Origin of the sequence: Clostridioides sp. ZZV15-6383, from assembly GCF_020657735.1 — a bacterium.
GTDB classification, from domain to species: domain Bacteria; phylum Bacillota; class Clostridia; order Peptostreptococcales; family Peptostreptococcaceae; genus Clostridioides; species Clostridioides difficile_D.
Genome location: NZ_JAGWCV010000006.1, coordinates 1 through 110,739, shown reverse-complemented (window position 1 = coordinate 110,739; position 110,739 = coordinate 1). Strand labels below are relative to the sequence as shown.

Sequence of the window (110,739 nt, the reverse complement as noted above, 5' to 3'; positions counted from 1 at the left end):
AATTGTTTTAAATAATTACATTTGTTAATATTATGATAGGTGATTAATAAATTGTTCACCACAGCATAATATATTAAATATGATAAAATCATTAAAAAGTGTATCAAAAAACAATTAAAGTGAGGTGATAGCAGTGGAAAAAGCTTATAAGTTTAGAATGTATCCAAATAAAAAACAGCAAGAGTTAATTAACAAAACTTTTGGATGTTGTAGATTTGTATATAATAAGTATCTTGCTAAAAGAATAGATGTTTATAAAAACGATAAAGAAACTTTTACTTATAAACAGTGTAGTTCTGATTTAACCAATTTAAAAAAAGAATTAAAGTGGCTTAAAGAACCTGACAAATTTTCACTACAAAACGCTTTAAAAGATTTAGAAAACGCATATGAAAAATTCTTTAAAGAAAAGGCAGGATTTCCTAAATTTAAATCAAAGAAAACTAATAGATTTTCATATAAAACTAACTTTACAAATGGAAACATTATGTATTGTGGTCAACATATAAAACTACCTAAACTTGGTATGGTTAAAGTAAGGGATAAACAAGTACCTCAAGGTAGAATACTTAATGCCACTATATCTAAAGAACCAAGTGGTAGATATTATGTATCATTATGCTGTACTGATGTAGATATTGAAGCATTTGAAAATACTAATAATCAGATAGGTTTAGATTTAGGAATTAAAGAATTTTGTATCTCAAGTTGTGGAGAATTTATAGAAAATCCTAAGTATCTTAAGAAGTCATTAAGCAAACTTGCTAAATTACAAAGAGAATTATCGAGAAAAACAATCGGTAGTTTAAATAGAAATAAAGCAAGATTAAAAGTTGCAAGACTTCAAGAACATATAGCTAATCAAAGAAATGATTTTCTACAAAAACTATCTACTAAACTAATAAAAGAGAACGATATTATTTGCATAGAAGATTTACAAGTAAAGAATATGATTAGAAATCGTAAACTATCTCGCTTAATTTCTGATGTGTCATGGTCAGAGTTTATTCGTCAATTAGAATACAAGGCTAATTGGTATGGTAGACAAATTGTAAAGGTAGGTAAATTCTTTGCAAGTTCACAAATATGCAATAAATGTGGGTATAAAAACGAGGAAGTTAAGGACTTAAATATAAGAGAATGGATTTGTCCTAGTTGTAATGAAACTCACGATAGAGATATAAATGCAAGTATAAATATATTAAAAGAAGGATTAAGACTAATAACAATTCAAAATAAATAACTTATATAAGAACCGTAGGAACTACGGGGATGGCCTGTGGAGAATTAGTAAGACATATTTTAGTATGCAAAATTCTATGAAGCAGGAACCCTGTGACTTTAGTCATGGGAGGTTCAGATTGATTCTATTATATTTGTAGAAACTATAATTACAGAGTTAGAACATAATTTAGGATACACTATAAGTCAACCCTACTATATAAATTTAATTACCCATATACTTATATGTTTAAAGAGAATCGAAGAAGGTAATCAAATAGAGTCTCAGGAAGAAAGAGAAGTTTCTGTAGATAATTTGGACGAGTTAGTATATCAAAATGTCACTACACTTATAGGTAAAATAGAAAATAGATACAGAGTAAAAATAACGAAAGATGAAATTATGTACATATATATTTTTTTAGTATCATCGGGATTTAGTGGCGAAAGTAGTAGTAGTTACAATGATGAATCAGATATATTAAGTGAAAGTGAAAAGGTATCATCTATAATGATAGAGAATATGTCACAATTTTTAAATATAAATCTCAAAAATGATGATTTACTACAAAGAAGTCTAGCATCTCATGTAAGGCCTATGTTAAACAGATTAAGATATGATATTCAAATAAAAAACCCATTATTAGGAGAGATACAAGAGCGATTTTCAGATGTGCTGGGATTATGTATGATGACTATAAAGATTATGCCAGAGTATGATAGTCTGAAGAATATTAGTATAGATGAAGTTTCGTATCTTGCTACATATTTTCAAGCAGCAATAGAAAGAAATATGAGTAGTAAAAGAGCAATAGTAGTTTGCCATACAGGATATGGAACATCTCAGCTCCTTGCAGCTAGATTAAAAAGAGAATTTCCTGAATGGACTATAGTTGATATAATTCCTATGCATCAGTTGAGTAAGCGAAATTTAGATGATGTAGACTTTGTAATATCTACTGTAAATTTAGACTTGAAAGACAAATTACATATAGTTGTATCAGTACTATTAATGGAAAGTGATATTAATAATATAAAAAATGCTTTACTTTCTAAATTTAAGAAAAGTATGACCTTAGATACAAACTTATTAGGAATGTATTTAAAAGATAATATATATTTTAATTTTGATGTAATGCAGATGGAAAGTTTAATAGGTGTGAATTTAGGTAGTAAATATAAGTCTATTTCATTAGGAAAAGATTTAAATATATATATACATAATCAAAGTAAATTAAATAAGGGGATAATGAATATCAATAATGTTAATGGAACGCTTGATATTTATTTAGAAACTAGTAATCAGAGTTTTTTAAAGAATATTTTAATGGAAATATCAAATCTGTATAGTCAAAAGAACTATATAAACTATATAATAGATTGTAAAAGAAAAGAGGATATTAAAATATTATTTGACAATAATGTACTGGAGAAAATAAATGGAAATTAGAGAAATATTAAGCGAAGAAAGTGTTATTTTAGATTTAAAATCAACTACAAAAGAAGGCATAATACAAGAATTAGTAGATAAATTATACGATACAGGAAGTATAACTTTAAAAAGTAAGTTTATAAAGGCACTAAAGCGTAGAGAGAAAATAGGTTCTACTAGTATAGGTTATCAAATGGCCATGCCACATGGAAAAACAAAATATGTAAAGAAAGCATCCGTAGTAATAGGTAAATCTAAAAAAGGTGTAGATTGGCCAAGTATAGATGGCTTACCTGTAAAGGTAGTAATTATGTTTGCTATGCCACAATCTGGAGGCAATGAAGATATGATATTAATATCTAAAATAGCTTACATTTTAGGTGGTAAAGATATAAGTGAAAGACTTTTAAATGCACATACAAAAAAAGAAATATTAGATATATTTTATGAAGTGTAGGTATTGTATAAATTATAAATTTGAGGTTTTTAAAATAAGGTGTGTATTCTTTTAGATAGTATAGATTAATTTTTAGACACTAGAAAGGGGAAGATATCTATGGCAATATATTTAGAAATGCCTAAATTAATATACGAATTTCCTTTTCGTAGTCTATCAAATGAAGGAGAAGTATTAACAACACCACACTGGCATAAGGAAATAGAAATATTACTTATAACAGAAGGTGTAGTAAATCTATTTATAAATGATAAGCCTATGCAACTAAAAAAAGGCGAGATAGTGATAATAAAAGGAGGAGATATTCATTATATACTGCCATCACCAGGAAGTGAAAGATTAGTATTTCAATTTGACATATCTTTTTTTAATGATTTAATTTTATTAAATGAAGAAAAAGAAAGCTTAATTAATTTATTTAGTAGTATAAAAAAATGTAGTAGAGATTGGTCAGCAAAAATAAGAAAGTCAGTTTTCGATATATTGATAGATATATACAATGAAGACCTATATAAAATAGAAGGATATAGTTATGCAATAAAAGGTAAAATGTATAATTTAATTCCTATATTATATAGACAGATTCCTAGAGAAATTGAAGAAAATACAGTAGAATATGAAATAAACTCTAAAGAGATACTAGAGCGATTAAACGATATATTCAAGTATGTAGAAAAAAATTATAAACAACCTATAAAATTAGAAGATGTATCTTATGAAGTAGGATTTAGTGTATATTATTTTACTAAATTTTTTAAGAAAAATACAGGAAAAACATTTATAACCTTTTTAAATGAATACAGATTAGAAAAAGCAAAGTGGATATTACTTAATAACAATATATCCATTGTAGATTTGGTTGAAGAAGTTGGTTTTGGAAGTACAAAAACTTTTTACAGAGTATTTAAAGAAAAAATTGGAGTCTCTCCATTAGAATTTAAAAAAAGATATAACAGTTTGAAGAAAAAAGCGGGTGTCTCAAAATGAACTTAGTTCATGAGGCACTTTCTTTTATATATAAATATACAGCAATATATGAGAATAAGATAACAATAATGAGGATATAAAAATGTATTTGATATATATATAATTATATACATAGATATTTAATATTGATATTTAATATGAAAGTATTGAAAATAGACAATATTAATTATAATGAGTAAAAAGTATAATTGGATTTTTAAATTGAATTATTCAAAAGGTATAGTTATGAAAAAAATTTATAACTAGATATGAGATAGAAATTATAAAACTTTATACTGTGAAAGAGGTAGATGTATGAAATTAGATAAAGATTTTTTATGGGGAGGGGCAATTTCAGCTAATCAAAGTGAAGGATTTTATTTAGGTGAAGGAAAAGGTTTATCTCAATTTGATAAACTCCCATTAAATGATAAGAGATTAAAAGATGTATGTTTAGATGAGGATAATATTTTAAATGAAAATAATCAATACTATCCAAGTCATATAGGGATTAAATTTTGTGAAAATTACAAAGAAGATATAGCAATGTTAGCAGAAATAGGTTTTAAATGTTTTAGATTTTCTATATCTTGGTCAAGAATATTCCCAACAGGAGAAGAAAGTGAACCAAATGAAAAGGGACTACAACTTTATGATAATATAATAAAAGAATTAAAAAAATATAATATAGAACCATTAATAACGATAAGCCACTTTGATATACCTTATTCTCTAGTTGAAAAATATTCGGGGTGGGCTGATAGAAGAGTGGTTAATTTATATGTAAAATATGCTGAAATTTTGATGAAAAGATATAAAGATGATGTCAAATACTGGATTCCTTTTAACGAAATGAATATGATAATGCATATTCCATATATAGGTGCTGGATTAACTTTTATAGCTGATGAAAATCAACTTCAGAAAAAATATCAAGCAGCACACCATCAATTATTAGCTAATGCAAAAACTATAGAAATAGGAAGGTGTATAAATAAAGAATTTAAGTTTGGGTGTATGTTAGCTGCTGGAAAAACATATCCATATACATGTAAACCAGAAGATGTATTTGCAGCTTTAGAGCATGAAAGGCATAATTTGTTTTTTTCTGATGTTCAAGTTAGGGGTGTATATCCAAACTTTATGAATCATTATTTAAAATCAAATAAAATAAAATTAATAATAAAAGAGGAAGATTTACCAACACTTAAGGATAATACTGTAGATTTTGTATCTTTTAGCTATTATTCTAGTGCTTGTAGTTCAGCTAGAGCTGAAGGTTTAGAAAAATCAAAGACAAATGGACCAGAAACCATAAAAAATCCATATCTTCCAAAATCAAATAGTGTATGGCAAAACGACCCTGTAGGATTAAGAATAACTATGAATCAGTTATATGAAAGGTATCAGTTACCTTTATTTATAGTAGAAAATGGACTGGGTACTCAAGATATTGTAAATGAAGATGGAAAAATAATTGATGATTATCGTATAGATTATATGAAAGAACATATTAAAAATATGATTCTTGGAGTAAATGAAGATGGGATAGAGCTTATAGGATATCTTATGTGGGGATGTATAGATGTAACAAGTGTAAGTGAAGGAAAGATGACAAAACGATATGGTATAATTCATGTTGATTCTGATGACTATGGAAGAGGCTCATTTAAAAGAACTAAAAAACAAAGTGCTTTTTGGTATAAAAAAGTAATAGAAACAGATGGAGAAATTTTATTTAATGATATGGAAACTCATGCATAATTCATTTTAAGAAAGGAGTGTTATTATGAGTTTAATATTTAATACTAAGGACCAGCTTATAGAGCAAGGGTTTAATAAGGATACAATAAAATCCAATGAAACGTTGTTTACACTAGCTAATGGACATTTAGGACTTAGGGGGAATATTGAAGAGTCTGGTTTTAATAATGAGTATGTAGATAATATGGGTACATATGTAAATGGATTTTATGAATCATCTCCAATTACATATGGAGAAAGTGCTTATGGCTATGCAAAACAAAATCAGACTATCTGTAAATTACCTAATGCTCATATAGTAAATTTCTCTATTGAAGGAGATTACTTTGATTTATCAAAAGGTATTACAAGTGAACATACTAGGATATTAGATTTAAATGAAGGGATTCTTAAACGTTCATTTATATGGGAAAATTCTCGTGGTAAAAAAGTTAAAGTATCTATAGAAAGATTAGTATCACAAGATATAGAAGAATTAATGATGATTTCATATACAATAACGCCATTGAATTTTAATGGAAAAATAAAATTTAAAAATAAAATGGAAAATAGTATGGAGAAGTTTAATTGTGAAAAAGTAGATGACCCAAGAGTGGCATCTATAAATAAGAAGCAATTTAAAATTGATATAAAAAAATATAACGATAAGTATTTTATGAATTTGGTTACAGAAACAAGTAAATTAGGGTTATGGTGTGGATTTGATTCATATATTACTTGTGGAAATATTACAAATGAGACTTATAATGTTTCAGAGGAATGTATTGAGCGAGAAATAGAAGTTTATGCCAAAGAAGGTGAAAGGTTAAATTTAGAAATTGTTGTAGGATATAGTAGAGTATGTTCTGATTTAAATTTAAGCGAAGAACGTTTAAAATCATTAGAATTGGTTTTAAGAGAGGCATGTAATATTGGATTTGATAAAGTAAAAACTATTCAGAGAGAGAAAATGAATGAGTTTTGGACAACCTCTGATGTAGAGATTGAAGGCGATAAAACTCTTCAACTGGGGATAAAAACTAATTTATTTCATATTTATCAATCAGCAGGAAGAGATGGAAAGACTAATATATCAGCTAAAGGTCTTACAGGTGATGGCTATGAAGGTCACTATTTCTGGGATACAGAGATGTACATATTACCATTTTTTATATATACTCAACCATCCATTGCTAGAGCTTTATTAGATTATAGATATTCAATCTTAGATGCATCAAGAGAAAGAGCTAGAGAACTTGGAATAAATAAGGGTTGCTTATATTCATGGAGAACTATAAATGGTAATGAATGCAGTGCATATTATCCAGCAGGAACGGCACAGTTTCATATAAATGCAGATATAGCTTATGGGATTAGAACGTATTTTGAAGCAACTAATGATGAAGAATTTATGATGCAAAACGGCTTAGAAATTCTTATAGAAACAGCAAGATTTTGGGTTGAATTTGGAGATTATATAGAATCAAAAAATAATAAATTCTGTATAAATGGAGTAACGGGACCAGATGAATATACAGCAATAGTAAACAATAATTACTACACTAATTTAATGGCTAAATATAATTTAATATATGCAGTACAGATGGTAGATAAATTTAAGCATAATTTATGTTCTGACAAAGTGTTTAGAAAAGTTAAATTACAAGAATATGAAGTAAAGAACTGGATAAATGCAGCTCAAAATATGTATTTACCATATGATGAAGAGAAGAAAATAAGCAGACAAGACGATTCATTTTTAGAAAAATCAGTATGGGATTTTAAAAATACACCAAAAGAAAATTATCCATTACTTCTCCATTATCATCCATTAACAATATATAGATATCAAGTAAATAAACAAGCAGATACTGTACTTTCAGCGTTGCTTTTTCCTGATGAGTTTAGCCTAGAACAAAAGAAGAGAGATTTTGAATACTATGAAAAAATAACTACTCATGATTCATCTTTGTCAAGGTCAATATTTGGAATGATGGCAAGTGAAATTGGAAATCATGAAAAAGCTTATAACTATTTTATGGACACAGCATTAATGGATATTAATAACCTACAAAAAAATACAAGTGATGGAATACATGCTGCTAATATGGGTGGAACATGGATGAGTTTAGTATATGGATTTGCAGGAATGAAAATAAAAAATGATAAATTAAGTTTTGAACCAAGGATACCTAAGTACTGGAAAAATATTAAATTTAATATATTATTTAGAGATAATTTAGTTTCTGTAAATATAGAAGAATATAAATCTTATTATAAGTTAATCAAAGGTAGGAATATAACCATATTACACGATAATAAAGAAATAAAATTATCAAAGAACGTAATAGAAGTTAATAATTGTTTTAAAGGGAGTAATTAATATGAGAGCAGTCTTATTTGACCTTGATGGAGTTATAACAGATACTGCTAAGTATCATTTTGAAGCTTGGCATGAGATGGCAAAATCGCTAGATATAGAAATAGATGAAACTTTTAATGAGAAATTAAAAGGCATAAGCAGGGAAGAATCATTAGATAAAATATTGTTATCTGCTAATAAAGTAGATAGTTATACTAAAGAAGAAAAGTTAAAGATGTGTGAAGAAAAAAATAACATTTATATAAAGTTAATAAACTCATTAACATCTAAAGATATATTACCAGGGATAAATGAGCTTATAAAAGAACTTAAAGAAAATAATGTAAAATTGGGAATAGCATCTGCTAGTAAGAATGCGCCTAGAATATTAGAATCTTTGGGAATAAAAGATGAATTTGATTGTATAGTAAATCCATCTCTATTAGAAAAGGGAAAACCATATCCTGATATTTTTATTGAAGGGAGCAAGATGCTAAATTTAAAACAATATGATTGTGTAGGGATAGAAGATTCTTATTCGGGTATTAAAGCTATAAATGCTGCCAATATGACATCAATTGGTGTGGGTAAAAAAGAAGTACTAGGAAAATGTGACTATATTGTAGAAGATACTAGTTTATTAAATTACAATACACTATTACAAGCTTGGAGTAAAAAGATTAATTTGGCTTAAAATTATATTAAAAATTATTTTAAAAGAGAGGATAAGGTATGAAGAATAAATATGAAGATGTAGCTCTATTGATAATTGATGGGCTTGGAGGAAAGGATAATATAATTGACTTGACTCATTGTATGACACGATTAAGGTTCATCTTAAAAGATGAAAAGAAAGTTAATGCAGATAAATTAAAATCTATAGATAAGGTAGTTGGAGTAAACTCAACTTCAACTCAATATCAGGTCATAATAGGTAATGAGGTAGGAGTTGTATTTAATGCACTAATAAATGAGGGGATAAATACCACAGGAGATATTAAAAGCGATATAAAAAATGAAAATAAAAAAAATAGTATTTTAAATAATATAATAGACACAATAACTGGTTGTATGACACCTATGATACCAGCTCTTACAGCATCTGGGATGATAAAAGTTATATTATCTCTTTGTACCACTTTTAATTGGTTATCATCAAATTCAAGTACATATAGAGTATTAGATATAATAGGAGATGTAGCATTTTACTTTATGCCTATAATACTTGCAATAAATGCAGCTAAAAAATTTAATGTTAATACATCAATAGCAGTTATAGTAGTAGGTGTGTTTTTACATCCAAATTTCTCTGCATGGGTATCAAGTGGGGACCCTATATCATTTATAGGAGTACCAATTCAAGGTGTTATATATGCAGCATCTGTTATCCCTGCACTTTTAACAGTATGGATGATGTCGTATATAGAAAAATTCATTGATAAATTAACACCTAGTATGTTAAAAACGATTTTAAATCCAACTTTAGTATTATTAATAAGTGCACCAATAGCATTAATAGTAATTGGACCAATAGGAAATTTCTTAGGAGAGGGATTAGCTAGTATAATAAACTTACTACAAGGAAGGTTAGGATTTATAATGGTTTGTTTATTGGCAGCTGCAATGCCATTTATCGTTATGACAGGGATGCATCATGCATTGACTCCTATATTCATATCAGCATTTGCAACTACAGGACAAGAATCGCTAATATTAATATCTCAAGTTTGTGCTAATTTAGCACAAGGTGGTGCTACATTAGCTGTAGCATTAAGAAGTAAAGATAGTAAGATGAAACAATTAGCATCAGCTGCATGGATATCAGCTGTTATGGGTATAACTGAACCAGCTCTTTATGGAGTTACATTAAAACTTAAAAAACCTGCTATGTTAGCATCTATAGGAGCAGGAATTGCAGGATTATTCGCAGGGATTACTCATGTAACTTTATATGTTCCACAAAATAGTATAATGGCAGTACTTGGACTATCAGGAGAAAAAGGGAGTTCAAATATAGTAAATGGACTTATAGTGATGTTTATAGCATTGGTTGCTCCATTTATTATGACATATATATTTGGAGTTGAAAAAAATGTTAAGGAAAGTACAGATAATGTAGTAGAGAGAGTATAATATCAACTATTTACATTAATAGAATTTTTATTGTTATTGACTATAACTTGTTTTGTATTTATATTGATGCAAGGAAATAAGCTAATATAATGAGAGTAATTATTATAACTGACAAAAAAGCAACACAAAAGATTGATGAAATATATGGAAAGAAAAAGTTGACAAAGTATGTCTAATGTTTTATCATAATAATTGGAATTAGGTAGTAATTGTTTAAGTACAAGCTAAGCTTATTCATTAATAATAGCAGTATCCTAGGAAGGGGTATGCCCATTATTATGGATAAGCTTTTTTTATGCTTAAAAGGAGGATAATCATGATAATTAATAAGATATTAAACAATAATGTTGTAATCACATTAGATGATAATAATGAAGAAATTATCGTCATGGGTAAAGGAATTGGTTATCAAAAATCAAAAGGCAATCTAATAGATAAAACTAAAGTAAATAAAGTATTTAGAATATCAAATAAAGAAATATCAAACAAGCTACAAGAATTACTCAATAATATTCCTATAGAGCACATGAAATTATCAAGTGAAATTATAGAATATGCACAAATAAAGTTAAACAAGAAGCTAAATGAAAGTATTTACATATCCTTAAGTGACCATACATATTCTGCAATTCAAAGAATGAAAGAAGGAATAAATGTAAAAAATGCAATTCTTTGGGAAATTAAAAGGTTTTATAAAGAAGAGTTTGAAATTGGAATGAAAGCACTAGATATTATTGAAAACAAAACAGGTATAAAATTACCTGAAGATGAGGCTGGATTTATAGCCTTTCATATAGTTAATGCTCAGTTAAGTGAAGGTCATACTTTGGCATCTGATATTACAAAGTTAATACAAGAAGTACTTAGTATAGTTAGGTATCATTTTAGGATAGAATTTCATGAAGAATCAGTCTTTTATTATAGATTTATAATGCATTTAAAGTTTTTTGCACAGAGATTGCTTTTAGATAGTGCACATGAAGGTGAGACAGATAAAGAATTACTAAGCATTATTAAATCTAAATATAATAAAGAGTTTGAATGTGTAGTTAAAATTAAAAATTTTATTAAAAAGCAATATAACTACATATTAACAGATGATGAACTTATATATTTAACAATACATTTAGCTAAAGTAGTTAAAGACTCAAATATGTAAGCGAAATAAATTTTCAGTAGTATATTAAGAATTATTGAAAGGAGTGATACTAACAAAATTATACCTATGGTTGGATGGTAACATTGAGTTGGCCAAACCTTCAAATTTCAAAAAAATTAATTTAAACGAAATATGGAGGAGAAAAATGGGAAAATACAAACAATTAGCACAAGAAATAGTAAAAAATGTTGGTGGAAAAGAAAATATTAGTGGATTAGTACATTGTATTACAAGATTACGTTTTACTTTAAAAGATGAAAGTATAGCAAATGACAACGTATTAAAAAATATGGAAGGTATTGTTACTGTAATGAAAAGTGGAGGACAATATCAAGTAGTTATAGGAAATCATGTTGAAGCTGTATATAAAGATATAGTTGAAATAATCGATTTAGATGATTCAAGTACAAATTCAGAAACTAAAAAATCAAGTAGTATGCTAGATAAAAGTATAGATATAATATCAGGGATTTTCCAGCCAGTGTTAGGAATAATGGCAGCCTGTGGAATGTTAAAAGGATTTAATGCTTTATTTGTGGCAATGGGATTATATAGTGATGTATCTGGTGGTTATATGGTAATAAATGCAGCTGGAGATGCATTATTTACATTCCTTCCTTTATTTTTAGGATATACTTCAGCTAAGAAATTTGGTTTAAAGCCAATGTTAGGATTAGCACTAGGAGCTGCCATGTGTTATCCTGCTATACAAGGTAGCAGCATATCAGCAGGTGCAGATGTGATTTACACTTTATTTAAAGGAACAATGTTTGCATCTCCAGTATATATTGACTTCTTTGGACTGCCAATTGTATCAATTGATTACACTGGAACGGTCGTACCAATTATATTTATAGCGTATTTTGCGTCTAGGTGTGAGAAATTATTTAATAAGTTTGTTCCAGATTTAGTTAAATTCTTCTTTGTGCCAATGCTTACACTATTAGTAACAGTGCCTGTTGCACTTATAGTTATAGGTCCTATAGCAACATTTGGTTCTACACTTATTTCACAAATTGTAATTTCGATAAGAGATTTTAGTCCACTATTAGCAGGTGCTATAGTAGGGTTCACTTGGCAAATTCTTGTTATTTTTGGTATGCACTGGGGATTCATTCCTGTATATATAAACAATGTTATGACTTTAGGATATGATAATGTTATGATGCCATTCTTTGCTTGTACATTTGCAAGTTCGGCAGTTGTGTTGGCAATATTCTTCAAGACTAAAGATAAAAAACTAAAAGAGATGGCAATACCAAACTTTATATCTGGTGTATTTGGAGTTACAGAGCCAGCAATTTATGGAATATTATTGCCTCTAAAGAGACCATTTATAATAAGTTGTATTGCTAGTGGTATTGGAGGAGCTTTCTATGGATTCTTTAATCTTAGGAAGTTTATAACTGGAGGTATGGGAATATTCGAACTTCCAGCAATGATTGAACCAGATGGGGGAATGGGTAACTTAATAGTAGCTCTTTCTGGTATAGCTATATCAATGGTCGTAGCTTTTGTATTAACTATGATTTTATATAAAAATGAGAAAGTAGAAGAATCTAAAAAAGTAAAAAATAAGGGTAAAGAAGAAATAAAAGAAGTCAAGTCTACTAAATTAGAAAGAGAAATAGTAGTAAGTCCTATAAAAGGTGAAGTATTAAATTTAAGTAACATAGAGGATGCGGCATTTGCATCTGGTGTACTGGGTCAAGGTGTAGCGATAATACCTAGTGATGGAAAAGTAGTTGCTCCAGTAGATGGAGTAGTTACAACTTTATTCCCAAGTCTGCATGCTATAGGAATTCTTTCAGATGTAGGTGTTGAAGTGCTTATTCATATTGGATTAAATACTATTCAGTTAGAAGGAAGAGGTTTTGAGGCATGTATAAAGCAGGGTGATAGAATTACAAAAGGTCAAACGATATTAAACTTTGATATTGATGTAATAAAAGAGTCAGGATATAGTGTTGTAACTCCAATCGTTATTACAAATTCATCGCAATTTTTAGATGTAGTAGAAACAGAAAGCAAAAATGCTGAATTAGAGGATAATCTGATTACAGTTATATTTTAGTAAAAAATTAAAGCATTAGCATAATTTAATGCTTAGTATAATTTAGGAGGCTTAACTATGGGTTTTAAAAAAGATTTTCTATGGGGAGGAGCTACTGCAGCCAATCAATGTGAGGGTGGATATAATGAAGACGAAAGAGGATTAGCAAATGTAGATGTATGCCCAACAGGAAAAGATAGAACAGAAGTTATTACAGGAAAATTAAAAATGTTTGATTTTGATGATGAACATTATTATCCAGCTCAAACTGGTATTGATATGTACCATAATTATAAAGAAGATATAAAGTTATTTGCTGAAATGGGATTTAAAGTGTATAGAATGAGCATTGCATGGAGTCGAATATTTCCGAAAGGTGATGAAGAAACACCAAATGAAAAGGGGATTCAATTTTATGAAAATATATTTAAGGAATGTAAAAAATATAAAATAGAGCCATTAGTCACTATTACACACTTTGATTGTCCAATGCATTTAGTTAAAAAGTATGGTGCATGGCGTAATCGTAAAATGATAGGTTTCTATGAGAAATTATGCAATGTTATCTTTAGAAGATATAAAGGATTAGTGAAGTATTGGCTAACTTTTAATGAAATAAATATGATTTTACATGCTCCATTTATGGGTGCTGGTATTTGCTTTGAAGAAGGTGAAGATATTGAAAAGATAAAATATCAAGCTGCTCATCATGAACTTGTAGCTAGTGCAATTGCAACTAAAATAGCACATGAAGTTGATTCAAATAACTTAATTGGATGTATGTTTGCAGCTGGAAGTGTATATCCTTATAGTTGCAACCCTAATGATGTATGGGAAGCTACAAAGTTAGATAGAGAAAATTACTTCTTTGTGGATGTACAATCTAAAGGTAAATATCCTAACTATGCGTTAAAGTATATGGAGCAAAAAGGTATTACACCAGAAATGGAACCTGGTGATATTGAATTATTGAATAAATATACAGTAGATTTTATTTCATTTTCATATTACAATAGCCGTTGTGTTAGAACCGATGAAAATGCAGATGATATGGCTGAAGGAAACATATTTACATCTGCTAAAAATCCATATCTTTCATACAGTCAATGGGGATGGCCAATTGACCCATTAGGTTTAAGAATTACATTAAATCACGTATATGATAGATATGAAAAGCCACTATTTATTGTAGAAAATGGATTAGGTGCTAAAGATATAGCTGATGAAAATGGTTATGTAGATGATGATTACAGAATAGATTATCTAAGAGAACATATAAAAGCTATGCGTGATGCAGTTTCTATAGATGGTGTAGATTTATTAGGCTATACTACATGGGGACCTATTGATTTAGTAAGTGCCAGCACAGGAGAAATGGAAAAGCGTTATGGATTTATATATGTAGATAGAGATAATAGTGGTAATGGAAGTTTGAGAAGAACGAAAAAGAAGAGTTTTGAATGGTATAAGAAAGTAATTGCTTCAAATGGTGAAGATTTATATTAAATAAGAAGAATATAAAATTAATAGTGAGTATAATTTTTCATTTGTATCCACTATTAAAATATACAAAATGTATCAATATATTGTTATAAATTTATAACAATATAGCTTTAATATTTAAAAATAATAGAAGAGTAAGTTAATATATTAAAAAAGATATATATTTATAAATTATTTAACTGTAGAAAATTAACATAGAACTATTTTATATTGTACTTTACATTATAGTAAGACTTATGAAGATAGTTGTTAAAAGGGGAATTGTTAGGAAGATAATATAATTTACCTTGTAATAAAAGATGCAAAAGGCGAGTTTAGGTTTTAAGCTTGTCTTTTTTATTGTGTGAAAACTATGATGTTTAAAAATCCTATGAAAAACTTGTGCAACAGACATATTAAAAATTTAGTAGTTAAGAAAATTATAACACATTAGTAATTTTTATACTTATTGGGAAAGAATTTGATTACCATTAAATTTAGTAACAAGACATCAACTGGACTTGTATATGAGAAGAGATAATAATTTGCCTGTGAAAGATTGTAAATATAAAGGTGATTTTGAAGGTCAATAAGAAGATAAAATTAATAGCTTAATAAAAAATATTTAACTTTTATATTAACTTTTTTAAATATTATAATTACCTATTTTGAATAATTAACCATAGAAGACTGTATACAAAGACAAAGTTGTGTACAGTCTTTTTATAAATTTAATGTCTATAATTAAATACACTATTAAAATCAACAAGTTATTATTTCAAAGTAGTATTAGCCAAATTTTTATGATGGTTAATACAATTTGTTAGCCATTTTATAGCACCTTGTTCCCTGATAATAGCTCCATCAAGAACTATATAATCACCAAAATCATTACTATCAAGAGGAGGAACTTCACTATAACGCTCCATTTGACTGTACAAGAACGCAATTCTTTCTTGGTGTTGAAGCAATTGATGCTCTAATAAAATAAGTCTAGTATCTATATCTAAATTATTAGAAAAGTACATTCTAAGACGAAAAATATCCTTAGGGGTTCTTTCCATTGGCTCATCCCTTTCAAGCCATTTCAAGAACTCATCTTTACCTTTTTCTGTGATTGTGTATAACTTTTTTTCTAATACATCACCACTAATTTTAATATGATATACAATAAGCTTTTCATTTACCAACTTTTTTAGTTCAGGATATATTTGACTATGCTTTGCATTCCAAAACTCAGCTAATTGAAAATTGAACTCTTTTACGATATCATAACCAGTCATAGGATTTCTATTTAACAATCCTAAAATTGCATACTTTAAAGTTCGCATAAATACACCTCTTTCTTTAATTACATACTTATTATAACACGATATATTTAATTTGAATTAATATAGTTATGTTTTAATAAGAACTTGTAAATTATGAGTAATAAAAATAAATAAAATTATATATGAAAATAAAATTATGTAAATACAAACATGTAAATATTTACATGTTTGTATTTACATATAGAAAAAATTGTGATAATCTTAACTAAGAAATTCTATTTAATAAATTTATCGAGGAGGAGAGTAATGAATTTAACGCAAAAAAGATGGATTATATTAATTGCAAGTTGTTTCATCAATTTATGTATTGGCTCAATATATGCGTGGAGTGTATTTGCATCACCTATGGCAGAATATTTAAATAGTATTGCTGGAACAACTTTTACAGCTGCTAGTTTAGCAATTGTATTTACAGTTACAAACTCAGTTGGACCTATTACTATGATTACAGGGGGAATGATAAATGATAAATTTGGTCCTAAAAAGGTTGTATTTGTAGGAGGATTAGTTTTTGGTATAGGTATGATATTGGCAGGTTTTTCAAAAGGATTGCCTATGTTGATTTTATCATATGGGATAATAACAGGTCTTGGAGTTGGTATGGTTTATGGATGTACAATAAGTAATTCAATTAAATTTTTTCCAGATAAAAGTGGATTAGTTGGTGGTATAACAACAGCAGCTTATGGGTTTAGTTCAGTAATAATGCCTCCAGTTACTAATTGGATAATTAATAAATACGGAGTAACCTCTGCATTTAAATCAATAGGTTTAGTATTTCTTATAATTGTATGTGTTTCTTCTTTCTTTATTAAAAAATGTCCAGCAGATTTCACACCAGAAGGATGGGTACCACCAGAGAAAAAGGGAAAAGTAAGAGTTGTTATTAATAAGAATTGGAAAGAAATGCTTTCAACACCTATATTTTATCTAATGATTATAATATTAACTTGCGGAGCTTTCTATGGATTAATGTGTGTGTCATTAGCATCTTCTCTAGCAACAAATATGATTGGGATGACAAGTTCAGATGCAGCGATAGTAGTTTCAATTTTAGCCTTGTTCAATACATTAGGTCGTATTGTTGCAGGATATATCTCAGATAAAATTGGTAGAATAAATACTTTAGCAGGTGCATTAGTTATTTCAATTTTTGGTTTATTATGTTTGTTATTCTCAAGAGAAGGAGATGTAGCAACATTCTATATTGGAATAATAATTATAGGTATATGCTTTGGTTCATTTATGGGAATTTTCCCAGGATTTACAGTAGATAAATTTGGACCTAAAAATAATAGTGTAAATTATGGAATCATGTTTATTGGATTTGCTTTTGCAGGATATATTGGACCTGCAGTGATGAAAAATGTATATGCTGCAGATGGCAATTATCAAAGGGCTTTCATTATAGCTATAATTATAGCTTTAATAGGTTTTATGTTAACATTTTTATATAAATATATAAATAAAATACAAAATTTAAAAATAGAAAATCTAATGAAGGGAGATATAAAAGATGGAAAGAAAATATCCAAATCTATGTAAGCCAATTAAAATTGGAAATGTAACATTCAAAAACAGAATGTTTTCAGCACCTATGGGGGGAACAGACATAACAGCAGATTGTACAATTGGCTCAAAATCAACAGCCTTTTACGAATTAAGAGCAAGAGGTGGAGCAGGTGCAGTTACAATTAGTGAATGTATGGTTCATCCAGAAACAGATGGCTCACATGCATATCATCTAGATTTAAAAACAGTTGACTCTTTAGCAAGTTTTACTTACACAGCAGATGCAATTCGTCGTCATGGAGCAATACCAAGTGTAGAGCTATCTCATTCAGGACAATATTCAGGAACTTATTTAGTTGACAAAGATAAGAAGCGAGGATTATCACAATGGGGAGTAAGTCCTAGTGTTCGTCCTGATGGATTAGAGATAAAAGAACTTACAGAAGAAATAATTGCTGAAATAGTAGAGTCGTATGGAAATGTTGCAGCATTGGCTAAGAGAGCAGGGTTTGAGATGATTATGATTCATGGTGGACATGGATGGTTAATCAATCAATTCTTATCACCTTACTTTAACAAAAGAACTGACAAATATGGTGGTTCTTTAGAAAACAGAGTTCGTTTTGCTAAAGAAGTTTTAGATAGTGTTCGTAAAGCAGTAGGTTCAGGATTCCCAATAGAGTTTAGAATGAGTGGTTCTGAATTATTTGAGGGAGGGTATGATTTAGATTATGGAATAGAAATTGCTAAATTATTGGAATCAAGAGTAGATTTACTTCATGTATCAGCAGGTACATACCAAAGAGGGTTTGCAGTAACACACCCTTCTATGTTCCTAGAGCATGGATGTAATGTATACCTTGCAGAAGAAATTAAAAAACATGTAAGTATTCCAGTTGCTACTATAGGAGCATTAAATGACCCAGAAATGATGGAAGAGATAATTGCTAGTGGAAAAGCAGATGTTATTTATATGGCTCGTGCATTACTAGCTGACCACGAATTACCAAGAAAAGTTATGAGTAATCAAGATGAAAACATAGTAAAATGTCTAAGATGTTTCACTTGTATGGCAGAACGTGCTACCACATCTACAAGACGTTGCACTGTTAATCCACTTATTGGACGTGAATTAGATGGAACTGAAGTTGTTCCAGTATTAAAACCTAAAAAAGTATTAATAGCAGGTGGTGGACCAGGAGGATTGCAAGCAGCCATTACAGCTGCAAAGCGTGGACATAAAGTAATACTTTGTGAAAAGACTAATGAATTAGGTGGAATTTTAAAGGGAGAACAAGCACTTCCATTTAAGTACGAAATGTATGAATTAGGAAATACTTTTGGAAAAATAGCAAAAGATTTAGGTGTTGAAGTACGTTTAAATACAACAGTTACAAAAGAATATGTTGAAAATGAAAATGTTGATGCATTAATTATAGCAGTAGGGTCTGAACCTCTAGTTCCGCCAATAGAGGGGCTTGATGGAGAAAATGTAGTAATAGTTAATGACTATTACCTAGAAAAAGAAAAAGTCACTGACGAAGTAGTAGTTTTAGGTGGGGGATTAGCAGGGTGTGAAGCTGCAATTCACTTAGCTCAAGAAGGAAAGACTGTTCACTTAGTAGAGATGAGAGCAGAGCTTGCTCCAGATGCAAATATAAGACATCGTCCAATATTACTACAAGAAATAGAAAAACAAGGTATATATGTATATACAGAGCATAAAGGTTTAAGTGTAACAACAGAAGGTGTAGTATGTATGAATAAATCTGGAAATAAAATAAATGTTCCAGGAACTTCGGTAATATGTGCACTTGGACAAAAACCAAGAAGAGAAGTGGTAGATACTTTACTTGATTGTGCTCCATATGTAGCTCAAATTGGAGATTGTGTGCGTGCTTCTACAATAACAAATGCAGTATACCAAGGGCATCATGCTGCGCTAGATATATAGTTAAAAGAGAAGTAGATAGTATTCTTTTATTATAAAAAAGGAGTGTCTCAAAATGAACTTTTTAGTTCATGAGACATTCTTTTTTTGTATGAAATAAAATAAGTCAGAAGATATTAAAGATGCTGTATTTCAAGTTATGAATGACAATGGATACAAAGAAAATGCAATTAAACTATCAAAAAGCTTTTATAATTCAGGAGGTTCAAATTAAGCAAAATACTGACAGTGTGGTCTTTTAACTTACCAGTTGGGGCATATATATTGATGCTAAATATGAGGGATGTTATATTTTAATAAAAAAGATAATATCCTTTTTTTAGTGCATTATATTAAGTTTTAAACAATAAATTAAGGAGTATCAATATTTTTATAGTGATAATTATTATGTTCTATATGTAAATAAAGTAATGTTACAAATTTATGATATGGAAAATAATAATAAATTTTTAAGAAGCAATAAAGAATTAAAAGGTGTGAAGTATCCACCAATTTACCTTAAAGATAATTTGGATAAATGATTTATGATACTTAAAAATTTTGTTATGATAACTCACAATGCTGAAATAGCTAATGATTCAGATAATGTTATAAATATTAGTGATAGTAAAATAATATCAATTTAGTATCTAAACTTTATTAGGTAATTGTATAAAAGAGCCTATACTTATAGAATTAAAAAATATTTAGGAAATCGTTGACAGATTTACATAGATGGTATAAGATATAGGATATAAAATTAAACAAAAAAGAATTCTAATTATGGCGACGTAGTCATAATTTTGAGTATGTTACTGATTAGCAGGCAGAACTCAAGTATATATGTGAAAAATAGAGGAATACTCTATACATATATGCTTGGGTTCTTTTTATTGAAAGGAGGAATATATGAAAATAGTTCAGATTTTAAATAACAATGTAGCCTTAGTAAAAAGAGGTAAAAACGAAATTATTGTATTTGTCAAAGGAATTGGCTTTAAAAAAAGAGTGGGACAAGTGATAAATGAAAATGAAATAGAGAGAACCTATATACTAGATTCATACGATATGCTAGAACACTTTAGTTATCTACTACAAAACTCAGATTCTAACGATATAGTTCTTATTAATGAAATAATTGAACATGGTGAGAAAGTTTTAAATATAAAATCAAGTGATTATCTAAGTTTAACCTTACTAGACCATTTAGAGTTTTTACTTAAAAGATGTGAAAAGAATCAATTTATAAAAAGTCCTTTGGTATGGAATGTTAAAAGGTTTTATCCAAAACACTTTGAAATTGGCATGCATGCACTAAAATTAATTGGTGACAGTAAGGGAATTAATCTTCCTGATGATGAAGCAGTATCAATAGCACTTCATTTTGTAAATATGGAGGTAAATAAAAAATCTCATGATGACACAGTTGTGGAACTGAGAACTTTAGGAGATATAGTTTCGATAATAAAATATCACTTTAATGTAGAGCTAGATGAAACTTCAACAAGTTATATGAGATTTACCACTCATCTACAGTATTTTATACAAAGAATTATGTCAGATGAAGCTTCAACAGATGAAGATAATTCAATAGATTTATATAGACAAGTAAGTCAACTTTATCCAAAGTCATTTGGAAGTGTTCAAAAGATAAGAAAATATATAAAATCACAATTTAATGTCGACATATCTATAAGTGAAGAAACTTATTTAATGTTGCATATAAATAGGGTGACTCAAAGACTGGAGGCAAAATCAGATGAAGTATAAAGATTTAAATGAAAATATAATAAAACTTATAGGCGGAAAAGAAAATATAAAGTCGGTAGCACATTGTGTTACTCGTTTAAGACTTAACTTAAATGATAGGAGCATTGCTCAAACAGAAGAAATTAAAAAATTAAAAGGAGTAATTGATGTAGTTTCTAATGATGTTGCTTATCAAATTATAATAGGTACTCATGTTGTAGATGTATATAACGAGTTTATGTCTATGATAGGTTTAAGTTCAAGTGAATCAAGTGTAAAAGGTGAAAGAAAAAAGGAAATTAGAGGTATCAAAGGTATATTTAATTCCATCTTTGTGGTAGTCTCAGAGACTATGACTTCAGTAATTGAAGTACTACTTGCAGCCGGTATACTTGCAAGTATATTAGCACTTTTAAATATGTCTGGTATACTTCAGAGTGATAGTCCTACATATCAAATATTAGATACATTAAGAAGTGCTACATTTCACTTCTTACCAGTATTAATTGCAATAGCATCAGCAAAAAGACTTAATGTAAATTCTTATATAGCAGTAGTGTTAGCAGTTACATTACTATCTTCATCAATAGATGGTGTAGAAGGATTAAGTTTATTTGGTATAAATTTACAGGCTACAACTTATGCAAACAGTTTTATTCCAATACTTTTAGGAGTATGGGCAATGGGAATTATAATTGAAGGTTTGAAAAAAATATTACCTAAAGCACTACACTATTTTTTAGTTCCAGTATTATCTTTAATAATAACTCTATCAGTTACATTAACTGTATTTGGACCTATTGGTATGTGGATTGGTGATGGACTAAACTATGCATGTATGTTTTTAATTAATACATTAGGTAATTGGAGCGTTGTTGCATTATATGCGGCTTTACAACCACTCTTAATAGTTTTTGGTGCGGCAAATTTTACTATGCCTATAGCTTTAAATTCTGTGACAACATTAGGGTATGACCCAATTTTTATGGGTGCTGCAACGATATCTGATATTGCAGTTTGTGGTGCAATGTTTGGGTATTTCTTAAAAACTAGAAATAAAGAACAAAAGCAATTATTTGGGACAGTAAGCTTTAGTGCACTTATGGGAGTTACAGAGCCTTCAGTGTTTGGTGTGTTTATGAAATATAGAAGACCATTTGTAGCAGTAATGATAGGTGGAGGTATAGGTGGTTTAATAGCAGGCTTAGCACAAGTTAAAACATATGGAATGGTTTGGGGATTAGCTGCATTACCAACATATCTTGTTGGAGGAGAGGTATCTAACTTTACATTTATGATAATAGGTGTAGTAGTATCATTTGTGGTAGCAACAGTAGCTTCTTACTTATTAGGAATACCTTCAGATGAAAAAGAAGAAGTTAAGGATGATAATGAAAAAGAATTAGAACTAATAATCAACGAGAATAATTCAAGAACTATTAGTATTGGAAATGTTGCAAAAGGTCAGGTAATTGCACTTGGGGAAGTTAATGATAAAGCATTTTCCTCTGGAGCATTAGGTAAAGGGGTTGGAGTTATACCTAGTGAATCAAAATCAACTGTTATATCTCCTGTAGATGGAACTATAACTATAGTATTTCCAACTAAACATGCATATGGTATAGTGACTGATGAAGGAGTGGAAATATTAATTCATATTGGGATAGATACTGTAAACTTAGATGGAAAGTTCTTTGAAAGTCTTGTAACACAAAATCAAAGGGTTAAAAAAGGAGATGCTTTAGCAGTATTTGAATCAGATAAAATTATAGAGGAAGGTTTTGATTCAACTATAATAACTGTAGTTACAAATACTAGCGATTATTTAGATGTAATCTCATCAAATGATGAATCAGAAGAATTATTAACTGTAATAGTATAAATTTTAGGAGGGGAAATTCATGAATATTAAAGATACATTTTTCTGGGGAGGAAGTATTGCAGCCCATCAATGTGAAGGTTCATGGGATAGTGATAACAAAGGGCCTGCAATTATGGATTTTGTAACTAAGGGCTCTTATGAAACGCCAAGAGTAATTACTGATAAAATAGAAGAAAAATTAGATTATCCATCTCACAATGGAATTGATTTTTATAATAGATATAAAGAAGATATAGCTTTATTTAAGGAAATGGGATTTAGCGCATTAAGAATATCTATAGATTGGTCAAGAATTTTTCCAAATGGAGATGATGAAAATCCTAATGAACTAGGGATTAAATACTATGAAGGTCTGATAGATACATTAATAGAAAATAATATAGAACCTATTGTAACACTATATCATTTTGAATTACCTATGAATTTAGTACATAAATATGGTTCATGGAATAACAGAAAGCTCATAGATTTGTATTTAAAGTATAGTGAGACTGTAATAAGAAGGTTTGATGATAAAGTAAAGTACTGGGTTACATTTAATGAGATGAACCATATTGACCCTCAAACAGAGCACTCGGATATTTTTACTTATATGATAGCAGGTATTAAATATAGTGAAATAGAAAATAAAGCTCAAACACTGGCAAATGTAGGGTACAATATGACTTTAGCAGGTGTAAAGGTTGCAAAGTTGGCTAGAGAAATCAATCCAAGTAATAAAGTTGGATGTGTATTTGGACTAAATCCAATTTATCCATACAATTGTAATCCTAGTAATGTATTAAATGCATTTTTAGATAATGACCGTGACTATTATCAAATTGATGCAATGTGTAATGGAAAGTTTCCTCAATATAAATTAAAAGAATATGAAAAAAATAATATAAATATTGAAGTGACTGATAAAGATAAAAAAGCATTTGAGGAAGGTAGATTAGATTTTATAGGGCTTAATTATTATTTTTCAAGTGTGTCTACTCCAAAAGAAAATTTATCAGGTGATAAATCTTTATTTGGGGGAATTCAAAATCCATATTTAGAACAAAGTAAGTGGGGATGGGCAATAGACCCTATAGGTTTAAGATTTACTTTAAATTATGTTTATAGAAAGTATCAATTACCTATCTTAATTACAGAAAATGGTTTAGGGGCATATGATAAAATCGAAGAAGATGGAACTATAAATGATGATTATAGAATTGAGTATTTAAGTAAGCATCTATCTCAAATGAAATCTGCAATTGAAGAGGATAATGTTGAATGTTTTGGATATTTAATGTGGGGACCAATTGACTTAGTCAGTGCAACTACAGGTCAGATGAGCAAAAGATATGGATTTATATATGTTGACTTAGATGATGAAGGTAAAGGAAGTTTTAAGAGATATAAGAAAAAATCATTTGATTGGTATAAAGAGGTAATAAAATCTAATGGAGATAATTTAAATTCATTAGGTATGTAAAGTAAAATGTGTATTCTCCTAAAAATGGTGGTAATAAAGAAGCTAAGTATAATTACTATCATTGGAGGTACACATTTTTTATGTATATTAAAAACATCTGATTCTATAATCAACTAAACTGTACTAAATGGTGATAATTAAAAACTTAAATATATCTATACAGGGAGAAGGAACATTTTTTATATTTAGAAAAAGAAGTATTAAAAAATATATTGAAATAAATATTTAAAAATGATTTTATCTACAAATATAAACAAAGTATAATATAAACTATCATTTTAAGATTTATTTGAAGGTGGTGGTTTATAAATGGGAGTACTCCTAAATAGGTTGTTAAATATTTTAAACAATGGAAAAACTGAATCTACTTACTATCATATAGCAAACATTTTAATATGTAATTATGACAAAATTAAAGATATGACAATATCAGAAGTAGCAGAATTATGTTTTGTTTCAAAGTCAACAATATCAAAGTTTACAAGATATATTGGATTTGAAGATTTTTCTGATTTAAAATCTGCAGCTGGATATAAAAGTAATAAAAATCAAAATATATTAAATTATAATGATAATATACTAGGATATCTTGATTGTCATAGTGTTGAAGATTATATAAATGCGATAATGAAAGATTTAGAAGATTTAAAATCAAATATTCAATATAATAAAATAGATGAATTAGCCAAAGATTTAATTAAGTATAAAAGTATTGCAGCATTTGGTGTGCTTTATTCTCAGTCTGCCGCTGTAGATTTTCAAACTAAGTTAGCTTATAACAATAAATATATTTTTTCTAGAATAGATGATGTAAAACAGCATGAATTTATTAAAAATGCAAAAGAGGATACTTTAATAATTATATTTACAAACTCTGGCGATTATATAAAGAAATATCAGCTGATAGGAGGGAATATAAATAAAGGCGTTTTTAAAGAAACAAAAGCTAAGATTGTTGCAATTACATCAAATAAAGAACTAGAAAAAAGTCCATATGTTGATTTATGTATCTGTTTTGGACATAAATCAAGTGTTCAAACACATCCTATAATATATCAGGTAATTACAGATATTATTGTATCTAGATATAAAGAACTAATAAATAACAAAAAAACGTGGTGACTTAAATATTATACCACGTTTTTTTATTTATATAATAAAGTTTCCAAAAATCGAAAATTATAAGGTAAAAAAAGTATGATGATATAATTCAATTACAATAATGAAAACGATATCCAAAAAGGATTATGAAAGGAGAGAATCATATGGCTAAAAAAGACTACCGAGATTTAGCAAAAAAAATTGTTAAAGAAGTTGGAGGAGTTGAAAATGTAAACTCATTATTTCATTGTGTTACAAGGTTAAGATTCAAACTTAAAGATGAATCTCTGGCAAATAAAGAAGTTATTAAAAAAGTGAGTGGTGTATTAACAGTTGTAGAGGGAAATGGTCAATTTCAGGTTGTTGTAGGTAATCATGTATCAGATATATTTAATACTATATTAAATATATATCCTGAAATAAAGAGTGAAAAAGAAAATAACAATGATAAAGGTGAAGGAAAGACAGGGAACATATTTACACGTATGTTTAATGTAATGTCGTCGATATTTAATCCAATAATCATAGCACTTGCAGGTGCAGGTATGATTAAAGCTCTACTTGTAATCTTGACCACATATAACTTCATGAGTACAGAGTCAAGCACTTATAGTATTTTAAGTGCTACAGGAAATAGTGTGTTTTATTATTTACCATTATTCCTAGCATATAGTTCAGCAAAAACATTTAGATGTAATACATTTATATCTCTTGCTATAGTTGGGGCTTTAATGGAACCAAACTTTACAGGGCTTATGCAAAACACGGGAGATGTAGTTAGTTTCTTTGGGATACCAGTTGTTCTTATGGGATACTCAGGGACAGTTATACCAGCAATCCTTACTATTTACATTTATAGTCATATAGAAAGATTATTAAAGAGATTTATACCAAATAGTATAGAGATATTCACTTTATCTATGGTTGCTTTATTAATAATGGTACCATTATCATCTATGGTGATAGGACCAGTTGGAGTTATATTAGGAAATGGGATGGGAGATATAATAAATTTCTTAAGTGATAAGAGTGGTCTTTTAGCAGGTGCCATTGTAGGGGCAGGATGGACATTTTTAGTAATGATGGGAATTCACTGGGGAGTAGTTCCTATAATGATAAATAATATAGCAAACTTAGGATATGACGTTATAAGACCTATGATAGCAGCAGCTACTTTTGCTAGTGCAGGTGTAGCACTAGGAATATTCTTTCGTTCTAGAAATAAAGAAATAAAAACATTTGCAGTATCAGCTATGATACCAGCATTATTAGGTGGTATAACAGAACCTATAGTATATGGACTAAGTGTGAAATACAAAAAACCATTAATAGCACAAGTAATAGCTGGAGGTATAGCAGGAGCATTTATGGGATTATTCAAAACAAAGGCAATAGTGTATGTATTCCCAGCACTTACTACTCTACCTGCATTCTTTGGAGATACATTTGTCATATACATAATGGGTATAGCAATGTCATTCTTTTTATCTGCAATTTTAACTTATATATTAGGTTTTGAAGAAGAAGTAATAGAGAAAGAAAATAAAGTACAATTAAGTAATAATATAGTGTTGCCAGTTTGTATTGAAGGTACACTAGTAAACCTTGAAGATGTAAAGGATTCTGTATTTGCAAGTAAATCTATGGGAGATGGTATAGCAGTAATACCTTCAAAAGGGATAGTAAAAGCTCCAGAAGATGGGACTATAGAAGTTGCTTTTCCAACTGGTCATGCAATAGGAATGAGATTTGATGATGATACTGAAATATTAGTTCATGTAGGTATAAACACTGTTGAAATGAATGGTGAAGGATTTGAACTTTTGGTAAGACAGGGAGATAGAGTTAAAAAAGGTCAAGAGTTAATTAAATTTGATATAGAAAAGATAAAAAGAAAAGGCTATGACATAACTACCATGATAATAGTAACAAGTGGTCAGTATGAAGTTATAAATAATATATCAAAAGTAGTCTTAGGGGAGGCATAAAATGGGTTTTCAAAAGAATTTTTTATGGGGAGGAGCAATAGCTGCAAACCAAGCAGAAGGAGCATATGATGAAGATGGAAAAGGTTTAAGTATATCAGATGTACTTTCAGTAGGAAAAGGACGTTTTGATAATATCAAATTAGAAATAGATGAAAGTAAGTATTATCCAAGTCATGAAGCAATAGATTTTTACCATACATATAAAGAAGATTTAAAGGAATTATCGGATTTAGGGATGAAGTGCTTTAGAACTTCAATAGCATGGAGTAGGATATTTCCTAATGGAGATGAAAATGAACCAAATGAAAAGGGTTTAGAGTTTTATGACAATTTGTTTGATGAAATGATTAAGTATGGAATGGAGCCAGTAGTTACAATATCTCATTTTGAAACACCATTAGGTTTAATAAAAAATTATGGAGGCTGGAAAAATAGAAAGCTTATAGATTTTTATGAAAACTATTGTAATGCAATATTCAAAAGATATAAGAATAAAGTAAAATACTGGATGACTTTTAATGAAATAAATCATGCTCATACACTGCCTCTTATAGCAGCAGCTATAGAGATAAAAGAAGATGATACTAAACTTCAAGATATATATCAAGCTAGTCATAATATGTTAGTAGCTAGTGCAAAAGCAGTTATAAAAGGACATAAAATAAATAAGAATTTTAAAATAGGTTGTATGTTATCACTATCACCTATTTATCCAGCATCTTGTAAACCAGAAGATGTATTTGAATCTTATCAATTAAGACGTAGGTCTTTATTTTACAGTGATATACATATGTTAGGAGAATATCCAGCATATTTTGAAAGAATAATTAGTGAAAACCACTTAAATATACATATGGAATATGGGGATAAAGAAATACTTAAAAAAGGTGTTTGTGATTATGTAGGGTTTAGTTATTATAGGTCATCACTTCACGAAGTTGGTATGAAAATACTAGGAAATACAGGTGGAATTTTAGGTAAGAAAAATCCATATTTAAAAGAAACTAAATGGGGATGGCCTATAGACTCATTAGGATTAAGATATGTATGCAATGAACTTTATGATAGGTACCATAAACCGTTATTTATAGTTGAAAATGGTCTAGGAGCAAGCGATGAGATTGAAACAGATGGAAAAATATACGATTATGAAAGAATGGAATATTTAAAGAAACATGTTGAAATGGTGAAAGAAGCAATAAAAGATGGTTGTGAAATAATGGGATATACTTGGTGGGGACCAATTGATATAGTGTCAGCAGGTACAGGTGAGATGAAAAAGAGATATGGATTTGTATATGTAGACAAAAATAATGATGGGTCAGGAACACTTAAAAGAATGAGAAAGTGTAGCTATGATTATTACAAACAAATCATATCAACAAATGGTGAAGATTTAGAAATTAAAGAGAGGGTTGAGAAATATGAAAAATAAATATAAATTTCCAGAAAATTTTTTATGGGGAGGAGCAATAGCTGCAAATCAAGCAGAAGGAGCTTGGAATATTGATGGAAAAGGAATGTCAGTAGCTGATATAGCTAAGTACAAGCCTAACATAGATATAAAAGACTATAAAAGTCAATGGCATGTGGGAATCAAGGATTTGAAAGAAGCTATGAATGCAGAAGAAGATACTTTTTATCCTAAAAGAAGAGGTATAGATTTTTATAATAGATATAGAGAAGATATAGCTTTGTTTAAAGAAATGGGATTTAAAACATTAAGAGTTTCAATAGCTTGGACTAGGATATTCCCAAAGGGTATAGAAGAAGAGCCAAACGAAAAAGGGCTTCAATTTTACGAAAATTTATTTAAAGAGTTAAGAGTAAATGGTATAGAGCCATTAGTTACACTATCACACTATGAAATGCCAATATATTTAGTAAATAATTATGATGGGTGGGTATCTAGAGAAGTTGTAGATATGTTTGTAAAATATTCAAAAGTATGTTTTAAGAGGTACAAAGGCTTGGTAAAATACTGGTTAACTTTCAATGAAATTGATAGTGTATTTCGTCATGCATTTACTACAGTAGGGGTGTTAGAAGAAAAATATAAAAGTAAAAGAGAAACAGAAGAAGCAATATACCAAGCACTACATCACCAATTTGTAGCAGCTTCATTAGCTACAAAGTATTGTCATGAGATAATACAAGATTCTCAAGTTGGATGTATGGTTACTAAGACTTTAACTTATGCAGAAACATGTAATCCAGATGATGTAATATTAGCTCAAAGAGATAATAGAAATAACTCTATGTATAGTGATGTACAAGTGTTTGGAGAGTATCCTATTCATATTAAAAGATATTGGGAGAAAAATAATATAAATATAAAAATGCTTGAAGGGGATGAAGATATATTAAAACAATATACAGCAGATTTTGTTGCATTTAGTTATTATATGTCAATGGTTCAAAGTATAAATGCTGAAAAAAGAGAGAAAGTTGGAGGAAATTTAGTAACAGGTGTTAAGAATCCATATTTACCAACTAGTGAATGGGGATGGCAGATAGATTCTAAGGGCTTAAGAATAGCACTTATTGATTTATATGATCGCTATAGAAAACCATTATGGATAGTTGAAAATGGTGTAGGGGCATATGATACTGTAGAAAATGATGGTTCGATAAATGATGATTATAGAATAGAATATTTTAAAAATCATTTTGAACAAATAGCTATAGCAATAGATGAAGGTGTTGAATGTATGGGTTATACATCTTGGGGATGTATAGATATTATTAGTGCATCGACGTCTCAAATGAGTAAACGTTATGGATTCATATATGTAGACCAAGATGATATGGGAAATGGTACTAAGAATAGAGTTAAGAAAAAATCATTTTATTGGTATAAAAATGTAATAGCTACGAATGGAGAAGTTTTAGATTTACCTACGAATATGGTAGTAGGGTAGGAATAAGATAAATAGAAGTTAGGTGCTAATGCTGATTAGTATCTAGCAAAGTATTTAAAATAGAGTATGGGATTTTTAAAATAAAGTGTGTATTCTTCCTAAAAGTAATGACAACTAAACTTATTATACAAAGGAGAATACACATTTTTTACGTTTTTACTTAATTAAATATTTAGACATATTCATAGTATGATTTATTTATTACATAAAAAATAATATGATTTACTTGCTATATAAATTTATAAAATTTCTGGAAAAATGTCAGAATATATTGACAAAGAAAAGGTTTGAAATTATAATTTATGTTAAGAATAGTTTGACAATATAAAAACGAGTGCTTTTATAAGGAATAAAATTATTTTTATTATTAATTTAAGAATAATTTAGGATTACTATAGAGGTAAAGGTATAGATGTCATTATATGATAAGTTATACTTATCTAGAAAGAGTTTTAAAGTATAGTTTATCATTGATTTAATATAATAAATGATTTTTGTTTCTAGGAATAATTTCTGGGAATAAGATATCTAAATTCACTTAAAAATAATCTGATTTACAAAGGAGGGGATGCGCCAGTAGATAAAGTTTGTACATAGAGAAGACTTAAAATGAAGTGTATTCTGATAATATTAATTTAATGGGTGCATTATTATTTTATTTTAAGTATTTTGAGAATAATTTGAGACGTTTGTAAATATATATTATGTATTTAAATAAACGTAAGTCTTCCAACATGTATACTAAGATTGAAAATAGTTGTAGTACAATTCTGCATTTATAAAATGATGTAGAAAGTAAAAAGAAATCTAGTAAGTTAATAATTACAATTAACATTTAAAGAGTTAACTATAGTTATGTCCATTTAGGTATTTTAGGAATAATTTAAGACGTATAAAATATTATCAAAAAATATCAAGCTATACCATATGTAGTTAAGAATAACTACAAAATATATATTCTATAATCATTGTTTTATTGATAAAAAATTATTATATTTAGGAGGAAACAACGATGGAAAATTTTTGGAATCCGCTTACTTGCTTTACTGTATGTGTAATGATTTATGCTTTTAGTGAGTTTTTATCTAAGAAAACAAAAGGTGCAATTTCAACATTGCTATTTGTATGTATTATATTTTTACTAGGATTTTGGACAAATATTTTACCAAAAGACATTACAGGAGCATCAGGGATATTAGCTGCAATGAGTAACTTTGGTATAGCTTTATTAATAACTAACTTAGGAACACTTATAAATCTTGAAGACTTATGTCATGAATGGAAAACGGTTGTAATTGCATTAGTAGGTATTGTAGGAATAGGGGTTGGTTGTTTAACAGTAGGTAGTATGTTATTTGGTAGAGAGTATGCTTTAATAGCAGCACCTCCAATAGCAGGTTCTACTGTTGCCGGTATTATTGTAACAACTGTTGCAGAAGCAGCAAATAGACCTGAACTTGCAGCATTTGTAATTCTAGTATTATCATTTCAAAAATTCTTTGGTATTCCGATAACTACATATTGTATAAATAAAGAATTAAAATTTAAAAGAGATAGTGGAGATTTCTTAAAAGATGAATCAAAAAGTAATTTTAAGCTTCCAAGTATGAGAATTTTTAAAGAAGATTCAGGTAAAAAATCATCTACTCTAGTATACCTTGCAAAACTTTCATTTGTTGCTATGATTGGTAATTTTTTAGGATTGGCTACACTAATACCAGGATTTACTCCTGCAAACTATTATTTAAATCCCAACATAGCATGTTTGTTAGTGGGATTGATTTTTACACGAATAGGTTTTTTAGAAAAAGGAATTTTAGATAAATCTCAATCTAATGGAATTATAATGTTTGGTTGTATGTTAATGTTACCTGGAGGACTTGCTAAGGTAACTCCAACAGCATTGTTTGGGATGATTGTTCCAACTATAGGAATACTTATTGTAGGCTCTGTATTCATAATAATATTTACTGCAATTGTAGGAAAGCTATTAGGATATTCTCCAAGAATGTCAGCTGCAATTGGCGTAACTTGCATGCTTGCTTATCCAGCAACACAGATAATTTCTAATGAAGGTATTGATGCTATGGAAGGAACTGAAGAAGAAAAACAAAGGGCAACAGATTATTTGTTACCAAAGATGATTATAGGGGGATTTGTTACTGTAACTATTGCATCAGTGGCATTTGCTAGTATAATAGGTCCAATTATATTTGGTTGATAGTAAATAGACTTATAGGAGGTAGAGGCAATGGTAGGAAGTATATCTATAAATGAGATAGATAAAAAAAGATTCAAACTTAATGATTTGAGTAAAAAAATATGGAAAAATCCAGAAAAAGCATTTAAAGAATTTAAAGCATGTGAAAATACAGCAAATTTTCTAAGAAGTGAAGGATTTGATGTGGAAGTAGGTGTAGGAGGTTTAGCTACAGCTATTAAAGCTAGTTTTGGGTCAGGCAAGCCAGTTATAGGTTTTATGGGAGAATTTGATGCATTACCTGGTTTAAATCAAAAAGTTTCAGCAAAGCAAGAAGCGTTTGAATTGGGTGCCTATGGTCATGGATGTGGACATAATTTATTGTGTACAGCACATGTAGGAGCAGTAGTAGGGCTTAAAAGAGAAATGATAGAAAATAATTTAAGTGGGACTATAGTATTTTATGCATGTCCGGGAGAAGAGCAATTAACAGGCAAAGGATTTATGGCTAGAGGTGGAGCATTTGAAGGTCTAGACTTAGCTATAAATTTTCATCCAAATAAAATTAGTGAAGCTACAGTTGGTATTTCAACAGCTGTTAATTCTGTAAAATTTCACTTTAAGGGGAAAACTGCACATGCAGGTTCAGACCCTCAAAATGGAAGAAGTGCACTAGATGCTGTAGAACTTACTAATGTGGGAGCTAATTATTTGAGAGAGCATGTTACTTCTGATGTAAGGATTCATTATACAATTACAGATGGAGGAGTAGCACCCAACATAGTTCCTGATAAAGCATCAGTATGGTATTATACAAGAGCTTTAAGTAGAGAAGCTGTAGAAAGTACATATGAAAGACTTGTAAAGGTAGCAAAAGGAGCTGCAATGATGACTGAAACAGAAGTTGAAGTAGAGTTTTTAGGAGGATGTTATAACACTTTAAATAATCATGTTTTAGCAAATCTTGTATCAGAATGTATGAATGAGATTAAACAAGAGCCTTGGACTCAAGAGGAATTGGACTTTGCAGCTGAGTTAGATAGACAAAGCCCACAACAATATAAGGCTATGATAAGTAAATATAATTTACCAGAAGGAACTCATCTATATTACGGTGGAGGAAATGTTACAAACTTTAATAGTTATGGCTCTACTGATATTGGGGATGTAATGCATATAGTTCCGACAGCATACTTTTTTACAGGATGTACAAATCTAGGTGCACCAGGTCATAGTTGGCAGTTTACATCTTGTGCAGGAAGTTCTATAGGAGAAAAAGGTATGATATATGCAGCAAAAATTATGGCTATGTTTGGAGCTAAAATACTGAATAATCCAGAGATAGCTAAAAAGGCAAAAGAAGAATTTGATAAATCTATGAATGGTAAAACATACAAATGCCCTATTCCAGATGATATTCCAACTCCTTAAAAAGAAATGAAGTTTAATATATAAAATTATAATTTTTATGCCAGCATCATTTTCTTAGCAAAAGAAAGTGAAATTTTGCTGGCTATCTGATTAGGAGGAAGGAATATGAAAAATTTTTTTAAAGAAGCAAAGTCAATAGAAGGAGAAATTATTAAATGGAGAAGATATTTGCATGAAAATCCTGAAACTGGTTGCAATCTACCAAGAACAATTACATTTGTTACCAGCATGTTAGAAGAAATGGGATATTCTCCAGAATTAACATCCAATAATGGAATAGTAGCTGTTTTAGACAGTAATAATGATGGAAAGACCTTATTATTAAGGGCAGATATGGATGCACTTCCTATTATGGAGGAGACGGACTTACCTTTTAAAAGTAAGAATAAAGGTGCATCTCATAGTTGTGGACATGATAATCACACAGCAATGCTCTTAGGTGCAGCTAAAATACTTATAGATAATAAGCACTTACTTAAAGGTAGAGTAAAGTTTGTATTTGAACCAGATGAAGAGACTACCAGAGGTGCAAAATCAATGATTGATGATGGTATATTAGAAAATCCTCAGGTCGATGCAGCTATGGCATTTCACAGTATGGTGGGCAAATTTCTTAACACAGGTCAAGTAGCTTATTCACGTGGTCCAGCTATGGCATCTGCAGATATATTTGAAATAACAGTAGAAGGAAAAGCAACTCATGGAGCAAGCCCTGAATTTGGAGTGGACCCAATAAACATAATGTCACATATACAAATAGCATTAAACACTATACTTTCAAGAGAAAAACCTCAGAAAGAGCCTGTAGTTTTAACTATTGGTATGTTTAATGCAGGAAGCGTACCAAATGCTATACCAAATAAAGCATCTATGTCAGGAACTTTAAGAACATTTGACCAATTTGTTAGAGAGAAATTAAAAAATAGGATTATTGAAATATCTACAGGAATAGCTAAATCATTTGGAGGAAATGCTAAAGTAGAGTTTAAAATGGGGACTCCTGCAGTTATAAATGATTTGGATGTAGGAGATGAGATTGTATCTTATGTTAAAGAGGTTATAGGGCATGAAAATGTAATAGACTTTCCAGCTGCAATGGGTTCAGAAGATTTTTCAGAGATTTTACTAAGGGTGCCAGGAGTGTTTTTATGGATTGGAATGGGAAGTATTAGTCAGGGGTATAATTTTGGAATGCATAATCCTAAGGCAATTTTTAATGAAGAGGGATTAGTTTACGGTTCAGCTTTATTTGCTCATTGTGCAGTAAAATGGTTAGAAAATAATTTTAGTAGATAATAACATAAAATATTATTAAATATCATAAAAGGTATATCTTAAAAAGATGCAAAGATATACCTTTTAGAAAATCATATATAATTTTACTTAATATTAGATGATAAAATATTTTTATGCATTTTGGATTTTAGTATTTATTTTCTGATATAAATAATTTGTATACCCTTTCAGGTCTACCTTTTGTTGAGTTTTGTTTTTCATATAATATAGTAGCGTTTCCAGATTTTAAGAGACTACTTAGAAATCTATTAGCAGTTCTAACGGTTACATTTAAACATGAAGATAATTCCTTAGGAGTAACTTCATCTCTTTGTAGAATTTCAGTAACAGATATAATCTTTTGAATAGTAAGAGTAGACAGTTTAGAACTTTTGGCAATTGTATTTATATGTGGAGTTACTTTATTTGAAACAGTAAGTAACTTATCACATAGTAAAGGTCCTATTGTCTCATAATTTTCGTTAACTAAGAAACTGTAGTTTAAAGGATTTATTTTAGATTCCTTATTAGCACTTATAGCACTAGACATAGCTTGATTTATATCATTACCAATTCCATATCCAACACATACTTTAATATTTGTACTATTTTCAATAGATTCTTTTATATAACATGTAGTAAAATTCTTAGTTAATGATTTAATCGTTTCACATTTAGTGAAAATTTTAAAAGAACTGCTATTTCTTTCAATTATAAAATCGGTCAATTTATTCTTTTTTATACTATTTAATATTTTATAAACTTGGTCTAAAGTAGAATCATCATAATTTGTATCTTTAACCGTTATATATATTACACTTGGTTGATTTCCCTTCATTCTATGTAAATGAATATCTTTTATTAAGTTACTAAAAGTATTTTTTAATAAATCTATGTCAGGGTATATGAAATGAAAATTTACTCCTGCATCTTGTAACATAGGAACAATACTACTGAAACGGGTAGTAGAAAAATCGATTTTCCCTTCATTCCATAAATTAATATGTTTTTTTGCAATATGTTTTTCGAGTTCTGCTATATCAGATAAACTCATTTTAGAGGCATTTTTATCAATACTATCCATTAAGTCTCCAAATGTGCCATTTGATAGATAATATGATATATCTTTTGGATTATCTGCCCAGTCCGTTAAGTCAAAGTATGCTCTAGAAAAATCTAATGTATTGTATTTAAAGATAAGTTTTAGAAACATATCATAGTAACTTTGTAAGTCAGTACCAAAATCAACTAGAGGTTTTTTAATAGTTCCAGCCTTTTTTGTAATAGCTTTTTTGGGGATAGGACCACTAACTGCAAATCCATCAAACCTATCTTCTATTTCTAAATATAAATCTCCTACATGAGAAAAATCTTTATAGATATATATATCAATTTCTGCATTAATATTTAACTTTTTTATAGAATTATCTACAAACTCTTTTAAAAATTCGGTTGTTATGACTGCTATTTTCATCATAGATTACTTCCTTTTCAATTATTATAATTATTTTATATTAAATATTACATTAATCTATTGTTCTAGTTAAAATCGTATTTCAATTAAATTCAATTAAAATAAATAACTCTTTATAAAAAGCAATTATTTAGGTAGAGGAATATTTGCTAACTTTAATAGTATTTGTTAATTTTAATTTTATTTAAGTTATTATAGTCTTACTAATTTTATAATTGTAGATTTAACTACTTTATGTTCTTTTATTGTTTATGTAGTTGATTTAGAAGTTGTCTTAACCATTTATTTTAATTAAAGTTGTTTGATTTTTAAATCCTTTGTGTAATCTTTGTTTTTCTAGCCATGATAAAAGTATTTCTATTTGTATCACTATATATAATAATATCATGACAAAATATTTATTGTCTAACTAATTATAATCTATCCAAAATGAAAATGGGTGTGAGACATTATTACAACAAATCGTATTAGTATTAAAAAGGATTAAAAAATTAAAAAACTAAACAGTTAAATAATTAAGCGATTAAGTGACTGTCATATAACAATTTATAATTTTATTTAACAGCCACTTAAGTATTTAAGAGTGTTGGAATTGAGTGTATATCAAATTATAATAATTTCCTAGTAAAGAATTGAAAAATAAGGTAGTCCATTTTTATATTTAATATCTGGGTTACCTTGAATAAGTGGATATAGGTAATCTAGAGCTTCATCAGTCACATAATTACATTCTTCATTTATCCACTCTTTAGGAAAATACTTTGTCTTGTTAGCTATTTTAGAAATATCAGTATGGCTAACTTCATATTTATAAGGAGTATTATATATTCTGTTGATGATAGCCATAACTCCTGTATATCCTTTTTTAGAAAGTTCTAGTCCATATGCACCAACTTCAGCAGCTTGTTTTAAATCAGTCTCTGAAGCTAAGTGCATAGCACATCTTTGTATTACACCAAGCTCTAAAGTTTTTACTCTTGTTGTAATTGATGATGATATTATAAGGTTCTTTAGATAGTTACTTACTCCACCCAATTGAGAATGACCGAATTTATCATGAAAAGAAGTTTTTTGCTCACATATAAAGTTGCCATATTTATCTCTTATACCTTCTGATGCAACTATATAAGCCTTATTTTTTTCTTTGAATATTTTTCTAACATCTTCTATAAACTTATCTTCATAGAAATCAATTTCTGGAAGGTAGATTAAATCAACTAGTGGATTATCGTTTAGTCTAGCTAGTGCAGAAGAAGCCGCTAACCATCCAGTATCTCTACCCATAGTTTCGACTATGAATATTCCATTATTTTTATATATAGAAAAATCTAAGTAAGTTTCCATTATTAGTGTAGAAATAAGCTTTGCAGCAGAACCAAATCCAGGACAGTTGTCAGTTCCTAATAAATCATTATCTATTGTTTTAGGAATCCCTATAAATTTTATTTTACAAGTAGTGTTTTTGCAGTATTGAGAAAATTTCATTACTGTATCCATAGAATCATTTCCACCTATATAAAATAATGTATCTATTTCGTATTCATCTAGTATATTTATAACTCTATCATAATCATAAGAATTTATCTTATAATCAGCTAGTTTGTATCTACAAGAACCAAGACCAGACGAAGGTGTTTGCTTTAAATTCAATACATTATCTTTGTTTAAGGAGTCTGAATCTATTATATTTTTGTTTAATATACCTTCAATCCCATTGATACCAAAATACACTTTATCAAAGTATTTAGTTTCTAAATTTTTTTCATAAATACCAATTGCAGAAGCATTGATAACAGCTGTAGGACCTCCAGATTGGGCAATAATACAGTTTCTCATTTTACATCTCCCTTTCATTAATATTGTTATGAATGGTACTTTTTATTGAGTAAATTTATATTTATAGTCTGATTATATATTAAGTGAACTAGCTATATCAATTGAGCTAGTATAGATAATAAATACCATAAGAATGTGGTAAAAAACTAACTTTTTATACATAATTAATGTCTATAATTTACCACAATATAAAGGTACTTTTAAGGAGTAGTCAAAGTGTTGTGAAAAAAAATATATCAGTGTAATATTAATTTACAAAGCAAAATAAGTTCACAGCTCACAAAAGCAGAATAAGTTCATATAAGAAATACATACAGCAACAAAAGTAGCACAAGATTAAAAATATTAAAAAAATATCAAAAAATAATATTTAATACTAATTAAAGTAAAATATGGAGGTACACAAATATGAAACACATAAAAATAGCAGCAGGATTGGCACATGTAAATTACGGTCACATATCAGCCGTAGTTAAGGAAGCAATGGATGCAGGTGTAGACTACGTACATTCAGATGCAGCAGATATGCATGATTTAAAAAATATGCAACTTATGGGTGGTCATCAAATAATAGAAGCAATAAGACCAGTAACAGATAAACCAATAGAATGCCATATATACACAAGAGATTGTGATAGATTATTTATAGAAAAAATAGCAGCAGCAGGATGCAACATGTTGATAATACCAGCTGAACATTTCTTAGGAGCTCCTCTTGCATACATAATAAATTACTGTAGAGAATTTGGTATGAAAGTAGGATTAACAGTTGGATGTTACACACCACTATGTTTTGTTGATGAAGCTATATATGATATAGATAGATTGCAAATAGTCGTTCATGGTGTTGATGAAACTGACGGAAAAGACAACTGGGGATGGAGAAAGAGTGCTGTTGATTTAGTTAAAAGAGCCAGAAAAATGATAGATGAAAAGAATCCTAAGTGTGAATTGGCAATAGATGGTGGACTAAGAGCAGACAATATGGAGCCATTAATAGAATGTAATCCAGATGTTGTAATATTATCATCAGCAATATTCAAGGATAAAGATGGTATAACAGCAGGGGTTAAGAATTGTAGAAAAGCTATAGATGAAGCAGCTACAAAGTTTGGTTTAGAATAAGATAATAAACTAGGATAAAAGAGATGCTTTCTTAATGTTTTTAAGGAAGCATTAATTTTATGAAAAACTATAGGAAGTTAGACTAATTTAATTGATTTTTTATACTGAAATAATATAATCATTGGAGGTTATTAAATGAAAAAAGAAATGATAAAAGATTATTTACTGATAACAATATCAGCATTTTTAATGGCATTAGCAGTTAATTTTTTCTTTGCAGAACATACATTAGCTCCAGGAGGGATAACAGGATTATCAGTCGTACTTAGCACATTCTTATCAATGCCTGTTGAGAATATATCATTAGGAATATCTATGCCACTTTTAGTAATGGGATTATTATTTTTAGGGAAAGGTTTTGGAATAAAAACATTATATATAACTCTTATGGGTCCATTATTCTTAAAAGTAATACCACAAACTCACATAACTGACAATCTATTAGTAGCTGGAGTGATAGGTGGGCTATTGGTGGGAACTGCTATAGGGATAGCAATAATAAGGGGCTGTAGTACTGGTGGAACTGATTTAGTTGCAATGCTTATTAATAAGGTAATTAAGTTTCTGAAGTTGCCAGTTATATTATTTATGCTAGATGGATTTATAATAGTAGCGTCTGGAATAATAAGTAAGAATTTTATGATATCTATATATTCATTGATATCTTTATTACTCATAATAAAAACAATAGGATTTGTAACTACAAAGTTTGGTAAGAATAATGAAGAAATTAATAATATAAATAGTGCTTGCACTCAATAAAAATAATAAAATTTACTTTAAATATAAAAGTTTAAATAAAAAGGTTAAATGTAAAAAATAAAGGTGTCTCAAAATGAATTTTTTAGTTCATGAGGCACTTTTTTCTATGAAATCAAATATATTTTCACCAGTTCAACAATAAAAAAGAGGCTTATCTCTATTTTGAGACAGCCTTATTGTTTGTTTATTTGTAAGATAATATTTTATTTTTTTCAGAATATAGTTTTTTTATAATTGTACTAAGCCTAGAAATATCATTCTTACTTAAAAGAGCATTTATATTTATCAGCTCAGCATTATGTTCAAAGTCTACAGGAGCAGTAGTTAGTATTAAGTCCACATCGTCAAAGTTTGTAAATGAAATAGAAGATAGAGGTATAGATTTAACTATATTAATCTGATTAAACTCAAAACCTAGTTTTTGGACTAGTAAGTTAGATACACCATCACTGCAATGACATATTAAAATAGTATTTAGGGGAGCTTTGCTTCTATCTATTGCTGATACTAAATATAAAGCAAGATATCCTATTTCGTCTTCATTAACTTCATAACTCATCAACTGTTTAATAACAGTATTAGACTCTTTAGCAGCCTTATACGTATAAGGAAATGTTCTCTTTATATCATTTAATATGGGATTTGTAATAGTAAACCCATAATTTATTCTGTGTAGAACTGACTTAAGGTGATTAGCAAGAGATTTTATTAATATTAAATCGTCTTTTAAGTTTAAATTTAATATATCTCCCCAATGGGTAGCTATTGCTTCAGATAGATTATACTCTGTAATTTCTTCATTTCTAAGAGGCTCAAGAATAGTAGGTTTCTTTATTGACTTAAGTAATCCTTCTATATGAAGGAGGATATAACAAACCTCTTCATCAATAAATTCTACATCAAAAGCTTCACTTAGGTTGGAGCATAAAGTTTTTGATTTTTCAAAGCATTCATGTTCTAATAATTCTCTAAAGAAACTTTCAGATAAGTTAATATATCTATTAATTGAAATTCTCTTAATACATATAGCTATATGTATTAAGAAGTTTATATAATACTCATCACTAAGATTGCTTTTTTCTACTTGTAAAGTGTGTAGAGTAATTTGGGATAATTTCTCAAAATCATAGTTGAATAACTCCTTAAATATTTTTGTTGAAGGTGTATCTTTACATTCATTAAATTTCGAGAATAATATTTCTTTAAGTTCAGTATAACTTTTATTAACAGTAGCAAGCTCAAAAATTGCTTTTCTAATATCTTTTTCTTTGCCTTCTAGATATACACCATTGTTGGTTTTTCTAACTAGTGTCACTTTAAAGCTTTGCAAAAAATTTTGAATAACTACCAAGTCTTTATGAACAGTAGCTCTGCTAACATGTAGTTCATTGCAAATGTCACGAATCCTAAACTTAGAATTTTTAATAAATAATTTACTTAAAATATATCTTTTTCTGTCTTCAGGAGAGTATGCATATATACAATTTGATTTATCATTGATATCTCTAATAACTTTAAGTTTTATATCTTCATTACCTAGAATAATAACTCCTGAACCAGTTTTTTTATCTAGAGATAAATTAAACTCTAAAAGCCATTCATCTAAAATAACAAGGTCATTACGAATAGTTTTATTACTAACATTTAATTCTTCGGCAATAGTATCTACAGTAATATAGTCTGAACTATTTAGCAATAATTCAGCAATATCTAATAGTCTTTTGTTCAATGCAAACCCTCCTAAATCTTAATTGCTATTTATTAACTTTGGACCAATCTTTTTCAAAAGTATTGGCACCGTCTACTGTAAGCTGGTTAAAAGAAGCTTTTTTAAATAAGTCATATGTTACAGCTGCATAATCACATCCACAAAGAGATGCTTGAGTTAAGTGGAATACATTTTTAATAGAAGCTGCAATAACTTTAGTATTATATCCATTTATTGATATAAGGTCACATATTTCTGTAAGGTTTTTTATACCATCATATCCATTTTCATCATTTCTACCTATAAAAGGGAATAGGTAATCAGCACCTGCGTTTATAGCCAATGATGCTTGATTTACATTGAAAATTAGGGTGCATGCAGTTTTTACGCCTTTACTATTCAATATGTTTATAAGTTCTAAGCCAACTTCAGAAAAATTTATTTTTATTATGGTGTTCTTGTTTATATTTGATATCTTATCACAAGACTCAAGTAATTCATATAAATTATTTCCTATAACTTCAGCAGTTAATATTTCCGGATTTAAATTAGTACATGCCTCAATAAATTTATAGAAGTTTACATTTTCTTTAAGATACATAGATGGATTAGCTGTTATTCCTTTAAATCCATATTTTAAACACTTTTGAATCTCATCAAGATTAGCACTATCTATTAAATATTTCATAATTTAATTCTCCTTTAAGCTATTTATTATAAAAAAGTGTATATACTCAATTTTTACTATTATGTATTTTATTAGAGAGTAACATTACTACAGCAGTAGATATACCTTGACCTAATAAACCTTATTGATAGATTCTATGTGGTTCATATTAGGGTACTTCTGTAATTTTTATTTGTAAAACGTTAAGTTAATTATACAATAAGATTGTTTATAAAATTATCCTATAAGCACTTAATAAAATTTACATAATGATATGGTAATAATGAAACATTAATTGTTTATTAATTGCCATAAAGTTTAGTGAATAAGAGTTAACAGTTAAGGTATTGCCTTAAAAATCTGGTAATAGGTATAATTTGAGTATGAAGGCAATAATTTAAGGGAGGAAAAATATGATTAACTTTTATCAACCATCAAGAATAAATTTTGGACAAGGAACTTTAAGTGAGTTACCTAGTATAATAGGAAAATATGGAAAGAAATGTTTGTTAGTTACTACTCCAAATGTAGAGCCATTAGACCAGTTATATGAAAGAATTACATTGGATTTAATAGGAAAGGGGATAGAAGTTGTACACTTTGATAAGGTAGAGCCAAACCCAACTGTAGAGCTAGTAAATGAAGGATTTGAATTAGCAAAAAAGGAATCTGTAGATGTTGTTTTAGCTGTTGGTGGAGGGTCAAGTATAGATACTGCCAAAATATTAGCCTTGACTTTTGGACTGGAAAAAATAGATTGGGATTATATGTTTAATACATATACAAATCCATTTAAAATATATGACAAAGTAAGTGAAAAAGAATTACCATTAATAGCTGTATCAACTACCTCTGGAACAGGAAGTCAAGTTACACAAGCAGCAGTGATATCAAGAGGAATCGAAAAAAATACAATATTCCATCAAAATTGTTTCTCAAAAGAATGTATAGTAGACCCAGAGCTTATGTTAACTCTGCCAGAGAGAATTACTGCATCAACAGCATTTGATGCCTTTACTCACGCATTTGAAAGTTACATAAATCCAAGTGCTAATGATTTTACAGAGATAATGTCTGAAAAATCTATGGAATTAGTCATTAACTATCTACCTAAGGTAATGGAGGAAAAAAATAATGTAGATTATAGAACAAAATTAGCAGTAGCAGATACATTAGGAGGAAGTTCACTAGCAAATGCTGGTGCAGCACCACCACATCCACTAAGTGAAATAATAGGTGGGGTTACACACATTCCTCATGGTGAAGCTTTGGCTATAGTGTTCCCAAAATTTGCAGAAAAGTTCTATGAAAACAATGTAGAGAAATTTGCTAAAGTAGCGAGAATGTTTAACAGAGAATTAGAAAAAGTAGAAGATAATGAAGCAGCTAAAGCTTTAGGAAATGAAATAAAAATGTTTTTAAAGAGTGTAGGTCTTAAGACAAAACTATCTGAGTTTAATATAACAAAAGAACAATTAGAAGAAATAATAAGCTGTCCAGTTTTAGAATTTTTACCTTTTGGAAAGAAGGAAGACCTTGTTGAAATATTAGAAAAATCTTACTAGGATGTGATACAAATGAGATATAAATTAATTTGTACTGATATGGATGGCACTTTAATGGGTAAAGGATTTGAAATATCAGAAGAAAATATTAAAGCATTAAAAGAAGCTATGGAAAAGGGGATTAAGGTAGCCTTAGTCACAGGAAGACCTTATAATGCCATGAAATATTTTACAAGTGTATTAGGCGATGATATATATATTATATCAACTAATGGGACATATTTTAACTTATTAGGATACGAGTATAAGAAAGTTTTAAGTAAAGATATACTAAAGAAGATATATACAATAGGTGAAAAGTATAATTTAAATAGACATTTTAAGGGATGCAAAAGAATTATAGCCAACAATGAAATAGGACAAGAACATCCATACAGACTAGTAAATAGTAAAAATAAAGAAGAAGATAGAATCGAGATAATAGAAAATGCAAGTTGTGAAACCTTATTAGAAAAATCTGGAAATGACATTTTAAAGTGTATACTCTTCTCAGAAAATTTGGAGTCTTTAAGAGAAGCAAAAAAAGAGTTTAAAAAACAAGAAGATTTAGAAGTAGTAAGTTCTGGAAAGATAAATTTTGAAGTTATGAGTAAAGGTACTTCAAAAGGTATTGCAGTTAAAAAATTTTGTGATATATTAGGTATAGATAGCAAAGAAGTTATTTGTATAGGTGATAATGAAAATGATATATCCATGATTGAATTTGCAGGTCTTGGTATTGCTATGGGTAACGCTACAAATGAAGTAAAGTCTAAGGCAGATTTTGTAACTGATACTAATGTAAATAATGGTGTAGCAAAGGCTTTAAGAAAAGTATTATCATAAAATTTTATAGTGTGGAGAGTGAGTTATGTTTAATATATTTAAGAAAAAAGAAGATAAGATTGAGAAAATATACAGTCCTTTTAAGGGAAATTTAGTTAACTTAGAAGATGTTCCAGATGCAGTTTTTGCCCAAAAGATGATGGGAGATGGAGTAGCCATAATACCAAGTGAAGGTAAGTTATATTCTCCTGTTGATGGTGAAATAGTCAGTGTATTTGATACAAAGCATGCATTAATGATTAAGAGTAATGATAACACAAATATGTTGATACATGTAGGTTTAGAGACAATGTCACTAGAAGGAAAGCCGTTTGATGTTAAGGTAAAGGCAGGAGATAAGGTAAAAGCTAAAGATTTAATAATGGAAGTGGATTTAGAATTTATAACATCAAATGATTTAAATATAATAACTCCTGTAGTTATAATTGATGATGCTGATACTGTTAAGAGAACAGTAAAATATAGACTAGAGCCTGGAAATGTAGACACCAATAGTGTAATAATGGAAATTGAGTAGATACAAGAAGATGTAGCCAATGCTACATCTTTTTTGATGAATTTTATCAGAATAAAAGTACATTGGATTTAGATGAAATAGATAAACTAAAATATTAATAATTGGTAAAGTATAATTTTGTCGTAATCTGTTGACTATTTACCATATCATTATGGTAATTTAGAGAAGTATTTGAAATATTGTAAAAATAATATTCAAAATTTATAATGTAGATATGAACTGAAATGCTTTGTAAAACTAATATAAAGGGGTGATAAATAATTAAGATGATAGTAAATAAAGAGCTAATTATTGATTATTTAAAATCCAATCAAAAAAATATCATAAATGATATTAAAAATTTAGTTGAGATACCTTCAATTAGAGATGACAGTACAAAAGATATAAATCAACCATTTGGAATAGAAATAAGAAATGCCTTTGATAAGCTTATTCAAATAGCAAAAGATAAGGATTTTGTTGTAAAAGATTTTGGCGGATATGCACTCCATATAGAATATGGAGAAGGTGAAGAAGTAGTGGGGGTGCTTAATCATATAGATGTGGTACCAATATATACTAAAGAGTTGTGGAAGAGTGAACCTTTTAAAGTCTATCAAAAAGATAACTATCTCTACGGAAGAGGAGTTAATGATAACAAAGGACCTTTGATAGGAATTTTGTATGCATTACTTTTCTTAAGAGAACTTAATGAAAAGCCAAAGAGAAAGATTAGATTGATAGTAGGTGGAGCTGAAGAGACAACTTGGGAATGTATGGAACATTACTTTAGTGTCAATGAACAACCAAAATTTGCATTTTCTCCAGATGGAAACTTCCCAATAGTAAATGGAGAGAAGGGAATTTTGTACTTTAATATAAAAAAGGAAATAAATGAAGATAAATTTAGAAATCACAATTTAGTTGATATAAAGTCAAACAAAGAAGATGGATTTGTATGTGATAAAATTGAAGCTATTTTTAAAACTAATGACAAGAAAGAGTTAGTAAAATCATTAGCTTATTATACAGAGATAGAAGAACTAGAAGAAGAAAAAGTATTAGTAAGATATCTAGGAGAAAGAACTTTATCAAGAAACCCACACAGGTCATATAACTGTGCATTTAATTTAGCAAAAGATTTAGAAAAAATCAAAGAGCTAAATGTCAAAGGAATCATAATAAAAGATATTTTAAATTCATACTTTACAGATGATAATCATGGAAAAAAATTAGGGCTATATAAAGAAGATGTAGATATGGGAGTTTCTACAATATGCATAATGAGTATCTTCTTAGAAAAGAATGAGTTGAATATGAAAATAGATTTTAGATATCCTAAGGGCATAAGTTGGGAATTTATAACTAATAGAATTAATGAAATTGAGAAAAAAGAAAATTTAATAATTGAGATATATAAGGATTTAAAACTATTGTATGTAGAACCAGATAGTGAATTAATAAAGAAATTATCAAGTGCATATAAACAAGGTTTTGGAAAAGAAGCAGAACTTTTTACAAAAGGAGCTGCGTCTTATGCAAGAGTATTAGAAAATGGAGTTGCATTTGGACCTACAATAGATGGAGATAGTCCAAATTCACATCAGGCAAATGAAAATATAAGTATAGACACATTATATAAAGCGATAGAAGTTTATATATATGCATTATATAGCCTAGCATTTCAATAAAAATGGAGGAAATAATACTATGAAGGATAAATTACAAGTACTTTCTGGAGCAATGATGATTCCTGTTATATTACTTGTTGTAGCAGGAGTATTTATAGGATTAGGGTCAGCTTTTGCAAATATGGAAAACGTTTCTGCATTAGGGCTTAGCGGGTTAATAAAAGAAGGGTCATTCATAAATGTATTCTTTAAAGTAATAAATGACCTAGGATTTATGGTAATGAGATACTTACCAATATTCTTTGTTACTGGTATAGCCTTTGGCTTATCTAAAAAGGAAAAAGGATGGGGGGCATTAGGAGGAATTGTTTTATTTATAGGAATGCACACAGTTATAAGTACATTACTAGTAGCAAATGGTATAAATTCAGATACAGTTACAGCAGAAGCGTTTATGGCATCTGGATTAGGTGAGGCAGAAGCATATAGTCGAAGTTCCTTATATGGTTCTTTCTTAGGAATATTTTCATATGATTGTAGTATATTTGGAGCTATAATAGCTGGATTTGTAGCTAGTGCAGTACATAACAAATTTGTTGACATAGAACTTCCTAGTGCATTATCTTTTTTCTCAGGGCCAAGATTTTCAATGATTATAATGTTTATAGCATCAATAGTATTGGGTACAGCAATGTACTTCATATGGCCACCAGTAGGGTTAGCATTATCTAAACTTGGTAATTGGATAGGTTCGAGTGGATTATTAGGAACATTTACTTTTGGAGCAATGGATAAAGCATTATTACCATTTGGTATACATCACTTAATTGCATTTCCTATAGAATATACAAGAGTAGGTGGAACAATGGAAGTAGGTGGAGCAATTTACGAAGGTGTTAACAATATAAGATTAGCTCAAATGGGAGACCCAGATACACTATCTTATATCACTCGTAACTTTACAACAGGACGTTTATTAATACATTTTGCAATATTGCCAGCAGCAGCTTTAGCTATGTATAAGTTGGCTGACAATGTTAATAAGAAAAAAGCAATAAGTATATTGATACCAGCAATAGTAACAGCCATGTTGGTAGGGGTAACGGAGCCAATAGAGTATACATTCTTATTTGTTGCACCATTATTATACTTTGCAGCATATGTACCACTAGCAGGGTTGACATATGTATTCACAGAAATGTTTAATGTTTCTATAATGGGAGAATCATTTAGAAATATGTTCCCTAATTTATTACAACCTCAAAAGGTAGATGCATTACCTTTATTATTTTTAATACCAATATTCTTTATAGTTACTTATATAATATTCACATGGGCAATTAAGAAGTTTGATATAAAGACACCAGGAAGAAGCTCAGAAGAAGTTAAGCTTTATAGTAAGAAAGAATATAGAGAAAGACAGTCTGTAGGTGATGTTAAAGTAGTAGAAAACAATGTAGTAGAATATGAAGTAGGTGATAAAGATTCAGAACTTGTACACTATATAATAGAAGGTTTAGGAGGAAGTAGTAATATAAAAAATATTACAAACTGTGCGACTAGACTTAGAGTAGAGTTAAATTCAATTGATGGATTCTATGAAGACAGTTTCTGGGTAAATGAATTAGGTGCAAGTGGAGTTGTTAAAAAGAAAAATTCAGTTCAAGTTATATTTGGACCAAGAGTTATTACAATAGCATCAAAACTCAAAGCTGTATTGGGTGTAGATTAATATATATAAAGCTATGTAAATTAGATGAGTTTACATGGCTTTTATTTTTTATTATAAGAGCATTATAATAATTTTAAATCTCTAGAAAACTTGTGTGTATTCAAAATATACTATATTCCTTAAATCATGTGGAGGAAAAGATTATTTGCGAACAGTAGAATGATATCATAAAGCAAGAATTATTATACTGAAAATATTTACAATCTCGACATATTATGCTACAATTACTTACGATAAATAAAACTTAATAAGAATTACCTCATCTAATAAAAAGATTGAGGTAGAGGTTGCATTTACTAAGATTAATATTGAAGAGGTTGGAAGCCAATGAAGCAATATAAAAGGAGTGAGTGCCGAAGTGCTAGTGTCCAAAGCTAGTGCTGGGACTGTATTTAATAGGTACAGTACTGTCATCAAAATTATCCCGAATTTTGATGGAGAGCTATCTTAAACAAGATAAAGGGAAGATGCAGGTATGTTGTATTTAGCACATTTAGCTCAACATGTATCCATGTTGAGCTTTTTTACATCTAGACAAAATAGGGTAGAAAAGGGATGCAATAATAAAATATTTTAATTTAAAAAGTGGGGAGATTAAAAATGAGCAGTTTAAAAAAGAAAAAGTTTACTATGCCGCAGACACTTACTATAATATTTTTACTAATAGTAGTAATGGCAGTTCTTACTTGGATAGTACCAAGTGGAAATTTTGAAAGGGTAGATATAGACGGAAGATCAGTTGTTGTGGCTGGAACTTATGAAAAAGCACCATCAAATCCACAAGGGATTACTGATGTATTTACGGCACCTATAAATGGATTTATAGATGCGGCTGAAGTAGTTGGATTTGTTTTAATAGTTGGAGGAGCTTTTGGAATAGTTAATAAAACAGGAGCTATAGAAGCTGTTATAGCCCACACTGTCAATAAAATGAAGAGGTTTCAATTTTTAATAATACCTATCTCAATGATTCTATTTGGACTAGGTGGAACAACATTTGGAATGAGTGAAGAAACACTACCTTTTTATATGATATTTATTCCACTTATGACCAGTATGGGATATGATTCATTAACAGCAGTGGCAACAGTGTTTATAGGAGCAACGGCTGGATTTGGAGCAGCTACAACTAATCCTTTCTCTGTAGGAATAGCACAAGCATTGTCACAAATAACACCAGGTTCTGGGATAGAATTTAGAGTTGTTATGTTTATAATATATATGGCTATATCTATAGGATTTGTTATGATGTATGCCAATAAAGTTAAAAAAGACCCTAAAAAGTCTTTAGTACATGGTATATCATTAAATCAGGAATCAATGGTTAATACTGATACAAACATAAAAGAATTTACAAAAAGAGAAGCCATGGTAATAGCAATTTTTACAATAGGTATGGCGATTATGATATATGGAGTTTTAAAGCTAGGATGGTATATAACTGAAATTGCAATGATATTTACGGCTATAGGCATAATATCAGGTATAGCATCAGGGCTTAAACAAGATGACATAGTTAATTCATTCATAAGCGGAGCAGGAGATTTAATGACAGCAGGGTTATGTATAGCATTTGCACGTGGAATCGTAATAATAGCAGAAAATGGATTTATAATAGATACAATTTTAAATTCTGCAGCAAATTTATTAAATGGATTACCAAAAACTATCTTTATAAATTTAACTTTCTTAATAGAAGGTTTAATAGCATTTTTGATACCATCAGCGTCAGGACTTGCATCACTTACAATACCTGTACTTGCACCACTTGGGGATTTAGTAGATGTATCTAGACAAATGATAGTTACAGCCTATCAATTTGGTATAGGTGTAACTAATTTAATAACACCTACATCAGGTGTTTTAATGGGAGCATTAGCAGTAGCTAATATTCCTTGGTCAAAATGGGTTAGATTTGTAATTCCTTTAATGGTAGTATTAACAATTCTTGTAATGGTATTTTTGACAATAGGATTATTTCTAGGATTCTAATAGGAGGTAAGTCATGATAGAGAGTATAAAGAAAAGAGCTTATGAGATAGAGAATGAACTTGGAAAAGAAATTGAAGAAGTATGTGATTTTATATTCAATAACCCAGAATTAGGAGAAGAAGAATATATATCATCAAAATACTTAGTAGATAAAATAAAGGGATATGGATTTGATATAACTTATCCATACTGCAATATGGAGACTGCTTTCAGAGCTGAATTAGGGGATGATGATGGTCCAACTATAGCATTTTTGGCTGAGTATGATGCACTTCCAGGATATGGAGAAAATAAAGAACCAGCTCATGCTTGTGGACACAACTGGATTGCAGCATCTACACTAGGAGCTTGTATAGTATTAAGTAAGTTAAAAGAAAGTTTTAAAGGAAAAATTGTATTAATAGGAACACCAGCTGAAGAAACAACAGGAGGTAAATGTGATTTAGTTAAGGCAGGAGCTTTTGATGATATTGATGTAAGTTATCAAATGCATATAGAAGCTTTTAACAATATAAACTGTAAAGCTTTGGCAATAGACTCATTAGAATTTAGTTTTGAAGGGATATCAGCACATGCAGCTAGTCATCCTCATATGGGAGTTAATGCACTGGATGCAGTACAACTTACCTTTGCTGGTATAAATGCACTAAGACAACATGTAAAATCAGATGTTAGAATACATGGGATAGTTTCAAATGGAGGAGAAGCTCCAAACATAGTTCCAGAAAAAGCCGCTTGTAAGTTTTTTGTAAGAGCAGCTGAAAGAAGTTATTTAGATGAAGTAACTAAAAAAGTTATAAACTGTGCAAAAGGTGCAGAGTTAATGACAGGGGCTAAGCTTTCTTATAGATATTTTGAAAATTCTTTTGATAATATAATAAATAACAAAGTACTTCAAAAGATAACAAAAAATAATTTGATTGAGGCAGGTATAACAGATATATTAGAAGGTAAAGATGGTCCAGTAGGTTCTACAGATATAGGTAATGTAAGTCAAGTTTGTCCTACTATGTATACAGAAATAGCTTTGGATATAAATCCAATGGTATATGTTCATGAAAAAGAGTTTCTAAATTATGCAAATTCTGAGGAAGCTTATGATAAACTTCACAAATCAGTAAAGGCAATGGTAGGGTGTGCATTAGAAATCTATTTGGAAGATGGGCTACTTGATGAGATTAAGAAAAATCATTTAAATTAATATTAAATTAAAAACAAAAGGTATTTCCATGAAATTGGTAATACCTTTTTTGCTTTATTTGTCTTTTGATAAAACAATATTTTATTAATACAATTTATATAGCTTATTCAACATTAAAATATTTAGAAAAAGTTGACATTAAAAAATAAATTTGCTAACATATAATAAATAATAATTAAAATAAAATATAAACGGATAGTGATTGTTTAAGTACAAGCTAAACCTATTTATTACTCAGGATTCATGGGAATCTATTTAATGTGTAATAAATAGGTTTTTTTTAATGCAATAAATTATATTCAAAATATTCTTAATAATTAAAAATATTTACTTTAACTTAGTATTAAGAAAGGGGGAATCACAATGGTTATTGAAAAAATACTCAATAACAATGTAATTATTACAACAGATGAAAATGATAAAGAAATAGTAGTTATGGGAAGAGGTTTAGCATATAAGAAACGTACAGGTGACCACATATCAAAGGATAAGGTTGATAAGGTATTCAAACTTTCAGACCCAAATATGTCTGATAAATTTAAAGAATTAATAGCAGATATTCCTATGAGGTATATGGAATTATCAGATGAAATAATTTTACAAGCTAAAGAAAAATTAGGGAAGAGATTAAATGATAGTATTTATATCTCTTTAACTGACCATATATATACAGCAATAGAAAGGGTTCGTGAAGGAGTAAATGTAAAGAATGCACTACTTTGGGATATAAAAAGATTTTATCAAAGCGAATTTAAAATAGGATTAGAAGCTTTGGATTACATAGAAGAAAAGTTTGAGATTAGATTGCCAGAAGATGAAGCTGGATTCATAGCACTACATATAGTTAATGCACAAATGGATCAAAATATAAAAGTCATATATGAAATTACACAAATGATACAAGAAATTACAAATGTGGTTAAATACCACTATAGAATAGTATTTAATGAAGATTCAGTTTATTATTATAGATTTATTACTCACCTAAAGTATTTTGCAGAAAGGCTTATTAGTAATAAATCATATGAAAATAATGAAGATGATTTATTAGAAGTAATAAAAGTAAAATATAAAAATGCTTATAAATGTATAGAAAAATTAGATGAATTTATACATAAAAAATACAATTACAATTTAACAGATGAAGAAAAATTATACTTAACTATTCATGTTGAAAGAGTAGTAAGCAAAAGTATTAAGTAAGATATAAATCCTAATAATTAGGTTTATATATATTGGGTGGTGACATTAAGTTGGCCAAACCTTCATATTTCAAAAAGAAAATGGAGGAGAAAAAATGAGAAAGTATGAGCAATTATCAAAAGACATTATTGCTAATGTAGGTGGGAAGGAGAATATTAGTAGTTTGTCTCACTGTATAACGAGATTACGTTTTAAGTTAAAAGACGAGTCAATAGCAAATGATGATGTACTAAAAAAAATGGATGGTATAGTTACTGTAATGAAAAGTGGAGGACAATATCAAGTAGTTATTGGTAACCATGTTCCAGATGTTTATGCAGTTGTGTGTGATTTGGCTGGATTAGGAGGGGATACAATAGACAATTCAGATTCAGATGCACCAAAAGGATTACTTAATAAGTTTATAGACATAATATCAGGAGTTTTTCAACCAATATTAGGAGTACTGTGTGCTGCTGGTATGATAAAAGGATTCAACGCAGTATTTACAGCATTGGGTTTATATAGAGAAGCTGATGGAGCATATATTATGCTAAATGCAATTGGAGATGCAATGTTCCAGTATATGCCGATAATTCTTGGATATACAGCTGCTAAGAAATTCAAATTAAAACCATTTATTGGTATGCTTATAGGTGCAGTTTTATGCTATTCAGGTATTCAATTAGATACTTTAGCATCTACAAGTCAACCTTTATATAATCTATTTGCTGGAACAATATTTGAATCACCAGTATATATAACTTTCTTAGGATTACCAGTAATAGCAATGAACTACACTTCAACAGTAGTTCCAGTAATTTTAATAGTATTATTAGCAGCTAAGTTAGAAAAAGTGTTTGCTAAAATAATACCAGATGTAGTAAAGAATTTCTTTGTACCAATGGCAGTTTTATTAGTTTCTTTACCAGTAGGATTTATGGTTATAGGTCCTATAGCAACGTATGCTTCCAATATAGTTGGAAATGGATTTTTAGCTTTATTTAATTTCTCATCAGTTTTATGTGGCGTATTAACTGGTTTATTGTGGCAAGTGCTTGTAATATTTGGGCTACATTGGGGACTAGTACCAATAGCTATTTCAAACCTTATGACTATGGGGTCTGACACAATATTAGTTGGAGCATTTGCACCATCTTTTGCACAAACAGCAGTAGTTGCAGCAATGTACTTTAAATTAAAAGACAAGAAAATAAAAGAGTTATGTGTACCTGCAGTTATTTCAGGTATATGTGGTGTAACGGAACCTGCAATATACGGAATAACTTTACCAAGAAAAACACCATTCATATATAGTTGTATAGGTGGTGCAGCAGCAGGAGCTGTAATGGGAATAATGAATGTCAAAGGTTATGTAATGGGTGGACTTGGAATATTTGGCATACCTAATTATATAAATCCAACAACTGGAGATATGACAGGCGTTTATGTATCAATAATAGCAGCAATAGTAGCAACTGTAGTAGGATTTGTATTAACATTCTTCTTCTGGAAAGATGATACTGTGGTAGAAGACTCTAAAAATGATAATAGACAAAAAATGGTAGAAAATACTAAAAGAGAAGTAATATATAGTCCAATAAAAGGTGAAGTAAAAGCTTTGGAACAAGTTAAAGATTCAGCATTTTCAACAGGTGTATTAGGTAAGGGTGTAGCTATAGTTCCTAAAGAGGGAAAGGTTGTAGCACCATTTGATGGGACTATAATGACTTTATTTCCAACAAAACATGCAATCGGAATAATATCTGATAATGGATGTGAGTTATTGATACATATAGGGTTAAATACTGTTCAATTAGAAGGTAAATTCTTTGAATCTTTTGTTAAGCAAGGTGATAAGATTCAAAAAGGTCAAACTTTAATAACTTTTGATATAGAAAATATATTAAAAGAAGGATATTGCTTAGAAACACCAGTAGTTGTTACTAATTATTCTGATTATGTGGATATTATAGAAAAAACACCAAAGTACATAAGTAATAGTCAGGAATTGATAACTGTTTTAGCTTAGAATAGGGTATTCTTAATAAGAATCAGAAATTGGTATTTTTATTTTAAAAGAGATTTACTATAAATAAATTATTGGAGGTAGAGCTATGGCACTTAGAAAAGATTTTTTATGGGGGGGAGCAACAGCTGCAAATCAATGTGAAGGTGGATATAAAGAAGGTGGTAGAGGTTTAGCTAATGTTGATGTTATACCACAAGGAGAAAATAGATTTCCAGTTTTAGCTGGAAAAATGAAAATGTTTGAATGTGATGATGAATATTATTATCCAGCTCATGAAGCAATAGATATGTATCATAATTACAAAGATGATATAAAATTATTTGCGGAGATGGGATTTAAATGCTATCGTATGTCAATAGCATGGACTAGAATATTTCCCACAGGAGTTGAGGAAGCTCCAAATGAAGAGGGATTAAGATTCTATGAAGATATATTCAATGAGTGTTTAAAATATGGAATAGAACCAGTAGTAACAATCTGCCACTTTGATGTCCCTATGTATTTGGTAGAAAAATATGGTGCATGGAGGAATCGTAGGCTAGTAGATTTATATGTAAAATACTGTGAAGCCATATTTATAAGATTCAAAGGAAAAGTAAAGTATTGGCTGACATTCAATGAAATAAATATGATACTTCATTTACCATTTATAGGTGCAGGACTATATATTGAAGAAGGTGAAAATGAAACACAAATAAAATATCAAGCTGCGCATCATCAATTAGTTGCAAGTGCATTAGTTACTAAACTAGCTCATGATGTAAGTCCAGAATTTAAAATAGGGTGTATGTTAGCTGCAGGAAACACTTATGCCAATACTTGTAATCCATTGGATGTATGGAAATCTATAGAAAAAGATAGGGAAAACTACTTTTTTATAGATGTACAATCTCGTGGAGAATATCCAGCTTATGCCCTAAAAGAATTGGAGCGAAAAGGAATAAATATAGCGATGGAAGAAGATGATAAAAGGATACTTAAAGAAAATACAGTAGATTTTATATCGTTCTCATACTATTCATCAAGACTTACAAGTGCAGACCCTGAAGTAAATATTTTAACAGAAGGAAATGTTTTTGCAAGCCTTAAAAATCCATACTTAGGTGCAAGTGAGTGGGGATGGCAAATAGACCCACTAGGGCTTAGAATAACTATGAATTCTTTATATGACCGTTATCAAAAACCATTATTTATAGTTGAAAATGGACTAGGAGCAGTAGATAATCCAGAGGAAAATGGTAATATAAATGATGATTATAGAATTGATTACTTACGTGCTCATATAAAAGCTATGATAGATGCTGTTGAGTTAGATGGTGTTGACTTATTGGGGTATACTCCATGGGGATGTATTGATTTAGTAAGTGCTAGTACTGGAGAAATGAAAAAGCGTTATGGATTTATATATGTGGATAAAGATAATGATGGAAACGGAACTTTAAAACGTAGCAAAAAGAAGAGTTTTGACTGGTATAAAAAAGTAATAGCATCAAATGGTAAAGAATTAGAATAGGAGGATATAGATATGTCATTTAAAAAAGATTTTTTGTGGGGGGGAGCAACAGCTGCAAATCAATGTGAAGGAGCATGGAATTTAGATGGGAAAGGACCATCTTGCTCAGATATGTGTACTGGAGGCTCTCAAACGGTAAGTAAAAAAATAACGAGAATTATAGAAAAAGGAACATTCTACCCAAGTCATGAAGCAATAGATTTTTATCACAGATATAAAGAAGATATAGCTTTATTTGCAGAAATGGGATTTAAAGTGTTTAGATTTTCAATAGCATGGACTAGAATATTTCCAACAGGAATGGAGAAAGAGCCAAATGAATTAGGACTTAAGTTTTATGAAAATGTAATAGATGAGTGCTTAAAATACAATATAGAGCCATTAATAACAATATCCCACTATGAAGTACCCTTTGCAATAACAGAGAAATACAATGGATGGGTTTCGAGAGAGGTAATAGACCTGTATATGAATTACTGTGAAGCAATATTTAAGAGATATAAAGGAAAAGTAAAATATTGGCTAACATTCAATGAAATAAATTCGGCTACTATGCCTATGGGAGGCTACTTATCACAAGGGATATTAAATAAAGGAACTACAGATTTTATAAACCAAGTAGATATACCTCAACTTCGTTTTCAAGGGTTACATCATCAATTTGTAGCAAGTGCTAAGGCTGTTAAGTTAGCTCATGAAATAGATTCAAATTATCAAGTTGGATGTATGCAAATATTTGCAACAATGTATCCCTATACTTGTAATCCAGATGATGTAGTTAAAACTCAAAGAGATAGTAGAGTAATGAATTATTTCTGTGGAGATGTACAAGTGCGTGGCGAATATCCAAGTTATATGAATAGGTATTTTGGAGAAAATAGTATCGAAATAAAAATGGAAAAAGGCGATTTAGAAATTTTAAAAGAAGGTTGTGTAGATTTCTATACATTTAGTTACTATATGTCTATATGTGTAAGTAGCGATTCTAAAGAAGCTAATACAAGTGGTAATATATTAGGTGGAGTAAAAAATCCATATCTTAAGTCTAGTGAATGGGGGTGGCAAATAGACCCTAAAGGGCTTAGATATTCATTAAATGAGATTTATGATAGATACAGAATACCTATGATGGTAGTTGAAAATGGTTTAGGAGCTTATGATAAAAAAGAACCTAATGGAGTAATAAATGATAACTATCGTATAGAATATTTAAAAGAGCATATAGAGCAAATGAAGGAAGCTGTAGAAGATGGTGTTGATTTATTTGGATATACTCCATGGGGATGTATAGACTTAGTAAGTGCATCTACTGGTGAGATGGCTAAGAGATATGGGTTTATATATGTGGATAAGTATGATGATGGAAGTGGAGACTTGTCTAGGATTAAGAAGAAGAGTTTTAACTGGTATAAACAAGTAATAGAATCTAATGGTGAAAAGTTATAGTATATAGATACTGTTTGTGTTTAGAAGAGTAGCATATAGTGTTGATATATACGATTTTTTATCACAAAGAAAGGTGGAGTAACGATTCGTTATTCCATCTTTTTTATAATTGGCACAATTTTTGCTCTATATAAGTTTAAGAAATATGATAGGCATTACGACTATGATACGTGGGACATAAAACCAATAAATGAATATGTTAGTATACTAAATGTACAATTTTTTGATAGTATTAAAGTTAAAATTAAATGTATATTATAAAAGAGTAGAGTATATTTTAAAAGGAGTAATAAGATGAAAACAATAGCAGTAGTAACTGATGGGCTATCTAAACTAGAATGTTTTTTAAATAAAAATTTAGAACTGATATTTAAAGATAAAGTAATGATAAAAAACTATTATTTAAATAAAATAACAGAAAAGGAATCGATAAAAGGTGACATAATATTGGTAATGATAGATGACAGAGTATTAAAAATAAAAAAATATGTAAAAGATGTCTCAAAAATAATAACTATAAATAGGAGTATAAAGCAAAAGGATATATACAAGTTATTTTCATTACCAGAAGGGATAGATGTATTAGTAGTAAATTAGGTTACTAAAAAGGAAAATATAAATACCTATTTTACCCATTAGTTAGACTTAAGACCATTCATAAAAGTCAAATTAAACAGGATTAAAATAAAATATAAGTCAATAAAATTATTTATATTACTAGTATTTAGGAAAAGTATTTCTAAAATGAATTATAATCTTTAAATAAATAAAATATTGGTATGCTACTTGCTCTTTAATAGAGAAGTAGCATTTTTTATTGTTCACAAATAAGTTAAGGGGTGAAGAAAGTGGTTAAAAAGAAATATCCAGTAATAGGAATATCAGGCAATTTATTAATTGATGAGGGGGGAATGTTTCCTGGCTATGAAAGAGCTTATGTAAATAATGACTATATACAATCAGTAGTTATGTGTAAAGCTATACCATATATTGTACCGATTGTATATGATGATGAGATTATAAAGGAGCAAGTATCTAATATAGACGCGCTTATACTATCTGGAGGACAAGATGTAAATCCACTTATATGGAAAGAAGAACCTCATAATAAGTTAGGTGCAATATCACCAAAGAGAGATGTTTTTGATATGAAATTATTAAAACATGCTTTAGATATGAAAAAACCAGTTTTAGGTATATGTAGAGGAGAACAAATTATAAATGTAGCTGAGGGAGGTAGTTTATATCAAGATTTATCTCTAGTTGAAGGAGCTTATATTAAACACAATCAGCAACATTTATCTAACATACCTACACATACAGCACAGATAAAAGAGGGAACAAAGTTATATGAAATATTAGGAGAAAAAGAAATTTTAGTTAATAGCTTTCACCACTTAGTTGTCAATAAGGTAGCACCAGGATATATTGTTTCAGCTACAGCTAAAGATGGCTTGATTGAAGCTATAGAAAAGGAGGGAAGTGAGTTTGTAATAGGAATACAATGGCATCCAGAAATGATGACTAGAGATTATGATAATATGAAAAAAATATTTATGGCAATAGTTAAAGAAGCATCTAAATAATTATAACTATATTAAGTTGGGTTTGGGGGGAATAACAATGGAAAAAGGCATTAAGTTAGGTTTTTGGAGTATTGTATTATTAGGAATCAATGCAATAATAGGGTCAGGTATATTTGGGTTACCTGGCGATGCTTATACAGATATAGGTCCAGCAAGTATATTAGTATTAGTTTTTTGTATGTTTTTAGCTGTTTCTATCGCTTTATGTTTTGCTGAAGCAGGTAGTTGGTTTGATACTGATGGAGGTCCATATCTTTATGCAAAAGAGGCGTTTGGAGATTTTATTGGATTTGAAGTTGGATTTATGAAGTGGATAGTTAGTATGATTGCTTGGGCCACTATGGCAAATTTCTTTGCTGTAACACTATCATCTGTATGGCCTCAGGCAGCAGAACCACTTACTAAAAATATAATAATTGGTATACTAGTTGTAGGGCTTGGGATTATAAACTTTATGGGAATGAAACAATCTAAGCATTTAAACAATATAATGACTATAGGAAAATTATTACCGATAGTTTTATTTATAGCTGTAGGCTTATTCTTTATAAAAGGTTCTAATTTTACACCATTTGTAATAATACAAAAAGGTCAAAGTGCATCGTCAGCTTTTGTAGCAGTATCTATAACTTTATTTTATGCTTTTACAGGATTTGAATCTTTAGCAGTTGCAGCAAAAGATATGGAGAATCCTAAGAAAAATGTACCTAAAGCACTGGTAATGGTAATGTTTGTGGTATCAGTAATATATTGCTGCTTTGGTTGAGCAAGGATTAATGCCTAAGTCTATAAGAAAAACTAATAAAAATGGAGCTCCATATATAGCCATTATAGTATCTGTTATAGGAACTTTACTAATAGCATGGTCGGGCTCATTTACAACATTATCTCAAATAAGTGTTGTATCTAGATTTATTCAATATATTCCTACCTGTTTAGCTGTATTGATATTAAGAAAGAAGTATGCTAGTAAAGATGTAAATTTTAGAATACCTGGAGGAGCAATTATACCAATATTTGCAGTTATTATAAGTATATTATTACTAATAAAAGCAGGTATAGATGAACCTATGAAGATAGTTTGGGGATTAGGAGGGATGATAATTGTAGTTCCTATATATTTCTATATGACTAAGGTATACTCAAAGAAATATAATGATGTAGAAGTCAAATAATTCTTGTAATTTATATGGATTCTATAAAGATTATTTTGAATTTAGGAAAATCGGTATAACACCCTGGTGTTATACCGATTTTTACATAAATAACTTTATTTATAATATATCATTATACTTTCATAAGGTTTTATTTCCATTTCATTCTCAATTGTATCTCTAGTGTAATTAGTTTCAAGTATTGTGTAGTTTAATTTATTCAAATAAGTTTCAGGTAATTTATACACTACATTATCATGAGTAAAGTTGCTTATAACAAGAAGCTTTTGTTTTTTATATTCTCTTTCATAAACAAATAGATTTTTATGATTTTCATCTAGTAATCTGTAAGTACCTTCTGTAAAAATATCATATTGCTTACGATATTTGATTAATCTTTGATAAGTGTAAAATACTGAACGTGAATCGTTAAGCTCATTTTCTACACTAATATTGTCATTATTAACTTTTAACCACGGTTTATGATTAGAAAATCCCTTATAAATAGTATTATCCCATTGCATAGGAGTACGAGCATTGTCTCTAGATTTCTGTTGGAGTATAAGCAATGCTTCCTTTTCATCAATACCAGATTTAATCATATGATAGTATGCATTTTTACTCTCGGCATCGTCATATTCATCTATTTTAGTGAAGTAGGCATTTGTCATACCTATTTCCTCACCTTGATATATGTAGGTAGTACCTTGTAAACCAAATAGTGTTATAGCTAACATCTTAGCACTTTCTTGACGAAAAAATCTATCATCTCCAAATCTAGATAAAGCTCTAGGTTGGTCATGGTTAGAGTAAAATAGAGCATTCCATCCTTTTCCTTCATACATTTTATATTGAAAGTCAGATTGTGCTTTTCTTAATTTATATAAAGAAAACATTTCATTAGTCCATTTTACGCCTCCTTTATAATCTGTTTTCATATGATGGAAGCTAAAAACCATAGATAGTTCTTCTCGATTTTCTCTAGTATAGTTGATACACTCTTCAGGTGTAGTAGATGACATTTCACCTACAGTAACTATATTTTTAGGTTTGAAAACTTTTTGATTCATATTATGTAAATATTCGTGTATACGAGGACCATCAGCGTAGTGAGTTCTTCCATCTCCTTTTGGTCCTGTTATAGGGTCATCAGGTAATCCAGGTGTTTTAGATAGTAGGTTGACTACATCTAAACGAAAACCATCAATACCTTTGTCAGCCCAAAATTCTAGGATTTTGTAACATTCTTCACGGACTTTTTCATTTTCCCAATTTAAATCAGCCTGAGTTTCTTCAAATAAATGTAGGTAGTATTGATTCGTAGTCTTATCATATTTCCAAGCAGTTCCACTAAATCTGGATATCCAGTTATTAGGTACAGAACCATCAGGTTTAGCATCCTTCCAGAAATAATAGTCACGATATGGATTATCTTTGCTTTTTTTAGATTCTTTGAACCATTTATGTTCAGTAGATGTATGGTTTAAAACCATGTCCATCATTATCTTTAAATCTCTTTTATGTGCTTCTTTTAAGAGTTTTTCAAAGTCACTCATTGTACCATATTTCGGGTCTATATTATAATAATCTTCTATATCATACCCGTTATCTCTTTGAGGGGAAACATACATAGGAGTCAACCATAATAAATCAACACCTAAAGAAGAGAGATAATCTAACTTTTCTATAATACCATTTATATCACCTATACCATCATTGTTGCTATCTTTGAAACTTTTTGGATATATTTGATAAACAGTTGCTTTTTTCCACCAATTTTTCATACTCGACACCTCCTGTAATTTATAAGTTAATTATAATATGTTTAAACAAATTGTCAAGTATAAAACTAGTATTAAAGCTTTAGTATAAAATAAAAATATATTTGTATAAACATATAATTATATATAGAATAGTGAGGTTAGTAGCGTATAAAGTGATTAAGCGCAAAAAAATTATGTTTAATTAAACATAATTCTTTTAATATCTTTGAGTAACATCCATAAATATAAATGTTTCAGGTGTATGCTTTGATTCTGTATATTCAAAAAGCTTTCCATCATCAGTATATACACTATTTTTAATAACACCAACACAATTATAATCATTTAAAGGTAGTGTTTTTAACTCAAGTTCAGTAGCTTTTTCAATTTTAAATATCTTTCTGGATGAAACAATTTTTGTACCCAGACACTCTTTTATATATTTGTAAATGGAACCTTGTGCTATAGAAACATCAAGGCCTTTAACTACACTACATAAAAAATAATTAATGTCGAGTATTTTAGGTATATTATCAATATATCGTAGTCTGTGAAGGTGATATACTTCACTGCCAACCTTAAAACCTGTCTTTTTAGACAACTTATTATCAATTAAGATTTTGCTGAAATGAAGAACACTAGTAGCAGTATTAACCTTTTTGTCTTCTACAATCGACTCTACACCCTTGAAATTGTGCATATTTAGAAAAAAATCATTAGAAAAACTATTCTCTAATACTACAACGCCCTTGCCTTTTATACTTTGAACATATCCTTCTGTGTTTAGCTGAGAAATTGCTCTACGTACAGTATTTCTACTACATGAAAACCTTTCAATAAGTTGAAGTTCAGTAGGCAACATCATATTACTTGTATATTTACCATCAAGTATTTCTTCTTTTAATACTTCATATATCTCTGAAAATTTATTTTTAGCCATATACCCCTCCTTAAAGGTCTTTAGTAATATTATTGAACTGATATGAACAAATTATATCAAATGTGTTTAGACATGTATAGTGAAAATGTAATGATATAAAGCATAAAAAGGATAAAATTAAACTAGTTTGTGAGTTACTTTGAATATATGATTAAACATATTTTGAAAATAAAAAAAATTAATATGAAAAAATAGACTAGATATAGCAATATACACAAAAGTATTTAGATACGGAATTAAATGGTAAAAATAAAATAAATAAAAAATATTGACAATTTGTTTAAACAAATATAATATTTAAGATATAAAATCTAAATAAATCGTTTTCAAAAAAATTTAAATCGAAAGAGAAAGGGGATTGAATATGAAGAGGTTCTTAAACAAGATGATGCAACAACTGTCACTTTTAGGAAAGACTATGCTGGTGCCTATAGCTGTAATGCCAGCAGCAGGTATATTAGGGTTATTATTTGGAACAAATATGCTTAATGTCCCAGCTATATCTAATATATCTAATATAGTATTTTCAAATGTGGACTACTTATTTTTATTAGGAGCAGCTAGTGCCTATTCAAAGTCTAAGGATAAGACAAGTGTAATGGTTGCAGCAGTAGTTGCATATATGATATTTAAGTCAAATTTAGAGTTAATGAATGAAACATTAAATGCAGGAGTATTTGGTGGGATAATTGTTGGAGCTTGTATAGCATGGACTTATAATAGAACACATAAAGTTAAAGTTCCTGCGTTTTTAAGTTTTTTTGCAGGGGAAAAGTGTGTAATTACATTATCTCCAATAGTAGCTTTAATTTTATCATACATATTTAGTTTATTATGGATATATCCACAAGCTGCAATGAATCAATTTGGTTTATGGTTAGGAGGAGCTGGTGCAATAGGAATATTCTTATTTTTGTTCTGCAATCGTGCATTAATACCAACTGGATTGCATCAAGTTTTAAATGCTTACATACTATTTGAAATGGGTGAGTATACAACATCAACAGGAGAAGTTATAAGAGGGGAGATTCCTAGATTTATGGCAGGAGACCCAAATGCAGGATTCTTCTGGACAGGATTTTATATAATTATGATGTTCTCAATACCTGCTATTTCTTATGCTATATATAAAACAGCACAGGATAAAAAGAAGCAAGAAGTAAAAGGGGCAATGACGGCTGGAGCATTAACTTCTTTTATGGCAACGGTAACTGAACCTATAGAGTTTTCGTTTTTGTTTGCATCTCCAAAGTTATATATAATTCATTCTTTTTATTCTGGTCTAGGTGGAGTTGTACTATATTTACTGGGGGCTCGTTTGGGTTCATTTAATGGAGCAAGTATAATTGACTATGTCTTAAGCTTTAGTTATGGGGATAAAGCATGGTTAGTTATACCTATAGGAATTGTATTCTTTGTATTATATTATGTAACATTTAAATACATAATAATAAAAGACAATGTACAAACACCAGGACGTGAAGTTGAGATAGAGATAGGTGATAAAGTTAGTGAAAAAGAAAAGAATTTAAAACTTTCTCATGGCAATTTTTCATATATGGCTAAGCAGATAATTAAAAATTGTGGTGGTTATGAAAATATAGTGACACTTAATAATTGTATGACGAGATTGCGTTTAGAAGTGAAAGATGCAGCTCTTTTAAATGATGATAACATAAAAAAAACAGGGGCAAAAGGAGTAATCAAGTTGAGTAATACATCAGTTCAAATAATCATAGGAACGGATGTTGTTAAAGTAAAGGATGAGATGGAAATGCAACTTGATGAGTTGAGAAAGCAGGCAGAAGCATAAAATGAAGAAATTAGTAGTTAGGGCAGACGATATAGGATATTCAGAAGGTGTTACACTAGGAATAATATCTTCTTATAAGAATGGTATTGTTACAAGTGCTGGAATCATGGTGAATATGCCTTTTTCAAGAAAAGCTATAGAAATGGTAAAAAATGATGATATATGCTTTGGTTTACATGTTAACCTAGTAATAGGAGAACCTTGTTGTAAAGAACAGATTAAGATAAAGAATTTGTTAGATGAAGGTGGAAAATTTGTTTCTAGCAAAATAAGAAGAGCACAACTACTTACAGGTAAAGATATTTTTAATTATGAAGAAGTATATGAAGAAGTTTGTGCTCAAATTGAAACTTATAAGTTGTATATGAACAAGTTGCCTGAGTATATTGATATACATGGGATAGAAGATGATGTATCAATATCGGCAATGTGTGATGCTGGAAAAGAACATGGTATACCAAGTTGTCCTTATTATTTAGATTCAAGTATTAGCATGCCAAGCAAATATCCTCAGAATCATTTTTACAAGTTAGACAAATCTTTTGTTAAATTATTTGAAGAAAAGTATATAAATTTAGATAAAGATATAACACTAATGGTTACTCATCCAGGATTTATAGATTATAATCTTATTAAATCATCTTCTCTTGTTCAAGAAAGAGTATATGAACATGCAATGCTATGTGATAAGGATGTTAAAATGTGGTTAAAAAGAAATAATATTGAGTTGGTTGATTTTAGAGACCTTTTAAAGGCTAATAATTAGATATAAAGAATAGATTACCCAAAATATTAATTAAAAATGAGTATTTGAAATAAAATGTGTATTTTCTAAAAGAATATTGATGGAGATGTATCAAAATAAAAATTTGAATCATCTCTATCAATATAGGAAGTACACATTTTTTATGTATAATAAAGGGAGTAGTACGCATTAAAAAATTAAAAATTTTAAATTATAATAACATTAATAAAAAATTTAGATAATATTTGAGCATTTTATGTAAAATAATAAAATAGATGGAGGATAAACTATGGAATTTTATGAAAGAGCAAAAAAATATGAGTATAAATTTACAGATATAGAAGACATGATAATTGAATATATGAGAAAAAACAAAGAAGAAGTAGTAAAATTATCAATACAATCTTTAGCAGATAAATTTTTTACTGTGCCAAATACTATAGTTAGGCTATGTAAAAAGATGGAGTATGATGGTTTCTCCCAGCTAAAAAATAATTTAAAAGAAGAGTTAAAAGATAAGAATAAAGAGCCTAAAGATGGTTTTGAATCAGATATAAAAAAGACATTAGAGCTAATAGATTATGGAAAAATAAATAAAGTAGCAGATATAATTCAAAAATCTAGGAATATTATAGTTTATGGAATAGGTCAAAACATTCCTTTATGTGAGATATTAGTAAAAGAAATTAGAGGTGGTCATAATAATATAACTTACTATAGCCAAAGACATGAAGTACTTCATGATATAGGCAAATTGGGTGAACAAGATATGTTTTTTGTACTTAGTTTAAGTGGGGAAACAAGAGAAGTGATAGAAGCAGCAAAGATAGCAACTGATAAAGGATGTAAGGTAGTAGCTTTAACACATATATGTGAAAATCAATTACAACAAATTGCAGATATAAGTTTATATTGCTATTCGACAATTAGACAAGTAAATGGATACAATATATCAGATAAGGTTCCAATCATGATGATTATGAGAGCAATAATAGAGCAATACTGGTTAAGATAGAGGTTTGTGTATAAATACACAAACCTCTATTTTTAAAAAAGAAATTATGTGTATAATTTCAAAAAAACATTTTCATGATTTATTTTATGCTATATTCATAACATCAAATGATTTAAGGAGGTTCAGCACCGATTTATAACTGCTCTCCTGCATAGGGTAGCCGTTGGGACTGAGGAACAGAAAATTGCGGTAACCGTCTATCTCTTTGAGCTTTGGCTTTTGATTCCTTTTCAGCACTCTTTGAAAGGCTTTCTCTGTTTCTTCGCTTATAGGCACGTTGCGGACACCGCTTTTTGTCTTTGGCTCTGCTATGTAGAAGCCGTCCTTGTCTTTGAGTAGCTGATGATTGATACGGATTGCATGGTTCTTGAAATCCAAATCATTCTTTGTCAGTCCGCACAGTTCCTAGATACGCAATCCTGTTTTCAGCAGGATAAGCACATCATCATGATACTTGCTGTAAACGTTGTCTTGCTTCATAAAGTCTAATAGCCTTGCTTCCTGCTACTCGCTCAATGTGATTTTCGGCTTGCTGTCGTCCTCTATGACCTCGCTTAGCTGGAAATCAAACGGGCTCTTCCTTACACAGTGTCCTCTATCGCCATGTATAAGGACGCTTTCAAGGAACGCTTGTAGTTATTGATAGTCTTGTAGGAAAAGCCATTCTCTTTCATTCTGACCGCCCATTCCTTAGCGTATGACGGCTTTATGCTGGCTATGCTCCTTTGCCGACAGCCCATGCCCCTCAATTCCAACAAAACGCCTATAGAAACGTCTTTAGAAGGCATGACGATAATCTCTCCATAGATATATTGTTCTTCATAGCCAAACAGTCCGTAATCTTCATGAATAAAATATTCGCTTTTCATAGCCAGCACGTTTTGGATAATCTCCAATGCGTCTGTGGTAGGGAAGCGAACACGCAGATAATCAACTGTCAGTGTAAACGGCTGTGTGCATTTACAGTAATCAAGATAATACAGGAGCGTATGCTTCATTTCCCTGCTGACTCGTGTCTTGCCGTTCTCAATTTCATTTAAGTTTTGCCTGCTGATATGAAGGTCCTTTGCCAGTCTTGTTTGTGAATAGCCGCAGGCGTTCCGTTTTTCTTTCAGTGCTTCCATAAATTCCATGTCATTCATGTTCCATTCGTCCAATCAAAAAAGGCATACGCTCATAGGAGCATACACCTTGTATCATGTATTTTCTTGCTATCGATATGCTGTTTTAGACCTATCGGGTAGAATTGACAGGGTGTGAAGTGCAGTAAGTCCTTATAACCTTATAAATCGTTGCATATCGGCATTTTTGTATTTGTTTTGTCCATTGTTTCTTGTAATAGTACCCCCTGTTAGATAACGGGGGCTTTGAACGGCTCGCTAAAGCTCGCCGAACTGCCGAAGTGAACCGCCCCCTCGACAGCAAGCTGGCGTGGCGATATGTCTTGCGAGCGCCACCGTGGGCGGATCACTCCGTCGGCTTGTAAGATTTTGAGCGTATCTTTCGCATAAACTAAGATTTATCTTTTTCTATATGTGAATACAATCCCGATTATAGAGCCAATAAAGACGAATGGTGCAAATCTTACGAATAAAAATTCAACACCATGCAACATTGTACCTTCAACTGCCAATTCTGGAATATTGTAATCCCAATTCAAATATTCGCTGTGCATAGTTGCAAAAGCAATAAATACTATTATTATAATCGCACAAAATGAAATAAGCAGGTAACGAATTATCCTAATTCTCATCTCACTTCTTTTAGCAAATTGGAGATTAATACTCTCAAGCTTTTCAGAAATACTCTTTAAATCCAATTCATTCAAACAATGTTCCTGTACAGTTTCTCCAAGCAATATACTTACAGAAGTATCTAGTTCGTCTGCTAAAGAAATAAGCATACTTGAGTCAGGAACCGATAGTCCTTTTTCCCATTTAGATACCGTCTGCCTTACTACATTCAGCTTTATAGCAAGTTCTTCTTGCGATAAACCTTTTGTTTTTCGTAGATTCTTAATATTTTCATTCAACATAACCTGTGCCTCCTTTGTTTTGATACAACTATTAAATATCAAAACGACCGTTGCTACAAGCAACGCAAATTAACATTTGTCATTACTGCAACAAATTTTCATTTATCGTTTGCTCTACAAACTGGAAGTTGCATATCATAACAGTAATATTATTTGCTTTTTCTCAAAGATTGGTATGTACAAAAAATCACAGTATAAATAAAATTTATTATACCTATTGAAAATGGAACTGTAATTTCTTGCAAATAGGAATAAATTTGTATACAAAATCTATCTAATGGTGTTAGGAATATTGCCATTCCCACTGATAAAATCATTCCAATAATGGATAATTTCAAATTTTTCTTATTTTTGAAATGTGAGATAATATATTTATAGAATTGTAACGCACAAATCCACATCGAAAATACAATTATTGAATGAGAAATTCTTTCTGTTAGTCTTCCTTGCAATACAAAAGAAAACAATATCGTAAAAAATATCGTTGCAATGATTGGAGCAACTACTATAATTATTGATAATATCCTAGCAATCTTCTTTGATTTTTCTTCGACTATTTTCTTTTTTTCATATATTCCCAAGACCGCAAAGTAAAAACATACAAGCACAACTAAAGCAACATATATCATAATAACTTCTCCTAAAATTCGGATTTTACTTTTTCTTTTTTGTTCCAAAATATGTCGCAATACCCGCACATAATAATGCAACACCAACGCATATCCATAATATCATATTTATAATTTTCCCTTACACAACTTCCAATTTGTCTTTATCTGTATTATATCATGTGTATTATATCATGCTGTTATAAACATTGTCATTTCTTTTCTGCTTTTGTAAAGGTTGCTATTCAGCATTGCTTACGCAACAAGCCTTTGACAAACCATAGACTAATAAGTTTTAAGGTAATCAAGCAGAAATGAAATAGTATGCTGTTACACTGCATAGAAAAAGACACTCTGTTTCAAGCGTCATTCTTCCATAACTTTATATAACTCCCTATAAATCGTTACATAAGGCTCTTTCATTTGTTGTAATTTTCTTCTTTTTTCTTTAGTTGTTTTACTGATAGATACTGTATTTATGCGGATATTTCCGATTTCCTATCTATTTTTTGCAGGAAAAAAAGATAGATAGTATAAGTTGTATACAAAGAAAGATTTAGAGTATAAAATAAAAGATAAATTAAGCTTATAAAATTATATGTTTAAAATAAGGAGTAGATAAATATGAAAGTATTAATTTCTATAGATTCCTTGAAAGGAAGCTTATCCTCAATAGAGGCAGCAAATGCAATAAAAAAGGGGATATTGAAAGTTAAAGAAGATGCACAAGTAAAGATATTGCCACTTGCTGATGGTGGTGAAGGGACAGTAGATGCTTTAGTTCAAGGAATGAACGGTGAAAAAGAAACTATAGCAGTTACTGGGCCAATAGTTAAGAAAGTAAATGCAACATATGGATTATTAAAAGATACAAGTACAGCAATAATAGAAATAGCTCAAGCATCAGGATTAACATTAGTTCCAACTGAACTTAGAAATCCTTTATACACTACAACTTATGGTGTTGGGGAAATAATAAAGGAAGCAATAAATAAAGGATATAGAAATTTTATAATTGGAATAGGTGGAAGTGCTACTAATGATGCTGGAGTGGGTATGCTTCAAGCTTTAGGATTTGAGTTTTATGATAAAAATAACAAATTAGTAGGATTAGGTGGAAAAGTTTTAAATGAAATAAGATATATAAAAATAGAGAATAGATTAAAAGAATTAGATGAATGTAACTTTAAAATAGCTTGTGATGTAAATAATCCGCTGTTTGGAAAAAACGGAGCTGCATACATATACGGGTCTCAAAAAGGTGCAACATCAGAAATAATTGAGGAGTTAGATAATGGGCTTAGAAATTTTTCTAAAGTAGTTAAAAATTACTTAAATAAAGATGTAGCTAATGTAGAAGGAGCAGGTGCAGCAGGAGGATTAGGTTTTGCGTTTTTAGCATTTTTAAATTCAAAATTAGAATCTGGAATAAAAATAATATTAGAAGAAATTAAATTAGAGGAAGAGTTAAAAGATGTAGACTTTGTTATAACTGGCGAAGGTAGATTGGACAATCAAACTGCTATGGGCAAGGCACCAATAGGAGTTGCAAAACTGGCAAAAAAGTATGGTGTAAAAGTAATAGGTTTGGCTGGAGCAACAACAGAAGATGCAGTTAAATGTAATGAAGAGGGGATAGATGCTTATTTTTCTATAGTAAATAGAGCTATGACAATAGAAGAAGCAATGGATAAAGAAACTGCTAGTGACAATATGATGGCTACAACAGTACAAATATTTAATCTTATAACTAGTGTACAATAGTTAAGAAATAAGTCATATTAAAAATAAGATATATTAGGTAAAAAAAGAAAGCTGTCACATATGAATTTAGACTTTTAGTGTGACAGCTTATTTATTTTGTGTTAGTAATTTTAAAAATAGGTCTTGCAAATAGATTAATGAATTTATATATTTTGAATAAGATAAGTTATTCTATTCATAAAACTACTATAACTATCTGCCTTAGTAAGTTCTTTAACATTGTTCCACTCTGATAATATTTCAATAAAGCTTTCAAATATGTAATTGAATTTTTCCTTTTCCTTTTCATTTATGGGTATCATAGCTATAATTTGAACTTTTTCCTTACCCCATTTAACTGGTTTATCGTTGACAATTAGACAGACTCCAGTTTTTAAAGCATCCATTTTCATACTATGAGGAATTGCTACGTTGTTATTAAATGCGGTTGAAGACATGTTTTCTCTTATAAGAACATCATCTATGTAATTGGGTTTAACATATTTATTTTCGTACAGAATATTTCCCATAAATTTTATATAATCTTTAGCACTATCTAAATATATATTTTTCATAAATAAAGATTCACTGAAGTACATTTCTAAATGATTCTGTACAGTAAGTATGTTTTTTCTATCTTTAATCTGAATAAATTTACTTTGGATATTATCATAATCTTTTCTATTTAGGTAAGGATTTACATAGACAAAAGGTATAGGACATCTATCACTAATTGGTAAAGTAGTAATAACCATGTCTACTTTATTATCAAAGTCCAGGTTATGAGTATCTGAAAAAATTTGAATAACTTCTATAGACTCATTAAATCTCTTTTCAAGGTCTCTTACTATTTTGAGTTGTAAATCATAATAGTTTGGAGTAATTAATGCACAGAGAACTTTATCTTCTAGTAATTTTTGTCTATCAAAAAATGAACCTACATGAAGAGATATATACGATATTTCATCTTCATCTATTTCTATGTTTTCTAAAATTTGAATCTGATTACAAATATAAACAGATATATCATATATCAGAGGGTAGGAGTCTTTTAACTTCTGAGGTATTTGATTTCTCAAAACTTGATTATTTTTAGCCCTACTGATTAAGTTTTTTACATGAAGAGTAAATTTTACAACAAATTCATCATCAGATAAATCTATAAAGTATAAGTCATATACATTTTTAATTATTTTTTTAGTTAATTCAACAAAATGTTCATTTATATAATTTGACAATGACTTAGTATCCATTTGATGATAGTTTAAGACTGTGGTTTTGTTTGTTAACTGAAATACTAAGTAGTACAATTCTGCACTAGTTAAAGTTATGTTGTATTCAGACTCTAAAAAATCTGATATATCTCTTGAAATGTTTATATCTATATTATTATTATCTATGTAGCTCACTACTTCGACAGACTCTATGTAGTTATTCTTTTTTATTCTGTCTATAGTTATCATTAAATGAAGAAGTATGTTATTTATAGCATACTCATTTATAAACAAATTGTATTTTTTTAATATATATATTATATTTTCTTTTAGTTTAGTTAAATTATACTCTTGATATATTTTTTGTACGTCAAATAAGCTTAAAAAATCACTTCCTGTTTCTTTAAATATTATAGAGCTCATTAATTTACGCTTTGCAGACTCATTTCCAACTAGTTTCAATAAAAATCTCGATTGCTTTATCTTTAAATTGTAACTTCCTATAAATTTATTAGCTTTGACTATGTCCCCTTCAATAGTAGATGGGCTAACAAATAATTCTTCACTTAAATCAAACATATTAATTCCATTACTATTAACTATAAGTTCTTTCAAAATTAAATTTAATCTATTATCAGGTGATATATTATCTGAACTATCAATTTTAGTTTGAGAATTATTATTAAGATTTAGTTTATATCCTTTTTTAGAGGATAATATAAATTCACCAGTAGAATTAATTTCATTTACATACTTTCTAATCGAACGTGTTGATACATTAAGATAATTGGCTAATGTGGATGAATCTATCCAATCGTGTTGCGTTTTTATGAAATTTAAAAATAACTCTTTTTTAGATGTTTTCATTAGATTCCCTCTCATAGTTTTAAAATAAAATCTGTATGATATGATATTTATGTAATTGAATGTACGTATTATAATGTACATTATACTATATATTAATATGTCTAGTTAAGAGTAAATGATTTCCTATTATTAGGAAATATATTTATGTGAAAGGAAATTATTTAGGAAGTACAATATAAATATAATCAAATAAAATAAAAAATTCATTAAGAAATAAATTAATGGATAAAAATACTGGAGGTATTGTTATGAAAAATATAAGAGTGTTATTGGCATGTGGTTCAGGGGCAAGTACAGGTTTTATGGCAACTAGTATGAGAAAGAGTGCAAAGAAAAAAGGCATAGAAGCAGATATAAAAGCTAGAAGTGAGTCAGAGATAGATAAATATTTACCAGAAATAGATTGTTTATTATTAGGACCACATTTAGATTATATGAAAGATGAAATCCAAAAAAAAGCTGATGAATATAATGTTCCAGTAGCATGTATATCTAAAACTGCATATGGAAGATTAGATGGTGTAAAGGCTTTAGAAGAAGCATTAGAATTAATATCAAATAAATAAAATATTTATGGGGAGATTGTTTATGAATAAATTTATAGATTTGTTAAGTGAAAAGTTTACTCCTGTTGTAAATAAGATAACTAAGAATATATGGGTACAATCAGTTCAATCAACTATAATGAAAGTTTTACCTATGGTATTTGTAGGTTCTTTAGTAACTATAGTTTCTGTCTTGAAGAATTACATAAGTTTCTTGCCTGATTTAAGTCCAATAAATCAATATACATTTGGACTTTTAGGACTATTTATAGCATTTTTATTACCTATGGAAATAATGAAGAATAAGAAATTTGAAAGTATGAGTGTAGTAGCTGGTCTTGCAGGTGCTGGATTAATGTTAATGATGATTCGTCCAGAGATTACGAATGAAGGAGCTATATTTAACTTCAATAGATTTGGAGGAGAAGGAATGCTTGTAGCACTAGTTGCAGGATTATTCTCCGGATTAATAATGTCTTTATTTGGGTCTTTCTCATTTTTTGGTGAAGATTCAGCACTTCCTGATTTTGTAAGTAAGTGGTTTGATAGTATGTTACCTATAGCAGTAATAATGTTTATAGGTTGGGGACTAATTTATGGACTTAACTTTGATATGTTTGAAATAATAGTTAGGATATTTAAACCAGTATCAGATATAGCACAAACATTGCCTGGATTTGTACTGTTAAACTTCTTAGTAGTATTTTTATATTCTTTAGGTATAAGTGGGTGGGTATTATCTCCGATAACTTATGCAATTCAGCTTAGTGCAATTGCAGCGAATGCAGCAGCTGTAGCATCAGGAGGGCTTGCAACTAATATATATACTTATGAAGTTGTTCAAACAGGCTGGATAACTTTAGGTGGATGGGGAGCAACATTACCACTAGTGCTAATGATGTGTTTATCTAGAGCTGGAAGAATAAAAGCAATAGGAAGAGCATGTATCGTTCCTTCTATAATGAACATAAATGAACCAGTAATGTTTGGAGCTCCAGTAGCATGGAACCCATTTTTAATGTTACCTATGTGGATAGGAACAGTAGTAATATCAATAACTACTTACTTATCAATGAGTATGGGATTTGTGACAATTCCGAGTAAGGTGTTTAATTTATGGTATGTTCCTTTTGGTATATCTACTTTTATGGTAAATCAAGATGTTAGAGGGCTTCTTGTTTTAGCAATAAATATAGTATTACTATTCATGATATGGTATCCATTTTTTAAAGCTTATGAAAAAGAAGAACTAAAACTAGAGAGTCAAGAAGCTTAAATTTAGATGTTGAAAGGAAATTATAAATATGACAATTGAAGAACATGTAATAGATGAAGAATTAATAGAAGTAGCAATGCAAATAATACTTCGTGCAGGTGAGGCTAGGACAGAAATTAAACAAGCTCTTAGTGATTTAGAAAGGTTTGATTATAAAAATGCTGATTTAAAACTAGCTAAAGCAAAAGAGTTTATGACAGAAGCACATAGAGCTCAAACTAACATTATACAAGGGGAAGCTAGTGGAGAAAAAAGAGCCCATTCACTTTTATTTGCACATGCTCAAGATACTCTTATGACAATATTCAGCGAGTTAAATATAACTATGTCTTTGGTAGGAATAGTAAGGTCTATAGAATTTAAGATAAATGATTTAAATAACATAAAATAAGGAGTGATTAAATTGAGTAAGTTTCCTAAAGGTTTTTTGTGGGGTGGGGCTGTAGCAGCTAACCAATTAGAAGGTGCCTGGAATGAAGGTGGCAAAGGGTGGTGTTTAGCTGACGTACATATATATGATAAAGATAGAGATATATCTAAACATTATGAGTCTGATATGACTGTAGATAAAATAAAGTTTGCTATGAAAGATAAGAATGGGTACTACCCTAAGCGTAATGGAATAGACTTTTATCATACATATAAGGAAGATTTAAAGCTTTTAAAAGAACTAGGGTTAAAGTGTTTTAGATTTTCAATAAATTGGGCTAGAATATTCCCAAATGGAGATGATTTAGAGCCTAATGAAGAGGGGTTAAAGTTTTATGATAATCTTATAAATGAAGTAGTAGATAATGGTATGGAACCTGTTGTAACCCTACTTCATTATGAGACTCCTTTGAATTTAGTATTAAAATATAAAGGATGGTCTAATAGAAAAGTAGTAGATTTCTTTGTTAGATATGCACAATTAATATTAAATAGATACAAAGATAAAGTTAAATACTGGATAGTTATAAACCAAATAAATTTAATGTATCATGAATCATTTAATTCAGTTGCGTTTTGTGTAGACCAGGTAGATGATGTAGAAGAGGCTAAATATCAAGCTATTCATCATCAATTTATGGCTACAGCTTTAACTAAGAAGCTTGGAAAAGAAATAAATTCAGATATGATGATAGGTATGATGATGGCAGATTGTACATCTTATCCAGAAGATTGTGACCCTGAAAATGTGGTATTTGCTTTAAAAAGAAATAGAATACAGTATTTCTTCACTGATGTAAGTTTTAGAGGGGAGTATCCAGCTTACATCAAGAGATTCTTCAAAGAAAATAACATAAATATAGTTATGGAGGAGGGAGATGATAAAGTATTAAAAGAGAATACTATGGATTTTCTAGCTCTATCATATTATTATTCTACAACAGTATCAGCAAGTAAAAATACTATGAATCCAATTGACAATGTAAAAAATCCATACTTAAAAGCAAATCCTTGGGGGTGGGCAATTGACCCTAAAGGATTATACAATACTTTATCTCAATATTATGATAGATACCAAAAGCCAATAATGATAGCTGAAAATGGATTTGGAATGCATGATGAATTTGAAGATGGAAAAGTTCATGATAGTTACAGAATAGATTATTTAGGAAAACATATAGAACAAATAGGTGAAGCTATAGCTGATGGAACCGAAATATTAGCTTATTGTATGTGGTCGCCAATAGATATAGTAAGTTGTTCATCTCAAGAAATGGAAAAAAGATATGGATTTATATATGTAGATATAGATAACAACGGAAATGGAAGCAAAGAACGTTACAAAAAAGATAGTTTTTATTGGTATCAAAATGTAATAAGAACTAATGGAGAAGAATTAAAAGAAAAAGTAGATAGTTTTTAAATATAAATAATCCCTCTTATAAATACTATGTTATTAATACAGTTTTATAAGAGGGATTATAATTATAAATAAGGTGGTTTATTAATTATGAGTGTCATAAAAAAATTTATATTTGTAATTTTAATTATGAATATACTGGGATGTGGTATATCTCTTATACTTCAGTCAGGTCTTGGTAGTGATGCAATTACACTTTTAAATGAGGGTATACATATAAAGTTAGGTATAAGTTATACAATAGCAGGGCTAATATATAATGGAACTCTATTACTTATAGCATTGTTATTGAATAAAAAAAGTTTGGGATTGGGAAGCTGTGTTTATGTACTAGTAGCAGGAATATTTATAGATTTGTATATATATTTATTATTAGATTTTAATATAAGTAGTTTAGGGATTAGCATTAGAATAATGAGCTTTATAATTGGTCATATACTTATGTGTAGTGGATTTGCAATGCTTATAAAATTTGACATTGGAATGAGCCCTTTAGATGCTATATTAATCTATATTGAGGGCAAATTTAAGTATCCATATAAAGTTTTAAAAACTATAGCAGATGTAATATTTTTAATTTTAGGTGTATATTTAGGTGGGAATTTAGGGTTTGGAACTATATTTTCAATATTATGTACTGGAACTACAATTTCAATTGTTAGTAAGATGATTTCTATTAATAAAAAAAGGTATTACTCAAGTATATAAATCTCAAATATATAAATCTCAAGTATATAAATTGATAAGTGAGAAAATAGGATAATATTTATGAATCATTTTCAATAATTCGAGTTAATTTAAGGTCGCAAAAATTGGAGTTACTCAGTTTTAGTAATTGAGTAATTCTTTTTTATTGCAAAATACTATAATAACTACATAATTAATTGAAGTATAAAATTATAATATTATAAATTTACATATATAGACATTGACTAAATCTTAATTGTGTATAAAAATAAGTAGTTAGGAGGTAATATATTACTCGATAAATTTAGACAAATAAAACTTATATATAAGGAGAGGTAAGATATGATAGTTGAGCTAAACAAAAGTAATTCTGAAAATCTAACGAAGACGGAACTTGAAATAATTAAATTTATAAATGAAAATGAGTCAATATTACCAGAATTATCTATAGTAGAGATTGCTCATGAAACATATTCATCTCCAGCAACCGTTTCAAGAGCAATTAGAAAATGTGGTTTAAATGGATTTAATGAACTTAGGTATAGATTAACAGTAAAAGATGAAAACAATGATATACAAAATATGGGGGATATAATAAATAAGTCTTTTATAGAAGCACAGAGAGTTATAGAACAAATATCTCTAACTACACTAATTAACATAATAAAAACTATAAACAAATCTAGTAAGATATACATTTTAGCAAGAGGGCTTACTGAATATGTAGCAAAAGAGTTTAGTCTTAAATTGCAACTACTTGACTTTAATGTTGTTTTTATAAATGACCCCAATATAATGAAAATAAAATCTAAATCAATAAAAAAAGACGAACTTATAATTATATTTTCGTTGAATGGAAATACTATAGAACTTGTAGAATCAGCACAGAATGCTAATTTAGTTGGAGCTAAAGTTATAACTTGTTGTTGTAGTGAAAGTGCAAAACTTATAAAGTATTCAGATTTATATATTGTGGGATACAAGCATGAGCATATCTCAATTTCTGAATATGAAGTATCATCTAGGTTGCCTTTGTATATTATATCTAGGATAATTATAGATTATATGGTCAGATATAATAATTCTGAAAATTAAATTGAAAAGTCTATGAAAATTGATTTTCTATTTGTGAAAAGATTTTCATAGACTTTTTTATTATAATGAAAACATACACAGCACAAGCAAGGGGGAAGACAATGATATATACATTAACTACGAATCCAGCAATAGATATGAATATATCTACTAATGGGATAAAGAGTAAATTAGTAAATCGTACATCAAATGCTGTATATTCTCCTAATGGAAAGGGATTAAATGTAACATTTGTACTAGGTCATTATGGTATAGAATCTAAGATATTAGGATTTTTTGGAGGTTTTTCAGGAAAATATATAGTTGAAGAAAGCGAAAAGAGAGGATTTGACGTATTGCCTACTTGGGTAGAAGATACAACTCGTATAAATATATTTTTAAATGATGGAAGTGATGAGTTTAAATTTGTAAACTCTGGGTCATATGTAAACGAAAAACAAAAACTAGATATGCTAGAGAAGATAGAGTCTCTAGAAGATATAAGTTACTTATCAATAAGTGGAAGCCTACCACCTGGTATTGATGATAATTACTATGAAGATATATTTAAGATTTGTAAAAAGAAAAATATAAAGACAATACTCGATATAAGTTCACCGAAATTAAAGGAATTATTACAGTATAACCCATATTTGATAAAACCAAATGATGAAGAAATCAAAGATATATTTGGAATTATTGTAAGAGATGAAGAAGATATTAAGGATGTACTCAAGTTACTATACTTAAAAGGTGCTCAAAATATATTGCTAACTTTAGGAGAAAAAGGTTCTTATTTTTACAATGGAAAATCAATTTATTATGCTAGTGCTCAACCAGTTACAGTAGTCAGCTCTGCATGTGCTGGTGATTCTGCATTAGCTGCTTTTCTAAGTATATGGTTGGAAAATCCAGAAGATATTGAATATGCGTTAAAAAGGTCAGCAGCAACAGGAGCAAGTGTGGCTGAAAGTAATGGTATAGGTAATTTGGCGAATGTGGAAGATTATATAAAAAATATAAGAGTCAGAAAGGTGGTATAAAAATGGGAAAGAAGATGATTCTAGGGGTAACAGGTTGTCCAACTGGAATAGCTCATACTTTTATGGCAGAAGAAGCATTAAAAAATTCAGCTAAAGAATTAGGGTGTGATATAAAAGTTGAAACGAATGGAGCTATAGGTGTAGAAAATAAGTTAACAGCAAAAGATATCGAAATGGCAGATGCAATAATAGTTGCTTGTGATAAAAACGTTGATATGGACAGATTCAATGGAAAGCCAGTAATAGAAGTACCTGTTAAAGAAGGTATACATAAAGCTAATGAACTTATACAAAGATGTATTGATGGAACAGTACCTATTAGAAAAGGAAATTCATCAAGTAGTAAAGTTGCAGAGGAAGGAAATTTATCATTTGGTCAAAAGTTATATAAAGACTTAATGAATGGTGTATCTCACATGTTGCCTTTAGTAGTAGCAGGTGGAGTACTGACTGCCATATCATTTTTATGGGGGATTTACTCCTTTGACCCAAATTCAGAACAGTATAATCAGATAGCAGCTACATTAAAATCTGTTGGTGGATATTCTATGAATTTGATGGTTCCTGTACTGGCAGCATTTATAGCTCAATCTATATCGGGGAGAGCTGGTATGTTGGCAGGACTTGTTGGAGGAATGATATCATTCGATACAGGTTCAGGATTTTTAGGTGGAATCATATCAGGATTTTTAGCAGGTTACTTAGTTAAATTATTTGTACATCTGTTAAGAAAACTACCAAGACAGTTAGAAGGTCTTAAATCGATTTTTATAATTCCTATAGTTAGTGTAGGTCTTGTAGGTGTAGCTATGTTGTTACTTGGTGGACCATGTTCAGCACTTAACAATGCTATGATGAACTTCCTATCAGGGTTGCAAAATTCAAGCCCTATAATCTTGGGGATAGTAATAGGATGCATGTCAGCATTTGATATGGGCGGTCCAGTAAATAAAGCAGCATATGTAACTGGAACTATGCTTCTAGGACAAGGAAATTATTTATTCATGGCAGGTGTATCTGCAGCTTGTATAACACCACCATTGGTAATAGCAATAGCGTCCACTCTATTTAAAAATAGATTTACAGAAGAAGATAGAGCAGCAGGGTTAATTAACTATATACTAGGTAGTACTCATATAACAGAAGGTGCAATACCTTTTGCAGCAAAAAATCCATTAAAAGTGTTGCCAGTACTTATGATTGCATCATCAATATCATCAATTTTAACTTATATAATGAAAATAGAAGTACCAGCTCCACATGGAGGGTTTTTGGTTCTAGGATTAGTCAATAAGCCACTTTTATGGGTAGGATGTATATTTGTAGGTTCATTAGTAGGTGCTGTACTTTATATGATGGTTACACCTAAAGTCGTAAATGAGAAAAATACGATAGAAAATACAAATACAACTAAAAATGAGCATAAAAATGAAAGTGCAGAATCGGAAAACGTATCTAATGATATATCTTTATATAGTGAAGAAACAGTAATTTTAGATGTTAAGGGAAAAAATAAAACAGATGTGATTGACGAAATGGTTGGGATACTTGATAAATCAGGTGTTCTTTCAGATAAAAATAAGTTTAAAAAAGAAATCCTTAAAAGAGAAGAAATATCATCTACAGGTTTTGGTATGGGGATAGCGATACCACATGCAAAAACAGATGCAGTAAAAATACCACGTGTAGCAGTGGGTATATCAAAAGAAGGATTTGATTTTGAATCAGAAGATGGAAGTTTAGCACATATTATATTTATGATAGCAGCTACGGATAATGGCGATAATTTACACTTAAAGACATTATCTCAACTATCTTCAAAATTAATGAATGAAGAATTTTTAAATGAATTATTAAATAGCAAAACAAGTAGAGAAATAGTATCAAAATTAAATAATGAAGAAATCAAATCATTATAAACATATAGGAGGATAAATTATGGCATTAGTGACAACTGAACAAATATTATTAGATGCACAAGAAGGGCATTATGCAGTAGGTGCATTTAATGTTGAAAATATGGAGATGGTTATGGCAGTAATAGAGGCTGCTGAAGAACTTAAATCACCAGTAATATTGCAAACAACACCTTCAACAATAAAGTATGCAGGACTGGATTATTATTTAGCGAATGTAAAGGTAGCATCAGAGAAGGCAAGTGTTCCTGTAGCAATGCACTTAGACCATGGTTCAAGCTTTGGACTAGCTATGCAGGCACTTAGAGTTGGATATACTTCTATTATGATTGATGGTTCTCATGAAAGTTACGAAGATAATATTTCAATATCTAAATCTGTTGTAGATGCATGTATGCCTTCAGATATACCTGTTGAAGCTGAATTAGGTAAAGTTGGAGGCAAGGAAGACGATTTAGATGGTGGTGATGGTGGAGCATATACAGACCCATTAGAAGCAAAAGAGTTTGTAGAGAGAACAGGGGTATCATCTTTGGCAGTAGCAATAGGTACAGCACATGGGCTATATAAGGGAGAACCAAAGCTTGATTTAGATAGATTGTCTGAAATTAGAGAGGTTGTATCAGTTCCATTAGTATTACATGGTGGGTCTGGGATACCAGATGAGATTATTAAGGAATCTATAAAAAGAGGGATTTGCAAGGTTAATTATGCAACAGAATTAAGGATTGCTTATAGTAATGGGGTTAAGGATGTGCTTAATTCTGACCCAGAGGTAATTGACCCTAAGAAATATGGTAAAAAAGGTTTAGAGTCAGTTAAAGATTTTGTTAAGAGTAGAATGGAAGTTTGTGGATGTGTAGGAAAATCAGTAGGGGAAGTGGAGTGTTAATGATAAAGGGAAAGAATAAGTAAAATTAAATTAAGGGGGTGTCTCAAAATGAACTTTTTAGTTCATGAGGCACTCTTTTTTGTATGAAATCAAATATATTTTCATAATTCCGAAAATAAAAAAGAAGATTATATCTATTTTGAGACAGCATCTTATTTTATTTTTTGATTAAGATTGTAATTGAGAAATTTGAAATAAGGAAGATGATATAATTAAATAAAAAGTTTCTTTCTATATTTAAATTAATATTAAAAAGTTATAATATGGTAAGAGTTATCCAAGTAGATGACTTCTATGATAGATATATGATAAAATAATTTTGTATGGTATATATAATAATCATAAAATAAGAGTATTGCATTAGTTTTTTAGCTAAAATATGTAAATAGGAAAAATAATTTAATAACTGTATAGTAAAAACTTGGATTTAACATAAGACACTAACTATTAAGGCGTACGACTAAAATATATATTTAAATTATTTTATGAACACTGGAGGGAAAGTCATATATGATTACAGGAGAATTAAGGAGTAAAGTAGACAAGATTTGGGAGACATTTTGGACTGGTGGATTAACTAATCCATTAGAAGTTATAGAACAATTTACATATCTTTTATTTATTAAAGGATTGGATGAAGTAGAAACAAAAAATGAAGCAGAAGCAACTCTTTTGGGTGTTTCTCTTGAAAGGATATTTGATGATGAACATCAACATTTAAGATGGAGTAAGTTTTCTAATGAAGGAAATTCAGAAAAAATGTATGAAATAGTACAAAATGAAGTGTTTCCTTTCATAAAAAAATTACATGGAAATAAAGACTCAGCTTATGCAAAGTACATGGGAGATGCAATATTTAAAATTCCTACGCCTCTTATGTTATCTAAAATAGTTGATGGTATTAGTAATTTAGAATTAAGTAAAGATAGAGATACAAAGGGAGATTTGTATGAGTATTTATTATCCAAAGTGGCTACAGCAGGTACTAATGGTCAATTTAGGACTCCAAGACACATAATAGATATGATAGTAAGACTTATTAAACCAACACCAGAAGATATTATAGTAGACCCGGCAGCAGGTTCAGCAGGTTTTTTAGTATCATCACAACAGTATTTAAGAGATAATCATTCGAGTCTTTTCTTAGTGCAAGGGCTGAAGGAGCATTTTAATAATGGTATGTTCTATGGATTTGATATGGATAGAACTATGCTTAGAATAGGTGCTATGAATATGATGTTGCATGGCGTTGACAATCCTAATATAGAGTATAAGGATTCTTTATCGGAGGTTAATACAGATAAAGATAAGTTTACATTGGTGTTAGCAAATCCTCCTTTTAAGGGAAGTTTAGATTATGAAGCAGTGTCAGCAGACTTATTAAAAGTGACTAAGACAAAGAAAACAGAGTTATTATTCTTGGCACTTTTTTTAAGAGTTTTAAAAATTGGTGGAAGATGCGCATGTATAGTGCCAGATGGAGTATTGTTTGGTTCAACAGGTGGACATAAATCGATAAGAAAAGAAATAGTTGATAATCATAAATTGGAAGCTATAATATCAATGCCAAGTGGTGTATTTAAGCCATATGCAGGAGTATCTACAGCTATAATGATATTTACTAAAACAGGGACAGGTGGAACTGATAAGGTATGGTTCTATGATATGAAAGCTGATGGTTATTCTTTGGATGATAAGAGAAATGAGATAAAGGATAGTGATATAGAGGATATTATTAAGAGATTTGATAATCTTGATGGGGAAGTAGATAGAAAAAGAACAGAGCAAAGCTTTTTTGTTAATGTGGAAGAGATAAGAGAGAATGGGTATGATTTATCTATTAATAAGTATAAAGAGGTAGTATATGAAGAAGTAGTTTATGATGCTCCTAGTGTTATTATAGGTAGGGTTAAGGCGTTAGAGAAAGAGATAGTGGATGGATTAGAGGAACTAGAAAGAATGTTAGAGGTGTAGAGTATGGTTGATGAAGCAAAAATTTTAGATGTTGTTAGTATAAGCGGGGAAAATGTAAAAAAGTTTGATGGAGAACGCTCATATCTTAGTACTGGAAACTTAGATTTTAACAAGATAACCAATCTAGAAATAGTTACTTATGAAAATAAACCTTCTAGAGCAAATCAAACTGTAAATATAGGAGAAGTTATATTTGCAAAAATGAAGGACACAAAGAAAACACTAGTTATTAATAAAACTAATAAAAGTATAATAGTATCGACTGGTTTTTATGTTTTAAAACCATCAAAAGAAATATTGCCTCAATATTTATACCATTACTTAAATAGTAGTTATTTTCTAAATCAAAAAAATAGGTTAAGTAAAGGTGCTACACAATCAGCTTTAAATAATGAAGGATTAGCTAATATAAAAATACGCATGTATAATTTAAAAGTGCAAGAAAAGGTAGTGCGTGTTTTAGATAAAGCTCAAGAGTTAATAGATAAAAGAAAAGAGCAAATAGAAGTATTGGATGAATTAGTTAAATCAAGATTTATTGAGATGTTTGGTAATCCAGTAAATAACCCTATAGGATGGGAAGTTAAAAGATTAAATGATATATCAACAGAAATATTGAGTGGAACTACTCCAAAGGGAGGAAGTCAGGTTTATATTGAAAAAGGAATTATCTTTTTAAGAAGTCAAAATGTTTGGAAAAATAAATTAGTACTTGATGATGTAGCATATATTGATGAAGAAACTCATAATAGTATGAAAAAAAGTAGCTTGAAAAATAGAGATATTTTAATAACTAAAACTGGAAGAATAAATACTGAAAATAGTAGTTTAGGTAGAGCAGCTATGTTTTTGGGAGAAGATGATAGTGCTAATATTAATGGACATGTTTATCTTATAAGACTTAAAAAAAATATTATAAATGAATTTGTTTTATTTATACTTACAATAGATGTATATAGAGAATATATAAGAAGTGTATGTGTTGGGGGTATTGACAAAAGGCAGATAAACAAAGAACATTTAGAAGAATTTCCTATAATATTACCACCAGTAGAACTTCAAAATGAATTTGTTGGGTTTATTAAAGAAGTAGATAAATTAAAATTAAAAATAGAAGATAGCTTAAAACAACTAGAAGATAACTTTAACTCATTAATGCAAAAAGCTTTTAAAGGAGACTTATTCAACTAAAATACAAGTATTAAAATGGGGGAATAAAATCTATGAATCAAATAGAGCTAGATTTATATCATGACATGGTAAATATCTATAAAGAAGCTGATTTACAATGTAACTATAAGCCAACAAGATTTTTACAACTGATAAATAACAAAGGAGCCTTATTAGCAGCTAAAGAATTAATCAATAAAGAAGGAGCTACTGAAGGATTTACAAGGTTATGGGAGTGTAAAAGATTAGATTTATCATTAGAAGTATTAGTATTAAAAGAAAAGTATAAAGAATTGTTTACTGATAAAGAAAGAGAAATATGTATAAATAGATTAAAAGATTATGGATATAAATTCAATTAAGCAATATTACCTAATAAACAAGAGGTGATTAAATGAGAAATATACCAGATGAGATTAAAAACTCAATAATAAATGTATTTCCAAAAGAAAATACTCTAGCAATCATAATATTTGGTAGTTATGGAACAGATAAGCATACATCAAAAAGCGATATAGACATAGCTTGGATTCCTATCAAAAAAGTACCAATTACAGAACTTGCAACTAAGACAGAAGCTCTAAGAAATATATTAGACATCGATGTGGACCTAAAAATTGTTACAGATAATTATACAATAGCACTTAAAAAAGCTATTTTAGAAGGTGATGTTATTTATGAATCTAAAGACTTTAAGGATTATATAAATAACTTCTATTTTGAAAACAGTGATGTAATAGATATCTTAGATTGGAGGGATATGTATGGTAATTAGAAATAAATTATCTTGGAACTCAATAGAAGAAGTAAATAGGGATTTTGGTTCTTGCTTATATGACCTACAAAACTTCAAAATCTTATATGATAAGGAAGAAATGCCTGAGTTATGGGCTAGATATATAAAAGAAGGTTTTAAAAGCTATATGGTCTCATTTCTAGAATTAACAAAAGCAATGTTGTATTATAAATCAATAGATTTAAACATAAAATCTAAAAATTTCTATGACTACCTCTTAGCTTGTGAATATCACAATTTATTACCTAAAAATTCTTCTATAGTTATAGAAACACTTAGAAAATTGAGAAATGATGATTCTCATGGATATGATGTACCACAGTTTGAAGATATGTACGAATTGTTTACAGAAAATGAAGAAGTATTTGTTAGTATAAGAAACAGCTGTAAGAAATAGTTTTTAGAGAGATTTATTTTAACTAAGGGACAAAAGGGGGATAAAAGCCTTGGGTAATTTTGATTTTTTACAAAAGAAGAAAAATTTCAATAGTTTTAATACTGCTTGCTTAGAAGCAGAAAAAAGTATACTAGTTAGCCCATCTACCTGTGCAACTATAACAAGAAGAGCTTTAGAGCTTGCAGTAAAATGGCTATATGCTAATGATAGCGATTTAGTATTACCTTATCAAGATAATCTTAGTACGTTGATTCATAACAATAGTTTTATAGAACTTATAGACTATGATATGTTACATTTATTAAAATATATAGTTAAATTAGGTAATGTATCTGTACATACTAGTGCGAATATAGAAAGAGGAGAAGCAATACTTTCACTTAACAATTTGCATCAGTTTGTTAGTTGGATAGATTATTGTTATTCAGATGAATATACAGCAGAAGAGTTTAATGAAGATTTATTACTTCATGGGGAAGAGAAAAGGACAAGACCGGACGAGCTTAAAAATCTTTATGAGAGATTAAGTTCAAAAGATAAAAAGCTTGAAGAAGTAATAAAAGAAAATGAAGAATTAAGAAAGTCATTAACTGAAAAGAGAAAAATTAATACTGTAAACTATGATTTCAAGATAGACGAAGTAAACGAATTTGAGACAAGAAAAAGATATATAAATATAGAATTAAAGCTTGCAGGTTGGGAATTTGGAAAAGACATAGGGGAAGAAATAGAAGTCCAAGGTATGCCTAATGAAAGTGGTGTAGGATATGTAGATTATGTTCTTTATGGTGAAAATGGTAGGCCATTAGCAGTAGTTGAGGCGAAAAGAACGAGTAAAGACCCGAAAATTGGTCAGCAACAAGCTAAACTATATGCAGACTGTCTGGAAAAGAAATATAGTCAAAGACCAATAATATTTTTAACTAATGGTTTTGATACCTATATTTGGGATGACTATTCAGATAGAAAAGTTTATGGGTTTTATAAAAAATCAGAATTACAACTTATTATAGATAGAAGAAAGAGTAAGAAGTCTTTAAGTTCTGTAACAATAAATGATGAAATATCCAATAGATATTATCAAAAAGAAGCTATTAGAGCTGTATGTGAGGCTTTTGAAAATAAGCAACGCAAAACTCTTTTGGTATGTGCTACTGGTACAGGAAAAACAAGAATTGCTATATCTATAGTTGATGTACTTTCAAGACATAACTGGATTAAAAATATACTATTTCTAGCAGATAGAAAAGCATTGGTAAAGCAAGCTAAAAAAAGTTTTACTAAGCTATTACCTAACTTGGCTTTATGTAATTTATTGGATAGCAAAGACAGCCCAGAAGATGCTAGGATGATATTTTCTACATATCCAACAATGATGAATGCAATTGATGATACGAAGTCTAAGGATGGAAAGAGATTGTTTACACCTGGTCATTTTGATTTAATTATAATAGATGAATCGCATAGAAGTATTTATAAAAAGTATAAGTCAATCTTTGATTATTTTGATTCTTACTTAATGGGTCTTACTGCTACACCAAAGGATGAGATAGATAAAAATACTTATTCAGTTTTTGACATGGAAAATGGAGTACCTACATATGCTTATGAGTATAATAAGGCAGTCGAGGATGGATATTTAGTAGATTATACTAGTATTGAGTTTAAGACTAAGATTATGGAAGATGGAATTAAGTATGATGAGCTTTCTGATGAAGAGAAGGAAGAATATGAAAATACATTTAATGATGATGAGAGTATTGGAGACGAAATAGGGAATAATGCAGTAAATGAGTGGCTATTTAATTCTGACACAATAGATTTAGTTTTAAATAAGCTAATGACAGAGGGGTTGAAAATAGAAGGAGAAGAAAAGATTGGTAAGACTATAATTTTTGCAAAGAATACAAAGCATGCTAGGGCAATAGTTGAAAGATTTAATAAACTGTATCCAAAGTATGGTGGGAACTTTGTAAAAGCAGTTGACTATAGTATAAATTATGTAGATTCTATAATAGATGATTTTTCTGATAAGAATAAATTCCCTCAAATAGCAGTCTCAGTAGATATGCTTGATACAGGAATTGATATACCTGAAATCTTAAATCTTGTTTTTTTCAAGAAAGTGAGAAGTAAGACTAAGTTTTGGCAAATGATAGGCAGGGGAACTAGATTATGTCCAGATTTATTAGGTGTTGATATGGATAAGGAAAGATTCTTAATATTTGATTTTTGTAATAATTTTGAATTTTTTAAATTTAATCCTAAAGGATTTGAGGGAAATAAAACAGAAACACTTACTGAAAAATTATTTAATATAAAGGTAAGTATGGTTAAAGAACTTCAAGATATTAAATATATAGAAGGTGAGTATGCAGAACTTAGAAAAGAATTGTTAGAAGAACTTATAACTTCTGTAAAAGTTTTAAATGAGGATAGTTATATAGTTAGGATGAATTTAAGCTATGTACATAAGTATAAAAATGAAAATATTTGGAGTAATATTGGAGCAGTAGCACAAAATGAGATAAGAGAATATATATCACCACTCATAACTTCATATAGTGATGATGAATTGGCTAAAAGATTTGATGTAGTTATGTATAATATACAACTTGCATACTTACAAAATAATAATGCAAGTAAAGGTATAAGACATGTAATGGCTACAGCAGAAAAACTTTCAAAACTTGGGACTATACCACAGATACAGCAACAAAAATATACTATTGAAAAAGCAATGACAGAGGAGTTTTGGGAAAACTCAGATATATTTGAGGTAGAAGAAGTACGTATATCATTAAGAGAGCTTATTAAATATCTTGAGAAGTCTAGTCAAAAGATATATTATACAAGTTTTGAAGATATGATTGTAGCAGAAGATAGAAATGATTCTGTGTACAATGCAAACAATCTTAAGAATTATAAAAAGAAGGTAGAGCATTATTTAAATAGTCATAAAGATGAATTAGCAATATTTAAATTAAGAAATAATAAAAAGATTACAAAGCAGGATGTTGAAACTTTAGAGGAAATACTCTTAAAGCAATTAGGTAATTGTGATGATTATAAGAAGGAGTTTGGAGATACTCCAGTAAGTCAATTAGTGAGAAAACTAGTGGGATTGGATAGAGAAGCTGCAAATGAAGCTTTTTCAGAGTTTTTAAATAATAAGAGTTTTAATACTAAGCAAATACATTTTGTTAAACTTATAGTCGATTATGTAGTTAAGAATGGATTTATAGAGGATAACAAAGTGTTGATGGAAGATCCATTTAGAACTGTTGGAAGTATAATTGATTTATTTGAAAATCATATTGAGGAGAGAAATAAATTGATTAAAACTATAAATGAAATTAAAGAAAATGCATCAGAGATAGGTTAATAATGTTATTTGGTGTAAAGTTATTATTAATGATGTAAAGAATAAATTTATTGATAAGTAGTCTAATATCAGGTTGAAATAGATAACTAGATATGGATAATGTAGATATACAAAGAGAGGTATTGAATAATTATGCAATATCTCTTTTTAATTGATAAATAACTATGAATTACTCATGAAGAAGATTAAATAATAATTTTTAAGATTAAGTATTTGCATATTTTATAGAATAATCATGTATTTACTTTAATAAAATAAAAATAGGTATAAAAAGGTATATAATAAGGTTTTCATATACATTTATGAGTGAAAATTTTGATATAATATATAGATACATGGAATTATGAATGGAATTTATTTAACTTATAGGGGGAGTTAATATGAAAGCAGGAGAAATTGAATTTCTTAGTTATTTAGAGGGGTCAAACAAAAGTTTTGTAGTACCTGTATATCAAAGAAATTATAACTGGAAGAAAGAACAATGCAAAAGATTGTTTGATGATTTAGAGGATATAATAGATTCTGGATTTAGAACTCATTTCTTAGGGTCAGTTGTATCTATATATAGTATGGGAAAAGAATATTTAATAATAGATGGACAACAAAGAGTAACTACTGTGTCAATACTATTGATTGCCATGTGTCAAATAATAAAAGAGTTTGGGGAATCAAAAGGAATTATTACAACAGAAGAACAGATTAAGGAGTGTTATCTTATAAACAAGCACTCAAGAGATAAAGATGGAAAAATAAAGTTAAAACCAATAGCAGAAGATAGAAAAGCGTACTATGAACTATTTGAAGAAGAAATAAATACAGATAGAAATTCTAATATAGTTTCAAATTATTTATATTTTTATAATAGAATAAAAGAAGATAATATATCAATAGATGATTTGTTTGATGCCATACAGAAATTAACTATAGTAGAAATAGAATTAAAAAATGGTGAAGATGACCCTCAATTAATCTTTGAAAGTCTAAATTCAACTGGCTTAGATTTAAGTGAAGCTGATAGAGTAAGAAACTTTGTGTTAATGGGTAAAAATTCTAAATTACAAGAGGAATTTTATAATAATTATTGGTATAAAATCGAAAAAAATACAAGTAATAATGTAAGTAATTTTATAAGAGACTACTTGACTATAAAAGAGAGAAATATACCAAATAAAAATAAAGTATATTTTAGTTTTAAAAGGTATGTATTAGATAATGATATAGATATAGAAATTTTATTAAAAGATTTACTTAAATTTTCTAATTATTATAGAGATATATCTTATTCATGCACTGATGATAATGATGTAAATAAAGTTCTAAAAAGGATAAATAAACTCGAAATATTTGTATCATATCCGTTTATATTAGAATTATTTGATGATTATAATGAAGGTATAATAAATAAAAAAGCACTTGTAGAATCTCTTACTTTAGTGGAATGTTTTATATTAAGAAGAATAGTATGTGATGTACCTCCAAATGCACTTAATAAAGTATTCATGAACTTAGGGAGGGAAATTAAAAAATTTAGTGATTATAAAGAAAACTACTCTAACATACTAAAGTATATTTTTATAAATAAGAAATCTTCTCAAAGATTTCCTACTGATAGTGAATTTTCAAATGCTTTTGAAACTAAGGATATATATAATACTAAGTCAAAAAATAAGTTATATATACTTGAGAGGTTAGAGAACTATAATAACAAAGAAATTGTTGATTTAGAAAATTTAATTAATAATAACACATTAAATATTGAGCATATAATGCCACAAACATTAACAAATAAATGGAAAGAATCGCTAGGAGAGAATTATAAAGAGATACATGATAAATATTTACATACAATTGGAAATTTAACTTTGACAGGATATAATTCAAAATTAAGCAATAAAACATTTGAAGAAAAGAAAGAGATGGAAAGTGGATTTAAAGATAGTAGGCTTTATCTAAACAAGTATATTTCATTTATAGATAAGTGGAATGAAGAAGAAATAAAAAATAGAACTAAGATATTATTAGATAGAGCTGTAGAAATTTGGAAATATCCAAATGTTGCATATGAACCTCCAAGTAACAGTGAAAATATATTTACATTAGAAGATGATGATGTTAATTTTACAAATGAGAGTATAGTATCATTTAGTATATTAGGAGAATCATATAAAGTTAAAAATTGGACAGAATTTTATGAACAAGTTGCTCTTACTTTATATGATTTGGATCCTGTAAGGTTTAATAGTATTATAGAAAAAGCTTATAAAAGAGATTTTATAGATAATAATAAATCTAAAGATATATCTAAATTAAGGAGAGGAGTTAGAATTTCAGAGAATATATATTTAGAAACACATTTAAATACAGAAGCTAAATTAAATATAATGAGATTTTTACTTAATGAGTTTGATATAGAGTTAAATGAAGTAATATTTTCAATAAAATAATGAAATTTACACATTTTGTGTTGGAATAGAATCTTAATTATATTAAAAAATAAAATAGAACCTCTTGATATAGACTTATATATCAAATTTATATCAAGAGGTTGCATTTAGTTAAAATATTGCAAATACTATATAATTAAATTATTAATAAAAATGTTATATAAAGATGAGTATATAACATTTTAAAAAGATTAATAAATTCTACATGATAGATGACTTATTAGTATGAATTAGACGTATTTTTACTATATTGGCTTATAAAACCTTTAGGCATTTTACTTATAAAATATACCACCATAATGCAAGATAAAGGCTTGTCCACTATATTACTAAGAATTCTTGGAAAGAATGCAGCAGTAAATATCTTCTGACCAGACTGAACTAAAAAACCAACCAATAAATCAGCACCACTTCCACTTAAACCACCAAACAATAAAACTGAAATAGGAGTACCAATTAAAGGACAAACAATAGATAAAATTACTCCTGTAATAATAGCTTCTTTATAACCAAAACCTTTTTTCTTAGAAATATATCCAACAATAAGACCAAGAACAATATTTACAAGGGCAAAAGGTATATTTGTAGGACCTGATATAACACCTAAAACTAAGTTTGTACATCCACCAATAAGAGCACCCCAAAAAGGACCTAATACAACAGCCCCAAGCACAGTACCAACTGTATCTAAAAATAATAATGGTATATTTATCATAGATATAACCATACCTAAGACAATGTTAATAACTATACACATTGAAGAAAATGTTATTTTCTTAGTATTCAATTATAATACCTCCTAAAAAAATGTATACATTTATCATAGTATAGATTATAAAAGATTACTAATTGTATATTTCTATATAGAATATTATAAATATAGAACAAATAAATAATATAATTATCAAAATATGTAGTATCATTAAAATTAAGAATAACTAAGGAGATTATTATGAAGAGAAATAGAGAGATTGTAGTAGTATGTCATTGTATATTAAACTGTAACTCTAAAGTAGAGGGGCTGTCAGAATTTAAAGGAGCACAAAATATAGCAATAGATTTAATAAATAAAGGATATGGAATAATTCAACTACCATGTCCAGAAATAATTATGTATGGAATAAATAGGTGGGGGCATGTAAAAGAACAGTTTGACAATTTGTTTTTTAGAGAACAATGTAGGCAAATGTTAATACCTTATGTGAGGCAATTTGATGAATATTTAAAAAATAATTATGATATAAAAAGTATCATTGCAATAGATGGTAGCCCAAGTTGTGGTTATAATAAGACATGTAGTTCTAAAAGTTGGCTTGGTGAATTGAGTGGTTGTAATGAATTGATGAATAAAATAAATGATGTACAAATGGTAGATGGGAGAGGTATTTTTATAGAAGAGTTAGAAAAGCTACTTAAAGAGTATAATTTAGAGATACCTATAGTTGGATTTGATGAGATTAGAGAAAATAAGTAAATGTATAAATATTTATCAAAAAGAGTACATTATAAAATCCTAAGAAAAAACTTTAAGAATATGGAAATAAATCTGCAAAATGTATAATTAAGTTTATAGGTTTAAGAGAAAATAGTTTTGTAAATGATATAAGAAAAATCCTATATTTTGTTGTAAAAATTGTAACTATAAATCTAATGATGATAGAATAAGAGCAACATTAGAATTCGTGAAAAAGAGGTTGTCTCAAAATAGAGAGATAAGCCTCTTTTTTGTTGCTGAAATGATGAAAATACATTTTATTTCATACGAAAAAGAGTGCCTCATGAACTAAAAAGTTCATTTTGAGACACTCACTTTTTCTGTTTATAAATTATAGGTTTTATTTATAACTTTAGATATCCGATATAATTTTAATTTACTTTCTATTGACTAAATATTTAGTGATGTAAATAAATAAGAACTAAATAATTATCATAAATAATAATAAATATTTACTAATTTAAAAATACGTGATAATATAAAAATATAACTAAATATTTACTAAATATAAAAAGAAGATTTATATGGAGGGAGACTATGAACAAACAGATTAAAAGGTTAGAAGAAAAATCAAATCAAATAAGAAAAGAAATATTAGATGTTGTATATAATGCAAAAGCAGGTCATATAGGAGGTGCAATGTCTAGTACTGATATCTTAACAACTCTTTATTACCATGTAATGAATATAAGTCCTGAAAACGCAAAAGATTCAAATAGAGATAGATTCATATTAAGTAAAGGCCATATAGCAGAAGCTCTATACTGTATATTAGCTGATAAAGGCTTTTTTAGTAGAGATAAGTTAAAAAGATATAGCCAATTTAATTCAACACTTATAGGTCATCCAAACAATAAAAATGCAGGAGTAGAGGTTAATACAGGTTCTCTAGGACATGGTCTTTCATTAGCTGTAGGTATGGCCATAGCAGGAAAGCGTGATAAGAAAAGCTACAGAATTTTTACCCTTATGGGAGATGGTGAATTAGCTGAAGGGTCTGTATGGGAAGGAGCTATGGCAGCTAGTCATTATAAGTTAGATAACCTAGTAGCAATTATAGATAGAAATAAATTGCAAATATCAGGAACTACAGAAGAAGTTATGACACTTGAAAATCTTCACGAAAAGTGGCAGAGCTTTGGCTGGGAAGTAGTTCAGGTAGATGGAAATAATATAACAGAATTGGTTGAAGTCTTTGATAAGATACCATTGAAAAAAAATAATCCAACAATGATAATAGCTAATACCATAAAGGGTAAAGGAATATCTTTTATGGAAAATAACATAAAATGGCATCATGGAGTGCTAACAGAGGAGCAATACATAAAAGCAGTTAAAGATTTAAAGGAGGGGAAATAGATGAATAAGATAGCAAACCGTAAAGTAATTTGTGATACTTTAGTGGATATAGCAAAATATGATAAAGATATAATGGTTTTAACTAGTGATTCTAGAGGTTCTGCTTCCATGTCAGAGTTTGCTGAGTTATATCCAGAACAGTTTGTTGAAGTTGGAATAGCAGAGCAAAATTTAGTTGGTATTGCATCGGGATTAGCATCTTGTGGGAAAAAAACCTATGTAGCTTCTCCAGCATGTTTTTTATCAATGAGAAGTATAGAGCAAATAAAAATAGATGTGGCTTATTCTAAAAATAATGTCAAACTTATAGGAATAAGTGGGGGTGTAAGCTATGGGGCTCTAGGAATGACTCATCATTCTCTTCAAGATATAGCAGTAACTAGAGCAATACCAGATATACAAGTACTGCTTCCGGCTGACCGACACGAAACTAAGAAGATGATACAAGAATTGTATAAAAGTGATATTCCAGCCTATATAAGAATAGGAAGAAATCCTGTTGAAGATGTATATGAAAATGAAGATTTTGATTTTAAAATAGGTAGAGCTAATGAATTACATAGTGGAAATGATATAACAGTGATAGCAACTGGTGAAACAGTAAGAATTGCACTAGATGCAGCTATAGAACTTGAAAAACATGGTATTGAATGTAGAGTAATAAATATGCATACAATTAAGCCTTTAGATAAAGAAGCTATAATAAAATCTTCTAAAGAAACGAAGGGAATTATAACAATAGAAGAACACAGTATATATGGTGGATTGGGAGCAGCAGTATCAGAGGTCGTAGTCCAAAATATCCCTATTAAGATGCAAGTGTTAGGAATAGCAGATGAATCTCCTATAGCAGGTAATAGTAAAGAAGTATTTAATTATTATGGACTAAATAGCGAAAATATAGTGAAAATAGCTAAGGAAATGCTATCTAGTGAAAATTAAAGAGGTAAAAATATGGATAAAAAATATATATTAACCATAGACCAGAGTACATCAGGAACCAAGGTACTGATTATAGATAGTAGAGGAATAGTAATAAATAAATTATCTAAGAAACATAACCAATATTATCTTAATAATAGTTGGATAGAACACGACCCTATTGAAATATACAGTAATGTAATCTGCTTATTAAAGGAAATAATCATATCTCATGAATTATGTATAAGGGATATAGCCGGTATTTCTATAACAAATCAAAGAGAAACTGTAGTAGTTTGGGATAAGAATACGGGTAAGCCTGTATATAATGCAATAGTATGGCAATGTAGGAGAACTAGTGATATATGCAAAACTCTAGGTGGATATAAGAATGAAATACAAGAAAAGACTGGTTTGAAATTAGACCCTTATTTTTCAGCTACTAAAGTCAAGTGGATATTAGATAATGTAGATGGAGCTAGAGATAAAGCTGAACGTGGGGATTTATTGCTTGGTAATATTGATTCGTGGTTAGTTTGGAATCTTACTAATAAAAAAAGTCATGCTACAGACTATACTAACGCTAGTAGAACCTTATTACTTAATATAAGAGATTTGAAATGGGACGATTCTTTATTGAACATATTTGGTATACCAAGGAGTATGTTACCCAAAATATATCCATCAGATGAAATATTTGGAGAAACTAATATTGAAGGATATTTTTCGGAAAATATTAAGATTAGTGGAGTAATTGGAGATTCTCAAGGTGCTTTGTTTGGTCAAAGATGTTTTGAAGTAGGTATGGCAAAGTCTACATTTGGTACTGGTAATTCTATAATGATAAATGTGGGTAAAAACTTTATTCCTTCTCAAAATGGAGTTGTATCGACTGTTGGTTATATTACTAAAAATATAATTAACTATGCAGTTGAAGGAATTGTAAATTCTAGCGGAGATACAATCAACTGGATAAAAAATGAACTAGGTCTGTTTTCAGATTTTGAAGAGTTTAATAAAGCTGTCGAAGAAGTTAAAAATAATGAAGGTGTATATTTTATACCAGCATTTGTAGGAATAGGTGTACCATTTTGGAAGCCTGATGCGAGAGCATCTATAGTAGGTATATCTAGGAATACGAATAAAAAGCATATAATGAGAGCTGCTATGGAGTCAATAGCATATCAAGTTAAAGATGCTATTGATATATTAGAATCGGAAAGTAATATAACGATTAAAAATTTAAGTGTTGATGGTGGAGTAACAGTAAATGATATATATAATCAATTTTTAGCAGATTTACTTGATTGTAATATTGCTAAAAATAAAAATGAAGAGTTATCAGCTCTAGGTTCTGCATACTTAGGAGGGATTGGTTTAGGTGTTTGGAATGGTATAGAAGAAATTAAACATTTACCTGAAAATATAAAAAACTATACTTCTAATGTAAGTGAACAAAATAGAGAAAAACTGTATAGAAAATGGAAGAATGCAATGAAAAGTGTATTATACATGACAGAATTAAATAGCTAAAATGTTAATTTATAGGAGAGATAATATGATAGAGTATAAAATAAAGTTAGGAGTTGCACCAACTCGTAGAAATATATTTAGTAAAAAAGAAGCTATAAAGTATAAACAATTAATCAGTAAGAAATTAAAATCCATGAACATAGATTTTGTTGATATAGAGGATATAAATGAAGAGGGTCTGTTATTTAAAGAATCGGATGTAGAGAAGATTGTCGATAAGTTTAAACAAGAAAAAGTAGATGCTTTATTTTTTCCACATTGTAACTTTGGTACTGAAGATTTGGTGGCAAAAGTTGCTCATAAATTACATCTACCAGTTCTTTTATGGGGACCTAGAGATGGAGCTCCACTAGAAGATGGAACAAGACTTAGAGATAGTCAATGTGGTCTATTTGCTACAGGTAAGATACTTAGAAGATTTAAAGTTAAGTTTACATATATACCAAATGCATCTCTAGAAGATGAAGCTTTTGAAAGAGGAGTAAACAATTTTATTGCTGCAGTTAATGTAGTAAAAGAACTTAAAAATTTAAGAATACTTCAAATATCAACTAGACCATTATCTTTTTGGACTATGATGTGTAATGAAGGTGAATTACTTGAGAAGTTTGGAGTGCAAATAAATCCAATTTCTTTATCGGAATTTGTTAACTGTGTAAAAGAGATAGAATCAAAAAATGATGAAAAATTAAAGGAAACAATACAGTTTCTAAGAGAGAATTTAGAAATAAATGTTGAAGATGAGAGTGTAGTTAGGGTAGCAGCACTTAAGTTGGCATTTAACATTTTAACTGAAAAGTATGGATGTAAAGCAGTAGCCATTCAATGTTGGAATGCATTACAAGAGGAGCTTAAGATAATGCCATGTATAGCAAATGCTATTCTTACTGATGAGGGAATACCAGTAGTTTGTGAAACTGATATACATGGAGCGATAACCTCTGTTATAGCTCAATCTGCTGCAATGGGGAAAACACCACCGTTTTTTGCTGATTGGACAGTAGCACATCCAACCAATAAAAATGGAGAATTGCTTCAACATTGTGGATGCTATCCTATATCTTTAACTAAAGAAGGAGAAAAAGCAAAACTTGGAGTTCCTTTTGCTCTTGAAAGTGGATGTGTAGGTTCATCATTTGCAGAGATAAAAGGAGGGGATATATCTTTATTAAGGTTTGATGGAGATAATGGAGAGTATTCTTTGCTGTTAGGACATGCAAAAGGAATAGAAGGACCTTATATACAGGGAACATATCTTTGGGTTGAAGTAGAAAACTTAACAAGATTAGAAGATAAGCTTGTAACTGGTCCATATGTGCACCATTGTGTTGGGATACATCATAATGTATTACCTGCTATTTATGAAGCTTGTAAGTATTTACATGATTTAAATCTAGATTTTTATGATGATGTAGAAGAGGATGTAAAGGCATGGATAAGAGGAGAATAAGATAATATTTATTAAAAATTGAAAAACATTACTAAAATAAAAATATTTACTAAATATTTAGCTTAAGTGTTTATTTTATTTAATTGTTGCCTTATACTATAATTTATGGAGTGTGAATTTAATCATTTAATATAGAAAAGGTAGTGATAAAATGAATAGTAAAACTATAATGCAAGATATAGCTAAATTAGCAGGTGTATCGCCGGGTACTGTTTCAAATGCATTGAACAATAGAAAAGGTGTAGGAAAAGAAACCAAAGAAAGAATAATTAAAATAGCAGAGGAAAAAGGCTATTTTAGAAATCAGAAGAAAAATGAAGATAATGCAATTAGACTAATAGTATTTAAAAAGCATGGCTATGTTGTTTCTGATACTCCTTTTTTCTCTGCACTTATAGAAGGTTGTGAAAGAGAGTGCCGTAATAATGGTTATGAACTCTTAATTTCTCATGTTAGAGATGATGTTAGTTCAAAAGATAATATTGATACAATAATAAGACAAAAAAATGTAGATGGTATTTTATTGTTGGCAACAGAAATGAACGAAGAGGATTTAAGATTTTTTGAAAATTTAAGTATATCTATACCTATAGTTATAGTAGATAGTTACCATGAAACTAAAAGTTCAGACTATGTTTGTATAAACAATGTCAGTGGTGCGTATTCTGCTGTAAAGTATTTTGTTGAAAAGGGACATAAAAAAATAGGTTACTTAGGAAGTTCTAGAAGCATAAAGAACTTTGAATACAGAGCAACTGGATTTGATAAGGCTCTAAATGATTTAAATATAGAACAAAATCAAGAATATAAGTTTTTGTTAGAGCCTACTATAGATGGTGCTTATAATGACATGAAAAAGATAATAGATGAAAAAGTAGAGTTACCAACTGCATTATTTGCATTTAATGACATAATTGCTTTGGGAGCAATGAAGGCAATGAATGAAAAAGGAATAAAAATTCCTGAAGATGTATCCATAATAGGATTTGATGATATAACGTTTAGTGCACTTGCTAACCCTGCTTTAACAACTATTAAGGTACAGACTGTAGAAATGGGGAAAATAGCTGTAAATAGACTTATAGATAAGATTAATAATCAACTTGATTTAAAGTTAAAGATAGAAGTAGAAACAGAATTGATAGAAAGAGATAGTGTTAAATATATTAATAAATAATAGTTTTAATTTTGTTTAAGGCTATTGTTAAGGAGAAGGGGTGTAATTGTGAGTAGGTTAAAAATAGCATCTGACAATAGAACTTTTACTTTGGATAAAGAGCATTTTTTTTATTTAGCAGATACATGTTGGAGTGCATTTACAAATATAGATTTTAATGAGTGGAGGTTTTATCTTGAAAAAAGAAAACAACAAGGATTTAATACTCTTCAAATAAACATTCTTCCTCAATGGGATAGAAGTGCTAAGCATGATGAGTTATTACCATTTGATATAAATGATGATGGAGCTTTCGACTATTCAACTTTGAATAAACTATATTTTGAAAATGCTAAAGAGATGTGTTTATTAGCTAAAGAATATGGATTTCAATTAGCTTTAGTAGTATTGTGGTCAAATTATGTGCCAGGAACGTGGGCAAGTGCGATTATGGATAAAAATATAATACCTCTATCGTTTTTGCCAACTTATTTTGATATAGTAAATAAAACTTTTAATGATATGAACCCTATCTATTTAATTAGTGGAGATACTGATTTTGAAAAAGAAGAAAGTATAGAATATTACAATAAAGCATTAGAATTTTTTAATAAAGTGTCTCCAAACACCTTAAAAACTCTCCATATCAGAGGGAGACTGGAGGAAATACCAGAGATATTAGTAAGTAAAATTGATTTTTATATGTATCAATCAGGACACAATAGTTTATTTACCAGTATGCCTTACTACTTAGCAGAAGTATTTTATAGTAAATATCCATGTAAACCAATCTTAAATTCAGAACCTTGTTATGAGCAGATGGGCTATAGTAGAAAGGTGTATGGCAGATTTAATGACTATGATATAAGAAAGGCAGGATGGCAAAGTGTACTATCTGGAGCTTGTGCTGGATTAACGTATGGAGCTCATGGAATATGGAGTTGGCACACTAATAATTCAATATTTTTTATGGGAATAGGAGAAGCTTTTGATAGTCCTTTATTGTGGCAAAGTGCGCTTCAATTACCAGGTGCTTTTGATTATGGTATGTTAAAGTATCTTCTTGAACAAAATAATTTAAAAAATATTATCCCTAAAAATAATCTTGTTGTTAATGATACAAATGAAATAAGATATGCAACTAATGATGATAAATCATCTGTTATACTATATATACCAATAAATACTAATGTTAAAATAAGTGAAAATTTATCAGAGTATAAATTTTATCTATTTGATTTAGAAACAAAGAATATTCTTAGCCCTTTAATTGAATTTAAAGAAGATAGCACTTTATTTAAAATGCACTCATGTAACAAAGACGTAGTAATTATAGGAAAAAAATAAATATTGTAATAAATTTTGAGAATCCTAAGCAAATGAAATATAGCTTAGGATTTTTTTGTTTAATAAAAAATAAAAATAATTAAGTAAATATTTAGTATAAAAATAATAAATATTTACAAAAATAATTGATTGTGATACTATAAAAATATAAAGAATATTTAGAATTAGAAAGGAGTGAAGATATTAATGTTCTAACAAGTGATGTTAACTTCTTAAAGCATGATTAGATTTAAGACGTATTGACAGTTTGAAAATTATGGCAAATTGATAGAAGTAAATATTTAGTACTAGTTAATATACTTGAACTAAATAATATAAAAATATAAGCTGTATAGGTTGTCTATAATTAACTTGAAATCGTTTTCGAAAATATTAATAAGTAATTCAAAACATGCAAAAGAGAAGTTGATATAGTCATTTATTTGAGATAGAAATTGATTTTATATTAAATGTGGGAGGTTTATTATGTCTACAAAATATTGTGACCTATCTAAAGAGGTAATAGAAGGAGTTGGTGGATTAGAAAACATATCATATGTTACTCACTGTGCAACTAGATTAAGATTCAAGTTAAAAGATATAGGAAAAGCGAATACAGAGAAGCTAAAAAAAAATAATGGTGTAATAACAGTAGTAGAAAGTGGAGGTCAGTATCAAGTAGTCATAGGAAATCATGTTTCTGAAGTATACAATCAACTGGTAAAAGGAACTATGTTTGAAACAAAAGTTGATAATGTAGAAGATAAAGAGAAACCAAAAGAAAAACTTATTGATAGATTCATATCTGCGATATCTGCAATTTTTTCTCCTTTAATGATGGCTCTTTCAGGTGCTGGTATGTTAAAAGCTTTATTAATACTAGGAACTACAATAGGGTTTTTACAAGAAAATAGTGGTACATATATGATTTTATATGCAGCAGCAGACGCAATTTTTAATTTTTTACCTATAGTTTTAGCATTTACATCAGCTAAATATTTTAAGGCAAATCAATTTTTAGCATTTATCATTGGAGCATCATTAGTATATCCTAACATAGTTGGTTTATATAATGAAGGTCAAAGTATAAGTTTTTTAGGATTACCAGTGATTCTAGTAAGTTATACTTCTAGTGTTATACCAGCAATTATTAGTGTATGGGTACTTGCTAAGGTAGAAGCATTTTTAAATAAAATAATACCAAGTATATTAAAAGGTTTTTTAGTTCCACTATTATGTATATCGATTATTGTTCCATTAACATATTTAACTATTGGACCAGTTACAAGTTATGCAGGAGTATATTTAGCTGATGGATATAAATGGGTTATGAGTGTAAATCCTATAATTGCAGGAGGTTTAGTATCTGTAATATGGCCAACAGTAATAATATTTGGATTGCACTGGGGATTTGTACCTATAGTATTAAATAATATAGCTACATATGGTAGAGATACTTTATTTGTAATAACTGGACCTAATAACTTTAGTCAAGCTGGAGCTTGTTTGGGAGTGTTTTTAAAAACAAAAGATAAGGATTTGAAAGCTATAGCAGGACCTGCAGCAGTTTCTGCAGTATTAACGGGAATAACTGAGCCTGCAATATATGGAGTCAATTTAAAATTTAAAAAGCCTTTTATTATTGCAAGTATATTTTCTGGAGTAGCAGGTGCTATAACAGCAGCAGCAGGTACAGGTGTAGGGGCATTTATTGGGACAAGTTTAATTACTTTACCTGCATATATAGGTGTTGGTTTTATTGGTTTCTTGATAGCATGTGCAATTGCTTATGTAGGGTCAGCTGTTACAACTTTCATATGGGGATTTAACGATAGTATGATTTCGGAAGGGTTTACAAATAAAAGTGTTTCAAATTCAAAAAAAGATAGTGTAGTGTTAAAGAGTGGATTGCAAGGAGAATTGGTATCTTTAAAAGATATACCTGACCAGTGTTTTTCAGAAGGAGCTATGGGGCAAGGTATTGCAATAAAGCCAGATAAAGGTGAGTTATATGCACCTGCAGATGGAGAAGTAAAATTTGTTTTTCCTACAAAATATGCTGTAGGATTTGAAACTAGTGAAGGTGTAGAAATATTAATGCACATAGGAATTGATACAGTTGAATTGGAAGGAAAGTACTACGAAATGCATATTAAAGCTGGAGACAAAGTTAAGGCTGGAGATTTGTTAGTTACATTTGATATTGATAAAATTATTGAAGCTGGGTACTCAACAGTAACACCAATTATTGTGACTAACTCATCAGAATTCCAAGATATAATAGTAAGTACTAATGATAAAGCGTTGATGATAGAATCTGATTTATTAACAGTAGTAATCTAAATATGGTTAACTAGAAAGTGAATTATGGTACATAGATTAATAAATATAATATAAGAAATTTCTTAAAGATTATGCTTTAAGTAACATTTAATATTAAATTAAGGGAGATGATATAAAATGAGTAGATTTCCAGAAAATTTTTTATGGGGTGGTGCAGTAGCTGCAAACCAATGTGAAGGTGCATATAATGTAGATGGAAAGGGACTTAGCATACAGGATGTGACTCCAAATGGAATTATGACTCCAAGAACTGAAAAGCCAACAGAAGATAATATGAAATTAGTTGGTATTGATTTTTATAATAGATATAAAGAGGATATTAAATTATTTGCTGAAATGGGATTTAAAGTATTTAGAACATCAATAGCATGGTCTAGAATTTATCCTAAGGGTGATGAACTAGAGCCAAATGAAAAAGGTCTTAAGTTTTATGATGACCTATTTGATGAGTGTAGAAAATATAATATAGAACCATTAGTTACTTTATCTCATTATGAAACACCATTATATTTAGCAGAAAAATATGATGGATGGATAAGTCGTGATTTAATAGATTTTTACTGTAGATATGTAACTACAGTTTTTAAAAGATACAAAGATAAAGTAAAGTACTGGCTTACATTCAATGAAATAAACTCTATAGTACATGAACCATTTTTAAGTGGAGGAATTAATACTCCTAAAGAAAAGTTAACAAAAAATCAAATATATCAAGCTATACACCATGAATTGGTGGCAAGTGCAAAAGCAGTAAAGATGGGGCATGAGATAAATCCTGAATTTAAAATAGGGTGCATGGTGTTATCTATGCCAGTCTATCCATTAACTCCAAATCCTGATGATGTAATTTGTGCAATGGAAAAGGAACACGAAAATTTATTCTTTGCAGATGTTCATGTTAGAGGTAAATACCCAAGTTATTCAAAACGTTACTTTAGAAAAAATAACATACATATAGATATAATGGATGAAGATATTGAGATATTAAAAAATACAGTAGATTTTATATCCTTTAGTTATTATATGAGTATTTGTGAAAGTTCAGATAAGACTATTAAAGGTAGTAAAGGAAACATCATGGGTGGAGCAAAAAACCCAACATTAAAAGAAAGTGAATGGGGATGGCAAATAGACCCGCAAGGTCTTAGGTATGTACTTAATCAATTCTATGATAGATATCAAAAGCCATTGTTTATAGTAGAAAATGGATTGGGAGCTGTTGATGAATTAATAGTAGATGAAAATGGAGAGCATACAGTTAATGATGATTATAGAATAGACTATTTGAGAAATCACTTAAAACAAGTTGCTGAAGCTATTGATGATGGTGTTGATTTGATTGGATATACTACATGGGGATGTATAGATTTAGTAAGTGCGTCAACAGCAGAGCTTAAGAAACGTTATGGATTTATTTATGTAGACCGTAATGATGATGGAAGTGGTACTTTAAATAGATATAAAAAGAAGAGTTTTAATTGGTACAAGAAGGTTATAGAGACAAATGGAGAACATTTATTTGACTAGCTATACAATTGAATAGCTATTCAAAATGTAGTGAAATTGAAGATGTAGGGTAAAAAAGGAGCTGTCACATAACAATTATAAATTGTTATGTGACAGCTTTTTTTAGATAATTTGTAATAGTCATAAGTTTAAACTTAAAAATAAACATGTAAAATGGGTTTCAAAATACGACATGAAGTATTATCATTAAAAAAGTTTTATAAATATAAGCAAAAAGCTAAAAAAGACCTATAAAGTAGCATAGAAAATACCTAATATATCGCTAAAAAATAATATAAAATATACTTAAGTTGAAGCAAAGCTAATATTATTTAGAGGAGGAATATTAAATTGAAATTTAGCAATGGAATGTGGTTAAACAAAGAGAATTACACAGTTTTACATCCTGTTGAACTTTATGATATGTGTATAGAAGAGGTAAAATTAACAGCATATTGTCCGTTTATCAAAGTAAATACAAGAGGAAATACTTTAGATGGAGGAATGTTAACAACAGAAATATCTTCTCCTATGGAAAATATAATTAAGGTCAAAATTACCCATCATGCAGGAGTAAATGAACAATCTTACTTCAAATTAAATGAAAAAACACCAGAGATTAAAATAAAAGAAAATAATGATAACTATGAATTTATATCAGGTAGATTAAAAGCACAAATAGGAAAAGGGGAAGACTGGGGGATTAAGTTTTATAATAATGATAGGTTATTAACTGAAACAAGCAAAACAGGTACTGCTTATATTACAACAGACAAAAAAGAAATTTATATGAGAGAACAATTAGCACTAGGAGTTGGAGAGTTAGTATATGGTTTGGGAGAACGTTTTACCCCTTTTGTAAAAAATGGTCAATCAGTGGATGTTTGGAACCAAGATGGTGGAACTGCAAGTGAACAGTCATATAAAAATATACCGTTTTATTTAACAAATAAGGGCTATGGGGTTTTTGTTAATCATTCTGAAAACGTATCTTTTGAAGTAGGCTCAGAGTCAGTTAGCAAAGTTCAATTTAGTGTAGAAGGTGAATCACTTGAATATTACATAATAGGCGGAAATGACTTAAAAGAGGTTATAAATAATTATACAAATTTAACTGGAAAACCAACACTTCCACCAGCGTGGTCATTTGGTCTTTGGCTAACAACTTCTTTCTGTACAAATTACGATGAAGAAACAGTAATGAGTTTTATAGATGGAATGTTAGAAAGAGATATACCACTTGAAACTTTCCACTTTGATTGTTTCTGGATGAAAGAATTTGAATGGTGTAACTTTGAATGGGATAATAGAGTATTTCCAGAACCAGAAGGAATGTTAAAAAGAATTCATGATAAGGGTATAAAAGTTTGTGTTTGGATAAATCCATATATAGGTCAAAAATCACCTCTATATAAAGAAGGTGCTGAAAAAGGATACTTTGTCAAAACTGGAAATAATAAAATATGGCAATGGGATAGATGGCAAGCAGGTATGGCCTTAGTTGATTTTACTAATCCAGAGGCTTGTAAGTGGTATAAGTCACATCTTGAAAGATTGATTGATATGGGAGTAGATAGTTTTAAAACTGATTTTGGTGAAAGGATACCTGTTCAGGATGAATTTTATGGAATAGATGCACTAAAATACGGTATAAAATACTACGATGAATCAAATCCTAAGAAAATGCATAATTACTATACTTATTTATATAATAAGCTAGTATTTGAACTTTTAGTAGAAAAACTAGGAAATGAACAAGCGTGTGTGTTTGCTAGATCAGCAACAGTTGGAGGACAGAACTTCCCAGTACATTGGGGAGGAGACTGTTTGTCCAATTATTCTTCTATGGCAGAATCATTAAGAGGTGGATTATCTTTAAGTCTTTGTGGATTTGGATATTGGAGTCATGATATAGGAGGATTTGAAGAAGGGTGTACAGCTGATATTTACAAAAGATGGACTCAATTTGGTCTTTTATCATCACATAGTAGATATCATGGAAATGTTGAGTATAAAGTACCTTGGATATATGATGAGGAAGCTGTTGAAGTAACTCGTAAATTTGCTAAGTTAAAAATGAAACTTATGCCTTATCTATTTAAATATGCTATTGAAGCAAAAAATACTGGTATACCTATGATAAGACCTATGGTACTTGAGTATAGTGATGATGAAACTTGTATATACCTAGATCGTCAGTATATGTTTGGTGAAGGTTTATTAGTAGCCCCTGTATTTAGTAATACTGGAGATGTAAGTTATTATTTGCCAGAAGGAAGATGGACAAATTTATTAAATAATAAAGTACTTGAAGGTAGAAGATGGTACAAGGAAAATCATGATTATATGTCACTACCTTTAATGGTTAAAGATAATACCATAATTCCTATAGGATATAATGATAAAAAACCAGATTATGATTACTTAAAGGATTTAGAGATTAACATATTTGAATTAAATGAAAATAATAGAATAGAAACGATACTATATAACTCACTTGGAAAAGAAGTAGGAAAAGTATCTGCAATAAAAATAGGAAATAAAATAAGTGTTCATACAAAGGGAATAAGTGGAGATTATAAAATAGTTCTTAGAAATATTAATGCAACATCTGAAAATGCTAAATGCAAGTACGATTTAGAAATAGGAACAGTAGCACAAGCTAAAGATAGTGAAGTTATATTTACAGTAATGAATAATTTTTAAGTATTTAGAACTAGATAGTATTGTTATAAAATGAGTTGGTATAAATTTATACTAGCTCTAAGATAAGGGGGTTAATTACATGGAAAACAATATGAAGCAACCTATTATAGCAAGTGATAAGCTTTCAGGGAAAGAAAAGGTCGGTTATGCTACAGGGGATTTAGCATGTAACTTAATATTTAGTACAGTTGGAGCATTTTTAATGTATTTTTATACAGATGTATATGGATTAGCTCCAATGGCAGTATCTATGATTTTTTTAGTAGCAAGGATTTGGGATGGTTTGAATGACCCTATAATGGGTGTTATTGTAGATAGAACAAAATCAAAGCATGGTAAATTTAGACCATATCTTTTATACGGTGCATTGCCATTTACATTAATAGCTATTTTATGTTTCACAGTGCCAGATATATCTCCTATGGGTAAATTTGTATATGCATTTGTTACTTATATAGGGCTAGGGATGATATATACGTTAGTAAATGTACCTTATGGAGCATTAACATCAGCAATGACACAAGATTCCACAGAACGTGCAAACCTTTCCGTAGTAAGAATGTTCTTTGCATCAGTAGGAACTCTTATAGTAACTTATGGTGTTCCTAAGTTAAGTACAATATTAGGGGGAGGAAATTTAGCTAAGGGTTATCAACAAGCAATGATAATATATGGTATAGCAGGTGGATTATTACTATTATTCTGTTTCTTCACTACTAAAGAAAGATATAGTGTGGTAAATGAAGATAGTGAAAAAGCTGGGTTTAAGGATATAATAGTTTTACTTAAAAATAACAAGCCATTAGTTATATTGTCATTAATATTCATATTGATTAAAAAATAGCTACGCACACTCGTGACTTTAGTCATGAGTTAGTAGCTAAAATAGTCAGCATATAGGGAAACCTGTATGTAGAGATAGGATAGAACCTATCCAATACTACTTGAATTGCTAAAAACCCCTAAAGCTAACCAAACTAAAACATAAGGATGAAATAAACCTAAGTGTGAAAGTTACGAAAGTAGAAAAAATTGG

Annotated in this window: 82 protein-coding genes, 2 pseudogenes and 1 riboswitch; of the genes and pseudogenes, 71 read left to right on the top strand and 13 right to left on the bottom strand. The window is 29.2% G+C overall.

Going from position 1 to position 110,739, the window contains the following annotated elements:
• The first annotated feature begins 124 nt into the window (after positions 1-124).
• From tnpB to KGF42_RS04275, 11 genes are all read left to right on the top strand, one after another.
• Entirely contained in the window at positions 125-1,243 is a 1,119-nt protein-coding gene (gene tnpB, locus KGF42_RS04325; RefSeq protein WP_227825839.1) for an IS200/IS605 family element RNA-guided endonuclease TnpB, read from the top strand.
• A 117-nt stretch (positions 1,244-1,360) separates the two neighbouring features.
• Positions 1,361-2,671 (top strand): PRD domain-containing protein, encoded by a 1,311-nt coding sequence (locus tag KGF42_RS04320; protein ID WP_311315299.1) that lies wholly within the window; start codon positions 1,361-1,363, stop codon positions 2,669-2,671.
• Positions 2,661-3,110, top strand: coding sequence for a PTS sugar transporter subunit IIA (locus KGF42_RS04315; RefSeq protein WP_054275069.1), 450 nt, complete (start codon positions 2,661-2,663; stop codon positions 3,108-3,110). The genes KGF42_RS04320 and KGF42_RS04315 overlap by 11 nt, the downstream gene beginning before the upstream one ends.
• Before the next feature lie 99 nt (positions 3,111-3,209).
• The gene (locus tag KGF42_RS04310; protein WP_227823203.1) at positions 3,210-4,097 is read left to right on the top strand and encodes an AraC family transcriptional regulator; all 888 of its coding nucleotides are present in this window, start codon (positions 3,210-3,212) and stop codon (positions 4,095-4,097) included.
• Positions 4,098-4,391: 294 nt separating this feature from the next.
• A complete protein-coding gene (locus tag KGF42_RS04305) occupies positions 4,392-5,840 on the top strand; it encodes a family 1 glycosylhydrolase (RefSeq protein ID WP_227823202.1) in 1,449 nt (482 codons plus the stop codon).
• 25 nt (positions 5,841-5,865) lie between these two features.
• Entirely contained in the window at positions 5,866-8,202 is a 2,337-nt protein-coding gene (locus KGF42_RS04300; RefSeq protein ID WP_227823201.1) for a glycosyl hydrolase family 65 protein, read from the top strand.
• 1 nt (position 8,203) lies between these two features.
• Positions 8,204-8,875, top strand: coding sequence for a beta-phosphoglucomutase (gene pgmB, locus KGF42_RS04295; protein ID WP_227823200.1), 672 nt, complete (start codon positions 8,204-8,206; stop codon positions 8,873-8,875).
• 38 nt (positions 8,876-8,913) lie between these two features.
• Positions 8,914-10,314, top strand: coding sequence for a PTS transporter subunit EIIC (locus tag KGF42_RS04290; protein ID WP_227823199.1), 1,401 nt, complete (start codon positions 8,914-8,916; stop codon positions 10,312-10,314).
• A 316-nt stretch (positions 10,315-10,630) separates the two neighbouring features.
• Positions 10,631-11,473 (top strand): BglG family transcription antiterminator LicT, encoded by an 843-nt coding sequence (gene licT / locus KGF42_RS04285; protein ID WP_054275061.1) that lies wholly within the window; start codon positions 10,631-10,633, stop codon positions 11,471-11,473.
• 145 nt (positions 11,474-11,618) lie between these two features.
• Positions 11,619-13,547, top strand: a complete 1,929-nt coding sequence (locus KGF42_RS04280; protein ID WP_227825838.1) for a beta-glucoside-specific PTS transporter subunit IIABC — start codon at positions 11,619-11,621, stop codon at positions 13,545-13,547.
• Positions 13,548-13,604: 57 nt separating this feature from the next.
• Positions 13,605-15,032, top strand: a complete 1,428-nt coding sequence (locus KGF42_RS04275) for a 6-phospho-beta-glucosidase (protein WP_227825837.1) — start codon at positions 13,605-13,607, stop codon at positions 15,030-15,032.
• A 749-nt stretch (positions 15,033-15,781) separates the two neighbouring features.
• Here the strand turns inward: KGF42_RS04275 and KGF42_RS04270 are convergent.
• Positions 15,782-16,339 carry a PadR family transcriptional regulator gene (locus KGF42_RS04270; RefSeq protein WP_227825836.1) on the bottom strand — a complete coding sequence of 186 codons (558 nt, stop codon included), beginning with the start codon at positions 16,337-16,339 and terminating at the stop codon, positions 15,782-15,784.
• 246 nt (positions 16,340-16,585) lie between these two features.
• On the opposite strand from KGF42_RS04270, the gene KGF42_RS04265 reads away from it, so the two are divergent.
• The 12 genes from KGF42_RS04265 to KGF42_RS04210 all read left to right on the top strand — a co-directional run bounded on the left by KGF42_RS04265 (position 16,586) and on the right by KGF42_RS04210 (position 35,811).
• A complete protein-coding gene (locus KGF42_RS04265; protein ID WP_227822228.1) occupies positions 16,586-17,884 on the top strand; it encodes an OFA family MFS transporter in 1,299 nt (432 codons plus the stop codon).
• On the top strand, positions 17,856-19,805 hold the full coding sequence (locus tag KGF42_RS04260; RefSeq protein ID WP_227825835.1) for an FAD-dependent oxidoreductase: 1,950 nt from the start codon (positions 17,856-17,858) through the stop codon (positions 19,803-19,805). Before KGF42_RS04265 ends, KGF42_RS04260 begins: the two co-directional genes overlap by 29 nt.
• Positions 19,806-20,690: 885 nt before the next feature.
• Complete coding sequence (locus KGF42_RS04255; protein ID WP_227825834.1) at positions 20,691-21,551, top strand: PRD domain-containing protein; 861 nt, start codon at positions 20,691-20,693, stop codon at positions 21,549-21,551.
• Entirely contained in the window at positions 21,541-23,412 is a 1,872-nt protein-coding gene (locus KGF42_RS04250) for a beta-glucoside-specific PTS transporter subunit IIABC (protein WP_227825833.1), read from the top strand. Before KGF42_RS04255 ends, KGF42_RS04250 begins: the two co-directional genes overlap by 11 nt.
• Positions 23,413-23,431: 19 nt before the next feature.
• Positions 23,432-24,874: a family 1 glycosylhydrolase gene (locus KGF42_RS04245; protein WP_227825832.1), complete on the top strand. Its 1,443-nt coding sequence runs from the start codon at positions 23,432-23,434 to the stop codon at positions 24,872-24,874.
• Positions 24,875-25,183: 309 nt separating this feature from the next.
• Complete coding sequence (locus KGF42_RS04240; RefSeq protein WP_227822233.1) at positions 25,184-25,996, top strand: MurR/RpiR family transcriptional regulator; 813 nt, start codon at positions 25,184-25,186, stop codon at positions 25,994-25,996.
• Positions 25,997-26,139: 143 nt separating this feature from the next.
• Positions 26,140-27,963, top strand: coding sequence for a beta-glucoside-specific PTS transporter subunit IIABC (locus KGF42_RS04235; RefSeq protein WP_227822234.1), 1,824 nt, complete (start codon positions 26,140-26,142; stop codon positions 27,961-27,963).
• A 1-nt stretch (position 27,964) separates the two neighbouring features.
• Positions 27,965-29,398: a family 1 glycosylhydrolase gene (locus KGF42_RS04230; protein ID WP_227825831.1), complete on the top strand. Its 1,434-nt coding sequence runs from the start codon at positions 27,965-27,967 to the stop codon at positions 29,396-29,398.
• A complete protein-coding gene (locus KGF42_RS04225; protein WP_227825830.1) occupies positions 29,388-30,884 on the top strand; it encodes a glycoside hydrolase family 1 protein in 1,497 nt (498 codons plus the stop codon). Before KGF42_RS04230 ends, KGF42_RS04225 begins: the two co-directional genes overlap by 11 nt.
• Positions 30,885-31,896: 1,012 nt before the next feature.
• Complete coding sequence (locus tag KGF42_RS04220) at positions 31,897-33,105, top strand: hypothetical protein (protein WP_227825829.1); 1,209 nt, start codon at positions 31,897-31,899, stop codon at positions 33,103-33,105.
• 30 nt (positions 33,106-33,135) lie between these two features.
• Positions 33,136-34,515: a M20 family metallopeptidase gene (locus KGF42_RS04215; protein WP_227825828.1), complete on the top strand. Its 1,380-nt coding sequence runs from the start codon at positions 33,136-33,138 to the stop codon at positions 34,513-34,515.
• A gap of 105 nt (positions 34,516-34,620) precedes the next feature.
• Positions 34,621-35,811: a M20 family metallopeptidase gene (locus KGF42_RS04210; RefSeq protein ID WP_227825827.1), complete on the top strand. Its 1,191-nt coding sequence runs from the start codon at positions 34,621-34,623 to the stop codon at positions 35,809-35,811.
• Between the two features lie 127 nt (positions 35,812-35,938).
• Here the strand turns inward: KGF42_RS04210 and KGF42_RS04205 are convergent, their stop codons facing one another.
• Positions 35,939-37,267 carry a hypothetical protein gene (locus tag KGF42_RS04205; RefSeq protein ID WP_227825826.1) on the bottom strand — a complete coding sequence of 443 codons (1,329 nt, stop codon included), beginning with the start codon at positions 37,265-37,267 and terminating at the stop codon, positions 35,939-35,941.
• Positions 37,268-37,885: 618 nt separating this feature from the next.
• Positions 37,886-39,100: a 6-phosphofructokinase gene (locus KGF42_RS04200; protein ID WP_227825825.1), complete on the bottom strand. Its 1,215-nt coding sequence runs from the start codon at positions 39,098-39,100 to the stop codon at positions 37,886-37,888.
• Between the two features lie 408 nt (positions 39,101-39,508).
• On the opposite strand from KGF42_RS04200, the gene KGF42_RS04195 reads away from it, so the two are divergent.
• Together KGF42_RS04195 and KGF42_RS04190 are read left to right on the top strand one after the other, a co-directional pair.
• The gene (locus KGF42_RS04195) at positions 39,509-40,225 is read left to right on the top strand and encodes a ribulose-phosphate 3-epimerase (RefSeq protein WP_054275036.1); all 717 of its coding nucleotides are present in this window, start codon (positions 39,509-39,511) and stop codon (positions 40,223-40,225) included.
• Between the two features lie 135 nt (positions 40,226-40,360).
• On the top strand, positions 40,361-40,987 hold the full coding sequence (locus KGF42_RS04190; protein ID WP_054275035.1) for a YitT family protein: 627 nt from the start codon (positions 40,361-40,363) through the stop codon (positions 40,985-40,987).
• Positions 40,988-41,171: 184 nt separating this feature from the next.
• On the opposite strand, the gene KGF42_RS04185 is transcribed toward KGF42_RS04190, so the two are convergent.
• Together KGF42_RS04185 and KGF42_RS04180 are read right to left on the bottom strand one after the other, a co-directional pair.
• The gene (locus tag KGF42_RS04185) at positions 41,172-42,716 is read right to left on the bottom strand and encodes a BglG family transcription antiterminator (RefSeq protein WP_107594034.1); all 1,545 of its coding nucleotides are present in this window, start codon (positions 42,714-42,716) and stop codon (positions 41,172-41,174) included.
• A 25-nt stretch (positions 42,717-42,741) separates the two neighbouring features.
• Positions 42,742-43,383, bottom strand: a complete 642-nt coding sequence (locus tag KGF42_RS04180) for a transaldolase family protein (protein ID WP_054275033.1) — start codon at positions 43,381-43,383, stop codon at positions 42,742-42,744.
• Positions 43,384-43,775: 392 nt separating this feature from the next.
• On the opposite strand from KGF42_RS04180, the gene KGF42_RS04175 reads away from it, so the two are divergent.
• From KGF42_RS04175 to KGF42_RS20400, 15 genes are all read left to right on the top strand, one after another.
• Complete coding sequence (locus KGF42_RS04175) at positions 43,776-44,927, top strand: iron-containing alcohol dehydrogenase (RefSeq protein WP_227825824.1); 1,152 nt, start codon at positions 43,776-43,778, stop codon at positions 44,925-44,927.
• 12 nt (positions 44,928-44,939) lie between these two features.
• Entirely contained in the window at positions 44,940-45,752 is an 813-nt protein-coding gene (locus tag KGF42_RS04170; protein ID WP_227822244.1) for a Cof-type HAD-IIB family hydrolase, read from the top strand.
• A gap of 25 nt (positions 45,753-45,777) precedes the next feature.
• A complete protein-coding gene (locus tag KGF42_RS04165) occupies positions 45,778-46,269 on the top strand; it encodes a PTS glucose transporter subunit IIA (RefSeq protein ID WP_227822245.1) in 492 nt (163 codons plus the stop codon).
• 266 nt (positions 46,270-46,535) lie between these two features.
• Positions 46,536-47,939 carry a Sapep family Mn(2+)-dependent dipeptidase gene (locus tag KGF42_RS04160; protein ID WP_227825823.1) on the top strand — a complete coding sequence of 468 codons (1,404 nt, stop codon included), beginning with the start codon at positions 46,536-46,538 and terminating at the stop codon, positions 47,937-47,939.
• Between the two features lie 19 nt (positions 47,940-47,958).
• The gene (locus KGF42_RS04155) at positions 47,959-49,611 is read left to right on the top strand and encodes a PTS transporter subunit EIIC (protein WP_227825822.1); all 1,653 of its coding nucleotides are present in this window, start codon (positions 47,959-47,961) and stop codon (positions 49,609-49,611) included.
• A gap of 273 nt (positions 49,612-49,884) precedes the next feature.
• Positions 49,885-50,064, top strand: a riboswitch (Lysine riboswitch).
• 147 nt (positions 50,065-50,211) lie between these two features.
• Positions 50,212-51,603, top strand: a complete 1,392-nt coding sequence (locus KGF42_RS04150; protein ID WP_199855965.1) for a YfcC family protein — start codon at positions 50,212-50,214, stop codon at positions 51,601-51,603.
• A gap of 13 nt (positions 51,604-51,616) precedes the next feature.
• Complete coding sequence (locus KGF42_RS04145) at positions 51,617-52,804, top strand: M20 family metallopeptidase (RefSeq protein ID WP_227825821.1); 1,188 nt, start codon at positions 51,617-51,619, stop codon at positions 52,802-52,804.
• 363 nt (positions 52,805-53,167) lie between these two features.
• Complete coding sequence (licT, locus tag KGF42_RS04140) at positions 53,168-54,007, top strand: BglG family transcription antiterminator LicT (RefSeq protein WP_054275025.1); 840 nt, start codon at positions 53,168-53,170, stop codon at positions 54,005-54,007.
• 94 nt (positions 54,008-54,101) lie between these two features.
• The gene (locus tag KGF42_RS04135; RefSeq protein WP_227822251.1) at positions 54,102-56,018 is read left to right on the top strand and encodes a beta-glucoside-specific PTS transporter subunit IIABC; all 1,917 of its coding nucleotides are present in this window, start codon (positions 54,102-54,104) and stop codon (positions 56,016-56,018) included.
• Positions 56,019-56,103: 85 nt separating this feature from the next.
• Positions 56,104-57,531: a 6-phospho-beta-glucosidase gene (locus tag KGF42_RS04130; protein ID WP_227822252.1), complete on the top strand. Its 1,428-nt coding sequence runs from the start codon at positions 56,104-56,106 to the stop codon at positions 57,529-57,531.
• A gap of 12 nt (positions 57,532-57,543) precedes the next feature.
• Entirely contained in the window at positions 57,544-58,977 is a 1,434-nt protein-coding gene (locus KGF42_RS04125) for a glycoside hydrolase family 1 protein (RefSeq protein WP_227822253.1), read from the top strand.
• Between the two features lie 294 nt (positions 58,978-59,271).
• Positions 59,272-59,574: a hypothetical protein gene (locus tag KGF42_RS04120; RefSeq protein WP_227822254.1), complete on the top strand. Its 303-nt coding sequence runs from the start codon at positions 59,272-59,274 to the stop codon at positions 59,572-59,574.
• Between the two features lie 242 nt (positions 59,575-59,816).
• Positions 59,817-60,563 (top strand): gamma-glutamyl-gamma-aminobutyrate hydrolase family protein, encoded by a 747-nt coding sequence (locus KGF42_RS04115; protein ID WP_311315298.1) that lies wholly within the window; start codon positions 59,817-59,819, stop codon positions 60,561-60,563.
• Positions 60,564-60,600: 37 nt separating this feature from the next.
• Positions 60,601-61,329, top strand: coding sequence for an APC family permease (locus KGF42_RS20405; protein WP_413926989.1), 729 nt, complete (start codon positions 60,601-60,603; stop codon positions 61,327-61,329).
• A 10-nt stretch (positions 61,330-61,339) separates the two neighbouring features.
• The gene (locus KGF42_RS20400) at positions 61,340-61,738 is read left to right on the top strand and encodes an amino acid permease (RefSeq protein WP_413926988.1); all 399 of its coding nucleotides are present in this window, start codon (positions 61,340-61,342) and stop codon (positions 61,736-61,738) included.
• A 95-nt stretch (positions 61,739-61,833) separates the two neighbouring features.
• Here KGF42_RS20400 and KGF42_RS04105 read toward each other — a convergent pair whose 3' ends face one another.
• The gene (locus KGF42_RS04105) at positions 61,834-63,501 is read right to left on the bottom strand and encodes an alpha,alpha-phosphotrehalase (RefSeq protein ID WP_227825819.1); all 1,668 of its coding nucleotides are present in this window, start codon (positions 63,499-63,501) and stop codon (positions 61,834-61,836) included.
• Between the two features lie 196 nt (positions 63,502-63,697).
• The gene (locus KGF42_RS04100; protein ID WP_227822709.1) at positions 63,698-64,420 is read right to left on the bottom strand and encodes a GntR family transcriptional regulator; all 723 of its coding nucleotides are present in this window, start codon (positions 64,418-64,420) and stop codon (positions 63,698-63,700) included.
• A 364-nt stretch (positions 64,421-64,784) separates the two neighbouring features.
• Between KGF42_RS04100 and KGF42_RS04095 the strand changes: the two genes are divergently transcribed.
• The 3 genes from KGF42_RS04095 (at position 64,785) to KGF42_RS04085 (ending at position 67,993) form a co-directional block, all read left to right on the top strand.
• Positions 64,785-66,233 (top strand): PTS transporter subunit EIIC, encoded by a 1,449-nt coding sequence (locus KGF42_RS04095; protein WP_227825818.1) that lies wholly within the window; start codon positions 64,785-64,787, stop codon positions 66,231-66,233.
• A gap of 1 nt (position 66,234) precedes the next feature.
• Positions 66,235-66,999: a ChbG/HpnK family deacetylase gene (locus tag KGF42_RS04090; protein WP_107594019.1), complete on the top strand. Its 765-nt coding sequence runs from the start codon at positions 66,235-66,237 to the stop codon at positions 66,997-66,999.
• A 268-nt stretch (positions 67,000-67,267) separates the two neighbouring features.
• Positions 67,268-67,993, top strand: a complete 726-nt coding sequence (locus tag KGF42_RS04085) for a MurR/RpiR family transcriptional regulator (RefSeq protein ID WP_227822707.1) — start codon at positions 67,268-67,270, stop codon at positions 67,991-67,993.
• Positions 67,994-68,160: 167 nt separating this feature from the next.
• Here the strand turns inward: KGF42_RS04085 and KGF42_RS04080 are convergent.
• From KGF42_RS04080 to KGF42_RS04065, 4 genes and pseudogenes are all read right to left on the bottom strand, one after another.
• Positions 68,161-68,718: pseudogene (locus KGF42_RS04080) on the bottom strand (tyrosine-type recombinase/integrase); the annotation flags it as partial.
• Positions 68,719-68,775: 57 nt separating this feature from the next.
• Positions 68,776-69,117: pseudogene (locus tag KGF42_RS04075) on the bottom strand (helix-turn-helix domain-containing protein); the annotation flags it as partial.
• Positions 69,118-69,512: 395 nt separating this feature from the next.
• Positions 69,513-70,091 carry a helix-turn-helix domain-containing protein gene (locus tag KGF42_RS04070; RefSeq protein ID WP_413926987.1) on the bottom strand — a complete coding sequence of 193 codons (579 nt, stop codon included), beginning with the start codon at positions 70,089-70,091 and terminating at the stop codon, positions 69,513-69,515.
• 86 nt (positions 70,092-70,177) lie between these two features.
• Complete coding sequence (locus KGF42_RS04065; RefSeq protein ID WP_227825817.1) at positions 70,178-70,657, bottom strand: hypothetical protein; 480 nt, start codon at positions 70,655-70,657, stop codon at positions 70,178-70,180.
• Positions 70,658-71,260: 603 nt separating this feature from the next.
• Between KGF42_RS04065 and KGF42_RS04060 the strand changes: the two genes are divergently transcribed.
• A complete protein-coding gene (locus KGF42_RS04060; protein ID WP_227825816.1) occupies positions 71,261-72,400 on the top strand; it encodes a glycerate kinase in 1,140 nt (379 codons plus the stop codon).
• A 143-nt stretch (positions 72,401-72,543) separates the two neighbouring features.
• Here KGF42_RS04060 and KGF42_RS04055 read toward each other — a convergent pair whose 3' ends face one another.
• Entirely contained in the window at positions 72,544-74,460 is a 1,917-nt protein-coding gene (locus KGF42_RS04055) for a PTS sugar transporter subunit IIA (RefSeq protein ID WP_227822704.1), read from the bottom strand.
• A 248-nt stretch (positions 74,461-74,708) separates the two neighbouring features.
• Here KGF42_RS04055 and KGF42_RS04050 point away from each other — a divergent pair, with 248 nt between their 5' ends.
• The 16 genes from KGF42_RS04050 (at position 74,709) to KGF42_RS03975 (ending at position 93,908) form a co-directional block, all read left to right on the top strand.
• Positions 74,709-75,026 (top strand): PTS sugar transporter subunit IIB, encoded by a 318-nt coding sequence (locus KGF42_RS04050; RefSeq protein WP_054275005.1) that lies wholly within the window; start codon positions 74,709-74,711, stop codon positions 75,024-75,026.
• A 22-nt stretch (positions 75,027-75,048) separates the two neighbouring features.
• Entirely contained in the window at positions 75,049-76,281 is a 1,233-nt protein-coding gene (locus tag KGF42_RS04045; protein ID WP_227822703.1) for a PTS transporter subunit EIIC, read from the top strand.
• A 28-nt stretch (positions 76,282-76,309) separates the two neighbouring features.
• Entirely contained in the window at positions 76,310-76,672 is a 363-nt protein-coding gene (locus KGF42_RS04040; protein ID WP_227822702.1) for a PTS lactose/cellobiose transporter subunit IIA, read from the top strand.
• A gap of 3 nt (positions 76,673-76,675) precedes the next feature.
• Positions 76,676-78,133, top strand: coding sequence for a glycoside hydrolase family 1 protein (locus KGF42_RS04035; RefSeq protein ID WP_413926986.1), 1,458 nt, complete (start codon positions 76,676-76,678; stop codon positions 78,131-78,133).
• 87 nt (positions 78,134-78,220) lie between these two features.
• Positions 78,221-78,838, top strand: a complete 618-nt coding sequence (locus tag KGF42_RS04030) for a hypothetical protein (RefSeq protein WP_227822701.1) — start codon at positions 78,221-78,223, stop codon at positions 78,836-78,838.
• 321 nt (positions 78,839-79,159) lie between these two features.
• Positions 79,160-79,912, top strand: a complete 753-nt coding sequence (locus KGF42_RS04025; protein WP_227825814.1) for a MurR/RpiR family transcriptional regulator — start codon at positions 79,160-79,162, stop codon at positions 79,910-79,912.
• 101 nt (positions 79,913-80,013) lie between these two features.
• Complete coding sequence (locus KGF42_RS04020; RefSeq protein ID WP_107594011.1) at positions 80,014-80,934, top strand: 1-phosphofructokinase; 921 nt, start codon at positions 80,014-80,016, stop codon at positions 80,932-80,934.
• A gap of 2 nt (positions 80,935-80,936) precedes the next feature.
• Positions 80,937-82,853: a PTS fructose transporter subunit IIABC gene (locus KGF42_RS04015; RefSeq protein ID WP_227825813.1), complete on the top strand. Its 1,917-nt coding sequence runs from the start codon at positions 80,937-80,939 to the stop codon at positions 82,851-82,853.
• A gap of 19 nt (positions 82,854-82,872) precedes the next feature.
• Positions 82,873-83,742, top strand: coding sequence for a tagatose-bisphosphate aldolase subunit GatY (gene gatY, locus KGF42_RS04010; RefSeq protein ID WP_227825812.1), 870 nt, complete (start codon positions 82,873-82,875; stop codon positions 83,740-83,742).
• A 510-nt stretch (positions 83,743-84,252) separates the two neighbouring features.
• Positions 84,253-85,716 carry a class I SAM-dependent DNA methyltransferase gene (locus KGF42_RS04005; protein WP_227825811.1) on the top strand — a complete coding sequence of 488 codons (1,464 nt, stop codon included), beginning with the start codon at positions 84,253-84,255 and terminating at the stop codon, positions 85,714-85,716.
• A gap of 3 nt (positions 85,717-85,719) precedes the next feature.
• Entirely contained in the window at positions 85,720-86,907 is a 1,188-nt protein-coding gene (locus KGF42_RS04000) for a restriction endonuclease subunit S (protein ID WP_227825810.1), read from the top strand.
• A 32-nt stretch (positions 86,908-86,939) separates the two neighbouring features.
• Positions 86,940-87,248 carry a hypothetical protein gene (locus tag KGF42_RS03995; protein ID WP_227825809.1) on the top strand — a complete coding sequence of 103 codons (309 nt, stop codon included), beginning with the start codon at positions 86,940-86,942 and terminating at the stop codon, positions 87,246-87,248.
• Positions 87,249-87,280: 32 nt separating this feature from the next.
• Positions 87,281-87,661 (top strand): nucleotidyltransferase domain-containing protein, encoded by a 381-nt coding sequence (locus KGF42_RS03990; protein ID WP_227825808.1) that lies wholly within the window; start codon positions 87,281-87,283, stop codon positions 87,659-87,661.
• Complete coding sequence (locus tag KGF42_RS03985; protein WP_227825807.1) at positions 87,651-88,079, top strand: hypothetical protein; 429 nt, start codon at positions 87,651-87,653, stop codon at positions 88,077-88,079. Before KGF42_RS03990 ends, KGF42_RS03985 begins: the two co-directional genes overlap by 11 nt.
• A 49-nt stretch (positions 88,080-88,128) precedes the next feature.
• Positions 88,129-91,464, top strand: a complete 3,336-nt coding sequence (locus KGF42_RS03980; protein WP_227825806.1) for a DEAD/DEAH box helicase family protein — start codon at positions 88,129-88,131, stop codon at positions 91,462-91,464.
• A gap of 380 nt (positions 91,465-91,844) precedes the next feature.
• Complete coding sequence (locus tag KGF42_RS03975; RefSeq protein ID WP_227825805.1) at positions 91,845-93,908, top strand: DUF262 domain-containing protein; 2,064 nt, start codon at positions 91,845-91,847, stop codon at positions 93,906-93,908.
• A 220-nt stretch (positions 93,909-94,128) separates the two neighbouring features.
• Here KGF42_RS03975 and KGF42_RS03970 read toward each other — a convergent pair whose 3' ends face one another.
• Positions 94,129-94,695, bottom strand: a complete 567-nt coding sequence (locus KGF42_RS03970) for a CD3073 family putative ECF transporter S component (RefSeq protein ID WP_227825804.1) — start codon at positions 94,693-94,695, stop codon at positions 94,129-94,131.
• 165 nt (positions 94,696-94,860) lie between these two features.
• Between KGF42_RS03970 and KGF42_RS03965 the strand changes: the two genes are divergently transcribed.
• From KGF42_RS03965 to KGF42_RS03915, 11 genes are all read left to right on the top strand, one after another.
• Positions 94,861-95,382: a CD3072 family TudS-related putative desulfidase gene (locus KGF42_RS03965; protein ID WP_227821808.1), complete on the top strand. Its 522-nt coding sequence runs from the start codon at positions 94,861-94,863 to the stop codon at positions 95,380-95,382.
• 558 nt (positions 95,383-95,940) lie between these two features.
• Positions 95,941-96,762 carry a transketolase gene (locus tag KGF42_RS03960; protein WP_227825803.1) on the top strand — a complete coding sequence of 274 codons (822 nt, stop codon included), beginning with the start codon at positions 95,941-95,943 and terminating at the stop codon, positions 96,760-96,762.
• Complete coding sequence (locus KGF42_RS03955) at positions 96,763-97,704, top strand: transketolase C-terminal domain-containing protein (RefSeq protein ID WP_107594003.1); 942 nt, start codon at positions 96,763-96,765, stop codon at positions 97,702-97,704.
• 12 nt (positions 97,705-97,716) lie between these two features.
• Positions 97,717-99,216, top strand: a complete 1,500-nt coding sequence (locus KGF42_RS03950) for a glycerol kinase GlpK (RefSeq protein ID WP_227825802.1) — start codon at positions 97,717-97,719, stop codon at positions 99,214-99,216.
• 25 nt (positions 99,217-99,241) lie between these two features.
• Entirely contained in the window at positions 99,242-100,666 is a 1,425-nt protein-coding gene (locus tag KGF42_RS03945) for an L-fucose/L-arabinose isomerase family protein (RefSeq protein WP_107594001.1), read from the top strand.
• A gap of 151 nt (positions 100,667-100,817) precedes the next feature.
• Positions 100,818-101,843, top strand: coding sequence for a substrate-binding domain-containing protein (locus KGF42_RS03940; protein ID WP_107594000.1), 1,026 nt, complete (start codon positions 100,818-100,820; stop codon positions 101,841-101,843).
• A 48-nt stretch (positions 101,844-101,891) separates the two neighbouring features.
• Positions 101,892-103,169, top strand: a complete 1,278-nt coding sequence (locus tag KGF42_RS03935; RefSeq protein WP_227821812.1) for a DUF4038 domain-containing protein — start codon at positions 101,892-101,894, stop codon at positions 103,167-103,169.
• 465 nt (positions 103,170-103,634) lie between these two features.
• Complete coding sequence (locus KGF42_RS03930; RefSeq protein WP_227825801.1) at positions 103,635-105,491, top strand: beta-glucoside-specific PTS transporter subunit IIABC; 1,857 nt, start codon at positions 103,635-103,637, stop codon at positions 105,489-105,491.
• A 117-nt stretch (positions 105,492-105,608) separates the two neighbouring features.
• Positions 105,609-107,018, top strand: a complete 1,410-nt coding sequence (locus KGF42_RS03925) for a glycoside hydrolase family 1 protein (protein ID WP_227825800.1) — start codon at positions 105,609-105,611, stop codon at positions 107,016-107,018.
• A gap of 330 nt (positions 107,019-107,348) precedes the next feature.
• On the top strand, positions 107,349-109,703 hold the full coding sequence (yicI, locus tag KGF42_RS03920) for an alpha-xylosidase (RefSeq protein ID WP_227825799.1): 2,355 nt from the start codon (positions 107,349-107,351) through the stop codon (positions 109,701-109,703).
• Positions 109,704-109,782: 79 nt separating this feature from the next.
• On the top strand, positions 109,783-110,547 hold the full coding sequence (locus tag KGF42_RS03915; protein WP_054274984.1) for a glycoside-pentoside-hexuronide (GPH):cation symporter: 765 nt from the start codon (positions 109,783-109,785) through the stop codon (positions 110,545-110,547).
• The last annotated feature ends 192 nt before the right edge of the window (positions 110,548-110,739 follow it).

Coding starts and splice junctions, on each gene's coding strand:
- KGF42_RS03950 (WP_227825802.1), top strand. CDS start 97,717: ATGGATAAAAAATATATATTAACCATAGACCAGAGTACATCAGGAACC.
- KGF42_RS04155 (WP_227825822.1), top strand. CDS start 47,959: ATGAAGGATAAATTACAAGTACTTTCTGGAGCAATGATGATTCCTGTT.
- KGF42_RS03945 (WP_107594001.1), top strand. CDS start 99,242: ATGATAGAGTATAAAATAAAGTTAGGAGTTGCACCAACTCGTAGAAAT.
- KGF42_RS04090 (WP_107594019.1), top strand. CDS start 66,235: ATGAAGAAATTAGTAGTTAGGGCAGACGATATAGGATATTCAGAAGGT.
- KGF42_RS04290 (WP_227823199.1), top strand. CDS start 8,914: ATGAAGAATAAATATGAAGATGTAGCTCTATTGATAATTGATGGGCTT.
- KGF42_RS03965 (WP_227821808.1), top strand. CDS start 94,861: ATGAAGAGAAATAGAGAGATTGTAGTAGTATGTCATTGTATATTAAAC.
- KGF42_RS04150 (WP_199855965.1), top strand. CDS start 50,212: ATGAGCAGTTTAAAAAAGAAAAAGTTTACTATGCCGCAGACACTTACT.
- KGF42_RS04030 (WP_227822701.1), top strand. CDS start 78,221: ATGAGTGTCATAAAAAAATTTATATTTGTAATTTTAATTATGAATATA.
- KGF42_RS03925 (WP_227825800.1), top strand. CDS start 105,609: ATGAGTAGATTTCCAGAAAATTTTTTATGGGGTGGTGCAGTAGCTGCA.
- KGF42_RS04065 (WP_227825817.1), bottom strand. CDS start 70,657: ATGATATATGTTGCTTTAGTTGTGCTTGTATGTTTTTACTTTGCGGTC.
- KGF42_RS04270 (WP_227825836.1), bottom strand. CDS start 16,339: ATGCGAACTTTAAAGTATGCAATTTTAGGATTGTTAAATAGAAATCCT.
- KGF42_RS03995 (WP_227825809.1), top strand. CDS start 86,940: ATGAATCAAATAGAGCTAGATTTATATCATGACATGGTAAATATCTAT.
- KGF42_RS03955 (WP_107594003.1), top strand. CDS start 96,763: ATGAATAAGATAGCAAACCGTAAAGTAATTTGTGATACTTTAGTGGAT.
- KGF42_RS03940 (WP_107594000.1), top strand. CDS start 100,818: ATGAATAGTAAAACTATAATGCAAGATATAGCTAAATTAGCAGGTGTA.
- KGF42_RS04255 (WP_227825834.1), top strand. CDS start 20,691: ATGAAAATAGTTCAGATTTTAAATAACAATGTAGCCTTAGTAAAAAGA.
- gatY (WP_227825812.1), top strand. CDS start 82,873: ATGGCATTAGTGACAACTGAACAAATATTATTAGATGCACAAGAAGGG.
- KGF42_RS20400 (WP_413926988.1), top strand. CDS start 61,340: ATGCCTAAGTCTATAAGAAAAACTAATAAAAATGGAGCTCCATATATA.
- KGF42_RS04195 (WP_054275036.1), top strand. CDS start 39,509: ATGAAACACATAAAAATAGCAGCAGGATTGGCACATGTAAATTACGGT.
- KGF42_RS04040 (WP_227822702.1), top strand. CDS start 76,310: ATGACAATTGAAGAACATGTAATAGATGAAGAATTAATAGAAGTAGCA.
- KGF42_RS04000 (WP_227825810.1), top strand. CDS start 85,720: ATGGTTGATGAAGCAAAAATTTTAGATGTTGTTAGTATAAGCGGGGAA.
- KGF42_RS04125 (WP_227822253.1), top strand. CDS start 57,544: ATGTCATTTAAAAAAGATTTTTTGTGGGGGGGAGCAACAGCTGCAAAT.
- KGF42_RS04310 (WP_227823203.1), top strand. CDS start 3,210: ATGGCAATATATTTAGAAATGCCTAAATTAATATACGAATTTCCTTTT.
- KGF42_RS04180 (WP_054275033.1), bottom strand. CDS start 43,383: ATGAAATATTTAATAGATAGTGCTAATCTTGATGAGATTCAAAAGTGT.
- KGF42_RS04135 (WP_227822251.1), top strand. CDS start 54,102: ATGAGAAAGTATGAGCAATTATCAAAAGACATTATTGCTAATGTAGGT.
- KGF42_RS04055 (WP_227822704.1), bottom strand. CDS start 74,460: ATGAAAACATCTAAAAAAGAGTTATTTTTAAATTTCATAAAAACGCAA.
- KGF42_RS04275 (WP_227825837.1), top strand. CDS start 13,605: ATGGGTTTTAAAAAAGATTTTCTATGGGGAGGAGCTACTGCAGCCAAT.
- KGF42_RS04085 (WP_227822707.1), top strand. CDS start 67,268: ATGGAATTTTATGAAAGAGCAAAAAAATATGAGTATAAATTTACAGAT.
- pgmB (WP_227823200.1), top strand. CDS start 8,204: ATGAGAGCAGTCTTATTTGACCTTGATGGAGTTATAACAGATACTGCT.
- KGF42_RS20405 (WP_413926989.1), top strand. CDS start 60,601: ATGGAAAAAGGCATTAAGTTAGGTTTTTGGAGTATTGTATTATTAGGA.
- KGF42_RS04300 (WP_227823201.1), top strand. CDS start 5,866: ATGAGTTTAATATTTAATACTAAGGACCAGCTTATAGAGCAAGGGTTT.
- KGF42_RS04165 (WP_227822245.1), top strand. CDS start 45,778: ATGTTTAATATATTTAAGAAAAAAGAAGATAAGATTGAGAAAATATAC.
- KGF42_RS04045 (WP_227822703.1), top strand. CDS start 75,049: ATGAATAAATTTATAGATTTGTTAAGTGAAAAGTTTACTCCTGTTGTA.
- KGF42_RS04265 (WP_227822228.1), top strand. CDS start 16,586: ATGAATTTAACGCAAAAAAGATGGATTATATTAATTGCAAGTTGTTTC.
- KGF42_RS04130 (WP_227822252.1), top strand. CDS start 56,104: ATGGCACTTAGAAAAGATTTTTTATGGGGGGGAGCAACAGCTGCAAAT.
- KGF42_RS04280 (WP_227825838.1), top strand. CDS start 11,619: ATGGGAAAATACAAACAATTAGCACAAGAAATAGTAAAAAATGTTGGT.
- KGF42_RS04060 (WP_227825816.1), top strand. CDS start 71,261: ATGAAAGTATTAATTTCTATAGATTCCTTGAAAGGAAGCTTATCCTCA.
- KGF42_RS04215 (WP_227825828.1), top strand. CDS start 33,136: ATGGTAGGAAGTATATCTATAAATGAGATAGATAAAAAAAGATTCAAA.
- KGF42_RS04235 (WP_227822234.1), top strand. CDS start 26,140: ATGGCTAAAAAAGACTACCGAGATTTAGCAAAAAAAATTGTTAAAGAA.
- KGF42_RS04105 (WP_227825819.1), bottom strand. CDS start 63,501: ATGAAAAATTGGTGGAAAAAAGCAACTGTTTATCAAATATATCCAAAA.
- KGF42_RS04020 (WP_107594011.1), top strand. CDS start 80,014: ATGATATATACATTAACTACGAATCCAGCAATAGATATGAATATATCT.
- KGF42_RS04225 (WP_227825830.1), top strand. CDS start 29,388: ATGAAAAATAAATATAAATTTCCAGAAAATTTTTTATGGGGAGGAGCA.
- KGF42_RS04095 (WP_227825818.1), top strand. CDS start 64,785: ATGAAGAGGTTCTTAAACAAGATGATGCAACAACTGTCACTTTTAGGA.
- KGF42_RS04025 (WP_227825814.1), top strand. CDS start 79,160: ATGATAGTTGAGCTAAACAAAAGTAATTCTGAAAATCTAACGAAGACG.
- KGF42_RS04050 (WP_054275005.1), top strand. CDS start 74,709: ATGAAAAATATAAGAGTGTTATTGGCATGTGGTTCAGGGGCAAGTACA.
- KGF42_RS03975 (WP_227825805.1), top strand. CDS start 91,845: ATGAAAGCAGGAGAAATTGAATTTCTTAGTTATTTAGAGGGGTCAAAC.
- KGF42_RS04120 (WP_227822254.1), top strand. CDS start 59,272: ATGAAAACAATAGCAGTAGTAACTGATGGGCTATCTAAACTAGAATGT.
- KGF42_RS03960 (WP_227825803.1), top strand. CDS start 95,941: ATGAACAAACAGATTAAAAGGTTAGAAGAAAAATCAAATCAAATAAGA.
- KGF42_RS04260 (WP_227825835.1), top strand. CDS start 17,856: ATGGAAAGAAAATATCCAAATCTATGTAAGCCAATTAAAATTGGAAAT.
- KGF42_RS04175 (WP_227825824.1), top strand. CDS start 43,776: ATGATTAACTTTTATCAACCATCAAGAATAAATTTTGGACAAGGAACT.
- KGF42_RS04200 (WP_227825825.1), bottom strand. CDS start 39,100: ATGAGAAACTGTATTATTGCCCAATCTGGAGGTCCTACAGCTGTTATC.
- KGF42_RS03930 (WP_227825801.1), top strand. CDS start 103,635: ATGTCTACAAAATATTGTGACCTATCTAAAGAGGTAATAGAAGGAGTT.
- KGF42_RS04240 (WP_227822233.1), top strand. CDS start 25,184: ATGGGAGTACTCCTAAATAGGTTGTTAAATATTTTAAACAATGGAAAA.
- KGF42_RS04245 (WP_227825832.1), top strand. CDS start 23,432: ATGAATATTAAAGATACATTTTTCTGGGGAGGAAGTATTGCAGCCCAT.
- KGF42_RS04190 (WP_054275035.1), top strand. CDS start 40,361: ATGAAAAAAGAAATGATAAAAGATTATTTACTGATAACAATATCAGCA.
- KGF42_RS04145 (WP_227825821.1), top strand. CDS start 51,617: ATGATAGAGAGTATAAAGAAAAGAGCTTATGAGATAGAGAATGAACTT.
- KGF42_RS03990 (WP_227825808.1), top strand. CDS start 87,281: ATGAGAAATATACCAGATGAGATTAAAAACTCAATAATAAATGTATTT.
- KGF42_RS04210 (WP_227825827.1), top strand. CDS start 34,621: ATGAAAAATTTTTTTAAAGAAGCAAAGTCAATAGAAGGAGAAATTATT.
- KGF42_RS03915 (WP_054274984.1), top strand. CDS start 109,783: ATGGAAAACAATATGAAGCAACCTATTATAGCAAGTGATAAGCTTTCA.
- KGF42_RS04315 (WP_054275069.1), top strand. CDS start 2,661: ATGGAAATTAGAGAAATATTAAGCGAAGAAAGTGTTATTTTAGATTTA.
- KGF42_RS04205 (WP_227825826.1), bottom strand. CDS start 37,267: ATGATGAAAATAGCAGTCATAACAACCGAATTTTTAAAAGAGTTTGTA.
- KGF42_RS04100 (WP_227822709.1), bottom strand. CDS start 64,420: ATGGCTAAAAATAAATTTTCAGAGATATATGAAGTATTAAAAGAAGAA.
- KGF42_RS03985 (WP_227825807.1), top strand. CDS start 87,651: ATGGTAATTAGAAATAAATTATCTTGGAACTCAATAGAAGAAGTAAAT.
- KGF42_RS04305 (WP_227823202.1), top strand. CDS start 4,392: ATGAAATTAGATAAAGATTTTTTATGGGGAGGGGCAATTTCAGCTAAT.
- KGF42_RS04005 (WP_227825811.1), top strand. CDS start 84,253: ATGATTACAGGAGAATTAAGGAGTAAAGTAGACAAGATTTGGGAGACA.
- KGF42_RS04160 (WP_227825823.1), top strand. CDS start 46,536: ATGATAGTAAATAAAGAGCTAATTATTGATTATTTAAAATCCAATCAA.
- KGF42_RS04015 (WP_227825813.1), top strand. CDS start 80,937: ATGGGAAAGAAGATGATTCTAGGGGTAACAGGTTGTCCAACTGGAATA.
- KGF42_RS04250 (WP_227825833.1), top strand. CDS start 21,541: ATGAAGTATAAAGATTTAAATGAAAATATAATAAAACTTATAGGCGGA.
- KGF42_RS04220 (WP_227825829.1), top strand. CDS start 31,897: ATGGAAAATTTTTGGAATCCGCTTACTTGCTTTACTGTATGTGTAATG.
- licT (WP_054275061.1), top strand. CDS start 10,631: ATGATAATTAATAAGATATTAAACAATAATGTTGTAATCACATTAGAT.
- KGF42_RS04170 (WP_227822244.1), top strand. CDS start 44,940: ATGAGATATAAATTAATTTGTACTGATATGGATGGCACTTTAATGGGT.
- licT (WP_054275025.1), top strand. CDS start 53,168: ATGGTTATTGAAAAAATACTCAATAACAATGTAATTATTACAACAGAT.
- KGF42_RS04230 (WP_227825831.1), top strand. CDS start 27,965: ATGGGTTTTCAAAAGAATTTTTTATGGGGAGGAGCAATAGCTGCAAAC.